At 62.1% G+C, this 111,524-nt stretch carries 111 protein-coding genes, 1 tRNA gene and 2 pseudogenes (1 of these 114 only partly in view); 59 read left to right on the top strand and 55 right to left on the bottom strand.

The genetic code is table 11. From position 1 onward, the window contains the following. Nucleotides 1-38: 38 nt before the first annotated feature. Nucleotides 39-1,496, bottom strand: a complete 1,458-nt coding sequence (cysS, locus tag GA0004734_RS08770) for a cysteine--tRNA ligase (protein WP_092932996.1) — start codon at nucleotides 1,494-1,496, stop codon at nucleotides 39-41. A gap of 580 nt (nucleotides 1,497-2,076) precedes the next feature. Between cysS and GA0004734_RS25920 the strand changes: the two genes are divergently transcribed. Further along, nucleotides 2,077-2,253, top strand: coding sequence for a hypothetical protein (locus tag GA0004734_RS25920; RefSeq protein ID WP_175386279.1), 177 nt, complete (start codon nucleotides 2,077-2,079; stop codon nucleotides 2,251-2,253). A gap of 46 nt (nucleotides 2,254-2,299) precedes the next feature. Here the strand turns inward: GA0004734_RS25920 and GA0004734_RS08765 are convergent, their stop codons facing one another. Then, entirely contained in the window at nucleotides 2,300-3,100 is an 801-nt protein-coding gene (locus GA0004734_RS08765) for an SOS response-associated peptidase (protein WP_092932994.1), read from the bottom strand. A 115-nt stretch (nucleotides 3,101-3,215) separates the two neighbouring features. Here GA0004734_RS08765 and GA0004734_RS08760 point away from each other — a divergent pair, with 115 nt between their 5' ends. The 9 genes from GA0004734_RS08760 to GA0004734_RS08720 all read left to right on the top strand — a co-directional run bounded on the left by GA0004734_RS08760 (nucleotide 3,216) and on the right by GA0004734_RS08720 (nucleotide 9,598). After that, on the top strand, nucleotides 3,216-3,641 hold the full coding sequence (locus GA0004734_RS08760) for an NUDIX hydrolase (RefSeq protein WP_092932992.1): 426 nt from the start codon (nucleotides 3,216-3,218) through the stop codon (nucleotides 3,639-3,641). Next, nucleotides 3,638-4,132, top strand: coding sequence for a TIGR02301 family protein (locus tag GA0004734_RS08755; protein ID WP_245292377.1), 495 nt, complete (start codon nucleotides 3,638-3,640; stop codon nucleotides 4,130-4,132). Before GA0004734_RS08760 ends, GA0004734_RS08755 begins: the two co-directional genes overlap by 4 nt. A 125-nt stretch (nucleotides 4,133-4,257) precedes the next feature. Then, nucleotides 4,258-4,527, top strand: a complete 270-nt coding sequence (locus GA0004734_RS08750) for a hypothetical protein (RefSeq protein ID WP_092932990.1) — start codon at nucleotides 4,258-4,260, stop codon at nucleotides 4,525-4,527. A 245-nt stretch (nucleotides 4,528-4,772) separates the two neighbouring features. Beyond that, nucleotides 4,773-5,489 carry a hypothetical protein gene (locus GA0004734_RS08745; protein ID WP_092936087.1) on the top strand — a complete coding sequence of 239 codons (717 nt, stop codon included), beginning with the start codon at nucleotides 4,773-4,775 and terminating at the stop codon, nucleotides 5,487-5,489. A 190-nt stretch (nucleotides 5,490-5,679) separates the two neighbouring features. Further along, nucleotides 5,680-6,534, top strand: coding sequence for a CAF17-like 4Fe-4S cluster assembly/insertion protein YgfZ (locus tag GA0004734_RS08740; protein WP_092932988.1), 855 nt, complete (start codon nucleotides 5,680-5,682; stop codon nucleotides 6,532-6,534). Further along, nucleotides 6,531-7,151 (top strand): HD family hydrolase, encoded by a 621-nt coding sequence (locus GA0004734_RS08735; protein WP_092932986.1) that lies wholly within the window; start codon nucleotides 6,531-6,533, stop codon nucleotides 7,149-7,151. Before GA0004734_RS08740 ends, GA0004734_RS08735 begins: the two co-directional genes overlap by 4 nt. Further along, nucleotides 7,148-7,696, top strand: coding sequence for a tyrosine phosphatase family protein (locus GA0004734_RS08730; protein WP_092932984.1), 549 nt, complete (start codon nucleotides 7,148-7,150; stop codon nucleotides 7,694-7,696). Before GA0004734_RS08735 ends, GA0004734_RS08730 begins: the two co-directional genes overlap by 4 nt. Beyond that, nucleotides 7,686-8,663: an NUDIX hydrolase gene (locus GA0004734_RS08725; RefSeq protein WP_092932982.1), complete on the top strand. Its 978-nt coding sequence runs from the start codon at nucleotides 7,686-7,688 to the stop codon at nucleotides 8,661-8,663. The genes GA0004734_RS08730 and GA0004734_RS08725 overlap by 11 nt, the downstream gene beginning before the upstream one ends. 80 nt (nucleotides 8,664-8,743) lie before the next feature. Continuing rightward, the gene (locus GA0004734_RS08720; protein WP_092932980.1) at nucleotides 8,744-9,598 is read left to right on the top strand and encodes a mechanosensitive ion channel family protein; all 855 of its coding nucleotides are present in this window, start codon (nucleotides 8,744-8,746) and stop codon (nucleotides 9,596-9,598) included. 18 nt (nucleotides 9,599-9,616) lie between these two features. On the opposite strand, the gene GA0004734_RS08715 is transcribed toward GA0004734_RS08720, so the two are convergent. The 6 genes from GA0004734_RS08715 to GA0004734_RS08690 form a co-directional block, all read right to left on the bottom strand. Next, nucleotides 9,617-10,144, bottom strand: a complete 528-nt coding sequence (locus GA0004734_RS08715) for a superoxide dismutase family protein (RefSeq protein ID WP_092932978.1) — start codon at nucleotides 10,142-10,144, stop codon at nucleotides 9,617-9,619. 148 nt (nucleotides 10,145-10,292) lie between these two features. Next, nucleotides 10,293-11,006: a sulfite exporter TauE/SafE family protein gene (locus GA0004734_RS08710; RefSeq protein ID WP_092936085.1), complete on the bottom strand. Its 714-nt coding sequence runs from the start codon at nucleotides 11,004-11,006 to the stop codon at nucleotides 10,293-10,295. A gap of 114 nt (nucleotides 11,007-11,120) precedes the next feature. Next, nucleotides 11,121-12,029 carry a carboxylating nicotinate-nucleotide diphosphorylase gene (gene nadC / locus GA0004734_RS08705; RefSeq protein WP_092932976.1) on the bottom strand — a complete coding sequence of 303 codons (909 nt, stop codon included), beginning with the start codon at nucleotides 12,027-12,029 and terminating at the stop codon, nucleotides 11,121-11,123. A 40-nt stretch (nucleotides 12,030-12,069) separates the two neighbouring features. Next, nucleotides 12,070-13,668, bottom strand: a complete 1,599-nt coding sequence (locus GA0004734_RS08700; RefSeq protein WP_092932974.1) for an L-aspartate oxidase — start codon at nucleotides 13,666-13,668, stop codon at nucleotides 12,070-12,072. Between the two features lie 30 nt (nucleotides 13,669-13,698). After that, nucleotides 13,699-14,772: a quinolinate synthase NadA gene (gene nadA, locus GA0004734_RS08695; protein WP_092936084.1), complete on the bottom strand. Its 1,074-nt coding sequence runs from the start codon at nucleotides 14,770-14,772 to the stop codon at nucleotides 13,699-13,701. Nucleotides 14,773-14,961: 189 nt separating this feature from the next. Next, nucleotides 14,962-16,200 (bottom strand): MFS transporter, encoded by a 1,239-nt coding sequence (locus GA0004734_RS08690; RefSeq protein ID WP_092932972.1) that lies wholly within the window; start codon nucleotides 16,198-16,200, stop codon nucleotides 14,962-14,964. Nucleotides 16,201-16,403: 203 nt separating this feature from the next. Between GA0004734_RS08690 and GA0004734_RS08685 the strand changes: the two genes are divergently transcribed. Beyond that, nucleotides 16,404-16,886, top strand: coding sequence for a VanZ family protein (locus GA0004734_RS08685; protein ID WP_092932970.1), 483 nt, complete (start codon nucleotides 16,404-16,406; stop codon nucleotides 16,884-16,886). Here GA0004734_RS08685 and GA0004734_RS08680 read toward each other — a convergent pair. The 5 genes from GA0004734_RS08680 to recO form a co-directional block, all read right to left on the bottom strand. Further along, nucleotides 16,776-17,633 (bottom strand): MOSC domain-containing protein, encoded by an 858-nt coding sequence (locus GA0004734_RS08680; RefSeq protein ID WP_092932968.1) that lies wholly within the window; start codon nucleotides 17,631-17,633, stop codon nucleotides 16,776-16,778. The genes GA0004734_RS08685 and GA0004734_RS08680 overlap by 111 nt on opposite strands. A 52-nt stretch (nucleotides 17,634-17,685) precedes the next feature. Then, the gene (locus tag GA0004734_RS08675; protein WP_175386277.1) at nucleotides 17,686-18,747 is read right to left on the bottom strand and encodes an acyltransferase family protein; all 1,062 of its coding nucleotides are present in this window, start codon (nucleotides 18,745-18,747) and stop codon (nucleotides 17,686-17,688) included. 161 nt (nucleotides 18,748-18,908) lie between these two features. Beyond that, nucleotides 18,909-19,571 (bottom strand): HD domain-containing protein, encoded by a 663-nt coding sequence (locus GA0004734_RS08670; RefSeq protein ID WP_092932964.1) that lies wholly within the window; start codon nucleotides 19,569-19,571, stop codon nucleotides 18,909-18,911. Further along, nucleotides 19,568-22,357 (bottom strand): DUF2339 domain-containing protein, encoded by a 2,790-nt coding sequence (locus GA0004734_RS08665; protein WP_092932962.1) that lies wholly within the window; start codon nucleotides 22,355-22,357, stop codon nucleotides 19,568-19,570. Before GA0004734_RS08665 ends, GA0004734_RS08670 begins: the two co-directional genes overlap by 4 nt. A gap of 110 nt (nucleotides 22,358-22,467) precedes the next feature. After that, complete coding sequence (gene recO, locus GA0004734_RS08660) at nucleotides 22,468-23,256, bottom strand: DNA repair protein RecO (protein ID WP_092932960.1); 789 nt, start codon at nucleotides 23,254-23,256, stop codon at nucleotides 22,468-22,470. 286 nt (nucleotides 23,257-23,542) lie between these two features. On the opposite strand from recO, the gene GA0004734_RS08655 reads away from it, so the two are divergent. Then, nucleotides 23,543-24,256 carry a class I SAM-dependent methyltransferase gene (locus GA0004734_RS08655; protein ID WP_175386274.1) on the top strand — a complete coding sequence of 238 codons (714 nt, stop codon included), beginning with the start codon at nucleotides 23,543-23,545 and terminating at the stop codon, nucleotides 24,254-24,256. Nucleotides 24,257-24,343: 87 nt separating this feature from the next. Next, nucleotides 24,344-25,318 carry an acyltransferase family protein gene (locus GA0004734_RS08650; protein ID WP_092932956.1) on the top strand — a complete coding sequence of 325 codons (975 nt, stop codon included), beginning with the start codon at nucleotides 24,344-24,346 and terminating at the stop codon, nucleotides 25,316-25,318. Between the two features lie 80 nt (nucleotides 25,319-25,398). Here GA0004734_RS08650 and GA0004734_RS26680 read toward each other — a convergent pair whose 3' ends face one another. Further along, a complete protein-coding gene (locus GA0004734_RS26680) occupies nucleotides 25,399-25,524 on the bottom strand; it encodes a hypothetical protein (RefSeq protein ID WP_280949480.1) in 126 nt (41 codons plus the stop codon). Between the two features lie 54 nt (nucleotides 25,525-25,578). Here GA0004734_RS26680 and GA0004734_RS08645 point away from each other — a divergent pair, with 54 nt between their 5' ends. Continuing rightward, complete coding sequence (locus tag GA0004734_RS08645; protein ID WP_092932954.1) at nucleotides 25,579-27,000, top strand: family 16 glycosylhydrolase; 1,422 nt, start codon at nucleotides 25,579-25,581, stop codon at nucleotides 26,998-27,000. A gap of 81 nt (nucleotides 27,001-27,081) precedes the next feature. On the opposite strand, the gene GA0004734_RS25915 is transcribed toward GA0004734_RS08645, so the two are convergent. From GA0004734_RS25915 to GA0004734_RS08625, 5 genes are all read right to left on the bottom strand, one after another. Continuing rightward, complete coding sequence (locus GA0004734_RS25915; RefSeq protein ID WP_175386272.1) at nucleotides 27,082-27,246, bottom strand: hypothetical protein; 165 nt, start codon at nucleotides 27,244-27,246, stop codon at nucleotides 27,082-27,084. Between the two features lie 11 nt (nucleotides 27,247-27,257). Next, nucleotides 27,258-28,484, bottom strand: coding sequence for a hypothetical protein (locus tag GA0004734_RS08640; RefSeq protein WP_092932952.1), 1,227 nt, complete (start codon nucleotides 28,482-28,484; stop codon nucleotides 27,258-27,260). Beyond that, nucleotides 28,484-28,687, bottom strand: a complete 204-nt coding sequence (locus GA0004734_RS08635) for a hypothetical protein (protein ID WP_092932951.1) — start codon at nucleotides 28,685-28,687, stop codon at nucleotides 28,484-28,486. The genes GA0004734_RS08640 and GA0004734_RS08635 overlap by 1 nt, the downstream gene beginning before the upstream one ends. 95 nt (nucleotides 28,688-28,782) lie before the next feature. Next, nucleotides 28,783-31,266 (bottom strand): SGNH/GDSL hydrolase family protein, encoded by a 2,484-nt coding sequence (locus tag GA0004734_RS08630; RefSeq protein WP_092932949.1) that lies wholly within the window; start codon nucleotides 31,264-31,266, stop codon nucleotides 28,783-28,785. A gap of 261 nt (nucleotides 31,267-31,527) precedes the next feature. Then, on the bottom strand, nucleotides 31,528-33,501 hold the full coding sequence (locus GA0004734_RS08625; RefSeq protein WP_092932947.1) for an acyltransferase family protein: 1,974 nt from the start codon (nucleotides 33,499-33,501) through the stop codon (nucleotides 31,528-31,530). Nucleotides 33,502-33,659: 158 nt separating this feature from the next. On the opposite strand from GA0004734_RS08625, the gene GA0004734_RS08620 reads away from it, so the two are divergent. The 4 genes from GA0004734_RS08620 to GA0004734_RS08605 are packed head-to-tail and all read left to right on the top strand — an operon-like array spanning nucleotide 33,660 to nucleotide 38,001. Beyond that, entirely contained in the window at nucleotides 33,660-34,577 is a 918-nt protein-coding gene (locus tag GA0004734_RS08620; RefSeq protein ID WP_092932945.1) for a glycosyltransferase family 2 protein, read from the top strand. Then, nucleotides 34,564-35,919: an O-antigen ligase family protein gene (locus GA0004734_RS08615; RefSeq protein ID WP_175386270.1), complete on the top strand. Its 1,356-nt coding sequence runs from the start codon at nucleotides 34,564-34,566 to the stop codon at nucleotides 35,917-35,919. Before GA0004734_RS08620 ends, GA0004734_RS08615 begins: the two co-directional genes overlap by 14 nt. 4 nt (nucleotides 35,920-35,923) lie before the next feature. After that, a complete protein-coding gene (locus GA0004734_RS26275; protein WP_092932941.1) occupies nucleotides 35,924-36,850 on the top strand; it encodes a glycosyltransferase family 2 protein in 927 nt (308 codons plus the stop codon). After that, nucleotides 36,847-38,001 (top strand): endo-1,4-beta-xylanase, encoded by a 1,155-nt coding sequence (locus GA0004734_RS08605; RefSeq protein ID WP_210173747.1) that lies wholly within the window; start codon nucleotides 36,847-36,849, stop codon nucleotides 37,999-38,001. Before GA0004734_RS26275 ends, GA0004734_RS08605 begins: the two co-directional genes overlap by 4 nt. 27 nt (nucleotides 38,002-38,028) lie before the next feature. Here GA0004734_RS08605 and GA0004734_RS08600 read toward each other — a convergent pair whose 3' ends face one another. From GA0004734_RS08600 to GA0004734_RS08565, 8 genes are all read right to left on the bottom strand, one after another. Further along, nucleotides 38,029-38,748, bottom strand: coding sequence for an acyltransferase (locus GA0004734_RS08600; RefSeq protein ID WP_092932937.1), 720 nt, complete (start codon nucleotides 38,746-38,748; stop codon nucleotides 38,029-38,031). Nucleotides 38,749-38,775: 27 nt separating this feature from the next. Further along, a complete protein-coding gene (locus GA0004734_RS08595) occupies nucleotides 38,776-39,708 on the bottom strand; it encodes a glycosyltransferase family 2 protein (protein WP_175386268.1) in 933 nt (310 codons plus the stop codon). Nucleotides 39,709-39,830: 122 nt separating this feature from the next. Further along, on the bottom strand, nucleotides 39,831-40,763 hold the full coding sequence (locus GA0004734_RS08590; protein ID WP_092932933.1) for a glycosyltransferase family 2 protein: 933 nt from the start codon (nucleotides 40,761-40,763) through the stop codon (nucleotides 39,831-39,833). Then, on the bottom strand, nucleotides 40,760-41,893 hold the full coding sequence (locus tag GA0004734_RS08585; RefSeq protein WP_092932931.1) for a glycosyltransferase family 4 protein: 1,134 nt from the start codon (nucleotides 41,891-41,893) through the stop codon (nucleotides 40,760-40,762). Before GA0004734_RS08585 ends, GA0004734_RS08590 begins: the two co-directional genes overlap by 4 nt. 46 nt (nucleotides 41,894-41,939) lie before the next feature. Then, entirely contained in the window at nucleotides 41,940-43,058 is a 1,119-nt protein-coding gene (locus GA0004734_RS08580; protein WP_092932929.1) for a DUF1972 domain-containing protein, read from the bottom strand. A gap of 256 nt (nucleotides 43,059-43,314) precedes the next feature. Next, nucleotides 43,315-44,151, bottom strand: a complete 837-nt coding sequence (locus GA0004734_RS08575) for a WecB/TagA/CpsF family glycosyltransferase (RefSeq protein WP_092932927.1) — start codon at nucleotides 44,149-44,151, stop codon at nucleotides 43,315-43,317. Nucleotides 44,152-44,464: 313 nt separating this feature from the next. Next, nucleotides 44,465-45,727: a hypothetical protein gene (locus GA0004734_RS08570; RefSeq protein WP_092932925.1), complete on the bottom strand. Its 1,263-nt coding sequence runs from the start codon at nucleotides 45,725-45,727 to the stop codon at nucleotides 44,465-44,467. 54 nt (nucleotides 45,728-45,781) lie between these two features. After that, complete coding sequence (locus GA0004734_RS08565; RefSeq protein WP_092932923.1) at nucleotides 45,782-47,071, bottom strand: glycoside hydrolase family 5 protein; 1,290 nt, start codon at nucleotides 47,069-47,071, stop codon at nucleotides 45,782-45,784. 329 nt (nucleotides 47,072-47,400) lie between these two features. Here GA0004734_RS08565 and GA0004734_RS08560 point away from each other — a divergent pair, with 329 nt between their 5' ends. Further along, nucleotides 47,401-48,414 carry an NAD-dependent epimerase/dehydratase family protein gene (locus tag GA0004734_RS08560; protein ID WP_092936082.1) on the top strand — a complete coding sequence of 338 codons (1,014 nt, stop codon included), beginning with the start codon at nucleotides 47,401-47,403 and terminating at the stop codon, nucleotides 48,412-48,414. 182 nt (nucleotides 48,415-48,596) lie between these two features. Here the strand turns inward: GA0004734_RS08560 and GA0004734_RS08555 are convergent, their stop codons facing one another. After that, nucleotides 48,597-50,867 carry a polysaccharide biosynthesis tyrosine autokinase gene (locus GA0004734_RS08555; RefSeq protein WP_092932921.1) on the bottom strand — a complete coding sequence of 757 codons (2,271 nt, stop codon included), beginning with the start codon at nucleotides 50,865-50,867 and terminating at the stop codon, nucleotides 48,597-48,599. 291 nt (nucleotides 50,868-51,158) lie between these two features. Beyond that, the gene (locus tag GA0004734_RS08550) at nucleotides 51,159-52,370 is read right to left on the bottom strand and encodes a polysaccharide biosynthesis/export family protein (protein ID WP_092932919.1); all 1,212 of its coding nucleotides are present in this window, start codon (nucleotides 52,368-52,370) and stop codon (nucleotides 51,159-51,161) included. Nucleotides 52,371-52,729: 359 nt separating this feature from the next. On the opposite strand from GA0004734_RS08550, the gene GA0004734_RS08545 reads away from it, so the two are divergent. Then, nucleotides 52,730-53,425 (top strand): metallophosphoesterase family protein, encoded by a 696-nt coding sequence (locus GA0004734_RS08545; RefSeq protein WP_175386266.1) that lies wholly within the window; start codon nucleotides 52,730-52,732, stop codon nucleotides 53,423-53,425. Nucleotides 53,426-53,631: 206 nt separating this feature from the next. On the opposite strand, the gene GA0004734_RS08540 is transcribed toward GA0004734_RS08545, so the two are convergent. The 10 genes from GA0004734_RS08540 to GA0004734_RS08495 form a co-directional block, all read right to left on the bottom strand. Continuing rightward, nucleotides 53,632-54,318: a sugar transferase gene (locus GA0004734_RS08540; RefSeq protein ID WP_348626083.1), complete on the bottom strand. Its 687-nt coding sequence runs from the start codon at nucleotides 54,316-54,318 to the stop codon at nucleotides 53,632-53,634. A gap of 519 nt (nucleotides 54,319-54,837) precedes the next feature. Continuing rightward, nucleotides 54,838-56,004 carry a nucleotide sugar dehydrogenase gene (locus GA0004734_RS08535; protein WP_280949478.1) on the bottom strand — a complete coding sequence of 389 codons (1,167 nt, stop codon included), beginning with the start codon at nucleotides 56,002-56,004 and terminating at the stop codon, nucleotides 54,838-54,840. Nucleotides 56,005-56,200: 196 nt separating this feature from the next. Beyond that, nucleotides 56,201-57,196: a UDP-glucose 4-epimerase GalE gene (gene galE, locus GA0004734_RS08530; protein ID WP_092932913.1), complete on the bottom strand. Its 996-nt coding sequence runs from the start codon at nucleotides 57,194-57,196 to the stop codon at nucleotides 56,201-56,203. Nucleotides 57,197-57,262: 66 nt separating this feature from the next. After that, the gene (locus GA0004734_RS08525; protein WP_092932911.1) at nucleotides 57,263-59,581 is read right to left on the bottom strand and encodes a Tex family protein; all 2,319 of its coding nucleotides are present in this window, start codon (nucleotides 59,579-59,581) and stop codon (nucleotides 57,263-57,265) included. Nucleotides 59,582-59,656: 75 nt separating this feature from the next. Next, nucleotides 59,657-60,658 carry a glutathione S-transferase family protein gene (locus GA0004734_RS08520; RefSeq protein ID WP_092932909.1) on the bottom strand — a complete coding sequence of 334 codons (1,002 nt, stop codon included), beginning with the start codon at nucleotides 60,656-60,658 and terminating at the stop codon, nucleotides 59,657-59,659. A 118-nt stretch (nucleotides 60,659-60,776) separates the two neighbouring features. Next, complete coding sequence (era, locus tag GA0004734_RS08515) at nucleotides 60,777-61,757, bottom strand: GTPase Era (RefSeq protein WP_092936078.1); 981 nt, start codon at nucleotides 61,755-61,757, stop codon at nucleotides 60,777-60,779. A gap of 117 nt (nucleotides 61,758-61,874) precedes the next feature. Beyond that, entirely contained in the window at nucleotides 61,875-62,585 is a 711-nt protein-coding gene (gene rnc / locus GA0004734_RS08510; protein ID WP_092932907.1) for a ribonuclease III, read from the bottom strand. Then, nucleotides 62,585-63,328, bottom strand: a complete 744-nt coding sequence (lepB, locus tag GA0004734_RS08505; RefSeq protein ID WP_092932905.1) for a signal peptidase I — start codon at nucleotides 63,326-63,328, stop codon at nucleotides 62,585-62,587. The genes rnc and lepB overlap by 1 nt, the downstream gene beginning before the upstream one ends. Before the next feature lie 162 nt (nucleotides 63,329-63,490). Continuing rightward, nucleotides 63,491-63,910, bottom strand: a complete 420-nt coding sequence (acpS, locus tag GA0004734_RS08500) for a holo-ACP synthase (protein ID WP_092932904.1) — start codon at nucleotides 63,908-63,910, stop codon at nucleotides 63,491-63,493. A 31-nt stretch (nucleotides 63,911-63,941) separates the two neighbouring features. After that, the gene (locus tag GA0004734_RS08495; RefSeq protein ID WP_092932902.1) at nucleotides 63,942-64,505 is read right to left on the bottom strand and encodes a DUF2062 domain-containing protein; all 564 of its coding nucleotides are present in this window, start codon (nucleotides 64,503-64,505) and stop codon (nucleotides 63,942-63,944) included. A gap of 209 nt (nucleotides 64,506-64,714) precedes the next feature. Between GA0004734_RS08495 and GA0004734_RS08490 the strand changes: the two genes are divergently transcribed. Beyond that, the gene (locus GA0004734_RS08490) at nucleotides 64,715-64,912 is read left to right on the top strand and encodes a hypothetical protein (protein WP_092932900.1); all 198 of its coding nucleotides are present in this window, start codon (nucleotides 64,715-64,717) and stop codon (nucleotides 64,910-64,912) included. 83 nt (nucleotides 64,913-64,995) lie between these two features. Here GA0004734_RS08490 and GA0004734_RS08485 read toward each other — a convergent pair whose 3' ends face one another. The 3 genes from GA0004734_RS08485 to rpoZ form a co-directional block, all read right to left on the bottom strand. Beyond that, nucleotides 64,996-65,148 carry a DUF3563 domain-containing protein gene (locus GA0004734_RS08485; RefSeq protein ID WP_092932898.1) on the bottom strand — a complete coding sequence of 51 codons (153 nt, stop codon included), beginning with the start codon at nucleotides 65,146-65,148 and terminating at the stop codon, nucleotides 64,996-64,998. A gap of 138 nt (nucleotides 65,149-65,286) precedes the next feature. After that, nucleotides 65,287-67,515 (bottom strand): RelA/SpoT family protein, encoded by a 2,229-nt coding sequence (locus tag GA0004734_RS08480; RefSeq protein WP_092932897.1) that lies wholly within the window; start codon nucleotides 67,513-67,515, stop codon nucleotides 65,287-65,289. A gap of 307 nt (nucleotides 67,516-67,822) precedes the next feature. Next, nucleotides 67,823-68,224 (bottom strand): DNA-directed RNA polymerase subunit omega, encoded by a 402-nt coding sequence (gene rpoZ / locus GA0004734_RS08475; protein WP_092932895.1) that lies wholly within the window; start codon nucleotides 68,222-68,224, stop codon nucleotides 67,823-67,825. Nucleotides 68,225-68,722: 498 nt separating this feature from the next. Between rpoZ and GA0004734_RS08470 the strand changes: the two genes are divergently transcribed. After that, complete coding sequence (locus GA0004734_RS08470; protein ID WP_092936076.1) at nucleotides 68,723-69,301, top strand: LabA-like NYN domain-containing protein; 579 nt, start codon at nucleotides 68,723-68,725, stop codon at nucleotides 69,299-69,301. 52 nt (nucleotides 69,302-69,353) lie between these two features. Here the strand turns inward: GA0004734_RS08470 and smpB are convergent, their stop codons facing one another. After that, nucleotides 69,354-69,830 (bottom strand): SsrA-binding protein SmpB, encoded by a 477-nt coding sequence (gene smpB, locus GA0004734_RS08465; protein WP_092932893.1) that lies wholly within the window; start codon nucleotides 69,828-69,830, stop codon nucleotides 69,354-69,356. Next, nucleotides 69,830-70,714, bottom strand: coding sequence for a 4-hydroxy-tetrahydrodipicolinate synthase (dapA, locus tag GA0004734_RS08460; protein ID WP_092932891.1), 885 nt, complete (start codon nucleotides 70,712-70,714; stop codon nucleotides 69,830-69,832). Before dapA ends, smpB begins: the two co-directional genes overlap by 1 nt. Before the next feature lie 350 nt (nucleotides 70,715-71,064). Here dapA and GA0004734_RS08455 point away from each other — a divergent pair, with 350 nt between their 5' ends. Beyond that, nucleotides 71,065-73,245 (top strand): lytic transglycosylase domain-containing protein, encoded by a 2,181-nt coding sequence (locus GA0004734_RS08455; RefSeq protein ID WP_092932889.1) that lies wholly within the window; start codon nucleotides 71,065-71,067, stop codon nucleotides 73,243-73,245. Nucleotides 73,246-73,345: 100 nt separating this feature from the next. Further along, the gene (locus tag GA0004734_RS08450; protein WP_092932887.1) at nucleotides 73,346-74,239 is read left to right on the top strand and encodes an alpha/beta fold hydrolase; all 894 of its coding nucleotides are present in this window, start codon (nucleotides 73,346-73,348) and stop codon (nucleotides 74,237-74,239) included. A gap of 116 nt (nucleotides 74,240-74,355) precedes the next feature. Here GA0004734_RS08450 and GA0004734_RS08445 read toward each other — a convergent pair whose 3' ends face one another. Then, nucleotides 74,356-75,384, bottom strand: coding sequence for a porin (locus tag GA0004734_RS08445; protein WP_092932885.1), 1,029 nt, complete (start codon nucleotides 75,382-75,384; stop codon nucleotides 74,356-74,358). Between the two features lie 606 nt (nucleotides 75,385-75,990). On the opposite strand from GA0004734_RS08445, the gene GA0004734_RS08440 reads away from it, so the two are divergent. Together GA0004734_RS08440 and GA0004734_RS08435 are read left to right on the top strand one after the other, a co-directional pair. Continuing rightward, nucleotides 75,991-76,977 carry a porin gene (locus tag GA0004734_RS08440; RefSeq protein ID WP_092932884.1) on the top strand — a complete coding sequence of 329 codons (987 nt, stop codon included), beginning with the start codon at nucleotides 75,991-75,993 and terminating at the stop codon, nucleotides 76,975-76,977. 340 nt (nucleotides 76,978-77,317) lie between these two features. Beyond that, nucleotides 77,318-78,307, top strand: a complete 990-nt coding sequence (locus tag GA0004734_RS08435; protein WP_092932882.1) for a tyrosine-type recombinase/integrase — start codon at nucleotides 77,318-77,320, stop codon at nucleotides 78,305-78,307. 149 nt (nucleotides 78,308-78,456) lie between these two features. On the opposite strand, the gene GA0004734_RS08430 is transcribed toward GA0004734_RS08435, so the two are convergent. The 3 genes and pseudogenes from GA0004734_RS08430 to GA0004734_RS08420 form a co-directional block, all read right to left on the bottom strand. Continuing rightward, nucleotides 78,457-79,278: a transglutaminase-like domain-containing protein gene (locus GA0004734_RS08430; RefSeq protein WP_092932881.1), complete on the bottom strand. Its 822-nt coding sequence runs from the start codon at nucleotides 79,276-79,278 to the stop codon at nucleotides 78,457-78,459. A gap of 175 nt (nucleotides 79,279-79,453) precedes the next feature. Beyond that, nucleotides 79,454-80,320: pseudogene (locus tag GA0004734_RS08425) on the bottom strand (transglutaminase family protein); the annotation flags it as partial. Nucleotides 80,321-80,456: 136 nt separating this feature from the next. Further along, nucleotides 80,457-80,699 carry a hypothetical protein gene (locus GA0004734_RS08420; RefSeq protein ID WP_139056254.1) on the bottom strand — a complete coding sequence of 81 codons (243 nt, stop codon included), beginning with the start codon at nucleotides 80,697-80,699 and terminating at the stop codon, nucleotides 80,457-80,459. A gap of 236 nt (nucleotides 80,700-80,935) precedes the next feature. Between GA0004734_RS08420 and GA0004734_RS25910 the strand changes: the two genes are divergently transcribed. Then, a complete protein-coding gene (locus GA0004734_RS25910; protein WP_175386264.1) occupies nucleotides 80,936-81,124 on the top strand; it encodes a hypothetical protein in 189 nt (62 codons plus the stop codon). Between the two features lie 655 nt (nucleotides 81,125-81,779). Here GA0004734_RS25910 and GA0004734_RS08410 read toward each other — a convergent pair. After that, a complete protein-coding gene (locus GA0004734_RS08410; protein WP_139056253.1) occupies nucleotides 81,780-82,118 on the bottom strand; it encodes a hypothetical protein in 339 nt (112 codons plus the stop codon). 422 nt (nucleotides 82,119-82,540) lie between these two features. Between GA0004734_RS08410 and GA0004734_RS08405 the strand changes: the two are divergent. From GA0004734_RS08405 to GA0004734_RS08270, 27 genes and pseudogenes are all read left to right on the top strand, one after another. Then, nucleotides 82,541-83,797 (top strand): annotated as a pseudogene (locus GA0004734_RS08405) (ABC transporter ATP-binding protein); the annotation flags it as partial. A 29-nt stretch (nucleotides 83,798-83,826) separates the two neighbouring features. Then, nucleotides 83,827-84,741 carry a homocysteine S-methyltransferase family protein gene (locus GA0004734_RS08400; protein ID WP_092932872.1) on the top strand — a complete coding sequence of 305 codons (915 nt, stop codon included), beginning with the start codon at nucleotides 83,827-83,829 and terminating at the stop codon, nucleotides 84,739-84,741. Between the two features lie 91 nt (nucleotides 84,742-84,832). After that, nucleotides 84,833-85,186, top strand: coding sequence for an HNH endonuclease (locus GA0004734_RS08395; RefSeq protein ID WP_092932870.1), 354 nt, complete (start codon nucleotides 84,833-84,835; stop codon nucleotides 85,184-85,186). Nucleotides 85,187-85,569: 383 nt separating this feature from the next. Further along, the gene (locus GA0004734_RS08390) at nucleotides 85,570-86,796 is read left to right on the top strand and encodes a tyrosine-type recombinase/integrase (protein WP_092932868.1); all 1,227 of its coding nucleotides are present in this window, start codon (nucleotides 85,570-85,572) and stop codon (nucleotides 86,794-86,796) included. Next, nucleotides 86,793-87,437 carry a hypothetical protein gene (locus tag GA0004734_RS08385; RefSeq protein ID WP_092932866.1) on the top strand — a complete coding sequence of 215 codons (645 nt, stop codon included), beginning with the start codon at nucleotides 86,793-86,795 and terminating at the stop codon, nucleotides 87,435-87,437. The genes GA0004734_RS08390 and GA0004734_RS08385 overlap by 4 nt, the downstream gene beginning before the upstream one ends. A gap of 84 nt (nucleotides 87,438-87,521) precedes the next feature. Continuing rightward, the gene (locus GA0004734_RS08380) at nucleotides 87,522-87,722 is read left to right on the top strand and encodes a helix-turn-helix transcriptional regulator (protein ID WP_092932864.1); all 201 of its coding nucleotides are present in this window, start codon (nucleotides 87,522-87,524) and stop codon (nucleotides 87,720-87,722) included. A gap of 33 nt (nucleotides 87,723-87,755) precedes the next feature. Next, a complete protein-coding gene (locus GA0004734_RS08375; protein ID WP_092932862.1) occupies nucleotides 87,756-88,475 on the top strand; it encodes a hypothetical protein in 720 nt (239 codons plus the stop codon). A gap of 95 nt (nucleotides 88,476-88,570) precedes the next feature. Next, nucleotides 88,571-89,299 (top strand): ArsR family transcriptional regulator, encoded by a 729-nt coding sequence (locus tag GA0004734_RS08370; RefSeq protein ID WP_139056252.1) that lies wholly within the window; start codon nucleotides 88,571-88,573, stop codon nucleotides 89,297-89,299. 109 nt (nucleotides 89,300-89,408) lie between these two features. After that, a complete protein-coding gene (locus GA0004734_RS08365) occupies nucleotides 89,409-89,636 on the top strand; it encodes a hypothetical protein (RefSeq protein ID WP_092932860.1) in 228 nt (75 codons plus the stop codon). Between the two features lie 61 nt (nucleotides 89,637-89,697). Continuing rightward, nucleotides 89,698-90,933 carry a phage portal protein gene (locus GA0004734_RS08360; protein ID WP_092932858.1) on the top strand — a complete coding sequence of 412 codons (1,236 nt, stop codon included), beginning with the start codon at nucleotides 89,698-89,700 and terminating at the stop codon, nucleotides 90,931-90,933. Then, nucleotides 90,920-91,315 carry a hypothetical protein gene (locus GA0004734_RS08355; RefSeq protein ID WP_092932856.1) on the top strand — a complete coding sequence of 132 codons (396 nt, stop codon included), beginning with the start codon at nucleotides 90,920-90,922 and terminating at the stop codon, nucleotides 91,313-91,315. Before GA0004734_RS08360 ends, GA0004734_RS08355 begins: the two co-directional genes overlap by 14 nt. Nucleotides 91,316-91,403: 88 nt before the next feature. Continuing rightward, the gene (locus GA0004734_RS08350; RefSeq protein ID WP_175386262.1) at nucleotides 91,404-91,949 is read left to right on the top strand and encodes an HK97 family phage prohead protease; all 546 of its coding nucleotides are present in this window, start codon (nucleotides 91,404-91,406) and stop codon (nucleotides 91,947-91,949) included. Further along, the gene (locus GA0004734_RS08345; protein WP_245292376.1) at nucleotides 91,946-93,088 is read left to right on the top strand and encodes a phage major capsid protein; all 1,143 of its coding nucleotides are present in this window, start codon (nucleotides 91,946-91,948) and stop codon (nucleotides 93,086-93,088) included. Before GA0004734_RS08350 ends, GA0004734_RS08345 begins: the two co-directional genes overlap by 4 nt. Before the next feature lie 25 nt (nucleotides 93,089-93,113). Next, nucleotides 93,114-93,494: a hypothetical protein gene (locus GA0004734_RS08340; RefSeq protein ID WP_092932850.1), complete on the top strand. Its 381-nt coding sequence runs from the start codon at nucleotides 93,114-93,116 to the stop codon at nucleotides 93,492-93,494. 17 nt (nucleotides 93,495-93,511) lie between these two features. Continuing rightward, nucleotides 93,512-93,754: a spike base protein, RCAP_Rcc01079 family gene (locus GA0004734_RS08335; RefSeq protein WP_092932848.1), complete on the top strand. Its 243-nt coding sequence runs from the start codon at nucleotides 93,512-93,514 to the stop codon at nucleotides 93,752-93,754. Between the two features lie 349 nt (nucleotides 93,755-94,103). Then, nucleotides 94,104-94,589, top strand: coding sequence for a hypothetical protein (locus GA0004734_RS08325; RefSeq protein WP_092932844.1), 486 nt, complete (start codon nucleotides 94,104-94,106; stop codon nucleotides 94,587-94,589). Nucleotides 94,590-94,756: 167 nt separating this feature from the next. Next, nucleotides 94,757-95,035, top strand: a complete 279-nt coding sequence (locus GA0004734_RS08320; RefSeq protein ID WP_139056251.1) for a hypothetical protein — start codon at nucleotides 94,757-94,759, stop codon at nucleotides 95,033-95,035. Nucleotides 95,036-95,156: 121 nt separating this feature from the next. Beyond that, on the top strand, nucleotides 95,157-95,471 hold the full coding sequence (locus GA0004734_RS08315; RefSeq protein ID WP_092932840.1) for a head-tail connector protein: 315 nt from the start codon (nucleotides 95,157-95,159) through the stop codon (nucleotides 95,469-95,471). A 1-nt stretch (nucleotide 95,472) separates the two neighbouring features. Beyond that, nucleotides 95,473-95,886: an HK97-gp10 family putative phage morphogenesis protein gene (locus GA0004734_RS08310; protein ID WP_092932838.1), complete on the top strand. Its 414-nt coding sequence runs from the start codon at nucleotides 95,473-95,475 to the stop codon at nucleotides 95,884-95,886. After that, a complete protein-coding gene (locus tag GA0004734_RS08305) occupies nucleotides 95,883-96,134 on the top strand; it encodes a hypothetical protein (protein WP_092932836.1) in 252 nt (83 codons plus the stop codon). Before GA0004734_RS08310 ends, GA0004734_RS08305 begins: the two co-directional genes overlap by 4 nt. Continuing rightward, nucleotides 96,131-96,541, top strand: coding sequence for a DUF3168 domain-containing protein (locus GA0004734_RS08300; RefSeq protein WP_092932834.1), 411 nt, complete (start codon nucleotides 96,131-96,133; stop codon nucleotides 96,539-96,541). Before GA0004734_RS08305 ends, GA0004734_RS08300 begins: the two co-directional genes overlap by 4 nt. Beyond that, the gene (locus GA0004734_RS08295) at nucleotides 96,542-96,859 is read left to right on the top strand and encodes a phage head closure protein (protein WP_092932832.1); all 318 of its coding nucleotides are present in this window, start codon (nucleotides 96,542-96,544) and stop codon (nucleotides 96,857-96,859) included. Beyond that, the gene (locus tag GA0004734_RS08290) at nucleotides 96,856-97,272 is read left to right on the top strand and encodes a phage terminase small subunit P27 family (protein WP_175386260.1); all 417 of its coding nucleotides are present in this window, start codon (nucleotides 96,856-96,858) and stop codon (nucleotides 97,270-97,272) included. The genes GA0004734_RS08295 and GA0004734_RS08290 overlap by 4 nt, the downstream gene beginning before the upstream one ends. Next, a complete protein-coding gene (locus tag GA0004734_RS08285; protein ID WP_092936074.1) occupies nucleotides 97,256-98,884 on the top strand; it encodes a terminase large subunit in 1,629 nt (542 codons plus the stop codon). Before GA0004734_RS08290 ends, GA0004734_RS08285 begins: the two co-directional genes overlap by 17 nt. A gap of 11 nt (nucleotides 98,885-98,895) precedes the next feature. Then, the gene (locus GA0004734_RS08280; protein ID WP_139056250.1) at nucleotides 98,896-101,583 is read left to right on the top strand and encodes a lysozyme; all 2,688 of its coding nucleotides are present in this window, start codon (nucleotides 98,896-98,898) and stop codon (nucleotides 101,581-101,583) included. Then, nucleotides 101,580-101,930, top strand: coding sequence for a phage tail assembly chaperone (locus GA0004734_RS08275; RefSeq protein ID WP_092932826.1), 351 nt, complete (start codon nucleotides 101,580-101,582; stop codon nucleotides 101,928-101,930). The genes GA0004734_RS08280 and GA0004734_RS08275 overlap by 4 nt, the downstream gene beginning before the upstream one ends. A 4-nt stretch (nucleotides 101,931-101,934) precedes the next feature. Then, nucleotides 101,935-103,110 carry a hypothetical protein gene (locus tag GA0004734_RS08270; protein WP_139056249.1) on the top strand — a complete coding sequence of 392 codons (1,176 nt, stop codon included), beginning with the start codon at nucleotides 101,935-101,937 and terminating at the stop codon, nucleotides 103,108-103,110. Nucleotides 103,111-103,201: 91 nt separating this feature from the next. Here GA0004734_RS08270 and GA0004734_RS08265 read toward each other — a convergent pair whose 3' ends face one another. From GA0004734_RS08265 to GA0004734_RS08255, 3 genes are all read right to left on the bottom strand, one after another. Beyond that, nucleotides 103,202-103,738 (bottom strand): hypothetical protein, encoded by a 537-nt coding sequence (locus GA0004734_RS08265; protein ID WP_139056248.1) that lies wholly within the window; start codon nucleotides 103,736-103,738, stop codon nucleotides 103,202-103,204. A gap of 156 nt (nucleotides 103,739-103,894) precedes the next feature. Continuing rightward, nucleotides 103,895-103,984, bottom strand: a tRNA-Ser gene (locus tag GA0004734_RS08260). 188 nt (nucleotides 103,985-104,172) lie between these two features. Beyond that, nucleotides 104,173-104,526 carry a hypothetical protein gene (locus tag GA0004734_RS08255; protein ID WP_092932820.1) on the bottom strand — a complete coding sequence of 118 codons (354 nt, stop codon included), beginning with the start codon at nucleotides 104,524-104,526 and terminating at the stop codon, nucleotides 104,173-104,175. Between the two features lie 281 nt (nucleotides 104,527-104,807). Here GA0004734_RS08255 and GA0004734_RS08250 point away from each other — a divergent pair, with 281 nt between their 5' ends. The 3 genes from GA0004734_RS08250 to GA0004734_RS08240 all read left to right on the top strand — a co-directional run bounded on the left by GA0004734_RS08250 (nucleotide 104,808) and on the right by GA0004734_RS08240 (nucleotide 106,945). Then, nucleotides 104,808-105,173, top strand: coding sequence for a PilZ domain-containing protein (locus GA0004734_RS08250; RefSeq protein ID WP_092932818.1), 366 nt, complete (start codon nucleotides 104,808-104,810; stop codon nucleotides 105,171-105,173). A gap of 109 nt (nucleotides 105,174-105,282) precedes the next feature. Next, the gene (locus GA0004734_RS08245; RefSeq protein ID WP_092932816.1) at nucleotides 105,283-105,696 is read left to right on the top strand and encodes a DUF2177 family protein; all 414 of its coding nucleotides are present in this window, start codon (nucleotides 105,283-105,285) and stop codon (nucleotides 105,694-105,696) included. 118 nt (nucleotides 105,697-105,814) lie between these two features. Beyond that, on the top strand, nucleotides 105,815-106,945 hold the full coding sequence (locus GA0004734_RS08240; protein WP_092936072.1) for a pyridoxal phosphate-dependent aminotransferase: 1,131 nt from the start codon (nucleotides 105,815-105,817) through the stop codon (nucleotides 106,943-106,945). 83 nt (nucleotides 106,946-107,028) lie between these two features. On the opposite strand, the gene GA0004734_RS08235 is transcribed toward GA0004734_RS08240, so the two are convergent. Beyond that, nucleotides 107,029-107,550 (bottom strand): DUF992 domain-containing protein, encoded by a 522-nt coding sequence (locus GA0004734_RS08235; protein ID WP_092932814.1) that lies wholly within the window; start codon nucleotides 107,548-107,550, stop codon nucleotides 107,029-107,031. Nucleotides 107,551-107,803: 253 nt separating this feature from the next. On the opposite strand from GA0004734_RS08235, the gene GA0004734_RS08230 reads away from it, so the two are divergent. Continuing rightward, nucleotides 107,804-108,427 carry a L,D-transpeptidase gene (locus GA0004734_RS08230; protein ID WP_092932812.1) on the top strand — a complete coding sequence of 208 codons (624 nt, stop codon included), beginning with the start codon at nucleotides 107,804-107,806 and terminating at the stop codon, nucleotides 108,425-108,427. A 161-nt stretch (nucleotides 108,428-108,588) separates the two neighbouring features. Next, nucleotides 108,589-109,539, top strand: coding sequence for a diacylglycerol/lipid kinase family protein (locus GA0004734_RS08225; RefSeq protein ID WP_092932810.1), 951 nt, complete (start codon nucleotides 108,589-108,591; stop codon nucleotides 109,537-109,539). Nucleotides 109,540-109,601: 62 nt separating this feature from the next. Here GA0004734_RS08225 and GA0004734_RS08220 read toward each other — a convergent pair whose 3' ends face one another. Beyond that, entirely contained in the window at nucleotides 109,602-111,101 is a 1,500-nt protein-coding gene (locus GA0004734_RS08220; RefSeq protein WP_092932808.1) for an AMP nucleosidase, read from the bottom strand. Between the two features lie 87 nt (nucleotides 111,102-111,188). Continuing rightward, nucleotides 111,189-111,524, bottom strand: the 3' portion of a protein-coding gene (locus GA0004734_RS08215) for a YnfA family protein (protein ID WP_092932806.1). Its footprint extends 3 nt past the window's final position; only the last 336 of its 339 coding nucleotides appear in the window; its start codon lies beyond the right edge, outside the window; it ends in the stop codon at nucleotides 111,189-111,191.

Genomic DNA, 111,524 nt, shown 5'->3' with positions numbered 1-111,524 from the left:
CGATCCGGCGCTCGACGCAAGCCGTTTGCCAGCCGCCTCTAGCGCTTGACCTCCCAGGTCGTTACCCGCTCACCGGTCGCCGCGTCCTTGCCGTCCTTCAGCTGGATGCCTTGCGCGAGAAGCTCGTCCCGGATGCGGTCGGCCTCCGCGAAGTTCCGGGCCTTCAGAAGCGCCAGCCGTTCCTCGATCCGCTGGGCCACGCCGGCCCATGTATCCTCGCCGGCAAGGCTGAGGTCCAGATCCGTCGCCTGCTGGCTCAGATGCTCGATCGCCTCGAAGCCCATCAGATCCAGAAGCCCGAAAAAGGTGGCGGCGGCATCGAGGTCGCCCTTCATTGCCTCGGCGGCAAGCTGGTTCATGCCGGTGATGACGGGATAGAGGTTGAGATCGTCGAGAACAGGGCTTTCCGGCGGCAGGACCCAGGCGGGCATCTCCGGGCTTTCCGCCACGAGCGCCGTGATGCGAACCTTGGCGTCGGCCCAGCGGCGCACGATGCCTTGCGCCTCTTCCAGCCGCTTGAGGCTGAAATCGATCGGCTGGCGATAGTGCGTCATCAGCATGGCAAGGCGCAGGACCTCCCCCGGCCATGTCCGGCCGCCGAAGTTTTCCGTGTGCAGCAAGTTGTGAATCGTGACGAAGTTGCCGTCCGACTTCGACATCTTGCGGCCCTCGATCTGCACGAAGCCGTTGTGCATCCAGACGTTCGCCATGTTCGCCGTGCCGTGGGCGCAACGCGATTGGGCGATCTCGTTCTCGTGGTGGGGAAAGATCAGATCGAGCCCGCCGCCGTGAATGTCGAAGGTTTCGCCGAGATAGCGGTGGCTCATGGCGGAGCATTCGATATGCCAGCCCGGGCGGCCACGGCCCCATGGGCTTTCCCAGCCGGGTTCGTTGTCGGAGGAGAGCTTCCACAACACGAAGTCGCCGGGACTTTTCTTATGCGCATCGACGGCAATGCGAGCGCCGGCCTGCTGTTCGTCGAGATTGCGGTGCGAGAGCGCGCCGTAATCCGCCATCGACGTCGTGTCGAACAGGACCTCACCAGCGGCAACGTAAGCATGTCCGCGCGTGATCAGCGCCTCGATGATCGCGATCATCTCGGCGATGTTCTCGGTGGCGCGCGGCTGGACGGTCGGCTCCAGCGAACCGAGTGCGCGTGCATCGTCCACGAACTGCGTCTCGGTCTTCTCCGTGACGGCGCGGATCGCCTCGTTCAGCGGCAGATCCGGGAAGTCGCGCAGCGCGCGCGCGTTGATCTTGTCATCGACGTCGGTGATGTTGCGGACATAGGTGACGTTCGTCTCGCCATAGAGATGGCGCAGCAGGCGGAAGAGGATGTCGAACACGATGACCGGGCGCGCATTGCCGATATGTGCGAAGTCGTAGACGGTCGGGCCGCAGACATAAAGACGGACATTGCCGGCATCGATCGGCGCAAACACGGTCTTTTCGCGCGTCAGCGTATTGTAGAGCCTCAGTGCCGGCACGTCCGTCATGCGTATCGTCTCCCTTGTCAGTGCTTTTCGCCGTCAGCGTCGCAAATCATGCATCCGGCGGCAGGCCGCCGCAGATCACGCGCGCCGGCCTGCCGGCCTTCGCGTTCTCATCCTGGTCTTGGTTAAGGAGACGAAACGGAAATGGCCAGCGGCAAGCGCTAGCGAATTATCGAGCCGCAGAAAATGCAGGTTTCCGTTTTCATGGTGGCTTTATCGCCGTTCCCACCCCCTTGGTCAAGGGGGTTCGCCCATTGGGTCAAGAGGGTCCTCCCTTCCGTCTGGAGACTTGGCCACTGGAGCAAGGGATCAGATCACGTCAGACGCTCGATTGCACCGCAGCATGAATCCGGTTGCATTGCAGCATACTTTAGCGCGCAAAATGCTCGCAGGATGGACATGAATTTGTCATGATTAAAACGTTTGAAAGCCGTAGAATTTCAGGAGATTCGAGCTTGCGGGGACAATGCGAGACGTTCGGATCTCCGGGAACGAACGAGGTGCTGCAGGTTGTAATCGTCGAAAGATGGCTTCTCCAAGCGGCGCCCGACCCGGGACGAAACCTTATTCAGGAGAGAGTGACATGACGGAACGCAAGACAGACACGGCAGAGGCCGAAGCCAAGAACGAAAAGCTGGTCGATCGCTATCGCCCGCTGGGCCTGAAGGCCGTCGCTGCCGCGGCGCTGCATCAGAAGCCCAAAGCATCGGCGCAGCCGGCAAAGGCTGCCGATCGCGTTCGCGACTGGCGCGAGCACTGATCGCTCGCCAAGACGCGCCTCACGAGGCCTGCCGTTACCAGCGTGATCAGAACAGCATGAGTTGAGGACTGTCCCCATCCTCCGGCGGTCCTGCCGGTGCGGGCTTCTTTCTGTCCGGCTTTGGCGGCGCATGCGCCAACGCCGTGAGGTCGACGGGGGTCTGGATATCGGGCGTCGTATTGGCGACCTTGTTGACGGCGTCGGAAACCGGCACGACGTCGAACAGGTTTTCATCGGCCGGCACCATCAGGTCGGCAACGTCGCGCGGCTCCTGCGTCTTGCAATCGAGCCACCGGGCGAAGTCTTCAGGCCGGATCACCACGGGCATTCGCTCATGAATGAAAGACATCGCCGTGTTGGAACGGGTCGTGAGAATCGCGCCCGTATCCATCTCCGAGCCGTCGGCAGAGGCCCATGTTTCCATCAGGCCGCCGAAAGCGACGAGGCCGCCGGATTTCGGCCGGATCCAGTAAGCTTGTGACGGCAGACCGCTTTCCTTGGGATGGCGTCTCCACTCGTAGAAGCCTGATGCCGGCACGAGCACGCGGCGGTGACGCATGGCCGCACGGAACGAGGCCTTCTCGATGGCCGTTTCGGCGCGCGCGTTCAGGAGCAGCGGAAAATCGTTCGGGTCTTTGACCCAGCCGGGCAGAAAGCCCCAGCGCACGAGCGCTGTCCGGCGTGGCGGCGTGTTGCTGCGCGGGTCGGTGCGGTCTGCTGCGGTGATGACGATGATCGGCTGGGTTGGCGCGATATTGTAGCGCGGCGGAAAGTCGCCAGCGTCGATGACGGCCAGCGCCTCCTCAAGCTCTTCGGGCGTGACCGTCAGGGCATAGCGTCCGCACATGATGTCGCCCCCTGTCCTTACCGAACTCTCGGGGCGTCGCGTCCCGCATTCGATCGCGCTCGCCCCTCCGGCTGATATAGGATCGATTCGTCCGCAACGCCATAACGGAACCGCCATGACTGCCTCTCCGCCGCCTGCCCTCGCTTCTTCCGCCATCGTCGTGCGCAACGGTCGCTACCTGCTCGTGCGCCGCTCCAAGCCGCCATCTGCCGACATGTTCGCCTTTCCGGGCGGGCGGGCAGAGCCCGGCGAAACGCCGGCGGAAACGGCGGTGCGGGAACTGTTCGAGGAGACCGGCATCACGGGCTCAGTGCCGGTGCTCTTTGCGACCTACGACCTGCCTGTGGACACAGCGGATGGCGCGGGCGGGCGGCATTTCTTCCTCTCGGTGTTTCGCGTCGAGGCGGATATCGACGCCGAAGCGGTCGCCGGGGACGATGCGGCGAGCCTTGGCTGGTACACCGCCGCCGAGATTGCCGACCTGCCGGCCCCGCCGAGCGTGCGCGATTGCATCGCCCGGCTGGAAGCCATGAGGGAATGACGGGGAAGCCGGGACTTGCGAAATCGACGGAACCGGGCATTTTTGCTGGCATGACCTTCGAGATTCCCCTCCGCCCTGCTCTTGCCGGCCTTTTCATGCTGTTCAGCTTGCCGCTGCCCTCAGCCCAGGCGCAGCCGGCCACGGATCGCCCGCCTGCGCCGGGCGTCGATGCGCATGCGATAAAGCCGACACCATACGACGCAAGGCTTCTGCGGATGGCGGAGATCGTGGGTTCCGTCACCTATCTGCGAACGCTCTGCGGGGATGCGAAGGCCGGGGAATGGCGCGCCGACATGCAGGCGCTGATCGACCGGGAGGCCGGCGCGGAGCCGGATCGCAAGGCGCGGCTGACCGCCGCCTTCAACAGGGGCTATCGCAGTTTCGCCTCGGTCTATACAAGCTGTACCCCGAGCGCCGTGCTGGCCGACCAGCGTTACCGTGACGAAGGGGCAACACTGGCCGCCGAAATCGTCTCGCGGTTCGGAAATTAGGGCTCCGTTAACCTTTTTTCGAACGGGCCGTGTCGTTTCGGTAAAAGACTGCTAGTCTTGTTAAGACCATGGTAACAAGTGCCGCCGCGATTCCGATGCGGCGTGATGTGAAAGCGTATAATTGCATGGAACGGTCGATGGAACAGAGCCTCAACGAGATCGACGACATGATCGTCCACGAGAAGATGCAGGCGGCGCTGGAACATCAGAACGAGGCTTGGGCAGATGGTATGGCCGATGGAATCGAGCCGGAAATCATCGCCGATGCCGCCATCGCGCTCGCCATGCGCGAGACGATCCGCCTGCATGGCGAGGACAGTGCCGAGGCCATGCTGAATTCCCTGCGTGAGCGCATGCTCGCCGGCGAGTTTTCCCCGCAGCGTTCGCTTCAATAACCGCTGCCTTCTATGGACCCGCCCCTTCTAGCGCATCGCGTGAAAAGGGACACATGCAACGCGCTTTACGTCACTGTTTTCATGCATGTCGCCGTTCTGAAACCGCCGTACATTTTCGGGCGATATGCATGAGCCGACGCCCCAGCCGGAACGAGAGTGCCATGACACGGTCGTCGAACAGCCGGACTCCATCCGCTCTTCTTGGTGCGCTTGCGTTCACCGCCCTTCTTGCCTCGACATGTCTCATGCCCGCGGCACCGGCTTTTGCGCTGAGCCAGCTGCGCACGATTCCGGGTGATGCGGCAGCGGAAGAGCCGAATGCACCAGCTGAGCCAAACAAGGACGACGCGGTTTCTCCGAGCGCGCCCGGCGCCATACCCATGCCCGACCCGCTGGTGAACAAGCCGACGGCGCAGCCGCGGCAGGGCAAGACCGATGATCAGACGCCGGGGCAGCATAGGGGCACGACGCCGGCCGCCGAGGCGGAGGACGGGCCTGTCGAGGTGCTGACCGATATTTCCAAGATTCCGAAGCCCGTCGCCCGGATGCGCGAGCTCATCGTCGAGGCCGCCGCTTCCGGCGATATCGAGCGCCTGCGCCCGCTGCTCGGCAAGGGTGAAACAGCAACCGCCATCGGCGACAGCGAGGAGGAAACCGATCCCGTCGCCGCCGTGAAAGGCTTGTCCGGCGATGCCGACGGGCTCGAAATTCTTGCCATCATGCTCGACGTGCTTTCTACCGGCTTCACCGTGATCGACAAGGGAACGCCGGACGAGATGTATGTCTGGCCTTATTTCGCCGCCAAGTCGCTCGACAGCCTCACGCCGCCTGAAAAGGTGGACCTGATGCGCCTCGTTACGGCGGGCGACGTCGCGTCCATGCAGGAATTCGGCAGTTACAACTTCTACCGCATCGGCATTACGCCCGACGGGCAATGGAAGTTCTTCATCGGCGGCGACTGACGCCGGATCACGTGTGAGGACCGGTAGACGCTTGCAGGGCGCCAGGCGAGAGCCTACCTTTTAACGATCCGCCGCGTATCCCCCGGCCATTCCGGTTGCTCGGGTATCAAGGGTACGCAGATCGGCGTTCGCAGCGGGGACGCGTCTCATTTTGCATTTGCCGGGCGTGTCAGCCCTGTCAGGATCGACCATGTCTCTCTTTGCAGTCCCAGATCGCGCCCTCGTCATCGTTTCCGGAGAGACGGCGGTCGAATTTCTGCAGGCGCTGATCACCACCGATGTCATGCAGTTGACAGCGGACGAAGTGCGCCCCGGCGCGCTCCTGACGCCGCAGGGCAAGATCCTGTTCGACTTTCTGGTGAGCCGGACGGAAACGGGCCTGCGGCTGGAGACCAGCACCGAGCAAGCGCCTCCCCTCCTGAAGCGGCTGACGCTCTACAAGCTCCGCGCACCCATCACGCTCGCTCTGGACACCGAGATCGATGTCGCCGTGTCGTTCGATGCGGTCGAGGGTGCGCTGCTCGACGTGCGCTTTGCAATGTCGGGTTCTCCGGCCTACCGGATCTATGGCACCACGGGCATTGCCGACACCGAAGGACGTGTCGATGACGCTCGGATCGCCGCCGGCATTGCGGTGTCCGGCGCGGACTATGCGCTGCAGGATGCCTTTCCGCACGACATCCTTCTCGACAAGAATGGCGGGCTGTCGTTCCGCAAGGGCTGCTATGTCGGGCAGGAAGTCGTCTCCCGCATGCAGCACCGTGGCACGGCGCGGCGGCGCGTGGTGACGGTCGAGGGCATCTCCGACCTGCCGACGTCCGGCACGGCGATCACGGCCGGCGGCAAGCCGATCGGCACGCTCGGCAGCGTAGCCGGTCGCTCGGGACTTGCGATCGTGCGGATCGACAAAGTTGGCGACGCGCTGGCAAGCCAGACCGACATCCTGGCGGGCGACGTCAAGGTGGCGCTGGCGCTGCCCGCCTGGACCGGGCTCGCCTTTCCCGTACCCTCCCCCAACACCGAAACGTCCGAGGCTGGCGCCTGATGTCGCCACGGGCCTGGCAGCGCATGCTTTCCGGCCGGCGGCTGGATCTGCTCGATCCCTCGCCGCTCGACGTCGAGCTTTCCGACATCGCGCACGGGCTTGCGCGCGTGGCGCGGTGGAACGGGCAAACCGATGGGCCGCACGCTTTCTCGGTCGCCCAACACTCTCTCGTGGTCGAGGAGATCTTTCGCCGCAACGGACGGCCAAGTGCATCGGAATGCCAGATGGCTCTGCTGCACGATGCGCCTGAATATGTGATCGGCGATATGATCTCCCCGTTCAAGGCCGTCGTCGGCGGTGGCTACAAGGCGGTCGAGAAGCGGCTGGAAGGCGCGATCCACCTGCGGTTCGGTCTGCCGCCGATCACACCGGAGGCCGTAAAGGAGCGGATCAAGAAGGCTGACCAGATCGCGGCCTTTTTCGAAGCGACCGTCCTGGCCGGCTTCACGCAGGAGGAAGCACGGCGTATTTTTGGGCAGCCGCGCGGCATCACCTGCGAGATGTTGACGATGCAGCCCCTGCCCGCGCTCGAGGCGCAACGGCTGTTCATCGCGCGGTTCGAGGCGATCGAAGCGGAGCGCGCGGGCGTTCGCGTGTCGGAAAGAGCGGAACCATGAGCCTCATCATCGTCTCGCCGCTGGCCCGGATCGGCGAAATGGCCGTGCGGCACGGCTGTCTCGACATGCTGAGCCTGATGGCGGTCGGACACACGTTCCACCGGCCGGGCGTGATTGCCGCCGGGCGCCACCTGACGCTGGGGCTGAACGACATCACCTTCGCCGGCAATGAAAAGCTGATCGCGCCCGCCGAAGAGCATGTCGATGGCATCGTTGCCTTTGCGCGTGGCTGGCAGCGGGAGACGCCGCTGCTCGTCCATTGCTGGATGGGCGTTTCCCGCTCCCCCGCCGCCGCTGCCATCGCCGCGCTCGCCATCGCGCCCGATCAGGACGACGACGCGCTGGCCGACCGGCTGCGCGCGGCATCGCCCTTTGCCACGCCCAATGCCCGGCTGATCGCCATCGGCGATGCCATGCTCGGCCGGAACGGCCGATTGATCGCCGCCATGAAACGCATCGGCCGCGGCAGGGACGCCGATGGCAACACGCCGTTCGTGTTCGATCCGCACCCGGCTGCTATGGTGGTGCCTGCCGATGCCGGGTGAGCCGGTGCCGGGCGGCATGACCGTCGAGATCGGCCTGAACGCGGCCATCGTCGCGATGGTCGAGCGGACACCGCGCATTCTCGTGGTCAGCGAGGGCGGTGATGGCGGGCGGGATGCCCTTCCCTTCGGCCCGTTCAACCCCGCCACGCATCGCACCTTCGAAACCAGCCTGCGCGCGCGCGTCGAGCAGCAGACGGCGCTCGATCTCGGCTATATCGAGCAGCTCTACACCTTCGGCGACCGTGGCCGGCAGCGGCTGGCGAACGAAGACCGCCTGCACATGGTCTCGGTCGGCTATCTCGCCCTGACCCGCAGCGATGCGGAGACGACCCTGCGCCTGTCGCAGGCCGGAGCCGACTGGCGGGAATGGTATGTCTACCTGCCCTGGGAGGATTGGCGGCACGGGCGCCCCCCGGTGCTCGATCGCGTCATCCTGCCGGCGCTCGCCACTTGGGAGCGTGCGGACCCCGCCAGCCGGCGCAGCCGTATCCGGCTTGCCTTCGGGCTCGACGATTTTCCTTTCGACGAGGAGCGCGTGCTGGAGCGCTACGAACTGCTTTATGAGGCAGGGCTCGTCGCGGAGGCGGCAAGCGACACACAGGGGCACGACGCCATCGATGCGAACCGGGCTCACGAACCCGTCGGTCAGGCCATGCGCCACGACCACCGTCGGATCGTCGCCACTGCCGTGGCGCGGCTGCGGGGGAAGATCAAATACCGGCCGGTCATCTTCGAACTCATGCCACCGGAGTTCACCTTGACGGATCTGCAGGGTGCGGTGGAGGCGATCTCTGGGCGACATCTGCACAAGCAGAACTTTCGGCGGCTGGTGGAGGGCGCGTCGCTCGTGGAGCCGACGGGCATGACGACCAGCGCAACGGGCGGACGCCCGGCCGCGCTCTTCCGGTTTCGCCGGCAGATCCTCGATGAGCGACCGGCACCGGGCCTGAAGCTCGGCAGTCGCTGAAGCGTACCAAGCCTGAGCCGACCGGTTGACCCACAAGGCTTCCGCCCCATGTCCCCTCCTTCAAACGAAGAGGGCCATTCATGGAACCACAACAGCCAGACGTCATCCTTGCCACCCGAACGGCGCTCAGCCAGGCGTCCGCCTTGGCTGTGCAATATTCCTTCTCGATCGTGGGCGCGCTGGTGCTGCTCTGCGCCGGTTGGCTCATCGCCCGACTGCTGCACAACTGGGCCTATGCCGGCCTGAAGCGCGTTCATGGCATCGACGAGACGCTGGCCCGGTTCTTCTCCAACATCATCCGCTATGCCCTGCTGGTGCTGGTCTTCGTGACGGTGCTGGGGCAGTTCGGCGTGCAGACGGCCTCGATCATCGCGGCACTCGGTGCCGCCGGCCTCGCCATCGGCCTTGCGTTGCAGGGCACGCTGCAGAACATCGCGGCCGGCATCATGCTGCTGGTTCTCCGGCCCTTCCGGGTGGGCGAATCCATCGAGACCTCCAGCGTGGCCGGCACGATCCGCGAGATCGGGCTTTTCGCGACGGAGCTCGTGGATTCCGACGGCGTCTACAGGCTTGCGCCCAATTCGACGCTGTGGAACACGCCGGTGCGCAATTTCAGCCGCCTGCCGACGCGCAAGCATGACCTGGCGATCTCCGTCGGTGCGGATCAGGATATCGACGATGCGATGCAGAGGCTGCTGGACATCGCTCGTGGTAACGACAACGTGCTCAAGAACCCCGCGCCGGCGGTGTTCATCTCCGAGCTTGCAGGCGACGGCGCGACGGTGACGTTGCGCTACTGGGTCTCGACGCCGAACTGGTGGGCAACGACACGCAGCATGCTGAAGCAGGTGAAGGACGAGTTCGCGGTGAAGCCGGAGCCCGAGTCCCATACAGACGAAGACCGGGGCGATGACCCCGGTCCTCTCGATCCCTGATCCGAAGTTCGGCCGGATTTACTGAATGACGGCGCAGGCGAGACGATCGCCCGCGTCGCCTGACGGCTGGCTTCGGTTGTCGTCGGGCTTGGCGTGGATCATCAGCGCACGTCCGCGAATGCCGTTGGTCTTGTCGTCCAGCGTCACCATGCTGTTGAAGACCTGGGCGCGGAGCGTACCATCGGCGCCGACATATTGATTGGGCATATCCCCGGCATGCGGGCCATTGGCGGCGAGGAAGCCGTGTTCCGTCTTGTCGGGATTGAAGTGCGCACCGGCCGAGGCGTGCGCATGCGCTGGATCGCACTTTCCGGTCTCATGGACGTGGAAGGCAACCCAGGTGCCCGCCGGCAGGCCGGTGACTTCGACTTCCATGAGCACACCGTGTTTGCCGGCGGTCAGGAGCGCGCGTCCGGTCTCCTTGTCGTCCTTTCCGACGAAACTGGCGCTGGCGGTCTGGGACTGCATTTGCGCAGCAGCGGGCACCGCTGCGGAGACGGTGGCCGCAAGGGCGGCTGCAGCCAGAGTGATGATCGTAGAGGTCATGGTGGTCCTTCCCTGGTGTTCCCGGTCCTAGGATTTGAGGACTCCGGGTTGCATTCATGACGTATTTGAAGAATGGCATGAACCCAACGTTCCGGACTGCGCGAGGTTCCCGCACAAGCGCGTGACGGCGGACGGAACGCGCTTAAGATCAGAAGAAGCGGACGACGGAGGTGGCGATGATGATAAGGGAGACGGCAATCATCAGCGGGCGAACCGGCAGGTGCTTGACGATATAGGCGCCGATCGGGGCTGCAAGGACGCCGCCGATGATGAGGCCGACGGCCGCATCGAGTTGCGACCAGCCGAGTGTGACGATGAAGGTGGCGGAGATCGTCAGCGTCACGGCGAACTCGGTGAGGCTGGTCGAGCCGATGACCTTTTTGGGGTCATGGCCGCGTCCGATGAGAGAGGTCGTGACGATCGGCCCCCAGCCGCCGCCGCCCGCCGCATCGAGACCGCCGCCCGCGAAGCCGACCAGCGGCACCGTCCAGTCATGCACGTCACGCTGGAACATCGGCCGGAAGGCCTTGATGAGAATGTAGATGCCGATGAGGATGAGGTAGACGGAAATAAAGGGCTCGATGACCTTGCCGTCGATATTGGAGAGAACGTAGGCGCCGAGGATGCCGCCGACCATGCCGGCTGGCGCGAGGCGCATCACGAGCTTCCAGTCGACATTGCGCTGCCAGACATGGGACGCGCCGGAGGCTGCCGTGGTGAAGACTTCGGTGATGTGCGTCATGGCGCTTGCCACCGCCGGCGGCATGCCGAAGGCGAGCAGAGCGGTGGTACAGAGGACCCCGAAGGCCATGCCGAGCGCGCCATCGACCAATTGCGCGAAAAAGCCGATGAGGATGAACATCCAGATATCGCTCAAATGCCGTCTCCGTTGTCGTCTATGCAGCGCAAGCCATCTCGCGCCCGGCAGGTTTCCCGTGGTCAGAAACCGGGCTGTGAAAATGTCTGCACTGCTCTGTTAAGGCCTCTCGATCCCGATATCCAGACCGATGTCCAGCGTCGGCGCCGCCATGGTGATCTTCGAGGTGGAGATATAGTCCACACCCGTCTCGGCAATGGCGGCGATGGTGTCGAGAGCAACGTTTCCGGACGCCTCGAGGCGCGTGCGCCTCCGGTCGCCTGCGTAGTCGCCCGCCGCGAGCGCCCAATGCGCGGCGTTCAGCGCCACGGCCTCGCGCAGAAGGTCCGGGCGCATATTGTCGAGAAGGATGGCGTCCGGCGTGGCCGTCAGCGCTTGCCCCATCTGCTCCAGCCCGTCTACCTCGACCTCCACCCGGACCAGATGACCGGCATAGGCCTGGGCCGCGCGGATGGCCGGGGCGACGCCGCCGGACACCGCGATGTGGTTGTCCTTGATCAGGATCGCATCGTCGAGACCATAGCGATGATTGGACCCGCCACCGAGCCGCACGGCATATTTCTCGACGGCACGAAGACCCGGCAGGGTCTTGCGGGTGCAGCAGACCTTTGCCGCCGTATGGGCGATGGCGTCGGCATAGCGGGCGGTGGTGGTCGCGACGCCGCTCAGATGCATCAGAAAATTCAGCGCCACTCGCTCCGCCGACAGGAGGCCGCGCGCCGGGCCGGAGATCCGGGCGATGGTGGAGCCCGCGGCGACACGGGCACCGTCGCCAGCCAGTGCTTCGAAGGTCAGCGTCGGATCCACGAGAAGGAAGGCGGCACGGGCGAGATCGAGGCCGACGACGACGCCGGCTTCCCGGACGTTCATCGTCGCGGTTGCCACGAGATGCGGGGCGATGGTGGCGGCCGTGGTGATATCTCCGGCGCGGCCGAGATCTTCGAGAAGAGCGGCGCGAACGATATCCTCGACCATAAGCGTGGGAAGGTAGGGTGGCAGAGCGGTCATCGGCGGTCTCTCGAAACGGTGCGTCGGCGGGAAGCGATCGTCAGACTATGGCGGTTTCCGTCGCATCGTCGACGACGCGGTTCGCCTCGGTAAGCGTCATGAAGGTGCGGTGCTGCCATTGCGCGCCAGGCTCAGGGAAGTCGGAGCGGAAGTGCCCGCCACGGCTCTCCTCGCGCAGGAGCGCGCCGGCGACGATCAGCTTGGCGGTCGTGACGATATTGGCAAACCGCAGGCGCGGCGTGTCGCGCTCCAGCGCGGCGATGGTGCGGGCGGCGGTCAAGAGGCCCGCCCGGTCGCGGATGACGCCGGCATGGGCGGACATGGTGCGGCGAAGTTCACGCAGTTGCGGACTGTCCTCGACCGTCACGAGGTCGTCGCTCTCGCCGGCATTTCCAGCCCAGTTGCCCTGGCGCGGCGCCGGCAGCATGCCCTGGATGTTCTCGGCGATCCGCGCGGCGAAGACGACCGCCTCGAGCAGCGAGTTCGACGCAAGGCGGTTTGCGCCATGCACGCCGGTGGACGTCACCTCGCCGGCCGCCCACAGACCGTCGATCGAGGTGCGGCCCTCCGCGTCGGTGAGGATACCGCCCATGTGGTAGTGGACGGCGGGCACGACAGGGATCGGCTGTGTCACCGGATCGATGCCTGCCGCCTTGCAGGAGGCATAGACCGTGGGGAAAGCCTGCGGGAAATGCGCGCCCACCGCCTTGCGGCAATCGAGGAAGGCGCCGCGACCGGCCGCAACCTCGGCGAAGACGCCGCGCGAGACGATATCGCGCGGGGCGAGCTCGCCGTCGGGGTGGATGTCGAGCATGAAGCGGCGACCGTTCCGGTCGATCAGATGCGCCCCGTCGCCGCGTAGCGCTTCGGTTGCGAGCGGCGCCGGGTCGCGGCCGATGTCGATGGCGGTCGGGTGGAACTGGACGAATTCGGGATCGGCGATGATGGCGCCGGCGCGCGCGGCCATGCCCACGCCCTGCCCGCTCGCCTCGCGCGGATTGGTGGTGACGGAAAACAGGTGGCCGACGCCGCCCGAGCAGAGCACGACGGCGCGCGCCGGAAAGGAGATGCGCTTGCGCGATTGCCCGGCATCCGGCCGGGCGACGACGCCGGCGATGAAGCGGCCTTCGCGGATCAGCTCCTCGACGACATAGCCTTCCATGACGCGGATGGACGGCGTCGCCCGGACGGTGGCGATCAGGGCCTCCATGATGGCGCGCCCGGCCATATCGCCCTTCACGCGCACGATGCGGCGCTCGGAATGGGCAGCCTCCCGCGACAGCAGCAGATGCCCTTCCAGATCGCGATCGAACGGCACGCCATAGGCCAGCAGATCGTGGATCCGGGCCGGACCTTCCGCCACCATTCGGCGGGCCATCTTCTCGTCCACGATACCGGCGCCGGCCGTCAGCGTGTCGGCCACGTGGCTATCGATCGAGTCGCCCGGGCTCATGGCGGCGGCGATACCGCCCTGCGCCCAGGCCGAAGACGCACCATGGCCGATGGGCGCGGCGGCCAGCACCGTGACCGGGCGCGGGCTGAGTTTCAGCGCGCAGAACAGGCCGGCGAGCCCGCCGCCGACGATGACGATGTCATCGATGCCGTTGAAGGATTGGGGACGAAAATGATCGGTCAGCATGGCAGTCTCCTCCGCCGGCTTCGGAACGTACTACTGCTTGAGGTTGATCATCCGCTCGACGGCCATCCGCGCGCGGTCGGCAATCTCAGGGTCGATCAGAACCTCGTCCGTCATGGTCAGCAGGCTGTCCAGAATTTTCGGCAGCGTGATGCGCTTCATGTGCGGACAGAGATTGCACGGCTTGACGAACTCGACGCCCTCGACCTCCGCCTGGATGTTGGAAGCCATGGAGCATTCGGTGACGAGCAGCACTTTTGGCGGGCGCTTGTCCTTGACGTAGCTGATCATGCCGGCGGTGGAGCCTGCGAAATCGCAGACCGCGATCACGTCGGGATGGCATTCGGGATGGCCGATGATCTCGATGCCGGGATGGGCGGCTTTGTAGGCCAGAAGCTCGCTCGCCGTGAAGCGCTCATGCACCTCGCAATGGCCCTTCCACGTCAGGATCTTCTTGTTGGTCTGCTTGGCGACGTTCATGGCCAGGTATTCGTCGGGAATGCAAAGCACCGTGTCGCTCTCCAGGCTTTCGACGATGGCGAGCACGTTGGACGAGGTGCAGCAGATATCGGTCTCGGCCTTCACGTCGGCCGAGGTGTTGACATAGGTCACGACCGGCACGCCGGGGTAGCGCTGCTTCAGCAGGCGGACATCCGCGCCCGTGATCGATTCCGACAGGGAGCAGCCGGCCCGGGAGTCGGGAATGAGCACCGTCTTCTGCGGGTTCAGAAGCTTCGACGTTTCGGCCATGAAGTGCACGCCGCACTGCACGATGATCTCGGCATCCACCCGCGTCGCATCGCGGGCCAGTTGCAGGGAATCGCCGACGATATCGGCGACGCAGTGGAAGATCTCCGGCGTCTGGTAATTATGCGCGAGAATGACCGCGTTGCGCTTCCGTTTCAGCCGGTTGATGGCTGCGACATAGGGTGCGTAGACCGGCCATTCGAAGGCCGGAATGAAGTCGCGGACCTTTTGGTAGAGGTGCTCGGTCTCCCGTGCGATCTCGGGCGTAAAGGTGAGGTCCGGCATCGGGAGGACGCCGTAGCGCTCGGCGGCTGTGGTCATGCGCGGTGGAGGTGCGCCATCCATCGACAGACCGCCCATCGCCGAAAACACCTTGGTCATGCCATCCTCGCTTTCCGCCGCTCCACCACGACAGCAAATATACTCACATTGAGCATAATGGGATCAAAACAAAACCGGCTTTGCCGGTCTTGCTGAATTAGAAAGTTTTGTGACGGATATCAAGCCGTCCGCGACACCTTTTTGTCACATCGAGCATAAGCCCCGTCATCATGCCGCAGCGGGGCGGACGACCGGCTTTTCCTCGATCGGCCAGTGTACGAGAGCCGCGAACAGGCCGAGCACGACGCCGATCCACCAGACCGGATCATAGGAGCCGAAATGATCGTAGAGATAGCCGCCCATCCAGACGCCGAGGAAAGAGCCGATCTGGTGCGACAGGAAGACGATGCCGCCGAGGAGGCCGAGATGGCGCGTGCCGAACATGATCGCCACCAGCGCATTGGTCGGCGGCACCGTCGAGAGCCAGAGCAGGCCCATGGCGATGGCGAAGACGAGGACGGTGAGCGGGGACTGCGGCATCAGCAGGAACGCGGAAACCACGATCGAGCGGCCGATATAGATCAGCGAGAGAAAATAGGGCTTGGAATAGCGCTGTCCGATGACGCCGGCAGAGAGTGAGCCGATGATGTTGAAGAAGCCGATGAGGGCAAGCGCGATGACGGCATAGCGCGCGTCGATGCCGATATCGCCGATATAGGCGGGGAAATGCGCGGTGATGAAGGCCACCTGATAGCCGCAGACGAAAAAGCCGGACACGAGCAGGAGGTAGCTCTTATGGCCGAGCGCCTCCTTCAGCGCCTCCCCGATCGACTGCTTGTAGACCGACTGGGCCTGCGACCCTGAAGTGGCGTTACCGCGCAGGGGGATGGCGACGAGCGGCACGACCAGCATCATCAGGCCGAGAGTGACGAGGCTGTCGGACCAACCGAAGGCCGAAACAAGGCCCTGGCTGAGCGGCGCGAACAGGAACATGCCGGCCGACCCTGCGGCCGTGCCGATGCCGAAGGCCATGGAGCGCTGTTCCGGCGTGACGTTGCGGGCGAAGGCGGAGAGAATGGTGCCGAAGGACCCGGCACCGACCGCAAGGCCGACCAGCACCCCGCCGCCCACATGCAGCCAGACAGGGGCCGTTGCGAAGGCCATGATGATCAGCCCGCTCGCATAGAGCAGGCCCGAGATGGCCAGCACCCGCCAGGTGCCGTACTTGTCGGCCATGGCGCCGAAGAAGGGCTGGCTCAGGCCCCAGCAGAGGTTCTGCAAGGCCATGGCGAGGCCGAACGTCGTGCGGTCCCAGCCGAGATCCGCCAGCATGGGAAGCTGAAAGAAGCCCATGGCCGAGCGCGGCCCGAAGGTCAGCATCGCCACCAGCGAGCCCGAGAGAATGATTAGCCACGGCAGGCCGCGGCGCGGGGTGCTGGCGGCAACGGAGGGGATTGCGGCGGACATGATCGGGCTCCGGAAGATGTGCCGATGGGGCAATGCGGGTTCTTCAGATTAGGGGAGCGGACGACGCACTGAAAGTGAATTCGCGTGACCCCTGGATCAATGCAATTGATGCGGCATCAACGGCGTTGACCCGGAGCTTCCGGCGCGGGGGCCTCACGGGTGTGTGCGTTGCAACAGGGACCTTCCGGTTCTATGACAATTTGATGACACTTCGTTCCCTGTTCCGCGCTGCCGCATGGGCCGCCCTTCTTGGCCTCGTGGCCGTGACGATCTCGCCCCTTGGCTGGCGGCCGCATACGGTGACGATGGTCGGCCTCGACCGGGCGGCCGCTTTTGCGCTGGCGGGCGCGATCTTCGCCATCGCCTATCCGCGGCGGTGGATCTCGCTTGCCCTGTTTCTCATCGCCGCTGCCTTCTTCATCGAGATGCTGCAATGGATCTCGCCGACGCGGCACGCGCGGTTTTCCGATGCACTGGTGAAGTCGCTCGGCAGCGTCATCGGCCTTGCCCTCGGCAAGCTGGCACTGGTCGCCCGCCGGCATTGGCTGGCCGGCAGGCAGCGCCCGAACATCCGATCAGGCGCGATGCTTCATGGGCCAGCGCTCGGTGCGGGTCGAGAGGATGCGGACGGAATCGCCGAGCGCGATGCGCCCGGTGCCGCGCGGTACCGCGTTCCAGCCGAATAGGACACCGGGAACCCTGCGGTCGGCCGACATGCGCTCCACCCGCAGCGCCTCGATCGGGTTACCGCCGATGCGTTCGCCGGTCATCTGGTCCTGCGTGGTCATGATGCAGCGGGCGCAGGGTTTGACGAGATCGAACCGGATGCCGCCGATCTCGACCGCTTCCCACAGATCCTCCTCCCAGGCCGTATCGTGATCGAGAAGGATGTTCGTGCGGAAGCGATCCATGCCGACGATGGGCTGGCCCTTCGACACGAGCGTCCGGTTGAGCGCTTCCAGCGAACCGATGGTCGTGATGAGGATAGGGAAACCGTCCGCAAACCCGACCGGCGCGGGTTCGCCGGCCCACTCGGCGCCCACGGTGCGTTCGGCCTTGTCATCCATATGCACGAGGCGCACCGGGCGACCGAGCCAGTCGGACAGCACTTCGTTGGCTGCATCGTCCGCGCAGGCCGCATCGACGCTGCTCGACCAGACGCGGACGCCCATGCGCCGGTCGCCCGCAAACCGAGCGGAGAGACGCGCATCGCCCATCTCGAGATCCACGCCACCTTCTTGGGGCGTGGCCTTGACCTGCGCGAGCGTCTGGCATTCGCGCTGGGTGATGAAGGTGCCTTCGGGATCGACGAGCATGAAGCGGCGGTCGCCGGCAAAGCCGTCCAGCCGAACCTCGGCGTGATCGACGGAGATCGCCCGGCCACTTTTCAGCGGGTGGATGTTGAGTGCGACGACCTTGGGGTTCACGGGCATTAGGGTAGTCCTTCAGCGGCAACGGGAAAGCTCCGTTGTAGCCGTCATCGGGTCACGCCGTCGATGCGATTCTTCTGCGCGGTTCGCTCTGCGTGGCGGCGGCACTCAGCGCCCGATGCCGCTTCCAACGCTCCACCAGCCTGCGGCGTACCGGATCCTCGATGAGGTGGTACGAGTAGGTCGCGAAGACGACGGCAAGACAGACCGACAGGACGACCGCGACGGGACCGGGGACAAAAGGGCCGAGCGTCTTCATCGACAGGAACATGACCGGCACATGAAACAGGTACAGCGAAAAGCTGATCTTGCCGAGGAACCGCAAGGGCGGACTGGCGAGAAGCGCCCGCGACAGGAACTGTTCCTGCGCCGTCAGGAAGACGATCACCCCCGCCGTCACCGCCATGACAAGCCCCCAGCCATCCTGCTGGTCGCGCCATAACAGGATCTTCGACAGGAAGACGAAACCCAGAAGCCCCAGCGTCGCGACGCCAACGAGCGGGCCTTTGGGGCGTAGACGTCCGGAGGCATAGAGAAGACCGGCGGCGACGCCTGCCATGAAGAAATGGATCTTCGACGGCAGCAGAATGCCCGGGCCGGGGAAGTCGAAAACGGCATCGACAGCCACGCAGGCCGCCAGGAACAGCGCGAGAAAACGGTACTTCCGGGGATTGGACAGGCACAGCCAGACCAGCAGGAAGAAGAAATAGAACTGGATTTCCGGCGGGACCGACCAGAAGACGCCCGACGAGCCCAAGAGAACGACATGCCTGAGGATCTCGACCGGACTGTGGATCGGATGGATGTAATCGAGGCCCGGCACCAGCGACAGGAGCACGACGAACAGCACGGCCACGAGATAGACCGGATAGATGCGGGCGAAGCGGTGCACCAGATAATCGGTTGCCGCCGCCCGGTCGAGCGGCCGCGCCGCATAGAGGCTCGCCATAAGGAAACCGCTGAGGGCGAAAAAGATTTCGACCGCCTCCGCACCGATGTTCAGCGAGAACCAGCCCGGCAGATGCGGATAAAGAAGGGCGACATGCGACATCACAACGAGGAAGGCGGCGACCCCTCTCAGGCCATCAAGGCTGGCGATATGTCTGTTGGCGCTCATGAACATCCCGCAGGCAGCCGTTTCCGGTCACGTTCCGGAAGGGTGAAAGATTCTGGCAGAACACCACCGGAACGCGATCAAGTCAAATATTCGCCTCTTCTTTCAGATGACGCGGTTAATGCTTGAACAGGAGATTGCCGCCGGCGCTCCGGCCAGGCGGATCAGCCGATTTCCTGCATCAGCATGTCCACGACGGTGCGCAACCGATCCTGCCGTTCCCCGGCCATGCGGCGTCCGCTCGCCGTCTGGAAGTTCGCAGCGAGTTTGAAGAGCTTCACCTCGAAATGGTCGAGCGCGAAGGCCTTGTCATCCAGCGGACGGCGCTGCGCCAGCGGGTCGAGCGGATCGTAGAGGCCGCTGCCGAGGCGACCAGCGATGTAGAAGCAGCGGGCCGCGCCGATCATGCCAATCGCGTCGAGCCTGTCGGCATCCTGAAGGATTTTCGCCTCGATCGTCTCCGGCGGAATGCCGGCCGAGAAGCTGTGGGTGAGGATGGCGTGGGCAACGGCGTCGATATCCCGCCCGTTCCAGCCAAGGCGCGCGAGGAGCCCACGGGCCTTCTCCGCTGCGAGCCGCGAGGCGCTTGCCCGGTTTGGAGCGTTCTTCTCGACCGCCACCCCGTCATGCAGCAGCGCGGCGGCGCAAAGGAGCCGCAGGTCACCGCCCTCCTCCACCTGAAGACGGCAGACATTGCGCCAGACACGGATCAGGTGTGCGGCATCGTGCGACCCGTCGTCCCCTGTGGCGCCTTCGGCAAGGAGATGTTCCGCAAGATCCGCAAACGGCGCGAAGGCGCCCGCGATAGTCGATGAGGCCTGCTTCATTCGACCGTTCCGGGCAGGACGTCGGCTGCGGGTTTCGGCCGCGAGGTCAGCACCTTCTGGTAGAACAAGCCGATGCCGATCAGCACGATGCCGAGGCCCATGAAGGACAGGGCGCGCAGCAGGCCTTCCAGATTGGCCATGTCGAACAGGAAGACCTTGAGCACCGTTACGAAGACGAGCACACCGGAGACGATGCGCATGCTGCGGCTATGGAAGCGGAGGCTGGCGACGAGCAGCAGCACGCCGAGAGCGAGCCAGACGACCGAATAAGTATAGGTCTCGCCGGCGAGAAAACCCTTCCAGTCGGCAATGCTCGCACCTTGCCAGGCGCGGCGCACCGACAAGGTGGCCCAGGCGAAGACCAGCACGGCCGCGGCCGTTGCAAGCGCCGCAACGAAAGCAGGCGGACGCCGGCCGACGGCCATGCGGGCCAGCGCGGCATAGGCGATGCCCGGCAGCAGATAGCCGATCAACAGCAGGTCGAACAAGGGATAGGGTCCGAGCAACTCGCCGGTGAGGTAGGGATTGAGGCCGACGAGATGAGCGGAGAGCGTCATCAGCAGCGAGACGGCGCCGAGACCGATGCTGCCATAGCGGAAGAACGAGCCGGGACGGCTGAGATCGAGCCGCATGAGGATGGCAGAGGCGCCGATGACCAGCAGCGTATAGATCGACTGTTCCGACAGGGACGGCGCGCCGCCCTGCAACTGGCCGCCATTCATCGCGTGGCGGACCAGAATGGCAAGCGTCAGCAAGCCGAACAGGCTGGCGATGGCCTGCAGCGTGTTCCGCAGGCGGTCGGACGGCCAGTCGCGCAGCGTATAGGCCGACCAGAGCGCGAAGAGCGCGGGGATGCCATAGCCCGGCAGCAGCGCGTTCAGCACCGGTGTCCGGCCGAGCGCGAGCGGCCCGACGATGGTCGGCTCCCAGCCGATGCGGGCAAGGACGAACACGAAGCCGAGCGCCCCGACCCAGGGCAGCGCCGCCCAGGTGCGCACCCGCGTGGCCGCAATGAAGGCGACGGCGAAAACGGCCATGGCGAGCACCGTCCACAGGCCATCCGACAGCGCATGTGCGGCAACGACCAGCTGGCCGAGCGCGCCGGCGAGCAACAGGCCCTGAGCGACACCCGGGAAGGACGCATCGCGGCGGGCGACGATGTCCGCAAGCGCGAGGAAGGCCATGGCGGCAGCCGTCGCGGCGAGGCCGTGCAGAGGATCGAACGAATAGGTGCCGAGGATGAGGAAGGAGAGCCCGATGCAGGCGACCGAGGTGACGGCGGCAAGGCCGGACCAGAGGATGGCGACCCGGTGCCTGTCGCCGTGACGATGCAGGGCAAAGGCGCAGAGGCCGATGAAGATCGCCGCAAGGCTGAGGGCCGCGACCGGCGATGTCGCGAACGACCTTTCGGCCACGACGCCGATGCTGGAAAGCTCCAGCAGCAGCGGAAGCGACGCCAGCGTCGAGACACCGAGGATCGCCATGAGACCGGCCGTCAGCGAAGCGGCGACAGCCCGGGCGCGCAGTGCGCCGAGAAGGCCGAGAGCGGCGGTGACCGCCAGGAATTCGAAGGTCGGATTGCCATCGGTCTCCGTCAGCGGGCCGATGAGCGAAAGCCCGGTCATCAGCACCGAGAAGGCGCCGGTGAGGATGATGGGCGCATGACGCGGCAGCAGCAGGCGGCGCCAGTACGGGGTGCGAGGCGGTGCCGGCACCGGTGTTGCCGAGGCGACCCCTGCCCCCGTCGTCGTGTCGTCGGCAGCCGGAAGCGTCTCCGCTGCGTCCTCGATTGCCTCCGGTTCCGCGTCGTCAGCACCAGCCGGCCAGACATAGGCGTGGCCAGCGATCAGGACGAGCAGCGACAGCGAGACCGGCAGGGTGACGGCCGGGTCTTCCGCTATGAGATAGACGGTGCCCCAGAGGGCAAGGCCAATATTGGCGAAGGCCGGGACGATCCGCCAGCGGCCGATCCTCGCCGTCGCCATCGCGGCAAGCCAGACGAGCGACAGAAAGGCAAACAGGCTCCATGGCGAAGGATTTTCGGCATCGATCAGAAGCGGCGTGACCAGTGACGCGGCAAGGCCGAGGCCGGCCAGCGCCTGTCCATGACGCAGAGACAGGCCGAGGACGAGGAACGACACCAGCCCCATGAGGGTAAAGGCCGAGGTCGGGTCGATGAAATCGTAGACGGCGTGTGCCGCAAAGATCGCGCCGAGCAGCGTCACCGCACCCGCCGCGGTGAGGATGCCGGGAATCATTGCATTGGCGAAGCGCTGTCCGCCCTCTGTGGGACCGCGCCGGCGGATCATCTCGCCGCCGACCATGAGTGCCGCGCCGAACAGTGCCGCCAGCACCAGCCGTACGGCGGGGCTGAGCAGCCCTGCGTCGATCGACACCTTGACCAGAAAGATACCGCCCAGCGCCAGTGCGATGCCGCCGACCCAGACAGCCCAACGGGCACCGAGCCAGCTTTCGAGGGACTCGCGCGGCTTTTGCGGCTCTATTTCCTCCGATGGTAAGGAGGCGGGCTCAGCCGCGATCGTCTCCGGGTCGATGGCCGCCGCTGATCGATCACCCTCCTCCACCTCGGGAGCATACGCTTCCACCACCGCGACATCCGTCGCCGGACCCGCCACAAGCATCCCGGGAAGTTGGGCCGCGGAAAGGCGGGCGATCTCCGACTGGAGGAAGGCGATGTCGCGCGTGAACCGCTCGTTTGCCTGCCGGGTGCGGGCAAAAGCCAGGAACGAGAGGATGAAGGCAGCGAGGACAAGAAGGTCGGTCATGGGCACCCGTCATGCAGACCCCGGTGGCTGCGGCCGACAGGGGCAATAAGGAAAGACGGCAACTTATCGTCATTGCAGCGGAAACCAAGACAGCAACCACGTGATTCTCCTCAAGGGAGGAGGATGTCGAGCGGCTTTTCCCCGGTCGAGGACGCATCGGCCACGGTCCGGGCGGCGCCGAGCGCCTTCATCGCCGCCTGAACGAAGCCGTTTCTCGCAGCCGAGATCTCGATGCCGCGTGGCTCATAGACATGGCGATGCAGGAAATAGCCCGTCATAAGCAGCGCGTCTTCCAAGCTTTGCCTGTCGGCCGCCCTGCCCTCGAGCGCGAGGAAAGGCGGCAGCGCGAACATGCGATCGGCATAGGGCAGACCTGCCGTCCGGCTTACGGCGCGGCCGGACTTCGGGGAAATGAAAGCCAGATCCTCCCGCGCGCCGGTGGCGGCGCAGCGGGCGAGATCGAGGCCGAAGCCGAGATCCTCGAGCACCGCGATCTCGAACCGCACGAAGAGTTCACCGGCGTCTTTCGGGTCGTGGAGATGGTCGAGGATCACGGACAGCGACGTATAGAGATGCGGATGCGGATCGCGCTCGGGCAGCAGCCGCAGAAGCGCCGCCATGGCCTGGACGCCATAGACTGCCGTCGCCGTCTCCATCAGGCGCGCGGCGCGCAGTTCCACCGGCTCCATGCGAAATTCGCCGAGATGCTCGTCCAGCCGCGCCCGCCATGTGACCTCGACCGCATTGCCCGGCTGCAGCACGGGCTGGAGCGCCCGTGACCGGCCACCGCGCACGAGGCCGAGATGGCGCCCGCGGGCGCGTGTCATCACTTCGGCAACGACAGAGGTTTCCCCATGTCGCCGAATACCGAGAATGATCGCCTCATCGGTCCATTGCATGAAAAACGGTCCAGAAAGCAGGAGGGGTGGCTCGTGTGAGCGGACGCGGCGGACGCAGGGCTGCACGTCGTTGGCACGAAGAGTGATGTAAGACGTGAGCGCCGCTTTGGGAAGAGGTCCGCCATATCGAGTCAACCGAGGGGGATTCGGAGAGTGACCGCTTCTTCGGGCGCGGTCCGGCAGGAGAGGTTAACGATGTCTGAAGATGCGACCGAAGGATCTAATGTAAACTCTTCGAAATAAGGATAGCCTGATGGAAATTCGATCCTGTTGTCCCGGAGTTTCCATGCATCCGACTATCAAACGCGTCGCCAAACCGATCTTTCGTGCCGTCCGGCCGATCATCCCCGCGCCTCTCCTTCTCTGGTTCAAGGGATATTCGGAAATGCGTTTCTGGAAGAAACTCTACGGTGAAGAGCGCAAGCTCGACAACGATCACTACGAATATTTCTATACCGAGTTCTTCTCGCTCGATAAGGACTGGTATAAGGGCAAGACGCTGCTGGATGTCGGCTGCGGCCCTGCGGGCAGCCTGGAATGGGCCGACATGGCGGGCACGCGCACGGGTCTCGATCCACTTGTCGATCAGTACCGCACGCTCGGTATCGACAAGCATAAGATGGACTATGTCTGCGCACCGGTCGAAAAAATCCCGTTCGCCAGCGGATCGCGGGATGTGGTCTGCTCCTTCAATTCGCTCGACCATGTCGATCACCTCGACACCGCGATCACCGAGATCTTCCGCGTGCTCACGGTCGGCGGTTCGTTCCTCATCATCGTCGAGGTGAACCACAAGGCGCGGCCGACGGAGCCGATCGAGATCTGGGAAGACGCTCTGCTCCAGACGCTGGCGCGGCACGGTACGATCGCCTCCTGGCGCGCCTTCCCCATCCGCTACGACCACGACATCTATCGCAGCCTGCGCGAGGGATCGCCGATCAAGCAGATGCCGGACGGCAAGGAGGGCCTGATCGCCGCCCGGGTGATCAAGGGCGTCTGATCGACTTTGGGGATCGGGCCGGGCCTGGCTGCCGTTCCATCGCCCGGCCTGCGCATCCCGAAGACCTCGCCAGTGTGAGATACTGCCATGTCCAAGATCGGTTCCTACCAGTCCATCCAGTGGCTGCGTGCCGTCGCGGTGCTGATGGTGGCGCTCGTCCACCTCTATCCGCAGCAGGTCGCGATCGGGGCTGCGGGGGTCGACATCTTCTTCGTCATCTCCGGTTTCATCATGGCGACCATCGGCGCGCGGGAAACGCCCTCGACCTTCGCCAAGCGCCGCGTGGCGCGGATCGTACCGCTCTATTGGGCGGTGACGCTCTTCATGTGCGCGTTGGCGCTCAAGCCCGGCTTCTTCTTCAACTTCACCTTCGACATCCCGCGCCTCGTCATGTCGCTGTTCTTCATTCCCTACCGCGATGTCGACGGCATCATCTGGCCGCTGGTGCAGGTCGGATGGACGCTCAACCTCGAAATCTTCTTCTATGCGGTATTCATGCTCTGCCTGCTGACGGCACGCCCGGTGCCGGCCGCCATCGGCGCCATTCTCCTCCTGATCGCCGGCGGCCTGCTGCTCGACCCGCAGCAGGCCGCACCGATCATCTGGACCTCCCCTCTGCTGGCAGAGTTTCTCTTCGGCATGCTGATCGCCGTTCTGCCGCGACCACGGAACCTGGCTCTAGCGCCTGCCATCATCGCTGGAGGCATCCTCTGGTTCGCCATTGCCGCCGCATCGCAGGTGACGCCGGATAACGAGGGCTGGCGGTTCGTCATCTGGGGCGGGGGCGCGGCCCTTCTCGTCCTCGGCTGCCTCGGCATGGAGGAAGCCGGCGCCTGGCCCCGGGCAACCGCTCCGCTCGCCCGCCTCGGCGATGCATCCTACTCGTTCTACCTGCTGCACGGGCTGGTCATCGCGCTTGTGGCCAAGCTGCTCGGCCACGGACTTGCAGCCGGCATCGTCGTCCTCACCGTCTCGACGGTCGCCTCTTTCCTGTCGCTGCATCTCTTCGAGCGTCCCGCTGCTCGCCTCGTCCGCAGCGCGCTGTCCCGCGGCCGCGGCTAACGCCGTCCATCCGGGTTCTCTCATGATCGATGACGCGACCTGATCGCGCGATACGGCACGCCCGCGTCCGACCGAGGGGTTCAGCTTTCCATAACCAAGATCGCCAGCGCCGTCACACCCGCGCCGCCAAATCCGCGGATGCGTAAAACTTGAATGATCGTAAACGGCTTATCTTCATTTGGCACAATTAGGTTTTGCTGCATCACCTGCTGGCAATCGACTGCCGCGCAGGCCTTGCTCCTCGGATTTTGGAGATGACAATGGCAAAATCGATCAAGAATGCTGCTGGCAAGACTCTGTATTACAGCAACGACTCCAATGCCTGGGCTGCCGCGACGGAGGCCAATACGTTCTTCAACAAGAGCGGGGGATGGTTCTCGGGTACGGCGAAAGACGACTCGATTTGGGGGAAGGCCGGGCTCAAGGCGACGCTGATGGGCGGCGCCGGCGATGACATCTACTATCTCGCATCCGCTGACAATCTGATCTACGAGGCCGCCGGACAGGGAACGGACACAGTCAGCACATACTTCAGCTACCAGCTGACCAACCCGAACCTCGAAAACCTGATCGTCAACGGCAACGACACCTTCGCGTTCGGCAACAGCCTCGACAACATCATCACCGGAGGCAGCGGCAGCCAGACGCTCTGGGGCGCCCTTGGCAACGACGTGCTGACGGGCGGCGCGGGCGACGACACGTTCATCATCACCGGCGGCGGCGGTTACGACACGATCACGGACCTGGGCGCCACCGATACCGTCCGCATCGCCTACTACACCTTTACCTCCTTCGCAGACGTCCTGAAGAACGCCAAGCAAGTCGGCAGCGACACCGTCATCAAGATCACCGACAGCGCGTCGGTGACGCTCTCCAATACCAAGGTCGGCAGCCTGAAGGCCGACCAGTTCGACCTGAACATCTCCAAGGCTGGCATGAAGCTGACCTTCAGCGATAACTTCAACACGCTCAGCCTGAACACCGGCAAGAACGGCGGCACCTGGGACACGAAGTTCTGGTATGCCAGCGAAAAGGGCTCATCTCTCGGTGCCGGCGAGCAGCAGTGGTATATCAACCCCTCCTACGCCCCAACCTCGAGCGTCAACCCGTTCTCGATCAAGGACGGCGTGCTGACGATCACGGCTGCGGAAACACCGCCGGATCTGCTCAAGACCATCGGCTACGACTATACCTCCGGCGTACTGACCACGCATTCGAGCTTCGCCCAGACCTACGGCTACTTCGAGATCCGCGCCGATCTGCCGGACGACGTGGGCGCATGGCCTGCCTTCTGGCTGCTGCCGAAGGATGGCACATGGCCGCCTGAACTCGACGTCTTCGAGGCGATCGGCGGTACCAAAAGCTATTTTGCCACCGCGCATACCCAGGAAACGGGCAGCCACACGCAGGTCTCCACCCAGGTTCATACTCAGAGCACCGAAGGCTTCCACACCTATGGCCTCCTTTGGACGAAGGACACGCTGACCTGGACCTTCGACGGCACCAAGGTTGCCTCGACGAAGACCCCGGACGACATGCATTCCGATATGTATCTTCTCGTCAACCAGTCCGTCGGTGGCTGGGCCGGCACGCCATCGGACAAGGATTTCGCGGACGGATCGCAGTTCAATATCGATTACATCAAGGTGTACGCGCTGCCAGCCGATGGCTCGATCATGTAACACCGAGTGTCGTGACGACATACAAAGGCCGCGCATGCGATATGCGCGGCCTTTGTCGTCTTGTTTCCTGACGTCCTGCCGTCAGCGACCGGTTATGGCCGTGTCATCATCCCCTTCGCGAGCGACCCCTTGATCGCCCCTCAGCCGCTCGACTTCGGCACGCAGCCGGAGAACCTCGCGCTTCAACGCTTCCAGTTCGACGCCCAGCGCATCGATCACGATCATCAAGCCCTGTCCCTGCATCATCGTCATCTCCCTTACGCCAGTGCCACTTCGCCGGACACCAGAGCCCCGGCTGCGTTTTTGGCGGTAATCTTGAACTTCGCGTTGGCCTCGTCGTACCAGAAGGTCAGCTCCGTATTGAGGAAGTCGGCCGTGGTGGGTGCCGATGTCTTCCGGGTCATCATGTAACCGCCGTAGTTCACACGGCTGACGACCTGATCGGAGAAATTCAGCAGCTGAAGGAAATCGCCGGTGCCCGACGCGGTCTCCTGGCTGAGTTGTGCCACCGGCAGGGTCGCGGCATAGCCGGACACCTGCATGGCCGGCTGGTCGGTCTTGCCGGCGTTAGACAGGAAGCTGGAATAGGCGGCCGTGATCCGCCCGCTCGCCTGCACGCGGAAGAGCTGCGCGTCCGCACTGTTGAGAATATTGAGTATATCGGCCGTCTGGCCGGAGGCAGCCTTTGCCGTCAACGCCACCGTGCTCGCCGCGTTGCTCGTGACCTTAACGGGCGTGCGCCAGTCGAAGAGGCCATACTGGATCGCGCCGCGCAGCGTCGTGCCGTCGGCGTCGAACAGGCTCAGTATCGGCTGGCTGGCCGGCACGGCGCGCCCGCCGACCCGGAAGCGGATGCCGGTGCCCGAGGCGGTCGCGGCTTGCGAGAGCGTTACCGTCTCGCTGTCCACGACGGCGCTGATCGTCGTGCCCGCCGGAATGCCGCCGAATGGGCTCGATGCCCCGACAGAGGTCAGCTGCACGATCGTTTGACCGACATCGGCCGCCGTGAACGCGGCCGTGGCGGAGGTAAAGGTGGTGGAGCCGGCGTTCGACACCCCGTCCTTGAAGCCTGCGCCTGTCTTGGCCTGCAGCTTGATGCCGCCGGCGCCGGAATAGACGTCCATCTGCAGGGTGGGATTGGCGGCATAGCCAATGAGGTAGGTGCCGAGGCCGGCGCCGGGATTGTTGATGATGTTCAGGCCCCAGTTCGCATTCTTGTGGCTGATCAGCAGACCGCCGCCGAGACCTTCATCCGTGCCGATGCCGATTGCGCCGGTCTGCGCACTGGAATTGGCGCCGGCCCTCAGGTGAAAGATATAACCGGTCGTGTCGTCATACTTGGCGTCCATCACGCCACCGCGGCCATTGCCGAGCGGCTTGATCGTGAACGGGGCGTCGCCGAAGACGCTGAGACGAAGCGCCGCCTCCACCTCCGTCTTTTCCGTCGATGCCACGCTGCCGAGGTAGGTTGCGAAATAGGTCATCAGGCGTCCTTGCTGGTGAGTTCGATCTGTGTGGCTGTGGTAAGGGCAATGCCCGTGGCGGAGGTCAGGGTGGTACGCCCCGTCAGCGCCGAGCCGGCCCGATCCGTGAGAACAGAGCCGTCCCACGCGGTCAGCGTCGTCATGCTGGCGAAGGCAGATGCGCTGCTCCGGTCGAGGGATAGGCCAAGAGAAATCTGGTGCATGCACTGTCTCCTTCTGTGTTCGGACAAGCCGACCTCAATGGACGGCGTATGGAGAGGCATCCGGCGGTGGGGCAACCCGCCTGCCGGAACAATGTCTAGCCCGGTCGCGCCGAGAGGCGGACGATCCGCCGGTTTCCGGCATCGGGCGGCAACGTGTAGGGTCCGCGAATGCCGAAGACCTCCTGCATGCTCGCATCCTCGTAGGTCAGGATCATGTTGTGGAGACTTGGGGGAAGCATGATGACAACCTCATCCGTCTCTCGCACGGCCGCCTGTCCGGTCGTGGGTATGATGGACGACGGCGCAAACGCTTTTTCGAGCTGCGGCAAGCCGATCCGGAAAGCGAAGCGGTTCGCTTGGCCGACCAGGCAGGGAATGAAGAGATATGGGCGCAGATGTGTCGTGCTTGGTGCGGACACGATGGCCGTGCAGGACTGTCGCAAGAGACTGCGTCCAGCCACAACTTCGGTCGAATGACGCGCAAGCGGTTCGCCGGACGAAGCCAGTTCGGTCAGCCCCAGCATAGGCCTCGGTGCATCTCCGCCACCGATTCGCGCAAGGAAACAGGAGAGTGTCCAGCCATCCGCCGCGGCATCCCGCGTCACCGCGATCGCGCCTTCCTCCTCGAAAAATAGCGTCACGGCATCCGTCACGGGCACGCCATCCCATGCAAGATCGAGGAAGGAAATGCCGGCTTCCGTGCCGGTGCGCAGGACGGACAGCCTCAGCCCGTCGCCGCCAAGGGTACTCCAATGCCCGGGCAGACCGCCGCCGGCCGCCGGGATATCGGTCATGCCACTCTTGCGGATCAGGTTCCGTGCGGCAGGCTCGACCAGCAGTCCGCCGCCGTCGACACGCCTCGGGTGATGGGCGGCAACGGTCCGCCAGCCGGCACTGCCCTCTGCAAAGCCAGGCGTTTTCCGTTTGCAGGAAAGAAGGCGCGCGAGCGCCACACGCGCGCCGTCGATGCGCGCAATATCGTTGACGAAATCGATTTCGATGCCGCGCCGGCCGGACGATACCACCGCATCCGCCGCGATGCGCTGGAAAGCCGACGATGCGGCCGCGGCCATCGCAACGTGCCCTGCCGCCTGCGGATGGATGCCATCTGCCGAAAGCGTTGCGCGAACCGGCGTGCCGGCGTCATGGGCAGCGCCTGGGCCGCCATTCAAAACCGCAGTGACGGGATGTGTTGCCGAGACCGTGGTCACATGCGGCCAGTTGAGCTCCGCGCCCTCGCTTGCTCCGTCCGGCGCGACCGGCAGGAAAACGAGATGATCGCCCGGCAGAGGCGCATCGCGCAGCACGAGCGCGCCGCCCCAGGCCGGAACCGGGGCCGCAAGCACGGTTTCGAAGAGGGGCACGTGCCATTTGTGGTTCGTCTGCACGGCTCCGACGATATCGAGAATATCATCCGGGCCTTCGTGCCCTGCATCTTCGCCGGGGGCTCGCGCCGCGGCAAAGGCCGCGATGGCATCGTTGACCGCCGAGACGACGCTGGCTGCACCGAAGCCGAGCTGGCTTTGCTGGCCCTCGATGGTCGTGTTGGCGTCCGGAGAAATCGTTTCGGAGAGGATGGTCGCCTGTGCGATGTGGCGGACGCCCGCCGCCCGCAGGGCGCTCCAGATCGTCTTCAGGTCACTCGACACCTGATCGGCCGTGCGTCCGTCGCGAATGTCGTTGGTACCGAGCGCCACGATGGCGGCCGTGGCGCCCGCCCGCCGGACGAGGGCCAGCGATTTTCGAGAGTTGCCGCTCACGAACTGCGCCTTGTCGCCGGTGCGCGTCACCGAGAGATAAGGCAGCCCGGCAGCGAAAGCGGCCCGCCGCCCCCAGCCGCCGCCCGCCTGGCCATCGCCGGCCATGTCTACCGCCCCATCGAGGAGGCTATCGCCGATGCCGGCGACGGAGGTGACGGGCTGCGCCGGCGTGCCGACCAGCATGACGGCGCACGGCGCGGGCACCCAGAGATCGGAGTCCTGCGGGATCTGCCAGCCAGCTTCGTTGATATCGTCACCGCCATGGCGCGGATTGAACAGAACCTGGCTTTCGCCGGGAAGATAGGTCGCATTTCCCTGCACCGCGATGAGACCCCTGGGCTCGAGATCGACCAGCATGCGAATGTACACGACCGTTCCCGGCGCGAACGACGTCAGCCCGAACGCCTCGGCCGACAACGCTTCCGGCAGCACCTCGACGGCTCCGGCCTCGACGCTTCGGGAGCGCTGGTCGTCGAAGAAGAACGGCACCGTGCGCCCGACCGAGGATGCCGACACCTTGACGAGCGTATATGCGACCTGGCCATCGATCTCGCGCTCCGCCGCGTTGACGATGCTGAAATTGGAAAAGACGGGTGCGATCGACAGGGCGCCGCCGGCCCCGACGACGAACCGGGTCGCAACCTTCATGCGGGTCTTGGCGCCATTGGCGGCGCCCGTCGCGTTGGGAACCTGCCCCCGGCTTGCGATGTTCGAAAGGAGGATGGCTGGCGAACCCCACGCCGCACGGGGTCCGACGGCACTGGCCGCTGCGGCAATGCCGGCCGCCGCGAGAAACTGTCGTCTGTCGATGGTCCACATGCCGCCGTTTCCCTTTTCCAGTATTCAGTCCCTTGCGTTCCGTCCGGCTCAGTCCCGTTGCGGTGAACCGATCGCTCGCATCTGTGTCCCGCTTCTACTCTCACTGGAGCCCTCAGCAGCCGACACTATCGGCCTCAGCCACATCGCGGGGAGATGTCGAAGGGTGGCCCGCGCGAGGGTCCCTTGATATGGCTTGAAAATTTCGAGTTCTTTCTCCAAAACAGACAGCTTTCCACCCGGATTTTCCCCGCGACCGGCACGTCACGGTGCCTTCACCTGCCACGTCCGCGCTCCGGGGATGGCGCCGGTGCCGATAATGGCTTCGGCGAGGACCTTCGAGCCTTCCGCCGTCAGATGCCCGTAGTCCCACTGCAGAGGGACATCGCCGACCGTCGTCCTGCAGGCCGTATCCGGGTTCGGGCAGAGGAGCCGGTACGGCGAAACGTAGATGGCGCCGGCGGTCTCGACCACCGCCTGAAGGTCACGGTCCCGCTGCACCTGCTCGGTCGTTCGGCTCTCAACCAGAAGCGCATCGCTACGCCCGCCCGCGAGCTGGGCGAGGAGACGCGCCAGGGGTCGCTGGTACTCCACGATCGGGCCGGAGACGACAACGGTGCCCGCCTTGTCCTTTAGCTGCCGGAGCGTTTCGGCCACCAGTGGCAGATCCTCGTCGGCCCAGCGTGCCGAGAGGATCAGCACGTCAGGCCTATTCTCCGGCAGAAAGCGCTGGAACATCATTCGCATGAGGCCGACGCATTCCGGGTCGCCGCCCACACCGATCAGCGGCTTGCATCCGCTGGATGCGGACAGCATCACATGCGCCTGCGGCAAGGCCGTCTCGAAGCCACTGCGAAGATGGGCGGCGTGACTGTCGCCCATGATCAGGACATTCGGCTTGACCCTGGAAGGAGACAGGCAGTCGGCGGCGGCAAAATCCGCCACGGTCTGCTGGTAGCCGATGAGGAAGCAGGTTCCACGCCGGTAGACATCCCGATCGTCGTAGGTGAGATAGGTGGCGAGGCGATCGCTTTCCGTCTGCGGCAACGCGGCCGCGAAATGCCAGATCCCGAGGCCAAGAAGGCAGCAGAGGCACCAGGCCGCACCCGCCAGCCGCCACAGCGAGCCTGCCGTTCGTCCGATCCGGCGTTGCCGGAAGGGCTGTTCCACGAAGCGCCAGGAGAGATAGGCGGCGGCCACGCTTGCAAGGAGAAGGCCGATGGCCTCCGGTATCGTCGGCGCCCGCGCGGTCGTCAGTGCGACACCGACGAAGATCGGCCAGTGCCACAGATAGAGCGAATACGAAATCTTTCCGATGCCGACGAAAGGCGGAAGCGCCAGAAACCGCGTGACATGGGAGCCGCCGGTGCTGCCAATCGCGATCAGGACAACCGCACCCGCGACGGGCGCGACCGCGAAGACGCCGGGGAAGAACATGCCGCCATGGAACCTATAGGCGCTGCCGAGAATCAAGGCGAGGGCGAGGAGTGCCAGGCCATCGCGGATGCGCGCCGGCAGGCGGGGCAGCGGCAAGAAGACGAGCAGCCCGCCCGCGATCAACTCCCAGGCGCGCGACACGGGTACGTAGTAGGCAAGATCGCGGTTGGCGCCCGTCAGCCAGAGACCAAAAAGAAAACTCGCGAAGGCCGTCGCTGCGACCGCGGCGCCAGCACACCAACGCCCCCAGCCCGACACGGCCAGAAGGATGAACGGAAAAACGAGGTAAAACTGCTCCTCGACACCGAGCGACCACGTGTGGACAAGTGGCTGGCTGTAGACATCGGCGGCAAAATAGCCGGATTTCCCGAGTGTCTCCACGGCGAGATAAAGGTTCGATACGGAGGTCAGGGCAGCCAGCCCCGTCCAGACCGTCGTCGCGCGCTCGCTCGCAAAAAGGACCAGCGGCGCGCAGACAAGGGTGACCGCGACGGCGAAGACCAAGGCAGGCAAGATCCGGCGCGTGCGGCGCTCATAGAAAGTCAGGAGCGAGAATGTTCCCTGCTGAAGCTCATGCCAGATAGCCTTCGTGATCAGGTAGCCTGAAATGACGAAGAAGACATCGACCCCGATGAAACCGCCGCGCAGCGGACTGATCCCCGTGTGGAACAGCAGAACGATGAGAACCGCGATGGCGCGCAGTCCGTCGATATCCGCGCGGTAGACGCCCGGTTCATGCCAGACGGCGCCCTGCTCCGGACGTCGCAACGTTCCCTTCGAAACGTCCTGATCCAAGAGCATACGTCGTCTCCAGTGCAGAGGAAGTCGCGACAGCGTTTGTTTGTCGCTTGCCTACCTCAGTGTATCGTGTCACTCAATTAGATACAGATGAAATTTAGTTTGTCGACGGAATTGCGCTCGGACATGGAAGACGTTTGCGTGACATTTGGTAGAGACGCATGAGGACCGCGGTTCTCGTTGCCATACCGACCTACAGGCGTCCCGCCGAACTCGAGCGTCTGCTGTCGCGGATCGCCCGGCTGGACATCGCCGTGCCCGTCACGGTGCTGGTGGCCGACAACGATCCCGAGGGGCGGCAGGGCGAAGAGGTCGTTGCGGCGCTTGCAGCCCGCTCCTATCGTTTCCCCATGGAAGCGATCACGGTTTCAGCAAAGGGATTGGCGAAAGTGCGCAACACGCTGTTTACGCATGCACTTTCCCATCATACCTTCACGCATATCGCAATGATCGATGACGACGAGTGGCCGGACGCACCCTGGCTCGGCGAACTCCTGCGCGTCCAGAAGGTCACCGGAGCGGATATCGTCGGTGCGCCCGTCGCCTCCATTTTCGAAGGCACCGGCGGGAGTTGGATGCGTCGAGCGCGCCTGTTCCAGCCGGAAGCCAGGCCCGAGGGACCCTGCCCGATCATCTGGGCGAGCAACAACGTGCTTCTCACGCGCGACTGCATCGAGACCGCCGGACCGCCCTGGTTCGATCTCGCCTTCAACCTCACCGGTGGTGAGGATGTCGAGTTCTTCACCCGGCTGAAGGCGCAGGGCAAGCGTTTCGCCTGGGCGCCCGGCGCCCTGATCTTCGAGAGCGTGCCCTGCGAGCGCATGCAAGCGCGGTGGCTTCTGCGGCGGGGCTTGCGCATCGGTTCGACGGACGCCCGCATCCAGTTGCGCCACGGCACCGGCCGCCTTCATCGTGCGCGCACGATAGGCAAGGCTGTTCTCGGTCTCGTTGCCAGTCTGTCGCTGCTGCCGTTGCGGGCGCTCAGCGGCAAGCGCCGCGCCGACGGATTGTTCTCGGCCGCACGTGCGGCCGGCAAGTTCTATGGTTTCTACGGAGGCAGGGTCCATGAGTATCAATAACGTCCCGGCCTATAATGCAACATTGGCATTTGCGGGCGCGGTGCGGTCCAAGGAGCCTCTCTGGCTTCGCCGCTTCCTTGAATTCATGCTGTGCACCTTTCTCGCCTACGTCTTCACCGATGGAACGTTGATTGCGGTCAATACCGGCGTCAGCGACATGACGAGCCTTGTGCTCGAAAGTGGCGAAGGCGACTCCAGTCGGCAGATCTTCTATATCGGCATCGCCCTCCTGCTCTTCCTGATTGCCGCGCGCCACGGGCTGCGCAATGTCGTCTTGCCTTTTCCCACTTCTGTCTTCATCGTCGTCTTCTGGTGCTTCTGCAGTGTTTCCTGGGCCATCGTTCCCGACATTTCACTGCGGCGCACCATTCTCGCGACCATCATCATCTTCGCAACCATCACCATCGTCTCGGCGCTCGGGCCGTTACGCGTCACGCAATTGCTCTACCGGATCCTCGCCTTCTTCGTCGTCGCCAACATGCTCTCGGTCGTTCTCCTGCCGGGCTACGCCATTCATTCCGAGCATGAAATGGACACGGCTCTGATTGGGGCATGGCACGGTCTCATGCCGCACAAAAACGTCGCATCCGCGGTTACCGCCCTTTCGGCCATCGTGTTCGGCTACCACGCCTTTCTCACGCGCAGCTGGAAATCGGCCGTGCTTCTGGTCCTCTCCATCATCTTTCTCCTGGGAACGCGCGGCAAGACCTCGCTCGGCATTGTCGTACCCTGCCTGATTGCGGGCATCATGTACAACCACGCCTTCCGCACTCAGCGGCAGAGGTTTCTATTGTTCGCGACCACCTTCCTGTTGCTTGCGGGACTTGCCATGTTCGCCATGGTCTTTACGCCGCTGCTCGCACAGATTTTCGACGATCCGGCCTCGTTTACCGGCCGCGTGGCCATCTGGGACATCGTGCTGCGCTATGCCGAGGCGTATCCGATAACCGGTGCCGGCTTCGGCTCGTTCTGGCTGATCGGGCAGGATTCGCCCATCCTGCGTATCGGCGGCGACATGCCGTGGCTCTTCGGCATTGCACATTCGCATAACGGCTACCTCGAAATGCTTGTCACCACCGGTGTCCCCGGACTCGTGCTGACGGTCATCATGTTCGTCATCGTACCGTTCTATTCCTTCGTCATGGCCGACTCCGCCTGGCGGAAGATCAATGGGCTCTACTTCGGCATCTGGCTCTTCGCTGTCATCTACAACCTCCTGGAAACGCACATCATGAACCGCGACCGACAGGTATGGGTCATCATGCTCATCGCCATCCAGGTCGCGTTCCTCCACCGCAAGCGAGAGGCCGGCACCGGCCCGCGCATCGTTCTGGGCACCTAGGCCAATGTCCGCGCGCACGGACCCGCAGGTCAGCGTCGTCATCCCGCTCTTCAACAGGGCGCACCTTATCGGCGCGACCCTGCAATCGGTGTTGGCGCAGTCGTTTCAGGACTTCGAGGTGATCGTGGTCGATGACGGGTCCGGGGACGATCCCCGCGCCGCCATCGCCACCATAGGCGATCTCCGCATCCGGCTCGTCCGGCAGGAAAATCAGGGTGCATCGGTCGCGCGCAATCGAGGCGTACAAGAGGCCCGTGGCGCACTCGTCGCCTTCCTCGATTCAGACGATCGCTTCCTTCCCCACCACCTCACCACCATGGTCGAGCTGCTCACCGGACGGACGGATACGGCAGCTTATGCACAGGTTATCGCCGATCGAGGGGAGAACCGGACATTCGTGAAGCCGTCTCGTGGCATCCGGGATGACGAGACGATGGCCGACTATCTCGTCTGCCGCGGCGGCTTCGTGCAGACCAGCACGCTGGTCGTTCCCCGATCCTGGGCCATGACAGTGCCCTATCGCCCGGATATCAGCTTCGGCGACGACACCGACATCGCCATCCGGCTTTCGCTGGAAGGATGCAGGTTCATCATGGCTCCGACGCCGGGCGCCATCTGGTCGGACGAGCGGGGCGCCGATCGCCTGTCCTCATCATCCGCGGCGAGCCAAGCGCGCTTTACGTGGCTCGACGATCTGCGCGGACAGATCCCGCACAGGGCCTATGCCGGCTATCGCGGCTGGCATGTCGCCAAGACGCTGATCCGGGCGGAACCGCGCAAGGCCTGGGGGCTCTACGGAAAAGCGCTTCTCAGTGGCGCCTATCCGCCAAAGCTTGCCCTGCGTATCGCCCTGCAGCTGCTCTTGAATGGCGATGGCTACCGGCGGCTGGCCGACCGGCTGGTGGCGCGCAGACGAAGGATACCCTCGTGACCGGATTTCTCAGACGGCAGTTTCTCGCAGGCGCGAGCCTCAGCATCGGGGCGGGCGCTGCAGGGAGGTTCGCGGGCGTTTCGCCTGTGAGCGCCGCACTGGCGAACAGTATCGCGCCCTCCTCTGCGACCGAAAGCCATGACAGCCTGCGCAACCTTGCCGCTCGCCGCGGGCTCTTCTACGGCTCCGCCATGAAGAGCGGGCAGATCACCGAGGATCCTGCCTTCACAGCGGCGGTCATCGCGGATTGCAGCGCCATCGTTCCGGAATACGAGCTGAAACGCGTTATCACCGAACCCTCGCCCGGTCGCTTCGACTTCAGCGGTGCCGATCGACTGTCGCGCTTTACGCAGGACCACGACATGCTGATGCGCGGGCATACGCTGGTCTGGCATCTCGCCAACCCCGCATGGCTCGAGGCGGCTCTCACGGAAGCGCCCTCCCTGAAGACGCATATGTTCGACTATATCGAGACGGCAATGCGACGGTATGGAAACCGCGTTCCCGTCTGGGACGTGGTGAATGAGGCCGTCGCGCCCGAGGAGGGCGATTTTCTCGGCCGCAGAATCGGCTCGCCCTGGTTCAAGGCCTTCGGCGACAGCTATATCGACGACGCCTTCCACCATGCCCGCGCCGTCGCGCCCGATGCCGTTCTTGCCTACAACGACTATGGTGTCGAGATGTCGGGAAGCTGGTACGGCGCTCGCCGCAGGGCCATGCTGCTTCTGCTCGAAGGTCTCCTGGCCCGCAACGTTCCCATCGACATGGTCGGCATCCAGGGACATCTCATCGCCTTCGACAAGGCGTTCGATGAAGATGTATTTGCCGGCTTTCTCGCCGAGATCGCCGGGATGGGTCTGAAGATCACGATCACCGAATTCGACATTACCGACCGGAAGGGGCCAGCCGATCCCGCCATACGTGATGCCGAAGTGGCGGCGCTCGGGCGTCGGTTTCTCGATGTCGCGCTCGACTCCAAGGCACTGGCCGGCTTTCTCAGCTGGGGTCTCAGCGACCGGTATTTCTGGATTCCGGAAGATCCCGAGCAACAGCCGCCCAAGGGGCAGAAACTCCGCCCGCTGCCGCTCGATGAGAACCTTGCGAAGAAACCGCTCTGGGACGCGATCGCCGGTGCGCTTCGAGAGTCCTGATGGAGACGAGACGCGGCGCGATCGACGTCAGGTCGAGGGCGTCTCGTTCAGCGACGCTTCGTTCAGGCGGCTCTTCAGCAGCTTTGCCGGCACGCCGCCGATGACCGAATAGGGTGGAAAGGTGCCGCGCACCACGGCGCCAGCAGCGACCACGCTGTGCGCGCCAACATGGGCGCCATCGAGAAACGTTACCTTTGACCCGACCCAGACATCGTCATCGATGCGGATGCCGAGATCGGTCGAGGCCTGCATGCGGATCGGGATATCCGTGCGGTCGAAAACATGGCTTGCGGCATGGAACGAGACATACTGGCCCATGATTACATTGCTGCCGATCTCGATGCCGCCGAGCGCGCCGAAATAGGAATACTGCCCGACGCCGCTGTCGGAGCCAATTTTCAAGCCCTTACCCAACTGGCTCGGGTGGTTGGTGATGCCGATAATCGTATAGTCGCCGATATTGACCCGCTCCCCAAGGAGGAGCCCCTCGCGCCCGTAGCCATCGAGTTGGCAATGGGCACCAATGGTGGAGAACCGGCCGATCCTGATGCGGCTGCCGCCGCGCATCTTCACGCCCGGACCGATGAAGACCTTGTACCGCCCCCGAAGCAGCGCCCGCAAGAGCCAGACCAACCGTCGCACGAGTGTGTTCACCAAATAGCCGGCGGGAAGCTCGGGCGACATCGCATAGGTCTTGCCGACCAACCGCAGGAGGGCTGCGAAGATGCGGTGCAGAAAAGCATCCACTGTTTGTTTCCTTTGTTGGCGCGGCCCTTACGAACCGTGAATCGTCTTGTATTCGTTATACCGGCGGCCGGCGAAAGCGTTCAGCATGCCCAGACCGCGGGCCGCGCGCGAGATGGCCTTGACCCTCGTTGCCGTGCCAAAGGGCAGCGCTGCGACGGACAGGGCAGCGCCTCCGCCAACACGTGCAAGACCCGACAGGAACAGGGAGACCTGCCGCTTGGTCGAGCATCCCGACAGCTTTTCGGAGAGCACATAGGTGTTGCCTTCGCGGAACTTGCGCGAGATCAACCACTTCGATGACACGCGGGAAGCCGGGACAATCTCGCGAACCCGGGCGTTGCTTGCCCAGAGCATCCGCCCGCCCTTCTTGTAAATCATCATGCCAAGCAGCGTATCCGTTCCGCCCGTATACCGCATGCGCGGATCGAACTGCAGGCCGAGAGCGTTGAAAACCTTGAGGTCGATGAGGATATTGGCCGTGTTTCCGAAAGGAACGACACCGCCGTCCGCGAATCTCCGCGGAACGAAGAAGCCGCCTTCGGAGACCCATTGCGGTGGGGTCGTTTCAAACTCCGAGATGACAGGCCCAAGGATCGCCTCGGCACCGGTAGCGCGGTATTTCGCCAGCAACTGGTCTGCCCATTCAGGCTCCGGGTATTCGTCATCATCGATGAAGAGAATGACTCCATCCGCGCCCTTCGTCTCCGCAACCACACGATTGCGCGCGAAGGGAATGCCCGATTCCGGGTGGACGGCGTAAGCGATGGGAAAGGGAAACGATGGCCGCATCTCCTCGATCAGCCCGGCCATCGGACCATCCCGATCGTTATCGACGACGATCACCGTTATCGGTGGCGGAGTGGTTTCGAAGGTCAGCGCGGCGATGCCTTCCAGCGCCCGACGAAGGCCTTTCGGGCGCCGAAATGTAATCAATCCGATGAAGAGATTGTCGATGCTCATGTCTGCGATCCGCTTCTTGATGTGTCCGAACCGGAGAGTGGCCACCGCGTTGTGGCCATACGCTGGCAAGATGCGTTGTCGAACGGCATTCTCTCGGCACCTCCTTCCTTCCAGCGAAAGATTCACGATCCGTGGATCGTCTTGTATTCGTCGTACCGGCGACCGGCGAAAGCGTTCAGCATGCCGAGGCCGCGGGCCGTACGCGAGACCGCCTTGACCCGCCTCGCCGTGCCGAACGGCAGTGCCGCAAGACAGAGGACAACGCCGCCGCCGACACGTGCCACGGCCGACAGAAACAACGACACCTGCCGAATCATTGAACATCCCGAGAGTTTTTCGGAGAGCACATAGGTGTTGCCCTCGCGGAACTTGCGCGAGATCAGCCACTTCGATGACACGCGGGAAGCCGGAACAAGCTCGTGCACCCTGGCTTCGCTTGCCCAGAGCATCCGCCCGCCTTTCTTGTGGATCATCATGCCCAGCAGCGTATCTTCCCCGCCGGTAAATCGGAGCCGCGGATCGAACTGCAGGCCGAGAGCCTTGAAAACCTTGAGGTCGATCAGGATATTGGCCGTGTTTCCGAAAGGAACGACACCGCCGTCCGCGAATCTCCGCGGAACGAAGAAGCCGCCTTCGGAGACCCATTGCGGTGGGGTCGTTTCAAACTCCGAGATGACAGGCCCGAGGATCGCCTCGGCACCGGTAGCGCGGTATTTCGCCAGCAACTGGTCTGCCCATTCAGGCTCAGGGTATTCGTCATCATCGATGAAGAGAATGACTCCATCCGCGCCCTTCGTCTCCGCAACCACACGATTGCGCGCGAAGGGAATGCCCGATTCCGGGTGGACGGCGTAAGTGATGGGAAAGGGAAACGATGGCCGCATCTCTTCGATCAGCCCGGCCATCGGACCATCCCGATCGTTATCGACGACGATCACCGTTATCGGTGGCGGAGTGGTTTCGAAGGTCAGCGCGGCGATGCCTTCCAGCGCCCGACGAAGGCCTTTCGGGCGCCGAAAGGTAATCACTCCGATGAAGAGATTGTCGATGCTCATGTCTGCGATCCGCTTCTTGGTTTGTCCAAACCGAAGGCCGCCACCATGTTCCGGCCATAGGCTTCCTCGGAGAAAAGCGCCTCGAACCGCGAGAAACCGCGATCCCCCATCTCCTTGCAGCGCAACCTGTCGGCGACAAGCGCGGCCAGTGCCTCGGCCAGCGCCGTCTCGCTTCCCGGTGCCACCAGGAACCCGGTTTCGCCATGCTCAACGATTTCCGAAAGGCCGCCGTGATCGGCGGCGATGATGGGGCGATGGTAGCTCATCCCCTCGATTGCAACACGGCCAAAGGGCTCGGGAAGCGTCGAGGGAACGGCTACGACATCGCTCCAGAGGAAATGCTCGGACGGGTCATCGACGAACGGGTGGATGGTGACCGAGCGCTCCAGGCCGGACGCCGTAATCAACGCCCTGACGTCGTCAACGAAGTGATCCTGGCCACCGTAAACGCCACCGACCAGACGAACCTCGACGCGATCGCGGATCTCCGGTGCCAGGGCCGCTATCGCCCTGACCAGAACCTGCTGGCCTTTCCACGCGTTGAAGCGGCCGATCAGAAGAAGCTTGAGCGGCCCCGAGGCTGGGATATCCGACTGAACTGCCGGTGCGGCGACCCCGTTATAGATGACCGACTGCCCCGTCCCGACCGGGACGACGAAGGCATCGCTTGTCGCCTTGGAATTGAAGATGACCCGGCTGCGGCTGAAGGCGAGAACACGCGAGAAGATGGTCATCGCCTTGCCTGTCGGTATCTCGTGGACATGGCAGATCGTTGGCCCTTTGAAGAACCTGGCAGCGACAAGATAGTCGAACGGTACGAGCGTGCTGATATAGAGCAGATCGCAGCCCGACTCGCGGATCACCCTGCGGGCACGCAGCACGGCAAGAGGGAAACTGATGGGGGCCGTCAGCACGATCCGCTTCAGGTCTGCTTTTCGCAGGACCCACATGGGTCCGTAGAGAATGCGGGTCGAGGCGCGCTCGACATGCGGTGTGATCGGCCCCTCGCCGACGAGACGGACATCAAGCGAGCCATCGGGATCGGCGGCCCTCACAGCCTCGAGGACTTGAAGAAAGCTTCTGTCCGAACCGTAAAGTTCGATGTTCGGATGTACGCAGAGAATTTTCAAGCGTGGCTCCCCGGCCTGTCTTCGGTCATGATCGACGCCGCCACGGTCACAGGCACGTCCGAAGCAGCGCCTCGTAGGCTGCGTTCACCTTCAGCCAGGTGAATTCCGCCTGATGACGTGCAGCGGCCGCAGCCCCTGCCTGTTTGAGGTCTAGGCCGGAGCCGATCTGGTCGATGAGCGCTTCAAGCGCGCTCTGGCTGTCGAAATAGAATTGCTGATCGCCGGCAACCCACCGATTGAAGCGGTTGTCATGGGCGATAATCGGGTTGCCGGCACCAAGCGCTTCGACAAGCGAGGGGTTCGTGCCGCCGACCTGATGGCCATGGAGGTAGGCCAGAGCATGGTAACGCAGGGCGGAGACGACCTCGGGTTCGTAGATGCCGCCAGGGAAAACGACGTCGTCCGACGCTGCAGCCCGAACTTTGCAATGGTATGCATTGTCCGGGGAGAAGTTTCCAAGCACCATGAGCTTGATGTCTCGCTTCTTGCTGGAAAAGGCGCTGACGATCTCCAGGATCGAGTTTTCCGGCTCGGCACGGGCAATGGAGATGAGATACTGGCCGCTCTTCAGGCCGTAGCGTTCGATCAGGCTTTCCGGTGCGGACTCGATCCGGTCGGCGCCATACGGGATCATTACCGCGTTGCTGCAACCGTGGCGGCGCAGATGGCGCGCGATCTCGGGGTGATCGGCGATCGCGACATTGCTGATATTGGCTCCGATGAACTCGTTGGCATAGAGCCAGATCTTCACGGGAAACGACCACTTGTCCCGGCGCCATTCGACGCCATCCATGTTCATGAGAACCTTGCGGCCTCTGAGCCTCTGGAGCGTGTTGAAGACGGCGGTGTTATAGCCGAGAACGAGATCGATCCCCGGCCGCTCGCAAACGTCGGCGACGCACTTCCTGTCGAAAACCACACTTCCCTTCGAGCCTATGGCATCGCTGGAAATGTGGATGCGGTGAATGCCGTTCCAATCGTCCTCGTAATCGGCCTTGCCGCTTTCCTGACAGTAGACGTTCACCGTCCACCCATGCTCGACCAGATAGGGAGCGAGGCGACCTGCAAAGGTCTCGAATCCACCATGGGCCGCAGGAATACCGCGAATGCCAAGAATGTTCACCACCTTGCGGCTCGTATCGACAGTCTTCGACTGTTCGACCATGCGATTGCCCCCTGTCACACTTCGGACCCAGACAGATATGCTCGTCATGACGTCGGGAGCGGCGCGATAAGCACCTGCCATGACCTCAGGACGGGCCAGAGGAGACCATCCTCAACCGGACAGGCTCAACTCCTATGCCTGTATCCGAATATTCTAATCTCATTTAGTAGAAAGCTATCGCATAGTTTTGCTGCAATGCAAAAAAAAATTTCCTGTGAGGTTCATTTTTCAACGATTTCAATAAGTAACAGCAGGCTTACGCTCTGCGCTTCGGCACGTTCACAGCCCGTGTCTGCCGCAATGCAATATAAAGAGCGACCGGGTTTGTCGTGAGGTAACGCCAGAATAGCTGCCTGGGGCGCAGCACCATGCGGTGCAGCCATTCGAGGCCGATCTCCTGCAGGAACAGCGGTGCACGCTGGTAATGGCCCGCAGCAAAATCGAAACAACCACCGCATGTAATGATCCAGCGACCTTCGAAGTGGTCACGGATCATCAGCGAGACGAGTTGCTCTTTCGGCTTGCCGAGGCCGACCCACAGGACGTCCGCCTTCGTGGCATTGATGTCCGCGACGACATCCGGCAAGGCGGCCTCATCGAAATAGCCGTTGCGATAACCGGCGATGATCAACTGGGGATAAAGGAAACTCATGCGGGCGACGCATTCCTCGATGACAGCGTCGGTCGCGCCGAGAAAATAGCAGGAAATGCCGTTTGCCTGGAAACCTTCGGCAAAATCGTAGAAGAGGTCGGTCGTCGCGCTGCGCCCTCGCACCGGCGTCGTCGTGAGCAGGCGCGATACCATGACCAGCGGTTCACTGTCGACGTGCACGACGTCGGCCTTCACCAGGCTCTCCGCATAGCGTGGATCGGATCGGCAGAGGCCGACCGCATGTCCATTGAAATCGAACAAAAGGCGCGGTGCATGGGCTGTTGCATCGAGCGTGGCCTGCACGACATGGTCGGTCAGTTCGGCACGGCTTTTCCGCGTGACCCTGACCCCGGCAACGATCACCGAGTCTTCGTTTTCTGCTTGTTTCGGCACGATGCTTTCTTTGGTCGGAGCTAGAAGGGTATTCACGCTTTCCGGCATCCCGCAACATTCGTTCCGTCGGCACACGAATGGAGAGAGAGAACTGTGGGCGCGGCAAATTGGGCGACATTAACCCTTTGACGGATAGACCCTGAAAAGCATGCGTTCAGCCAGTGCATTCCAAGGCCCCTTCCTCTCATGCGCCACGATACCTAGTCTAAGTTAAGCATCACTAAAAGATATTTTATGAATGGAATCTCAATATCCCTCGCGATGAACGCAACCGAGGCGTACTCCAATGTTTATGGTGGGAAGCACATTCCATGAGCACATTTTGTGATTTCATACAACCCTAGATGAACGACAGCGACGATCAGACGGGGTGATCGAACAATTGCTTCCGACGCGTCAGGCGAAAGACGAGCGCCGTCATCACAACCTCACCCGCGATGATGCCGACGATCGAGGCAATCGGGCTCACCGTGTAGATGATGACCGCCGCGATCGTCATGGTGACGGGTGCGGCAACAAGGCTGGTCTGTGCGAGAGGTTTGAACTGCCGCGCCGCCTGGATGAGGCTGCTTGCGGGAATGCGCATCGACTGAATGAGAACCACGATGAACCAGAGACCGCAGGCGACATAGAGCGTACTCGCCTCATAGGGCAGGCTCGCGACCTTGTCGTGAAAGATGAGGGTGACGGCGACGGCCAGGACGACATTGCCGGCAAGAATTGTCAGGACGATGCGGAGGAACGATCTGGCCGTGCTGCGAGCGCCCTCGACATCACCCTTGGCAAGCTGCCGCGCCATGACCGGCCGTTCGATGAGCATCAGCGAGGGCAGAACGACCGTCAGCGGGCGCCAGAATAATGCGGCAACGGCGATCGGCGCAAAGGCCTGCGGCCCTGCCATGAGCGTGACGAGGTAGGCATGGCCGTTGGAGGTCATTTCCGTGGTGACAACGCCGAGAAGCGCCCAGCGAGACTGGCCTTTCCAGACACCGGCATAGTGCGAGAGCCGGCTCCTGCCATCGACGTTCTCCAGCGACAGCCAGAGATAGATCGCCGAGAGGCTGGCGGCCGTCGCCACCGTGATGCTGGCCACCAGAAGCGTCTCGCCCCAATGTCCGAAAAACATGACGACGCAACCGATGACGACGACGGAGGCGTAGATCAAGTCGGAAATACCGGTCGATTTCACCCTGTGACGCGCGAACTCCGCACAGCGAAAACCCCAGCGAAGCGCTGCCGCGAAGGTGAACAAACCCATGAAGAGCGTCACCGGCAGCGGCATGTCGAACACGAAGCCGGACCCGATGGCGACCAGGCCGGCGAGCACGGAGAGAATCGCATCCACCTTCATGATGGCCAGATACTCCGGTTGCCAGTCCGGGGTGCCCCTGTTCAGCGTGATCGAGAGCGGCGTTCCGCCCATGGCATTCACGATGCTGTAGCTGAAGGCCGTGAGCACCTGCCCGAAGATGAAGAAGCCGTAGTCGGCCGGCACGAGCAGCGGGATCAGCACGAGCGACAGAAGAAAGTTCGACCCGGCGATCGCCAGCGTTCCCGCCATCGACAGGCTGACACGGCTGGCTTTGGCCGCGACCGACCGCAGCAGTAACACGGGCTTCGTCATGAAATCCTCAAGATCCGGAGATGGTTTGGACCGGCAAGGTCGCCGGCTTCAGCTTTAGGGGATGTTCAAACCAAGCGAGACGAACATGTCCGCGTCCCGTTCGCCGCTGGCCTCGTCGAACAGGCCGAAATAGCTGCCGTAACACCAATAGGACCAGGGAATACCGCTCGCCTCGGCCTGCTGGCGCACCGCAGACAGCCAGGCAAGCCGATCGGCATTGTAATCCGGCAGAAGACCCAATTTGGGTCTCGGCGCGCCGAATTCGCCGAGATACAGGCGTTCGGGAGGGATGTCGTAGCGTTCGGCCCAGGCAAGCGCGCCCTCGAAGTCCTGCCGGATATCACCGGCATCATAGCCACGGCCGTAGTAGACGACGAGCTGCCAGAACCGAGAGCTGATATACCCCCAAGACGACGGCTTGCTCCAGAGATCGGCGACGCTATGACCGAATGCGAGGACCGATTCGCTTGCCCCTTGCGCGGTGGCGGGCCATCGAAACAAAGGCGGATACCGGGCGGCACGATCCTGCGTCACCGGTGCATAGCCTTGGAAGATGAACTCGGGCGGCGAGTAGTAATGCACAGAGTAGAGAATGTTCGGATCGTCGAAGCTTGAGGGGTCGAGCCGAAGCAGACCGAAGAGGCTTCCGCCACAGGCGCCGGTGACCACGAGCGTATGATCCGGCGCAATGCGACGCGCGACGGAGACCAGCGTTTTCAGGTAGCCTTCCCAGAGCCCGACTGTTTGGCATTCGATCTGCGGTTCGTTGAAGAGTTCCAACGCCACCCGATCTGACGGACGGCTGGCCGTCCTCTCGGCAAACGCGGCAACGACGCGTGTCAGAGCGTCGAACATCCCCGGCCCCTCGACCAGGGATTGGGCGTCGTAAGGGGAGTTTCGGTCCTTGTCCGGCGTGTGAATATCAACGAGAACCTTCAGGCCGAGTGCGGAAATGGCATCCACCTGGGCAAAGACGTAGTCGGCGCGCGCCTGCAGTTCGTCCGCACTGGCGAGCACTAGGGGGCCGACATTGACCGGGAGACGGACATGGTCGAAGCCCATGGCCTTGATGCCCGAAAAGTTCGAGAGCGGGAAATAAGACCTGACGGGAACATAGCCTGCGCCAAGGAACCGGCCATTCTTCAGTGGCGTCGGCGTCCAGAGAAAGGGAAAGACATTCACGCCTTTCTTCACGCGGAAGGTGGGCTGCGTGTCATCGGCTGTGGCAATGGGCGCCGTGAGCGGGGCCGCGGCAAAGACAAGGGCGAGAACGGGTGCAAGGAGACTGCGCCAGAAACCGTGACGTGCGGTGATGCGCTGGGGAACGTGCGGTCTGCCGATCACGGAGACTGCACCGCAAGGCGGCAATCATCCGCGTGGCGGGAATGCCCAAAGACGATTCGGATAGCTGTATCGTCCAAACTGCACTCCTTCGAAACCTTTTCGGTGAGGTCATCGCCGTTGCAACCGTGCCAGATTGGCAGGCTGGTTGCGTGAACCGGCCGGACATCAACTTTGCGAAGCCTACATTAGATATTTTTCATCTTCAAGCTGCGTCAGGCCTTCTCCTATGTCGACAGGTCGCCTTGTGCGGGTTAAAGGCCCATGGCGTGGCATATGATCCGATCTCCCGATCGGGCGACGGCCTCTTCGTAAGCCTTGATGGGATGAGCATGCGCTATTTTATTACCGGAACCGCTGGCTTCATTGGCTTTCACCTCGCTTACCGCCTCGTCAGTGAGGGCCATACGGTCGTCGGATTCGATGCTATGACGCCCTATTACGATGTGGAACTGAAGCGGAAGCGGCACGCCCTACTCGAACGGTTCGAAGGCTTTACCGGTGTGATCGGCCGGCTGGAGGATCGCGCTGCGCTGGCGGCGGCCATCGAGACGGCAAAGCCCGATGTCATCCTTCATCTCGCAGCGCAGGCCGGCGTTCGCTACAGCCTGAAGGAGCCCCGCTCCTACATCGATTCCAACCTTGTCGGCTCGTTCAACGTCATCGACATCGCGCGGGACATCCAGCCGCAGCACCTGCTCATCGCCTCGACCTCTTCGGTCTATGGTTCCAATGAAAAGGTGCCGTTCGAGGAAGACGATCGCGCGGACGAGCCGATGTCGCTCTACGCGGCCACCAAGAAGTCCATGGAGCTGATGGCGCACAGCTATGCCCACCTTTTTGCCGTACCGACGACGGCTTTCCGCTTCTTCACGGTATATGGCCCGTGGGGACGGCCCGACATGGCCTTGTTCAAGTTCGTGGAAGCCATTCGTCAGGGACGCCCCATCGACGTCTATGGCGAAGGGCGCATGAGCCGCGACTTCACCTATATCGATGATCTCGTGGACGGTATTCTTCGGCTGTCGCAGGCCGTTCCCGCGGAAGCATCTCGCCTTCGCGATGGCGCGGTGGCCGACAGCCTGTCGCACCATGCACCCTTCCGCACCGTCAACATCGCCGGTGGTCAACCGATCGAACTCCTGACCTTCATTGAAACGATCGAGCAGCGGCTCGGCCTCACGGCCATCAAGAACATGCTGCCGATGCAGCCGGGCGATATGCAGCGCACCTACGCGTCGCCGGATCTGCTCAAGGCGCTCACCAGCTTCCAGCCGAAGGTAACGCTCGCCGAAGGCGTCGGCCGGTTCGTCGACTGGTATGACGAACATTATCCCCAGGCTTGAGGCAGCATCCTTCCTCAAACCGGAAGAGATGTGCAGCGCCGACGATAAAGGTCGGGACGGCCAGCCAACGAGGCGTGAGACTACGCCGACTGTCGTGCCGGTGGCTTCACAGATGAAACACGGCGTTTGAGAACCTCGAGCACCTGAACCGGCGCTCCTTGATAAGCGCCGGCCCGACATGCCTATTTGGTTTCCAGATAATAATCGCCATAGCGACTGTTGTGGTAGAAGTTCTCGTCCTGGTGAAGGTAGAGCTTGACCTTGCTCAGATCGACCTTGTTCAGGATGACGCCTGCGCATTTGCGCATGATGCCGGGGTGTGTCTGGACGGCCGTCCGAACGATCCGGCGTGCCGTTGAACCCCATTCGATGATCATCAGGAAGCTGTCGATCTTGCTGGAGATGGCGCGCGCGTCGACCACTGGGCCGAGCGGCGGGAGATCGAGTACAACGTAATCGAAGGTCTTGCAGAACGAGGCCAGCAGGTCGTTCATCGCGTCCGACGAAAGCAGTTCGGCGGAGAACAGGATCCGCTGCTTGATGATGGTCGGCAGGAAAACGAGGCCCGTTTCGACGTCGGTCAACAGAACGTCTTCCACTGCCTGGCTTTCACTGAGCACCTCGTAGAGGCCGCTGCGGGCATTGGCACCGATGGCGCGCGTGGCGCCGGGATTGCGCAAGTCGGCGTCGATCAGCAGTGTCCGGGAACCTTGCTTGGCCAGATGCTGGGCGAAGTTCAAGGCCACCGTGGACTTGCCCTCCCGTGGCAGGACCGAAACCATCCCGATGACCCGGCCGGGCTTATGCCCCGCCTTGAAGTCCGCCGCGATCTTGGCGCTGCGGATGGTTTCCGCAAAGGACGAGAGCGGATGATCGATGATGTAGCGATCGAGGTTCGATTTGCTCAGCACGCCGCGGGGTCCGACCCGAGACGCATCCAGCTTTGCGCCGCCTGCTTCGTGCTTTTCCAGCGGGATCTGGCCGATGAACTCCATGGAGAGTTCCTTCTGGACCTGCTCGCCCGTGCGGAAAAACCGTTCCCCGAACTCGCGATAGGCACCGATGGCCGCGCCGACGCCACAGCCCATGACGAGAGCGAGCGCGAGGATCAGCGGCCTCTTCGGGTAGCTGGCATCCTGGGGAGGCTCTGCCCGCGTGACCACGCGGGCAGCGGTCACAGGGAAGCTTTCCCGCTGGCTCGCTTCCTGGAAGCGCTGGAGATAGGTCTCGTAGAGCGTCTTGTAGGTTTCCGCCGCGCGCTCGTATTCGCGCAGCTGGACGAGATCGTCGTTTGCGACGGCAGAGGTGCTCGTTGCCGCAGCAACCTGTCCTTCAAGGGCCTTCTGGCTCGCCGACGCAACCTCGTATTCCTGCCGGTAGGTATCGGCAATGCGGCGAAGCTCCTTGAACATGACCTCGTCATATTCCTGAAGCTTGGAGCGCAGAAGAACGGCCTGATAGTGCTCCCGGCCGAAGCGCTTGGAGATCTCGGCCTCGCGCCGGGACACGTCGAGTGCCTCCTGCTGAAGCTTGTTGATCACGGGGCTTTCGAGCGAGCCGACGACGGCCGAACGGATATCGCCGCTCGCCACGACAGCCTGAACGCTGTCGTACTTGGACTTGGCATCGGCTGCCGCGCTCTGTGCCTTGACGAGATTGGTGTTGATCTGCGTCAGCTGCTGCTCGCTGACGAGTTCGCCGCCGGTCGCAATCAGGCCCTTTTCCGCCCGGAACTTCTGCACGAGCAGGTCACTGTCGAGTGACTTCTGACGAAGCGCCTCGATCCGCGTCTGCAGCCAGTCGCTGGCGCGCCGCGTTGCATCGAACTTCGAGTTGTACTGGTCCTCCAGATAGGCATCGACAATGGCATTGGCGATCTTCGCCGCGGTTTCGGGCGATCGGGAAACGTACTCGACCTCCAGGATATAGGTCCGGCCGACGCGGGATGCGGAGGTGTTCCGCATCAGGGCTTCCTTGACGCTCTGCTTGAGAGCCTCGACATCCTCCGCCTTCGGCGCCGTGTCCGAAGCGACCAGCGACTTCAGTGTCGTGACCACCGTGGACACGAGCGATGGCGTTCGCTTCTGGAATTCGGGGGCGTTCGTGAGGTCGAGCCGTTCGACCACAAGGGTGGCAACGCGCTCGGACCGCAGAATCTCGACCTCGCTGAGCACCGTCGCGTCATCGTCCCGCGTCGGGTAGCCGGAGTTCCGGTTGCCGTCGGAGAGCAGCTGATCGGCGATCTGCTTGTTGTCGCCATCAATGAAGAGCGTCGAGGATGCCGTGTATTTCGGCGTCGCCGTGAAGGCAAACGCGGCACCGAGAAACAGCATCAGGATGCCGCACAGCGCCACGATCCTCCACTGCCGCTTGATGGTGGAGATGATCTCGTTGAGATCGATCCCGCTCTCGTTCTGAGAAGGAAGAAACTCGCTTGTCTGGGCCTTATCCAATGTCTGTACGCCTTAATGATGCAACGCCGGAACGACTGTTTCGCACCATCATGGCAGAGATGGACACTGTAAAACCAGATGTTTTTTTGCAACGCAGCAATTTAATACTTAGTAGGCATAGACTTACACTTAATCAATCGACAGGATACCCTAGCCGCACGCGTTGACGTCTCGCGACTTGACCTTGCCTTCTGCTGTTACCCTCGCCCCGCCATAGATCAGAGCTTGAAATCGTCTCTCCGCCGTGGACAGGCGCCCGGTCTCTTCCGGACGCCCTTCGACATACTGTTCCTACAGATCCTTCACGGCATCGCGTGTTCTCACGATGTCGGTCGAAACGCCGGATGCCGTCGAGGACACCGAGTTCACCACGTCGAGGAACTTGATCAGCTCCGTTGCCTTCGAATTGGTGATGTAGACGATGTCCTTGTCCTGCATCGGGAACTTCTGGATCATGAACATCGCGGAGGGATCGCGCAGATTGGCGCGGAACACCACGGGGATCTGATCGCTCGGGTAGCGGCTGACATCGACGTGCAGCTGCTTCAGGAAGTTGCGATCGACGACGCGGTAGAGAAGCACCTGCTCGGGATCGGCGCGATTGTCGAGAAGACCGCCGGCCTTGCCGAGCGCCTCTCCGAGCGTCAGGTCCGCATCCTCGAAATCGATGCGCCCGTTCTGGCCGGATGCGCCGAAGGCGAGGAAGGTGCGACGCTCGCGGTTGACGATCACGGTATCGCCGGGGACCATGAAGATGTTCTCGGCCGGCGTGTTGATCAGATAGTCGTAGAGGACCGTGGCCGTCCGCGGGCCGCGCTGCAGCGTGACATAGGTCTCGAGACGGGGGGTGCTGAGACCGCCCGCCTGGGAGATGACGTCGAGAATACGGTCGCCGGCTTCCGTCAGCTCGACCTTGGCCGGACTATTGACGTCACCGAGAACCGCAACCTGGGCCGAGCGGCTGGCAACCTTGGAGATGACCACCTGCGGCTCGATGGCGCGGTTGGCCAGAAGCTGCTGGAGCTCGTCCTGCACGGAACTCGTCGTCCGCCCGGCAACGCGGATGCGACCGGCATAGGGAATGGAGATGCGCCCGCTCTGGTCGATCGTCTGGTTGGGCATGGTAACGAAATTGCCGGAGCGCGAGCCGGCATCGGCTGGAATGAACAGACCGCCCGACTGGGACTCGAACACCGTGACGCTGATGATGTCACCGATCCCCAAGGGGAGGTTCGGCACGCCGCCGCGACGGTTGCCGAAGCTGCCCTGCAACGTCGGCGTCGTCGCCTGCGCGACATTGGCGAGAACCGCGGCACTGATATCGACGAGCGCATAATCGACGCCAGGCCGCTTCCGCGACACGGACCGTGTGTTCACCACCTTGAGGGCGGCCTGTTGCTCGACCTGCTCCGAAGCTGGACCCGAACTCGGCAGGGAGGTGCAGCCGGCGACGAAGGTCGTCGCGGATAGAGCGATAACGCTGATGCACAGACGGTATGACAAGAAACTCTCCTGCAATAGGTCGTGCAGACCAGCGACCTTCAATAGACTACGATGAGCGATTGCCGGATGCGGCGATTTGAGACCAGCCAGCCATGCCCAGAGCGTTTCGAGAATCACGCACTCCACAAGCGCCTTCTAACGCAAGAATGAAGAAGCGTGGTTAAGCATTCATTAAATTATCGTTGCTGACTTTAGATTTTGAGATTTTAGTCATTTAAGGCCTTGGCTATACGACTATCTTGACAGGCGCACGATGTACAGTGATGCCTTAAATAATGTGGACGCCTTTGAAACAAAATTCACAGCGTAGAGAGAGGCAAGCCGCCCCTCGACAACGACTGGACCTTCGACAGTGGGATATGGGTGGGAGCATCTATGTCGTCCCGGACATTCACGGCTGCCTGCATGCCCTCCATGAAGCCGAACGGCGAATAGCGGCGGATCGCGAGGTTACGGAGAGAACGGCGATCATCGTCTACCTCGGAGACTATGTAGACCGCGGGCCGAATTCGGCCGGCGTGATCGAGCACCTGATCGAGGGCTCCATCGAGAAAGCGCACCGGATCATGCTGTGCGGCAATCACGACCAGATCTTTCATGCCGTTCTCTGCACGCAGGCGGACCCGCGCCGCTGGCTGTCGTTGGGCGGACACGAGACGTTGCGCTCCTACGGCATGTATGATGCGGACATCCTTCGGCTCTCGGCCTCGCCCCGCAAGCTGGCCGAGGCCGTGCGGTCGCACGTGCCCGACTCGCACAAGCTGTTCCTGAAACTGCTTCCGGTCGCAGCCAGCATAGGCCCCCGGCATATCTTCGTTCATGCCGGCCTCTACCCCGGCCGGCCGCTCGATCTCCAGACGGACGAACACCTGATGTGGATTCGCGAGCCCTTCCTCACCGACGGCCCGCAGATGCCGGTGGTCGTCGTCCACGGGCACACGATCGTGCGGGAGCCCGAGTTTCGCGAGGATCGTATCGCTCTCGACACAGGGGCCTTCCGGAGCGGTCGTCTGACCGTCCTCAAGATCGCCAACGGGGTTGCCAGCCTCATCTGATCGGCTTTGCGGCTGCGCTCCGGACGCTGCCAAGCGAACACACGTGCACCAGAGCCCTTGTAACGGGCCTTCACGCGCTACGGCAGAACGAAAAAGGGCGCCCGACCGGCGCCCGTAACAGACATCATCTCATGAAAAACGGGAGCGTGACACCAGGCGGCGCATCGTTGCGACCGCGTAAGGAGCCCGCCAGCGCGCTTGCATCTTCAGAACCCGCTACCGCCGCGCAGTTCGGACATGATCGTCCGGCCAATGATGCTCATATCCATCCAGAACGAGTAGTTGTGCATGTAGTAGATGTCGCAGGCAATGCGGGCGCGGGCCTTGGCAGCGTCCGTCGTCGGGCCGCGCAAGCCCCGGACTTGGGCGAGGCCCGTGAGGCCCGGCTTGATCCTATGACGATCGTGATAATGCGGCACGAGGTCTTCGTAGAGACGGTCAGCCGCCAGCATGCCGACGGCGTGGCAGCGCGGGCCGACCAGCGACATATGCCCGAGAAGCACGTTCACAAGCTGCGGAAGCTCGTCGATACTGGTCTTGCGGAGGATGGCCCCGAGACGGGTGATCCGCGGATCGTTCTTCGTCGTCTGCGCGACGCCGCTGGCGTCGCAGAGATCCGTCCGCATGCTGCGGAATTTGTAGATGCGGATACGCGTGCAGTTCACGCCCCAGCGGACCTGGCTGAAGATCGGCGAGCCCTTGCTTTCCAGCCGGATCGCGATGCAGACGAGAACGAAGAACGGCAGCAGGCTCGCCAGAGCCGTGAAAGAAACGGCGATATCGAGCGCGCGCTTCGCCGCCAGATGCGCCGTTCGGCTTCCGGAATGCCCGACGGTCGTCAGCGGACCGCGATAGGCGGCTGGCGAGGTCGGAACCGCGGTCACGTATGTCATCGCACCAAACTCCTTCATACCAACCTCCGAGCGAACGCATCTTCATGCTGCATCGCAATATGCCTCACTCTAAATCAGGAGTCACTAAGCAATATACACTTGATTAACTATGGACGGCTGCTATGCGCGAAATGCATGGCTGGCGGATCGCATGTCACGACGCGGCCAGGGAAAGCATGCGGATGCCGCACGCCTCTAGTCGGAAAGCACGAAAAATGAACCGTTTTTTAGCTGTGTCTTCTGGAATTCTCGGGTTTGGAGGCCGTTCAGGCTGGATTTAACGGCGTCATAAGATGCGTGCGCCTAGGGTTCCGGAAACGACCTGGAGAGCCCGATGACCCTTCGCCTCAAGAGCCTATCCGCCGCCTTCGGCTTATCGATCGCAACCTGGAGCCTCATTCTGCATAGCGTCAGTTCGCTGTGATGGATGATCCTCATGCGGCAAATGCAAAGAGCGCACGCCGTTCCCGACATGCGCCCTTTTATCTCACATGTACACCGCAGCGGACCTGACCCGGCTCAGTCCGAGCCGAACAGATCCCGCGTGTAGACCTTTGCCGCCACGTCCTTCAGTTCCGGCGTGTAGCGATTGGCGACGATGACGTCACAGGTCTGCTTGAAGACCTCGAGATCACGGATCAGGGGCGACTTGAAGAAATCCTCGCCCGGCAGCGCCGGCTCGAAGACCACGACCTCGATGCCCTTCGCCTTCAGCCGCTTCATGATGCCCTGAATGGACGAATCGCGGAAGTTGTCCGAGCCCGCCTTCATGACCAGGCGATAAATGCCCACCCGCTTCGGGTTGCGGCGCAGAATGCTCTCCGCGACGAAGTCCTTGCGCGTCGTGTTGGCGGTGACGATGGCGCTGATCAGGGCCTGGGGCACCTTGCTGTAGTTCGCCAGCAACTGCTTGGTATCCTTGGGCAGGCAATAGCCGCCATAGCCGAAGGACGGGTTGTTGTAGTGCGTGCCGATCCGCGGGTCGAGGCCGACGCCGTTGATGATCTGGCGCGCGTTCAGGCCATGAAGCTCCGCATAAGTGTCGAGTTCGTTGAAATAGGCGACGCGCATGGCAAGATAGGTATTGGAGAAGAGCTTGATGGCCTCGGCCTCGCTCGAATCCGTCAGGAGGATCTGCACATCCTTCTTGATGGCGCCGCCCAGCAGCATGTCGGCGAAGGTCTGCGCCCGCTCCGACTGCTCACCGACCACGATGCGCGACGGGTGAAGGTTGTCGTAGAGCGCCTTGCCCTCGCGCAGAAACTCCGGGGAAAAGATGATGTTGTCACGTCCGAGGCTCGCGCGCAGGCGCTGCGTGTAGCCGACCGGGATCGTGGACTTGATGACGATGACAGCCGTCGGATTGACCGCGAACACGTCTGCGATCGCCGCTTCGACGGATCGCGTATCGAAGTGGTTGGTCACGGTGTCGTAGTTCGTCGGCGTGGCTATGATGACATAGTCGGCTCCGGCATAGGCAACGGCCGCGTCGCCGGTTGCGCGGAAATTCAGGGAGCGGCCGAGATATTCCGAGACCTCGGGATCGACGATCGGCGACTTTCCTGCATTTAGCAAGTTCACCTTGTCGATATTGGTATCGTAGGCAACCACCTCGTTATGCTGTGCCAGCAGCATCGCGTTCGAGATGCCGACATAGCCGAGACCGGCAACTGCAACTTTCATCATCACTCACTTTCCAAAAAAGACGACCCTTCAACGCCATATCCTAATATGCCGGGTGATGAACACTTCAAACATGTTCCGTGACAACCAACCTCGTAACGACCTGTATGTTGCAAACACGACTGGACATCTTTCCGCACGGAAACGTGCTGCAGATACCCATGCGGAGGCAGGCAATCTCACGATCCGGCCGGTGGCATCAGTCGGTGGCGTTCCGCCGCGAGAGGCGGTCTTCCCATTCCAGGGCGTGGCGGACGATCGTGTCGAGATCGTCATATTCCGGCACCCAACCGAGTTCCTTCATGGCGAGAGCCGGGTTCGCAACGATCATGGCCGGGTCGCCGGCGCGGCGGGGGGCAAACGCGACGGCAAGATCCGAGCCGTTGACGCGCTTGACCGTATCGAGAACCTCGAGCACCGAGAAACCGTGGCCGTAGCCGCAATTGGCAACCAGGGAGCCTCCCCCGGCGCGCATGCGCTGCAAAGCCTTCAGATGCGCCTGCACCAGGTCCCACACATGGATGTAGTCGCGCACGCAGGTGCCATCCGGCGTCGGGTAATCCGTACCGAAAACGCTCATCGAGGGGCGCTTGCCGAGCGCCACGGCGCAGGCGATCTTGATGAGGTGTGTCGATGTCTTCGACGACTGGCCGGAGCGTCCCTTCGGGTCCGCACCCGCCACGTTGAAGTAGCGCAGCACCGTATAGGTCAGGTCGTGCGCGGCGGCAGCGTCGCGCAACATGATTTCGGTCATCAGCTTCGAGGAGCCGTAGGGCGATTCCGGGCGCAGTTGCACGGTTTCCGACACGGGTTCCAGCACCTCCGGCGTACCGTAGACGGCAGCGGTGGAGGAGAACACGAAATGCGGGATGCCAGCCTCGACGACGCTGGCGATAAGCGCGCGCGATTTAACCGTGTTGTTCTCGTAATAGCCGAGCGGATCGCTGACGCTGTCGGGTACGACGATCGATCCGGCGAAGTGAATGACGGCATCGATGGCATTTTCCGAGAAGATCCGCGACAGCAGCGCCGCATCCGCGATGTCGCCCTCGTACATCCGCGCTTCCGGCGCGATCGCCCAGCGGAAGCCGGTGGAAAGCCGGTCGATGACGACGACCTCTTCCCCCGCTTCCAGAAGCGCCCATACCATATGGCTGCCGATATAGCCGCCACCGCCCGTCACCAATACTGCCATGTGTTCCTCACATCGGTTCCTGCATCAGGTATGAAACGCCTGCCGGAAAATGACAAGTGTCGCGCCTTACGTTCGCTTTGCCGCCCGCAACAGCGCTTCGCCCAGCGCACCGGTGGCCGCCGGCGCCGGTTTCTCCTGCTTGATCGGCCGATGATCGCGCCGGGGCTCGGCCGGAGATGCAGGCCTCCCGCCCGCCTCGCCGCCATCCTTGCGCATGGTGAGACCGATGCGCTTGCGCGGAACATCCACTTCCGTCACGCGCACCTTCACCACATCGCCAGCCTTCACCACCTCATGCGGATCCTTTACGAACCGGTCGGCCAGCTGCGACACGTGCACGAGCCCGTCCTGATGGACGCCGATATCCACGAAGGCGCCGAAGGCCGCGACATTGGTCACTGTTCCCTCCAGCAGCATGCCGGGCTTCAGGTCCTTGATGTCGTCGATCCCGTCGGCAAAGGTCGCGGTCTTGAAACTCGGGCGCGGGTCGCGGCCGGGCTTTTCGAGTTCCGACAGGATGTCGCGAATGGTCGGGAGGCCGAAGCGGTCATCCACGAAGACCTTCGGGTCGAGCGACTTCAGGAGCTGAGAATCGCCCATCACGGTGCGGACATCGCGGCCGCAGGCGGAAATGATCTTCTTGGCGACGCCATAGGCTTCCGGGTGGACCGAGGAGGCATCGAGCGGCTCCTTGCCGCCGGGAATGCGCAGGAAGCCGGCGCATTGTTCGAAGGTGCGCGCGCCGAGGCGCGGCACCGTCTTCAGTTCCGTGCGCGTCTTGAACGGACCGATCGCATCGCGATGTGCGACGATCGCTTCCGCCGTCGCGCGGCTGAGGCCGGACACGCGCGACAGAAGCGGCGCGGATGCCGTGTTCAGATCGACGCCGACGGCATTCACCGCATCTTCCACCACGGCATCCAGCGATCGGCTCAGGCGTCCCTGATCGACATCATGCTGGTATTGCCCGACACCGATGGATTTCGGCTCGATCTTCACGAGTTCGGCCAGCGGGTCCTGCAGCCTGCGGGCAATGGAGACCGCGCCGCGCAGCGAGACGTCGAGCGTCGGAAATTCGTCGGCTGCGGCCTGCGAGGCCGAATAGATCGAGGCTCCGGCTTCGGACACGATGACCTTTGTGGGCTTCTGGCCCGGCAAGGTCGCGAGCATATCCGCAACCAGCCGCTCGGTCTCGCGGCTGCCGGTGCCGTTGCCGATGGAGATCAGCTCCACCTTATGGCGGGCGACGAGCCTTGCGATTTCGGCCTGCGCGCCGCGCACGTCGTTCTTCGGCGGAAAGGGATAGACCGTTGTGGTTTCCAGCAACTTGCCGGTTCCATCCACGATGGCCACCTTCACGCCGGTGCGAATGCCCGGATCGAGACCCATCGTGGCGCGGGAGCCCGCGGGCGCCGCCAGCAGCAGGTCCTTGAGGTTCCGCGCAAAAACGTGGATCGCCTCCTCCTCGGCCCGTTCGCGCAGTTCGCGCATCAGGTCGAGCGACAGCGACGTGGAGAGCTTGACGCGCCATGTCCAGCGAATGACATCCATCAGCCACTGGTCGCCGGGCAGGCTGCCGATCTGGCAGGCGGCGGCGATGATGCTTTCGACCGGTTTGACGGGCGACGGATCGGCCTCGTCCACGACGATATCGACGGAGAGGATTTCCTCGTTCCAGCCGCGCAGCATGGCCAGCGCCCGGTGGCCGGGCGCGGTCGCCCAGCGTTCGGAATGGTCGAAATAATCGGAGAACTTGGCACCGGCCGCTTCCTTGCCGGCGACGACCTTCGCGCGAAGAAACGCGCCGGCGCGCATATGGCCGCGCAGCCGGCCGAGCAGGTCGGCATTCTCCACAATGCCTTCGGCGACGATGTCGCGCGCACCTTCGAGCGCCGCCTTCACGTCCGGCACATCGGCGGAAAGAAACGAGGCGGCGCGGTCGGCAGGCGCGATGCGGCGATCGAGGAGGATGGCTTCGGCAAGCGGCCCGAGGCCTTTTTCACGGGCGATCTCGGCTTTCGTGCGCCGCTTCGGCTTATAGGGAAGATAGATGTCCTCAAGCTCCGCCTTTGTCGTCACGCCGGCGATCTTGCGTTCGAGGTCGTCGGTGAGCTTACCCTGACCGCGGATCGACTCGACAATGGAATTTCGCCGGGCTTCCAGCTCTCGCAGATAGACCAGTCGTTCGGCGAGCGTGCGCAGCTGGGTGTCATCGAGCCCGCCCGTGACTTCCTTGCGGTAGCGGGCGATGAACGGCACGGTCGCCCCGCCATCCAGAAGCTCGACGGCCGAGACGACCTGCGCCTGCGTCGCCTTGATCTCCTGCGCGATCAGGAGGGCAATCGGCGGAACCGTCCGCTGGGACGTCTGTGCTGGCTGCGACATGAGGCGCGATCTCCTGTTTCCGAATCGCGCGGACCATAGAGAGATCAAGCGGGAACGCCAAGCGCGAGAGCGCGGTCAGGTGCGCTGGACGATCCCCTCGCCCACGAGCCCTTCCCGGCTTGGCGGGCCGGTGAAATCAAGATCGGGGCCGAGCGGCACGATGCCCGTCGGGTTGATGTGGGCGATGGAGTAATAGCCGCGCTTGATATGGTCGATCCGAACCGTCTCCGCGATGCCGGGCCATTGATAGATGTCGCGGAGATAGGCCTGAAGATGCGGGTAGTCGGCGATGCGGCGCAGGTTGCACTTGAAGGCGCCGTGATAGGCGGCATCGAAGCGCACCAGCGTCACGAACAGGCGGATATCGGCTTCCGTCAGGTGGCGGCCGGCGACATAGCGGTTTTGCGACAGATGCTCCTCAAGCGTATCGAGGGTCGCGAAGACGCCTGTGACAGCCTCCTCATAGGCGGCCTGCGTGCGGGCGAAGCCGGCGCGATAGACGCCGTTGTTCAGCGTGTCATAGATCAACGCGTTCCATCGATCGATGTCGGGGCGAAGGGGTTCGGGATAGAGATCGCCACGGTTCCCGGTCAACTCATCGAAGCCGCCGTTGAGGATGCGCAGGATGTCTGCCGACTCGTTGTTGACGATCCGGCCTTCGCGGATGTCCCAGAGCACGGGCACGGAGACCTTGCCGGTATAATGCGGATCGGACGCCGTGTAGAGTTCGTGCTGGTAGCGGATCAGACCGACGCGCGGCCCGGCATCGGCAGGCGGATCGTAGGTCCAGCCGTTTTCGCCGAGTTCGGGCTCCGAAATGGCGACGGGTATGATGTCGGTCAGGCCCTTGATGCTGCGCATCATCAGCGTGCGGGAGGCCCACGGGCAGATATAGGCGACGAACAGCTGGAAACGCCCGGCCTCGGCCTTCAAGGCCGGCTGACCCTCCGGTCCCGGGCTGCCGTCCGGCGTGATCCAGTTGCGAAAACTGGTCGGTTCGCGGTGGAAGGCGCCGGCCTTCATTTCGCCGGCGGCGACATCGCCTTTTTCCCAAACCCCATTCACGAGCTGCGGCATCGGCCGTCTCCTTGCACCTGATCTGCATCATGAGGTGCCACGGCGCACGCGGCCGGACAAGCCGGGCAGGACTGGACGGAGCGTTCACCGAATCGCCTGATCGCTCCGCCATTTTACATCAGCGGGGGAATTCCAGCCCCATCTCGCGGAAGCGCTCGGGGTCGTCGCCCCAGTTTTCGCGTACCTTGACGAAGAGGAAAAGGTGGACCGGCTGCTCCAGGATTTCGGAGATTTCCTTGCGCGCCGCCATGGAGATCGCCTTGATCGCGTCGCCATTCTTGCCGAGCGCGATCTTCTTCTGGCTGTCGCGCTCGACATAGATGACCTGCTCGATCCGCACCGAGCCGTCCTTCTTTTCCTCCCAGCCCTCGGTTTCCACATGCGAGGAATAGGGAAGTTCCTGATGGAGACGCAGGAACAGCTTTTCGCGGGTGATCTCGGCCGCCAGCTGGCGCATGGGCAGATCGGAGATCTGGTCTTCCGGGTAGTACCAGGGACCCTCCGGCAGCGCTGCCGCCAGATAGTCCATGACATCCTCGCAGCCGGAGCCGGTCAGCGCAGAAATCATGAAGGTGCGCTCGAAAGGAACCACCTCGTTGGCGGCGGACGCCAGCTGAAGCAGCACGTCGCGGGAGACCTGATCGATCTTGTTGAGCACGAGGATCTTCGGCTGGTGAACTTCCTTCAGACCCTCCAGAATCATCTGCGCATCGCCCTTGAGCCCGCGCTCGCTGTCGACCAGCAGCATGATGAAATCGGCGTCCTTCGCCCCGCCCCAGGCGGTGGTCACCATGGCCCGGTCGAGCCGGCGGCGCGGCTTGAAGATGCCGGGCGTATCCATGAACACGATCTGCGCGCGCTCGTGAATGGCGATGCCGCGCACGATCGCGCGCGTCGTCTGCACCTTGTGGCTGACGATCGACACCTTGGCGCCCACCAGCCGGTTGACGAGCGTCGACTTGCCCGCATTCGTCGCACCGATCATGGCGACGAAGCCGGAATGTGTCGGCCCGACATTCTCGGCGACATCCGTTGCGCCTTCGGTTTCGACTGCTGCGTCCTGTCCGGTCTCGGCAGGATCCGTGTGATCTTCGGTCATCATATCCGTCAATTCGTTGAGGGCCGGCGTGTCTGCCGGCGTGAGTATGAACCGCAATCGCTTCCGCGACCAGAGGTTTGAAACAGGTTCGTTGCGCGCCGGATCAGGCGCCCATGATCAGGGTCCGGAAGCGGCCCAGACCCCTTCCCGCTCCAGAATGCGGGTCGCGGCAGTCTGCTCAGCGGCCCGCTTGGAACGGTCCACGCCCGTCTCGGGCGCAACGCCGGGAATGATGACCGTCACCGTGAAGCGCGGATCGTGGTCGGGACCGGAGCGGTCGTCCACGCGATATTGCGGGGCGACGCCGAACTTCGCATGCGACCATTCCTGCAATTCGGTCTTGGCATCCCTGCGGGCACCGTCGGCGCGTGTCGCGCGGGCCTTCCAGTGCTTGAGCACGAAGCCGCGCGCGGCCTCCAGCCCGCCATCGAGATAGATGGCGGCGATCAGCGCTTCCACCACGTCGGCGCGGATGTTCAACACATGCTTGCCGGAAAGCTTCTTGACGTCGGCGCCGGCGCGGATGAAGCGATGAAGCTCGATGTCGTCGGAGATGGCGGCGCAGCTTTCCGCGCTGACCAGCTGGTTCAGCCGCACCGACAATTCGCCTTCGTTTGCTGTCTTAAACGTCTGGAACAGCAACTCCGCAACGCAGAGACCGAGCACGCGATCGCCAAGAAACTCCAGCCGCTCATAATCGGACCCGCCGGAATTGCGGGCGCTCGAATGGGTCAAAGCACGGTCGAGCCTGACCTTGTCGGTGAAGACATAGCCGAGCGTTTCTTCCAGGCGCTCGCGCTCCTGCGGCCCCAGATCGCGCGGCTTCATTACTTCAGAACCTTGAACAGTCGGTCGTAGCGCAGGTTTGCCGGCCACTTCCAGATCTCCAGGAAGGAGGTGTCGTGTCCGAGCGAGAAGAAGATGAGGCTGGCGCGACCGACGAGGTTTTCCGCCGGCACGTAACCGACGTCGAAACGGCTGTCGGCCGAGTTGTCGCGGTTGTCGCCCATCATGAAGTAATGACCTTCCGGCACCACGAACTCGCGGGTGTTGTCGCCGCGCGAATCCGGAAACTGGTCCAGCGTGTCGAAGCTGACGCCGTTGTCGAGCGTCTCGCGGAAGACCGGAACGTCGGCGCCGGTGTCGTACTGGTCGTCGGCCCGGAAGACCCCGTCCGGCGCGCGGGCGACTTCCTTGTCGTTGACATAGAGAATGGAGTTGCGCACCTGCACGCGGTCGCCCGGCAGGCCGATGACGCGCTTGATATAGTCGATCTCGGGATTGGGCGGGAAGCGGAAGACGGCGATATCGCCACGCTTCGGGTCACTGCCGAAAATACGGCCGCTGAAGAGGTCGGGCGAGCGCGGCAGCGAGTATTTCGAATAGCCATAGGCGAACTTGTTGACGAAGATATAATCGCCCACGAGCAGCGTCGGCATCATCGAGCCGGAGGGAATCGTGAAAGGCTGGAAGAGCACGGTGCGGATCACCAGGGCCAGAAGCAAGGCCTGGATAATGACCTTCACATTCTCCCAGAGGCCGCTGTCCTTCTTTGCGATTTGTTCTGCCACGCCCGTCTATCCTTGTTTGCCGCTGACCGGCGCTTGTTGTCGTTTGAATGCCGTTGGTCTGCAGGGGTCCATGGCGCTCGCATCGAGCTTGGCCCATCGGGCTCAAGCGACCTTGCGAACGCGCGCACCGTCAGGCGCCGCCAACCTCGACGTGGCCTTCCTCTAGCCGCTAACGTCTTCCGGAGCAACGGGCAGCGCCTCTATTATGACGAAGGCCTGCGCCAAAGGATCGTCGTCGGTGATCGTCAGGTGCACGACGGCGCGGTGGCCGTGCGGAAGCATGCTCGCCAAGCGATGGGCGGCGCCGCCGGTCAGCACCATCGTCGGCTTGCCGCCGGGCAGATTGACGACGCCCATGTCCTTCCACAAAACACCCTGCCCGATCCCGGTTCCCAAAGCCTTGGAACAGGCCTCTTTGGCCGCGAAACGCTTGGCATAGGACGCCGACCGGTTTTTTCGGCCTTCGGATTTCGCGATTTCCACCTCGGTAAAGCAGCGCTGGATGAAGCGCTCGCCGAAACGGTTGAGCGAATTGTCGATGCGGCGGATGTCGATGAGGTCGCTTCCAAGGCCGATGATCATGAAAACCTGATGAATCCAAAGAGTTGATGGACTACGCCGCTTGCGACGCCTTGAGCTTTTCGGCGAGACGCGACACGCGTCGGGACTGGAACAGCCGGGCCGCATAGAAGGAGCCGATATAGAAGACAACAGCGCTGCCGGCCGCCAGCGGCAGGCTGCCGAGCAAGAGGGGCTTCAGCACAGGACCCCAAAGCTCGGCGAGTTGCAGATGCGTCAGCATGTGCAGCATATCCTCGCCATCCAGCGGCGCGTGGGCGCCCGAGCCGAGGATCGCCGTGCCGATCTCGTAGCTGCTCGCGAGAATGACCGGAATCGTCAATGGGTTGGCGAGCGTCGTCGCAATGCCGGCGGCGATCAGGTTGCCGGAGAAAAGATAAGCGGCCGCAAGTGCTAGGAGAATATGGAAACCCACGAAGGGCGTTGCGGAGGATGCGGCCCCGGCTGCAACGCCCATGGCGATGGAATGGGGCGACGACGACAGGCGCAGGATGCGCAGGGCCAGATAACGAAGGCCGCGGGTAAACCCCTTGCGCGGCCAGACCAGCTCGCGGAGCCGGGCCGAAAACGATGCGGGCTGACGACGTTTGAATACCATAGTGCTGTGATAGACGATGCCTGTGTGGCCGTACAATGGCAAACCCGGGCAAAACAATGGTAAACCGGGGCAAACCCGGGCAATGCGAGGCAATCTCGACGCAGGTGCAGCATTTCAGCAGCACGGCAGCGGCACATCTTTCTCGACCGTAGCGTGGGGAGGCAGGCTGCAACGGACGGGTTGTTTTCGATGTGGACAGCTATCGACCCATGACGGGTATCGCGCTCAGGCAATGCGTGGATGATCCGAAGATCGCGGCGGACGCAGGCCCCGGAAAGGACACACCGCATGACAATCCGACCGCTCGTCGATATTTGTCCATCATGAACCGCCATCTCTTGAGCATTCCCCGGTCGAGCCGCCATCATGGCCGCATCCTGCCGGGAAAATTTCAGGACTTCTGGTAGGAACGAGCTCCAATGAGCTTGCGCAAGTCAGCCTTGCACGAAGCGCAAGGCTCGGATGTTTATTCGGCTTGAATGAACCTGGCTCAGAGGCCGTTGCGGAAGAGGCCGCGGTCGATCTGGCGCTGGCGGTATTCGAGGTCGATGCGATCGGACGAGCCGTTGAGGTAGCTCAGTTCGCGTTCGGCTGCCGACAGGGGGCGCAGGGCGCCGGTGAGCTTCTTGATCTGCTTGAACATTGGTAAACCTTTCTTCGTTTACCTCCCGAGCCAGAACATAAGCGTATCGTTGCCTTTGCACCAGCGCCGGGTTCGGCGGGCAGCCATGCTGTCGGCGCATACCGCGTTCAGCAGCAGCCTATCTTGCAGGCAGACCGCTCAGAGAAAGACCCGCTTCACGGTAGAGACGACCGGCAGTTCCTTCAGCTGCGTCAGCATATGGTTCAGCTGGCGCAGGTCCCAGACCTCGAGATCGAGCATCAACTCGCTGAAATCGGCGGCGATCGGCCCCATGGTGATGGCGCGGATGTTGATGTCGCCGGTGGCCAGCGACTGGGCGATATCAGCCAGCGTGCCCGGCTCGTTCAGCGCGTTGACCTGCACGCGGACCATGAAGCGGGTGTTGTTGGCCTGGTCGAGATCCCAGCGCACATCGATCCACCGCTCCGATTCGTCGTCGAACTGCTGCAGGCTCGGCGACTGGATCGGATAGATGGTGATCCCCTTGTCCTTCTCCATGATGCCGACGATGCGGTCGCCAGGCACGGCGCCGGACGCGCTGAAGTGAACGAAGGCATTGCCCGAGAGGCCACGGATCGGCAGGTCTTCCGGCCCGCCGGCATCGATCGCCGTCGCGCTGTCCTTGGAATGACCGGGGATCTTGAACGCCATGCCGGCGGCGGAGCGCATCGCGAACCAGCCGTCGTCCGTCGAGGGTTTTGGCGTGACGCGTTCGTCCTGGTGGTCGGGGTGCATGGCACGCAGCACGTCGAGGGAGGAAAGCTCGCCGCGGCCGACGGCGGCGATGGCGTCCTCGACCTCTTTCTGGCCGAGCCGGTGCAGGATCGGCTTCATTGCCTCGCGCGTAAACGGCTTGCCGGCGCGCTCGAACGTGCGCTCGAGGATGCGGAAGCCGAGACCCGAATATTGCTTGCGGATGGCCGCCTTGGTCGCACGGCGGATGGCGGCGCGGGCCTTGCCGGTGACGACGATCTCCTCCCAGGCCGCCGGAGGCACCTGTATGCCCGAACGGACGATCTCGACCTCGTCGCCATTGGCGAGCCGCGTGACCAGCGGCATGATCCGCCCGTTGATCTTTGCGCCGACGCAGGTATCGCCGATATTGGTGTGCACCGCATAGGCGAAATCGATCGGCGTCGCGCCACGCGGCAAGGCGATCAGCTGGCCCTTTGGCGTGAAACAGAAGACCTGATCCTGGAAAAGCTCGAGCTTGGTATGCTCCAGAAACTCTTCCGGATTGTCGCCTTCCGCCAGCGCCTCGATGGTGCGGCGCAGCCAGGAATAGGCGTTGGAAGTCGGCGACAGCTTGACGTCACCCTGCTGTGTCTCCGCGCCATCCTTGTAGAGCGTATGGGCCGCGATGCCGTATTCGGCGATCTCGTGCATGCGCCGCGTGCGGATCTGCAGCTCGATGCGCTGGCGCGACGGGCCGACGATGGTGGTGTGGATCGACTGGTAGTCGTTCTGCTTCGGCGTCGAGATATAATCCTTGAACCTGCCGGGAACGACGCGCCAGCGGGTGTGGACGATGCCGAGTGCGCGGTAACAGGCGGGAATGTCCTCGACGATTACCCGGAAGCCCCAGACATCGGACAGCTGCTCGAAGGACAGGGACTTGGACTGCATCTTGCGGAAGACGGAATAGGGCTTCTTCTGCCGCCCCTTGACGGCGATGCCGGTCAGGCCCTTGGCGGCGAGCAGATCGCCCAGCTCGTCCTCGATCTTCTTGATCAGCCCCTCGTTGCGCGCCGAAAGCTCGTCCAGCCGCTGCGTCACGGTTTCGAAGGCATCGGGATTGATGTGACGGAAGGAGAGGTTTTCCAGCTCCTCGCGCATATCGTGCATGCCCATGCGGCCGGCCAGCGGCGCATAGATCTCCATCGTCTCCTCGGAGATCCGGGCGCGCTTTTCCGCCGACATATGGTCGAGCGTGCGCATGTTGTGCAGCCGGTCGGCAAGCTTGACGAGGAGGACGCGCACGTCGTCGGAGATGGCCAGCAGCAGCTTTCGCAGGTTTTCCGCCTGCTTGGCCTTGCGGCTGACGAGATCGAGCTTCTTGATCTTGGTCAGGCCCTCGACCAGCGCCCCGATGTCCTCTCCGAAGAGATCATCGATCTCCGCCCGCGTCGCCGTCGTATCCTCGATGGTGTCGTGCAGCAGCGCGACCGCGATCGTCGCCTCGTCGAGGTGCATTTCGGTCAGGATAGCTGCGACTTCCAGCGGATGCGAAATATAGGGGTCGCCACTGGCGCGCTTCTGCTGACCATGCTTCTGCATGGCATAGACGTAGGCCTTGTTGAGCAATGCCTCGTTGACGTCGGGCTTGTATTTCTGAACCCGTTCGACGAGTTCATATTGGCGCATCATGCGTGTGCGGCTCCGCGGGGGCTGTGTATCTGCAGCATCACTCCTTTAATGGAAATCCATTTAAATCATGACGCAGCAGCAACTGAAAGCGCGTCCGGTGCAATCGGGCGCGATTCTTCCGGTATATCATGGCGCTACCGTCGATTTCCCACCATCGGAATCATAGATGCGCAAATTTTCCGCGCTTTATCGCCGCAGCGAAGCTCCGGCGTTGCGATGCAAAGGGACGCGGGAGCTGAAGGGCGGCCAAAACGACAAAGCGCCGGACGATGCCGGCGCTTCGAAGATCAAATGCTGATAGGGACGATCAGTAGTCGTCGCTCTTTTCCGGCGGAACGAGGCCCTCGATGCCGGCCAGCAGTTCTTCTTCCGTCATGCGGTCGAAGGTCACGGCTTCGGGTTGATCGTCGTCCTCGGAAGCGTCCGCGAAGTTTGCCGAGCTGCCCGTGATGGAGGCCGGATCCGCTTCGGGCTCATCGACCTCGACGTGCTTCTGCAGCGAGTGGATCAGATCTTCTTTAAGATCGCCGGGGGACAGGGTCTCGTCGGCGATCTCGCGCAGCGCCACGACCGGGTTCTTGTCGTTGTCGCGATCGATGGTGATCGCCGCGCCCTGGGAGATCAGGCGCGCACGGTGGCTGGCGAGGAGCACGAGCTCAAAGCGGTTATCGACCTTGTCGATGCAATCTTCGACCGTAACGCGGGCCATTGCGTATCCTTCGATGGTTCAAGCGCCGGGCGCGGCCAAAAGCTGCCTGCCTGCGCAGATATTGATGACGAGAGCGGCCGAGGCTGGCGCGGCTTTCCGGCTCTCAGGAACGGATTGGTTGCCGGATACAGCCATTGGCCTGAAAATTCAAGTTTTTCATGCGAGGGCGAGCGATAAAGGGTAAGCGTTGCCGATAGTATTGTTTCGAGACCTTATCGTGAAAATTGCAAAAGCCCGGTTGCAACATTAGATCTGTGTGAAAAGTGGACAGCTTACCACATATTTAGGAGTTCGTTTGTCATGTTGATGTGTGCATTGCCGATCGAGACTAGTGAGCCGGGAAAAATTGTGCTCGAACGACGTTTGTCTTCTATCGAACTTTTCTCTCGATCACTGGTGCGATAAGGACAGTCATCATGATCCCCCCGGTCTGCACTTGTTTCGCGTCTGATAACGGACAGAAAAAATTGCGCTCCTCGCCGGACTGAAGGAATGCCGATGTTCGATCCCCGCGAAAAAATAGCTCTCTTTATCGATGGCGCGAACCTGTACGCCGCGTCGAAAAGCCTCGGCTTCGACATTGATTATCGTAAGCTTTTGAAAGCTTTTCAGAAGCGGGGCTATCTGCTGCGCGCCTATTATTACACGGCGCTGATCGAGGATCAGGAGTACTCTTCGATCCGCCCTTTGATCGACTGGCTGGACTACAATGGCTACAAGGTCGTGACGAAGCCTGCCAAGGAATTTACTGATTCGCTCGGCCGTCGGAAAATTAAAGGCAATATGGACATCGAGCTTGCTATCGATGCCATGGAGCAGTCGGAAACCGTCGATCACCTCGTGATCTTTTCGGGCGACGGCGATTTCACCACGCTTGTGGAGGCGTTGCAGCGCAAGGGACGGAAAGTATCGGTGGTGTCCACCATGTCGACGCAGCCGCCGATGATCGCCGACGACCTGCGGCGCCAGGCAGATCATTTCATCGACCTTGTCAGTCTGAAGACTGAAATCGGACGCGATCCGTCCGAGCGGCAATCACGCGTTGTCGAGCCGGCGCATCAGGACGATCTGAACTGACGTCGTAACCCCGGATTGGCGCCCCGGCGCCGACCAACATCGCCTGCGCGCCTCAGCCGTCCTTCAGGAGACGACTCTTCTGGCGGTTCCAGTCGCGCTCTTTCTCGCTTTCCCGCTTGTCATGCAGCTTCTTGCCCTTGCCGAGTGCCAGCTCGAGCTTGGCGCGTCCCTGATCGTTGAAATAGATCTTCAGCGGGATCAGCGACATGCCCTCGCGGTTTACGGCCCCCTGCAGCCGGTTCACTTCGCGCTTGGACAGCAGAAGCTTGCGGCGGCGGCGCGGCTCGTGGTTGAAGCGGTTGGCCTGCAGATATTCCGGCAGATAGGAATTGATCAACCATATCTCACCGGCCTCGTCCGTCGCGTAGGATTCGGCGATATTGGCCTTGCCTTCGCGCAGCGACTTCACTTCGGTGCCGGTCAGCACAAGACCTGCCTCGTAAGTGTCGAGGATCTCGTAATTGTAGCGCGCCTTGCGGTTTTCGGCGACGATCTTGCGAACGGTGCGCTCGCTGCCCTTCGGGGCCATCAGTTCAGCAGCCCTGCATGGACGAGCGCTGCCTTGATCGCGCTTTCGGTTGCGGGCTCAAGCGACGACATCAGCGGCGAGCGGACGTGCCGGCTCATGCCACGCAGCCGGTTCAGCGCGAACTTCGATCCGCAGACGCCCGGCTCCATGAAGATGGCCTTGTGCAGTGGCATCAACTGGTCCTGATAGGCGAGTGCCTTGGCGAAATCGCCGGCAAGCGTCGCTTCCTGGAACGCGGCGCACAAACGCGGCGCGACATTGGCCGTGACGGAAATACAGCCGACGCCGCCATGAGCGTTGAAGCCGAGCGCCGTCGCGTCTTCGCCCGAAAGCTGGACGAAATCCGGACCACAGGTGATACGCTGTTCGGATACGCGCTCGATCTTGCCGGTCGCGTCCTTCACACCCAGGATCGACGGGTAGGCCTTGCGCAGTGCACCCATGGTTTCCGGCGACATATCGATGACCGACCGGCCGGGAATATTGTAGATGACGATCGGAAGCTTGACGGCCTCGGCGATCGCCGAAAAGTGGGCATAAAGCCCCTTCTGCGTCGGCTTGTTATAATAAGGTGTCACGACGAGGATACCGTCGGCGCCAGCCTTCTCCGCGTGCTGGGCAAGCTCGATCGCCTCGCGCGTATTGTTGGACCCGGCACCGGCGATGACGGGAACGCGACCACCGGCGGCCTCGATGCAGAGTTCGACGACGCGCTTGTGCTCGGCATGCGACAGAGTGGGGGATTCGCCCGTCGTTCCCACCGGAACGACACCGTGACTACCCTCGGAGATCACCCACTGGACGTGATCGACGAATGCGTCCTCATCCACGGCGCCGGCCGGTGTGAACGGGGTGACGAGAGCGGGAATGGATCCCTTGAACATGCACGACTCCTGACGGCGCGCGGGCACTGGAGACCCATGCTTCGGCCGTATTTCACGGTTAGAAAATTGCCGGCACCTTAATCGTCCCGATCTCCGGCGGCAAGCATTGACTGGCAGCGACGACGCAGAGCGGAACGGACGAGGCGGCCTGAGGGTTCAGGCGGTTCACGCTTATTTTTGAACACGAGACGATCACGGTTCAGGGCAATGTCAGGATCCAGGAACGGTTTAATCTTTCATTAGCGTCTCGCTTGCCAAATGCGATAGGCGAAATACGGTAGGCCGAATGCGGTAGGCCAAATGCGGTAGGATTGCCAAACGGCGGGTTGATCATAGGCGGGAAAGTCTTCATGCGTGGTGCCATCCATCGAACACTGATCGCCGCTTTGGGTGTTTCCACGCTCGGACTCGGCGTGCTCTTCGTCCCGAGTATCGCCGCACAGGCGGAGCCGGTCGGCGTCCCCCTCCCTCTTTCGCGCCCGCCCCTTTCGCAACCGCCCCTTTCGCAACCGCCCCGTTCGCACTCGACAGACGTGGCATCCGCGGCGGAAGCCTTCGTGCCCGTTCCCAAGGCGCCGGCCGCCTTCAGCGGCATGGCGGATGGCGGCATGACCGGCGCCATTCCGCGCAGCACCATCCCGGCCTCCGTTGCCGCCCTCAAGGACGGTTTGGACGCACTGTCGAATCGCGATCCCGTGCGCGCCATCGCGGTGCGCAACGCCATGGACGACGATACGCTCGACCGGCACATCCTCACCTGGGCCATCGCGCAATCGACGCAGAAGGGCATTCCGTCCTACGAAATCGCCCGCGCGCAGCAGGAACTGAAAGGCTGGCCGGGCCTCAGCGGGCTGCGCGCCAGCTCGGAACGCGCGCTCTACCGGGAGAACCCGGCGCCGAAGGATGTGCTCGCGGCCTTCGGCAGCACCACGCCCGAGACGTCGGAGGGCACGCTGATTCTCGCGCGGGCGCTGGTTGCGAAAGGCGACGCGCGGCAGGCGGCAACCCGGCTCCGTACGCTCTGGGCGACGAAAGCGCTGGACGCCGCGACGGAAACAGAGGTGCTTGCGGAATTTACAAGCCTGCTGACGACGGCAGACCATAAGCGCCGCATGGAAATGCTGCTATATCGCGGCCGTTTCGAGCAGGCGACGCGCTTCAGCGATCTCGGCAAGGCGCAGTCGCTCTATCGCGCCTGGATCGCCATGTCGAAGAAGGCTGCGAATGCGGATGCGCTGATCGCCGCCGTCGATCCGTCCTGGCGCAGCGATCCGGCCTTTCTGTTCGTGCGGATCGAGCAGTTGCGCAAGCAGGAGAAGTACGTCGCGGCCGCAAAGCTCCTGTCGCAACTGCCGAAAGACCCCGAACGCCTGATCGACACGGGAGAGTGGTGGGTCGAGCAGCGGATCATCAGCCGGGGGTTGGCGGATGCCGGAGATTTCCGCGGTGCCTACCGGGTTGCCGCTGCGCATGTGGCCACGGATGCCGCCGATGTGGTGGATGCGGAATTTCATGCCGGCTGGTATGCGCTGCGTGGTCTTCAGGACGGGCAAACGGCCGCCGCGCATTTCGAGCGCATTCTCAAGGCGTCCAATCGGCCGATCTCGGTGTCGCGCGCCTATTATTGGCTCGGCCGCGCTGCCGAGAAGGGTGGACCCGGACAGGCTAAGACCTATTATGCCAAGGCAGCCGCGCTTTCGGGTACATTCTATGGACAGCTGGCCAGCGCAAAGCTCGGTCGCAAGACGCTGAACGTCACCTATCCCAGCCCTACGGCGGACGACCGCACGCGGTTCGAAAGCCGCGAAGCCGTTCGCGCGATTGGCCGACTTGAAGCGGCCGGTCACGGATGGCGGGCGGACGGGCTCTATCTGGCGCTGGCCGACAACCTGACCAGTCCGGGTGAGCTCGCGATTCTTTCTGCGCGGTCGGAGAAGACACGGACGCATAGCCTCGCACTTCAGGTCGGCAAGCTGGCCTTCGGTCGCGGAATCGATGTGGCGGCCCTCGCCTTTCCCTTGGGCGTCATTCCGGGCACGGCGAATATTTCGGGTTCCGGCAAGGCGCTCGCCTATGCCATCGCGCGGCAGGAAAGTGCCTTCAATCCGGCTGCTGTGTCGCCGGCCAATGCGCGCGGCCTGCTGCAGATCCTGCCGACGACGGCAAAGCTTGTCGCGAGCCGCCATGGCATCCCCTATTCCAAGGAGCGTCTGACGACGGATGCCGGGTATAATGCAACGCTCGGCGCGCATTATCTCGGCGAGCAGATCAATGATTTCGGCGGCTCCTACATCCTGACGTTCATTGCCTATAATGCAGGCCCTCGCCGCGTGCCGGAATGGATCGGCCGCTATGGCGATCCGCGCGGAAAATCGATCGATGAGGTGGTGGACTGGATCGAGCGCATTCCTTTCGCCGAGACGCGCAACTACGTGCAGCGAGTGATGGAGAACTACCAGGTCTATAAATCGCGACTCGGACAAAGTGCCGATATCGTCGAGGATCTGCGGATGGGGCGGCAGTCGTCCTAATCAGGCCGATTCCGCTTTCTTCCTTTCGTCTTCGTCCCCTCTATAAAGAAGAGAGAATCGAGACGGCGGAGCAACACGAACTTCCGCGAATGGAGGGGATATGGACAGGCACGGCATCGTCGAGCATTTCATCCGGGTTCGTGATGGCCTGACGCTGTTTGCGGGGGAGTATCCTGCCGCTCATCGTGCAGGGGATGGCGACGATCCCCTGCCCGTCGTCTGCCTCCCCGGACTCAGCCGCAACTCCCGCGACTTCCATGGCTTTGCGCAGGCCATCTCGAACGATCGGGAAAAGCCGCGGCGGGTGATCGCGGTCGATTATCGCGGGCGTGGACGATCCGACTGGGACCCGGACCCGAGCCGCTACCAGCTCTCGGTCGAGGCGGGCGATGTTCTGGAGATCTGCAGCGCGCTCGACATCGATGCCGCCATCTTCGTTGGGACATCCCGTGGCGGCTTGATCCTCCACCTTCTGCCCGGAATGGCGCCCGGACTTTCACGCGCCAACATTCTCAACGATATCGGTCCCGTCATCGAGATCGGCGGGCTGCTGGCCATCGCCCGCTATCTGAATGACGAAGGCCGCTACGCATCATGGCGTGCCGCGGCCATGGAGTTGAAGATGCTGCACGGACCAGCCTTTCCCGCCCTTCAAACGTCGGATTGGGACGAGATGGCGCAAAGCCTCTATCGCGAGACGAACGGCGTCATCATACCCGACTTCGACCCTGCGCTCGTCGCACCGCTCCTCGAACTCTCGGCGGAAACGCCCCTCACCGACCTTTGGCCCCTTTTCGATCACCTTCGGGAGCAGCCGCTCATGGTGATCCGCGGTGAGACGTCGTCGCTGTTGTCGCAGAAGACGGTTTCGGACATGGCCCGGCGCCATCCCGGACTGCATTCGTTGACCGTGCCCGGCCAGGGTCACGCTCCCCTCCTCCACCTCACCGGCGTTATCGAGCCGATCAGGGACTTTCTCGCGACACAGGCTTGAGTGACGCGGCATAATCTGCGCCCGCGTCGGTTTCCGTCGTGCATCGTCTCGTCCGAAAACGAAAAACCCGGCATTGCTGCCGGGTTTTCCATCAATGACCGTGAGGTCAAGTGATATTAGAAGTCGCGCTGAAGGCGAACGAAGCCAGTCCACTGGTCGTCGGATACGAGCGCGTCAGCTGCGTCGCCGTCGAACTTCGTGTAGTTGACGGTTGCCAGCGTGCGCAGGCCTTCCGTAACCTGGTAGCCAGCCGTCAGGCCAACCTTCCAAGCGTCGAGATCGTTGTTGAAGTCGCTGCCGGTACGAACGTTGCCGAAGTACTGAGCGGCCGGGGTGATCGTCAGCTTGTCGGTTGCCTTTACAGCGTATTCAGCTGCAACGGTCCATTCAGCGCGGTCGTAGTAGTAGTTCGGGTTCGTGGCGTACTGGCCAGCGATGCCGAACGTGCCCGGGCCGATTTCAGCCGTAGCAAGCAGGCGGAACGCAGCTTCTTCGACGTCGACGTCGTAGGAAGCGAGACCGTAAACGTTGAAGCCGCCGATCGTTGCGCCGAGCTTACCGGTTACGCCAACGTCGTTGTTGCTGTCGCGGTCGGTGAAGTAGGTGTTCTCAACTTCTTCAACCGATACGCTGGCCATGAAAGAGCCGGCGTCATATGTGTAACGAGCCGAGTTCTGCAGAGCGCCGAACGAAGAGTCGAGCGAGTCGGTTTCGCCAGAGAGACCATCGTCCCAGTAGCTGTAGAAGTAACCGACGTCGAAACCAGCGATGTTGATCCATGCGCCGTCAAGGAATACGTCGCTTTCGGTATCAGCCTGAAGGTTGATGTAGGACGACAGCGTGCCGTATTCCGTGTCGTTCTTGGCAGCGAACGTCAGGTAGCCACGCGAGTAGCCATCATAGTCGCCACGGCCGTTTGCGCCGTAGGAATTTTCGTTGAAGCGAACTTCGGTACGAACGTAGCCGCCGATCTTGAGGCAGGTTTCCGTGCCCGGGATGTAGAAGTAGCCGGTGCCGAAAGCGTCGCAAACGCGAACGTATTCCATTGCTTCCGGTTCAGCAGCGACGATAGCGTCGGCAGCGTGTGCGCCGGATACTGCTGCGAGAGCGGCAGCGGAGCCGAGAAGAAGGCTCTTAATGTTCATTTCTGACCTCCAGTCAAAAGTTTAAAACGGGTCTGGGTATTTTGCTGAAGGACAGCGTTCCCTGCCCCATCCCCAACACTTCAGAAGTTGGCGATCAACCGCCCGTGCTTCTGGATTTGAAAATACCTGACCCGGCCGATGGCGCAATCACCAACTTGCTATCCCGCCTCCTTTCGTCCGCCCTTCCGCATGTCCTGTTGCTGAAACGACACAAAATGGCCATCCAGGCTCCAAAGTCTTAACGAGAGCTTAAGAAAATCGTTTGTTGCGAAGTGCTTAGCGGAGCGGAGGCTTGCGCGAAACTGGTGTTTAAGGTGTCAAAACAGGGGCCAGGTGGGTCGCAAGGCCTTCCCGCCGTCACCATCCGCCGCCTGCTTGCCCTGGCACCGTGCCATTCGACCGGGGCCGACAACCGGTTGCCGCGCATGATTCCCTAGAGAGAATCGATGTCGGGAGGTCCGGACCCCCGACAGTGCGAGAGCAAGGCGTTCCAACTTTCGGCCGGCGCGGACGGTGCCGCAGGGCCGCACACGGCGCCGACGGCCTCAAAGCCCTGCTGGCCGGACGTTTGGTAAGTTTGGACTCATTTTTGACTGGAGGTCAGAAATGAACATTAAGAGCCTTCTTCTCGGCTCCGCTGCCGCTCTCGCAGCAGTATCCGGCGCACACGCTGCCGACGCTATCGTCGCTGCTGAACCGGAAGCAATGGAATACGTTCGCGTTTGCGACGCTTTCGGCAAGGGTTACTTCTACATCCCGGGCACGGAAACCTGCCTCAAGATCGGCGGCTACGTTCGTACGCAGATCGCTTACGATGAAGACTACACGCAAGCCGGGGCCGACTGGAACCCGCTGACGCGCGGCTACCTGACGTTCGAAGCCAAGAGCGACACGGAATTCGGTGCGCTGACCGGCTACATCAACCTCGAGACCAATGACGACGGCGACACGCACCTCGATGGCGCATGGATCAGCATCGCTGGCTTCGACGTCGGTTATCTGTACAACTGGTGGGACGATGGCCTCTCCGGGGAAACGGACGACATCGGTTCCGACAACACGCTCTCGAACGAAGCGCGCTACACCTATGACACCGGTGCATTCCAGGTCGGTGCTGCGGTTACCGAGCTTCGTGGCGGTGGCCTTGTCGATCCGGGTACGAACGACGACGTCGGCGCTTCTGGCCTCGTTGGCTTTACCGTGGGCGGCGTGACCGGCCAGTTCATCGGCTCCTACGATTTTGATGCCGAAGAGTCGGCCTTCCGCGGCATCCTTACCGCTGATGTTGGTCCGGGCAAGCTCGGCTTTGCTGCCGTCTATTCGACGGATCCGAACTACTTCTACAGCACGTCCGAATGGGCTGTTGCAGCAGAGTACAAGATCAAGGCAACCGAGAAGCTCTTCATCACCCCGGCTGCTCAGTACTATGGCGACTACGGCTTCGTAAACGGCAAGGACGCCTGGAAGGTCGGCGTTACCGCTGGATACCAGATCACGGATGGCCTGCGCACGCTCGCTACCGTCAACTACAAGGACGTCGACCGCGAAGACGAAAAGTGGACCGGCTTCCTCCGTCTGCAGCGCGACTTCTAAGTCACGCACCCGCGACGTCGTCAGACCTTCCTACTCGAAGGTCTGACATCAAAATCATAAAGCCTGCAGTTCTCGCGAACTGCGGGCCTTGTGGTTTTGGAATTTTGAAAATAAGTATGCCCTGTATTAGGCATATTTTATAAATTTATGCAGATGCTGTGGCGCTGCATAAGCTCCCGAACACGTGAAGTGGCAACGCTTCTCCGCCCGCAAGGTCTGCATCGCGTCGCGATGCCGTCATCGCCGGGCTGCGTCCATCGTCCTGCCCGGCCCTCACACGGTCGAGCAGAAGGAACCTGCATAGGCGCCCTCGCCGGGTGCATCATTGGAGACGGCATTCATGGATATGAACGGCAAACCCTTCGTAGCGGAGTCTTATGGCGCCGGCTCGTTTTCCGGGCTCTCCTACACGCTGCGCGCGGGGGGCGACTTCGAACCGCCGGCCACGCATACGCTCGTCACGCTTCTCGATCGCTATGGCGACACGCTCTGGGAGGGCGGGAAGCACAAGGCCAATGTCGTCGCCTTCATCCACGATCTCTACGACATGATGCCCGAAAAGGAATTCAGCGGCTTCTCCCAGGACATGCTCGACCGTCTGGTGAACGCGCTGCGCAAGCGCGGCAACAGCAACGCCACGATCAACCGCAAAATGTCGGCGCTGAGCAAGCTTCTGCGCAAGGCGCACAAGATCGGCGACATCCATGTGCTGCCGGATTTCACCCGTCAGAAGGAGCGCGCGGGGCGCGTCCGGTTTCTGGAGCATGACGAAGAGGTCAGGCTTTTCGCAGCGATCGCTGCGCGCAACGAGCTGTATCAGCGGCTCTGCATCTTCCTGGTCGACAGCGGAGCGCGTCTTGGCGAGGCACTCGGTCTTCGCTGGAACGACCTGCAGGGCTCCATGGCCACCTTCTGGATCACCAAATCCGGGCGCAGCCGCTCCGTTCCCCTGACGACGCGGGCGCGCAAAGCCATCGGCCATGCCACGGCCCGCGGTCTCGGGCCGTTCTCGGGCATCGACCAGCAGCAGTTCCGCACGGTGTGGAAGGCAGCGAAACAGGATGCCGGTTTTCTCGACGATCCAGATCTCGTGCCGCATGTGCTTCGCCACACCTGCGCCTCACGGCTGGTGCGCGGCGGCATCGATATCCGTCGCGTCCAGATGTGGCTCGGCCACCAGACGCTGCAGATGACGATGCGTTACGCCCACCTCGCCTCTCACGACCTCGATCTTTGCGTCCCCGTGCTGGAGCGCGCCAGTCAGAAAGCCTCCATGTCCACAAGGACAAACCGGATGCCGCAACAGGCGCAATCGGAACAGGCTTGCTAAATCCATGCAGCCTTGTCCGACGGCCATCGAGCATTGTGCCTGGAGGAGAACTTCCCCTCCACGCCAATCTTTTTCCCTTCGGAAAGGAACGCACGTCCTTCGCTTTGCCCTACGCCACCATAGGCGACAGTCGGTTTTCGCGTGACGCCCTATGAGGCCGAATCATGCGGGATCTCGTCCGTCACCACGTCGAAGCGCACCAGCGTGGCGGGTCCGAAGGCGGTTGAGAGCGCGACGTCCGTCGCATCGCGTCCGGTCGCCATCAGGATACGGCCGATGCGGGGCTTGTTGTGGCGGGCGTCGGCCGTATGCCAGTGACCGCCGAGATAGACCTCGAACCAGGCGCTGAAATCCATGGGATTGACGTCCACCGGCACGCCAATATCGCCGAGATAGCCCGTGCAGTAGCGAGCCGGGATATTCATGGCGCGGCAGAGGGTGATGGCGAGATGGGCGAAATCGCGGCAAACGCCGGTCTGATCGGTGAAGCCGCCAAAGGCCGACCGCGTTGAATCGGCCCGCTGATAATCGAACCGGATGCGGTTGTGCGTAAAATCCATGATCGCCGCCACACGCGGCCAGCCCAGGGGCACATGAGAGAACGTCTGCCAGGCGAAGTTCGAGAGGCGGTCGGTGTCGCAATAGCGGCTGCCGAGCAGGTACACGAGCACGTCATCGGGCAAATCCTTGATCGAATGCTGCACGGCATCATACGGAATGATATCGGGTTGACCGGTGTCGTAGATCTCGAACTCGGTCGAGAGCGTGGTTATTCCAGCCGGTGCGACGATCCGGCTGCAAGCGTTACCAAAGCCATCGACATATTCCCAGGCCTCGATCGGCCGGTCGAACTGCAAAACCTGATCCGTCAGCAGATCCACGCGCCTGGAAGGATGAATGTTGAGCACCAGCAACATGGCGGTGTCCTGCTGGCATTCATAGCTGATGTGGAAACCGGCTTTGATCTTCAAATGCTCTATCCTTCGTTGGGAGGTGACGGGAGGGTCATTCTGGACAGGAAATGGTTTAGGATGCCGATTGTTTCGAGCGCTCGCGTTCCGGCGTCTCGCTCTCTGCGGCTTGCGGAACGCCGGCTTGCGCGTGGAGCGCGCTGGCGGATGTGTCGCCGGCCGCCATCGGCGCCTCGCTGACCACATTGACCTGCACGGTCATGCTGTCGAAGTCGCCTTTCTTGCCGTCATAGCTCCCCGAAAGCGGCACCGCCTGCCGGGGCGTGCGGGCCACGCCGACGCGGATCAAATCACGGTTGCCGACGATGCCGTTGGTCGGATCGAATTCCACCCACCCTGCCCCCGGCAGATAGACCTGGCACCACGCGTGGGTCGATCCACCGCCCAGCGTGCGCTGCCCATCCCGGCTCGGCACGTAGATATAGCCGGTGACGAACCGTGCCGCGAGGCCGAGCGAGCGGGCGGCTTCCATCATCAACAGCGCGAAATCGCGGCAGGTGCCCTTGCGAAGACGCAGTGTTTCCAAAGGCTGCTGGGTGCCGTGCTCCTGCCGTCGAGCGTAAACGAAGCCCTCGCGGATCGCATAGCAAAGGGTCATCAACAGATGCCCGGTCTCCGTCGGCCGACCGACCCGCACGAACTGGCGCGCCCATTTGCCGACCTGATCGTCCGGATCGGGACAATGTCGCTTCATCGTCCGCTCGAGGTCGAAGGCCTCCTCCGGATCGTAGGAGAATGGATAGGTTCGCGCCTCCTCGTCGATCACGAAATCGATCGGCACATGCGGCGTGTGTTCGAGCCTGATCAGTGTCTCGAAGGTGAGTTCGCGCGCCGGCTTTTCAAAGCCGACCAGAGCCACGCAGTTGCCGAAGACATCATGAACCCAGCGAACGTAGCTCGGCTCCGGAGACACATGCAAAGATGCTTCCAGAAGCGTCTGATCGAAACTGTCGCGCGGTCGAAACATCAGCCGGTGCTCACCGAAGGCAACCGGCCGCTTGTATCGATAGGACGTCTTGTGGTGAACCGAGAAGAGAACCATTAGCCGACGTTAGCACCTCGCCCGCCGTTCGTCGCCGGGAAAGCTTGCGACAATCGTGATTTTGCAGGGCTGCCCGAGCCATTCGATCGGCCTTGCAGCATCCATGTGAACCGCGCGAAAAACGCTCAGATCGCGGTTACTGATCGAAGAACCGCATCCATGGGTTGTCCAGCGTCTTCAGCCTGTCGCCGAGCGCAGACACCTTGCGACGAATCACGACCTCGTATTCGCCCGCCGGCATACCCTCATAAACGACATCGGGAACGATGATCGTGACGCTGCCGTATTTTCGGGCCTTGCGATGCCGCGTCGCGACGCGATCGACAAGCTCTATCGCCCCGGCCTCAATGGCATCCGGGAGAAGGCGGGGCTGTTTCATCACGATCATCCTTTCGCCCCATATGTGGCGCCAGCCGCACAAACGATCAAGGGGTGGCAGGTTCAACCATGACCCTGAGGCCGTCGAGCCAAGGCCGAAGAGCAAGCGCCCTGCTGGACGTACCAGCACTGGACGCATAACGTGAACCCATCTGCTTCAAACAGAGACCTTGATATCGATATGCTTCTGAATGATCTCAACAGCTTCAGCTTGTCGCCATCCGCCGCGATCTGCACATGCATCCCGAGGTCGGCTTCAATGTCGAGAGAACGGCAGCCGTGGTGGCGCAGGAATTGTCGAGGCTCGGGATCGAGCATGTGACGGGTGTAGGGCGAACCGGCGTGGTCGGTTCCATCAAGGGGGGAGCACCCGGCCCGACCTTCCTGATTCGCGCCGACATGGCAAGGGCCAGCTTCTCGCCGTAACCGACCTCAAGGCGACCGACACGCATGAGGTGACGGTGAAGCTGAGCGCGGGCAATGCGGCTTTCCCCGCGAGGTTGGTGGAATATCACATGGGCAGATTTCGACAAGCGGGTCAGCACCGGCGCTTTCGTTCTCGAAGACTTCCAGCCCGGCGTTCGCGCGCTGATCACATAACTGGTGGCTAGTGCTCAGTTCGACTGGGTGACAGAAGTCTTGAAGGGCCTATCATGATTACTCACTGCCCCAGCTTCTTACTATATTTCCCACAAGAACGTTCCTGATGTAAGTGAGGAACATATAAGGGCATATCTATCGAAAGCTGGGAAGTTCTCAACGTATCCGTGTTTTGGAAGACATTTTTTCTTATCTATTTCGGGAATGGCTGTTTGGCCTGCCAGTTATGCCGGTGATGTAATTTGTGCCGCCTTACACCGACTATAATGCCGTTTGACGTAAATATTTACTTATAATTCGCTTCCGGAACTTTTCTCGCTTAATTTTAGAAGATTTACGGAAAACTTTTTGCTTGACTGCGCCGCCGCCTTGGCCTTCCCAACGGCCCGCTAGATGGAACATGTAGTACCTCTTTTATCGCTTCAATGTCCGCAGCGGTAAAGAGGATATCACATCTCTCACTATGCAGAGCCCGCGCTGCTTACTTTCTGACGATAACCCAATCTTTCTGCGAGCGTTCTATATTTAATTTCTTGTTTACTTTCATATTGAAACTTACAGTCCCACCGTATAGCACGTCATCATACCGAGTCTTTTCTACCTTCGTGCCGATGTAATTACAGACGATAATGTCTCGACTAGCGGCTTCATCATTACAAGCGATATCGTCAATTTTAACACCCCGTTGCGCCAACTCCAACATTATCCAAGATTTCGTGGGACGCACCAGTTTCAGCTCTAGGTTAGCTGTCTTTGTATCAAGAGCTAACTTAATAGGTAAGTAGGTCGACTCTCCACCTTCAACAATTTTCTCAAGCACTCCAGCCTTTCTGTTCTCAAAATTCCTCAGCTTCAAATCGTCGCTGTAATAATCTGTTCTTTTGAAATATGCGTCCCACTGGAATTTTTATAGACATTCAGGTTAAGGAGACATATTTTTACTTCTAGACGCGTAAATTCCATCCGAACTTTCCACAGAGGAATTTCTGAAATCAAATAACACCGTGTACCTGCATAAGAGCTTTTCATCTTCGTCTGTACACTTGGCATCCTTCACGGATACATCATTAAAATCTTTAATAGTGGTAGTAGGCATGGCAGTCAGGCCTGTTTTAATGCTATCCTCTATAATATTTATTGCTGACGCCATCTGAGCACGACTGTAACGCGACGGCCGCAATGAGCATAGCAAAACGATACTTCATCTAGAATCTCCTATAAAATAGGTATTTCTAAAAAAATATCATGCCGCGCGCGGAGCCAACGGAACGCGCCAGAGCGCTCTTTGCGCTGCTGGGATTGCCGGACCCGGCGCACTTCGGCGACCGCTATCCGTATCAGGCCTCCGGCGGGCAGCTGCAGCGCGCCATGACCGCGATGGCGCTCTGCCCGAACCCGGAACTGATCGTCTTCGACGAGCCGACGACGGCGCTCGACGTGACGACGCAGATCGACGTCCTCGCGGCCATCAAGCACGCGATCTCGAAGACCGGCACCGCCGCCCTCTACATCTCGCACGATCTGGCCGTCGTCGCGCAGGTCGCCGACGAGATCCTCGTGCTGCGGAACGGCCGGATGGTCGAGCACGGTCCCGTCGAGCAGATCTTTCGTGCACCTGAGGAAGACTACACCAAGCGCCTCGTTTCGCTGCGCCGGAGCGACAAGCCGTCGCAGGCTCGCGGCGACGATGTGCTCCTCCGGGTCTCCGGCATAGAGGCGGGATATACGAAGGGCGTCTCCATCCTCGACGATGTCAACCTCGACCTCGTGCGTAGCGAAACGCTGGCCGTGGTCGGCGAGTCCGGATCGGGGAAATCGACGCTCGCGTGCGTGATCACCGGACTTCTTCCCGCAGGGTCGGGGCAATTGCAGTTCGACGGCGCGGTGCTGGCGCCGGTGCTTGCCGCACGGAATGCCGAGACCCACCGCAACATCCAGATCGTCAACCAGATCCCCGACCTCGCGCTTAATCCGCGCCAGACGGTCGAGGCGATCCTGTCGCGGCCCCTCGCCTTCTATTTCGGGCTCAAGGGGCCGGCTTTAAGACAGCGCGTCGCAACGCTACTCGACCAGATCGAGCTGCCGTCCACCCTCCGCGACCGGTATCCCGCCGAGCTTTCCGGCGGCCAGAAGCAGCGCGTCTGTATCGCCCGCGCGCTGACGGCCGACCCAAAACTCATCATCTGCGACGAGCCGACATCGGCGCTCGATCCGCTGGTGGCAGACGGCATTCTCGACCTACTGATGCGCTTGCAAAGGGAGGCCGGAACCTCCTATCTGTTCATAACGCATGATCTTTCGATCGTGCGGTCCATCGCCGACAGCGTCGTTGTGATGCTCGGCGGCAAGGTGGTGCGCAGCGGTGGGAAAGCCGATGTGCTCGCACCGCCATTCGATCCCTATACGGAAAGGCTGATCGCATCGGTCCCCGAAATGCGCCCCGGCTGGCTCGACGATGCCATCGCAGGACGCAACCGATCCGAAGTAGGCAAACCGTGACGCGGGACGTGAAGCAGAGGAATGATCGCATGACGAAGCAAGGGCTGATTCTCGATGGTGGTACGGGCCGCGAACTCGAGCGCATCGGCGCGCCGTTCCGGCAGCCGGAATGGTCCGCGCTCGCGCTGATGGAAGCGCCAGACACTGTGCGGACGGTGCACGACAACTACATTGCGGCCGGTGCCGACGTCATCACCACCAACAGCTATGCCGTGGTCCCCTTTCATATCGGCGACGCGCGTTTCGAAGCGGATGGCGCCATGCTGGCTGCCCGTGCCGGCCGTCTGGCGCGTGACGCGGCGGACGCCAGCCGTGATCGCAAGATCCTCGTTGCCGGCTCCCTTCCGCCCGTCTTCGGCTCCTACCAGCCGGACCGCTTCAACCCCGCCCTTGCCGGCCGCTACCTCGACGTGCTCGTGCAGGGCATGGCGCCGTCGGTCGATCTGTGGCTTGCCGAAACGCAAAGCAGTCTGGCCGAAGCCCGCGCCGCGCATCAGGCGACGAAGGAGACAGGCAAGCCGCTCTGGCTGTCGTTCACGCTCCGTGACGATATCCCGGTCTCGCAGATGCCCGAGCCGCTTCTCCGCTCCAACGAGACGGTCAAGGCCGCAGCCGAACTGGCGGCGTCCGTCGGTGCGGAGGCCATGCTGTTCAATTGCAGCATGCCCGAGGTCATGGAAGCGGCCATTGCGGCGGCCCGCTCGACGTTCGAAGGCCTGGGCGTCGATATCCCGGTCGGTGTCTATGCCAATGCGTTCCCCTCCCAGCAGGACGACGAGGAGGCCAACGCCACGCTGACCGAAGTTCGCGAGGATCTCGGTCCCGCCGCTTACGGCGAATGGGCAAAGCGGTGGGCGGCATCGGGTGCCAGCATTATCGGTGGCTGCTGCGGAATCGGAGCGGACCATATCCACAGACTGTCGACGGATTACCGCTGCTTTTGACGCCAAACAGGCTTTGCAACAGGAGCGAATATGCTCGTTCCTGTTGATACCTATCCGACACAGCCAACGCCCGGAAAGCGATCCAACACCAATGGCCCGTAAGAACAGAGATGAGGTGTCTGCATGGGACATCGAAGCCTTGCCGCCCGTACTGTGTCCGATCTGCGAGCGAATCATCCCGGATGATCAAACGGACGCGCATCATCTCGTCCCGAAGAGCAAAGGCGGCAAGAAAACCGTCGTCCTGCACCGGATCTGCCACGATCAGATCCATGCGACCTTCACGACTTCCCAACTCGCAAAGACGTTCTCAACGATCGACGCCATCCTCGGGGACCCTGCCATGCAGAAATTCGTCGCATGGATCAAAGGCAAGCACCCGGGTTTTTCCGACACGGCCAAGCCATCCCGGCAAGCAGCGGGTTCCGGTCGAGGGCGCAGATAGTCAGAACGTGGGCCTCAGACGCCTGTGAATGACCGAATCGGTCGGCTGGTTCTGAGACGGTCAGGCTATGGCGGCAGGGAGCACGTGCGCCGAGCTCTGGACGCCGAGGAACCGATACGCGTTGATCGGCGTGTCACGTAAAAGATTGACCGAGAACCGGCTTAAGGTTTTTCGGGATTCGGCGCTGACGCCAACACTTCCAAAAAATACAATGAGATGAATGAAAACAGTGGCGGAGAAGATGGCCGCCGCGTCATTATCCCGCGTGACTTACACGAAAACTATCCGCTGCTTTCATTGCGTTTTTTCAGATCTCATGCGCCTAATGCGTCTCAAATGACCCTTGTGACAAGGGGTGATATTGGTACGGAGATTAGGACGGGATGGCGCGCAACAAGCTGACAGCCACGCAAGTGAAGGCCGCCACGAAGCCCGGAAGGCTTGGCGATGGCGATGGCCTGTATCTCGTTGTCAGGAAGGATGGCGCGAAGGCGTGGTCATTCATTTTCATCAGAGCCGGCGTCAGGCGAGAGATGGGGCTCGGCCCGGTCGGTAGTGGGACAGGACAGGTTTCCCTCGCGGATGCCCGCGTGAAGGCAGAAGAAATCCGGACCATCCTCGGGCGCGGAGGCGATCCGTTCTCCGAGACAGAGGAGCGCAAGGCAAAGAAAAAGCCGCACACCTTCGAAGAGGCGGTGAAGGCCTTCCTCCAGACCCTCGACGGAAAATGGAAGAACGCCAAGCACCGCGCGCAATGGGAGATGACGCTCGGCGACGCCTACTGCAAGACGATCCTAAAGAAGAAAGTGTCCGCGATCGAGACTGACGACATCAAGGCTGTCTTGGAGCCGCATTGGAAGGACAAGAACGAGACGGCTTCACGCCTGCGCGGGCGCATCGAGCGCGTGCTCGACTACGCCAGGGTGTCAGGATGGCGCGACGGTGAGAACCCAGCGCGATGGAAAGGTCATCTCGAGCACCTTCTCGCAAAACCGGATACCAAGCTGAAGCGCGGACACCACGCGGCGCTGCCTTTCATCGAACTCCCTGAATTCTTCGGGAAGCTGACGGGCGTCACCGGCTATGGCGCTCGCGCACTAGAATTCCTCATCCTGACTGCAGCACGAACAGGCGAAGTGCTCAAGGCGGAGTGGACGGAAATCGACATCGAGTCCGCGGTCTGGACCGTCCCCAAAGAGCGCATGAAATCCGGACGCGAGCATCGTGTTCCCCTAAGTAAAGCTGCCATCGTAATCCTGGAGAAGATGCAGGCCGCAAGCCTGAACAAGTACGTATTTCCCGGAATGAAGGCCGATATGCCGTTGTCCGATATGACGATGCAGAAGGTACTGCGCACGCTAGAATATGATGATCGAGCAACCGTCCATGGTTTCCGGTCGGCATTTAGAGACTGGGCGGGGGATCGAACGAATTTTCAACGCGAGGTTATTGAAGCCGCTCTCGCTCATATTGTTGGCGACAAGGCGGAGCAGGCGTACCGCCGGTCCGACGCCTTGGAAAAGCGCCGGCTGCTCATGGACGCATGGTCGTCTTTTGCAACCGTAAAGCACGATGGAAAAGTCATAGCCATTGGAGCGGCGAGCCGATGAACCGGAATTGGATCCTGCCCGATGATGTCTGGCTGCGTCTCTGCGAAGATCTTCGCCCGCACCCCGCTCAAGCTCCGTTCATTCGCGATTATCTTCAGCGTAACATTCAGATGGCTGTAACAACGGCGTCTTATGTCGCGCAGTGCGAGACTTCGGAGGCCCGACGCAAAGCTGAAGCTTCGCTTTCCGGGATCGAGGTCTGCTCGCTGAAGGTTTTCGGCGTCCGAGATCCTGGCAAGGTTCGAGACCTAGACACACCAGTTGCGGTACTCGAAGCGAGGGCGTCGCTTCCAGAGCACGAGAATGAAGATGGCAGTCCCGTGTGGGGACGTCTGCTCGTTGACTTGAAAGCTGCTCATCGGGAAGCGAAGAAGGTGCTTGAAGACCTTGAGAGAGACGTTGGACTGAAAAAGACGGCTGGACGAGATATTGTCATCAACGTTGCTATGGAAGCCTATCGCCAGTGCCAGGGCAAAGTGCCGCACGCGCAAAAATTTCCCGACAAAGCGACGAAGTATGACCGCTTCCTGCATACTCTCGTAGACCTGTTCGATGATGTGCGAGGGGCAGAGCGAACCAACTCGGCCACGATCAAAAGCGCTGCGGACGCCTTGCGGAAACAGAGATACCCCAAGTCGTGATGCATTTTCTTTTCAGTTAGGATGGAGCGGATCGGGGGAACGTGTGTGTATTTAAGTCATCCAAGTCGAAGAAAGGATGACGCAATGACACAAACGCCTGAACTGATCTCGCTGAACGACGCATGCAAGGTCACATCCCTGAGCCGCACCGGCATCAATAAGGCCCGCCGCGCCGGACGGTTTCCACAAGCTGTAAGCCTTGATGGCCGACGGATCGCATTCGTCCGAGCCGAAGTTCTTTCTTGGATCAATTCCAAGATCGATGCGCGCGACGCTCGCGCTTAACCTCCCCACTCCCACAATCTAAAGGATTCAAACATGTCAAACATGAGCAGCGAAGCTATGCCCGAAACCCAAGCCGGATCTGGCGATACTGCCGCTTTCTTTTCCGACAAGGGCATTCCATCACTACCGATCGAATACTTGAAGACTCTATCCCGCCGCGACCTCCTGGACGTTGCGGAATACGTCACGGCGGCTATGGAACGGGTTTTGGACGTCGATAATGAGCGCGCCGAGCTTGCCTATAAGCGCGGCGAGAACACCCTGTACACCGTGTCCGAATGCAACCACCTGATCCCGGTGGAATCCCCTCACGATGCCATGATTGCCGATCGCTTGTATGACGTGTGCGACGTACACGACGAAGAGCCGCAGGAGTGGGCGGCTGAAATACATTCGGTCGACTTCCTGCTCGGCGCGCATGATGCTTCAGGACGCGCACTCGACTTGGTGAACCTCGATCCCCTGCAAATCGGAGATCCCGTTGAAATCGCGTTGCGGGCGCTGATGGTGGCCAAGCTGCGCGAAGGGCCGATGACGTGGACCGATTTGCACGTCTACCTCCTCCAGGCATCGGAGGCCGACGAGGAAAAAGTGACACTCCACATGATTTTGTACGACGCGCACCACGCCGGTCTTGTCGAGGCTTCGACGGTGGCACCTGAAGGCCTCTTCATCGACTGGACGACCGTTGTCCGCCTGGGCGTCTGGTACAACGCAGAGCAAAGTGTGGAGCAATCGAGCGCTGCTGAATAACGAGAAGGCCTGCTAGCGCTTCCCACGCTGGCAGGCCTCTTATTCCTGCGATCGACTGTGGTGGTCGATCCCATTAAACATAAGGCTTCCGACCCATGTTTTATTCGAAGAGTATAACGTCAAAAGCTCATCCCTTCAATCCTAATTGTATTGCGAAGGAGTGGCGGAAACGTCTTTATCGCCTCGATCTGCCGGCCACCGTCCTCCGCGTGGCCGGCGTTCTCGTCGATGTGTTTTGCAAGGCCTCAGGGCGATGCCGACCGAAGATCTTGGCTATCTGCGAAGCGACCGGGATCTCGCGCTCGAGCGTGAAGCGCGCCCTCGAAATCCTTCGGGATGCCGGTCTGATCAGCACTGACAAGCCGCGCGCCCGTGGTGCACTCACAATTGTATTGACGCAACCGGAGGACGACCATGCGGGTCCAATTTCAGACCCACAGGAATTGCTCCATGAGGGTTCAAGCGTGAACCCGCTATACGCGCGCGCACGCGTTTCTGATACGGGAACCTTTCCGCAAGAAGACGTTGAAGCAGATGACACGGCCGATGGCGCCTTCGGCGGTCCTGCGGACGATGACGACATAGCTGTCGCCATCCCGGCCTCTCCTCCGCACTCCCCCTCGACGTCGGGCATTTCTATTTCAGAAAGAGACAATGTCAGGGTCGCACCGCGGACAAAACAGACCGGTCGAACTCGCTTCGACCCTGCCGAAGGCGATCCGGAGGATTGGTCCCGAGTTCCTTTCGCTCACCTCGAACCTTACGGCCGGCTGGATGCTCGACCTGAGTACGACGCTGCGCGCGCGGGGCGGATCGCAGCATGAGCGATCTCGCATCCCGTCTCGCCACTGAACGTGCAGCCTTGGCCATCCTGGTCGCCCGTGTACTTGCAGCCGCCGCCCGCGTCGAGGCGGCAGGAAGGGACGGACGACAATGACGCGCCCCCTCAGCCCGAAGGAATTCGACAAGATCGTGAAAACACCACAGAAGGCACGAATATTGTGGACCGCGCAGGCGATCGCGAGCAAGATCGGCTGCACTGCTGAGTTTGTAACCGGCCCTCTTGCGAGGGAACCTGGCTCACCGATTCGCAAGATCGGCGGGCGTTGGTGTGCCGATGAAGACCACTTGCTCGAATTCTTCAAGTTTCGGCAGGATTAAACCGGCTCCGGCGGATTTAAGCCGATATTAATACTTCGTCTCATGCGTCAGAATCTGGTGCATGAGCTTTTTCAAACGCAAATCATCTCAGACAGTCGAGACCCGGGACGCTCCCGTAAGCGATCCCGACGACGTGCTCGCGGCACTTTGGTCCGGCGCCTCGTCTGGCTCCGTCGCGATTTCCGGCGCCAGCGCTCTGCGCGTGCCGGCCGTTGCCGCCGCCGTGCGGGTGATCTCCGAAGCCGCCGCCACGCTTCAGGTTCGGATCATGGAGCGAGCCGCCGATGGCAGCGAGACGGAAGACGTAAGTCATCCGGTCGGGGCGCTTCTCCGCGGTGACGTAAACGGGTGGTCCAGCGGCTTCGATCTGATCCGCGACATGGTAGCCGGCGCCCTGATTCACGACTGGGGCAGTCTCGCCTACGTGAACCGTATCGGCGCCGAGATCCGCGAAATCATCCGTTATCAGCCTGCCGCGATCAGCGTTCAAAATGATCCCTTTACGGCAGAGCCCACTTTTCGACTGAACGGCCTGATCGTTCCGTCTTCGTCCATCCTCCATGTTCGAGGCCCGTTCGACAAGGCGCCAATCACCCTGGCGGCGGAAGCCATCGGGGTTTGCCAAGTGATGGAGGAGCACGTCTCGTCGTTCTTCAAAAACGGCGCGGTGCCCTCGACCGTGATCTTGAACAAATTAAAGGTTGGCGAGGCCGGTGCGAAGAACATGCTACGTGGCTGGCGCGCTGCGTTCGGCGGCCCGCGAGCTTCCGGCAAGACCGCAGTTCTTTGGGACGATGCGACAATCCAGCAGTTGTCCATGACATCCGTCGACAGCCAATTTCTGGAATTGCGAAAATTCCAGGTTCTTGAAGTCGCCCGAGCCTTCCGGGTGCCTCCGTCGATGCTTTTCGATCTCGACCGGGCGACCTGGTCGAATTCCGAACAAATGGGCAGAGAATTTCTCATCTACTGCTTGGAGCCGTGGCTTCGGGCCGTCGAGACCGCCTTCACGCGCTCGCTGTTTTCCGCCGAAGAGCGCGGCCGCTACAGGATCTTGCTTGACCGCGACGACCTGACCCGTGCCGACCTCAACAATCGCGCCACGGCGGTGAGCAGCCTCGTCTCGGCAAAGCTTCTCAACCGCAATGAGGGTCGCAGCTGGTTCGATCTGGCGCCTGTCCCTGGCGGGAATGAGTTCGAGAATCCGCACATCAATCCCGACGCTCCCGGTGTTGGTCACAACGGTGGACCCCCGATCGAGGACGACAGTAAGGAGCCCGACGATGGATCTAAGTGACATCCGCGCGAACATCAGCGATCAGGACAAAGGCCGGTGGCTGACGATCGCAGATCCTTGGACGGGCCAGCCGACGGGCATCAAATTCCGCGTCGCGGGTCCGGACTCGGACACGCAGCACCGTGCTCGCATTGCCATGATGGATCGCCTCACCGAACTGGCCGAGCCGGACGGCACGCTGTCGGCGGCAAACCGGGAGAGCGCGCGCCTGGAGTGCCTCGCCGCTTGCGTGCTGGAGGTCACGGCCGAAGAGGACGGACAGGCGTTGCCCTCGACGACCCAGACGATCTTGCGCCTCCTCCGGGCGGGCACGTGGATCCAGCAGCAGGTCGATGCCTTCGCCGGAAATCGCGCGTTTTTTCGTTCGGGAGGTGCTGAATGACCCCCGAGATCTTTCGCGTCATCGGCGTCTTCGTCGTTTTGATCATTCTCGTCGCCATCGTCGCGGCGGATATCGGAGGTCGAAGCTAATGGACCATCTGGACCTCTCCCTCCGCTTCGATACCCCGACCGACGCCGGCGAATTCTCCGGATATGCGGTCGTGTGGGACGAGCGAAATGGGCACAACGAAATTGTGACCCGTGGCGCATTCGCCAAATCGCTGCTCGAACATCGCGCCGCCGGCACGCGCCCCGTCATGCTCTGGAGCCACGATCCGAGCGCCATCATCGGCGTTTGGAGCGAAACACGAGAGGACGAAAAAGGCCTCTTCGTCCGTGGTCAGCTGGTCATGTCCACGCCGCGTGGCCGGGAAGCCTTCGACCTTCTGAAGGCTGGCGCCCTCAATGGTCTTTCGATCGGCTTTCGGGCTCGTGGCGACAGGCGCCGGGCCGATGGGGTCCGCATCCTGACGGACATCGACGTTCGGGAGATCTCGCTCGTAGGCATGCCGTCCGCCGGTAACGCCCGGATCACCTCCATCCGCAACCACCCCGGCCGAACCAGCGAAAGCGCGGCCGCCTTCGTCGCCGCATGCCGCGCGGCTCGTCTATCTTTGAAAGGAACCTCGAAATGAAGCATCTCCTGAATATCGAAACTCGTGCAGAGCCGGACGACGTCGATCCGCTTGCAGCTGCAACTGCCGCCGTCGATGAACTGCGCACCGGGTTCACCGAATATCGCGCTGGCTCCGAAACCACGATCACCGAGCTCCGTTCGCAGATCGCTGCGATGGAAACCCGCATGAACCGACCGGGCTTCGGCACGGCGGCTCCGGCGGAGGTCTCGCTCGAACGCCGTGCGTTTTCCTCGTTCCTCCGTCTTGGCGACAACCGCATGAGCGCGGAAGAAGTTCGCGCGCTGATCGTTGGCGACGATACCAAGGGCGGATATCTCGCACCGGCCGAGTTCCAGACGGAAGTCATCAAGGGCATCGTGGACCTCTCCCCGATCCGACAGGCCGTCCGCGTCGGCTCGACAAGCGCCGGCTCCGTCATTCTCCCGAAGCTTACCGGGCGCCCGACGGCATCGTGGGTAGGCGAGGACGAGGAGCGGCCCGAAACGACCATGACCTATGGCCAGATCGAGATCCCGGTCCATGAACTGGCTTGCTACATCGACGTCTCGCTGCGCCTCCTTGAGGACTCCGCCATCAACGTCGAATCCGAGATCGCGACGGAGCTTTCGCAGGAATTCGCGATCAAGGAAGGCGCCGCCCTTTCGAACGGCGACGGCGCCAAAAAGCCACAGGGCGTGCAGCGTATGCCGGGTGTGGCGGAGGTCGTAAACGGCAGCGCCACCGCGCTCAACCCGGACCGCCTTGTGGCCCTGATGTACGCGCTGCCGGCGCAGTACCGTTCGAACGCCAGCTGGCTGATGAACGGCACGACGCTTGGCCTGATCATGACCATGAAGGATGGACAGGGGAATTTCCTCTGGCAGCCGTCGTACCAGGCTGGCCAGCCTTCGACGCTTCTCGGCCGTCCGATCATCGAAGATCCCAGCATGCCGGACATTGCGAATGGCGCTTACCCGATCCAGTTCGGCGATTTCAGCAAAAGCTACCGCGTGTTCGATCGCGTTGGAATGTCGGTCCTGCGCGACCCGTACACGCAGGCCACGCGCGGCCTTGTCCGCTTCCACGCACGTCGCCGTGTTGGTGGTGGGCCGGTTCTCGCTGAAGCGCTTCGGAAGCTGAAGATGTCCGCTTCTTGAGCCGGACCAACGAAAGGAAATTCACATGCGTGACATTGTTCACAATCTCGGCGCCGTGCTGGCCATCGCGCCGGCCGACATCGCCGCCAACATCAACGGTGCCTCGATCGACCTGCTTGGCTTCGATTCTGTCGCATTCGTTGCCACAACGGGTGCCATCACCGGCGCTGGTGCATTCGCCCTGAAGCTCCAGGAAAGCGATGACAACACAGCCTGGAACGACGTGGCGGCCAATCAGTACCAAGCGCCCCTTGCCGGCAATCTCGCCGCCAACGGCACCGCCAAGGTCGGGTATAGAGGGTTCAAGCGGTACGTCCGCCCGGTCTTGACCAAGGCCAGCGGCACCTCGATCTTCGCAAGCGTGATCGCCATCAAGGCCCACGCCGTCGATCGTCCGGTGGCGTGATGGGAGTGGACCGCTTCATGAACATGGCCGACACGATCTCTTCTCCGGCGCGCACGCATTTTGCGATCGTACCAAACGATCAAGCCGATCTTGCGGTCACGCCGAAGGCGATCTGGTGCCAGGCTGACGGAACGATCGTCGTCCGCGACCACCTTGGTGTCGATCTGCCCTACGCCATGAAGGTCGGCCAGATACTTCCGCTACGCGCCGCCCGTATTCTGGCCACCGGCACCTCCGGCACCTTCTACGGGTTGGCCTGATGCCTTCGCGCGCTCCCAGCATTTGTGCATGTGGCAAGGCCGTTCCCCCCGGTGTCACTTGCGCATGCCGAGCGCGCGCAGCGGCCGAGAGGAAGGCACGGCACGATCTTCGCCGGCCTTCTTCTCGGGATCGCGGATACGACGCGACCTGGACGCGGGAGGCGAAAGCTTTCCTCGCCCGCCCCGAGAATGAGTTTTGCTCATGTGGATCGCCTGCGACGCTCGTGCGTCACGTGCTGTCGATCCGCCGGGCACCGCATCTGAGAATGAACAAAAGCAACTGGCTCGCGGGCTGCGCCCGGTGCAACGCCCGCGATGCTGCGCGTGAGCAGCAGAAGGAGAAAACCTAATGGCAATTTTCACAGTCGCAGGCAGCAAGATTTCGATCGGCGCTGCCCTGCCTTCCAAGGCCACAGATTTCGTTGTGGCGGATTTCGCAAGCCAGACCTGGCAGGAGGTCGGCAACGTCGAGACACTCGGCACGTTTGGCGACACTTCGGAAGAAACGACTTTCGACGATATCGGCAAGGCCCGCCGGCAGAAGCTGAAGGGCGTCCGCGACGCCGGCACGCTGGAGATCGTGTGTGGTCTCGACTATTCCGACGCAGGTCAGGCCGCTCTCGTCGCGGCGGAAAAGGTCCCTCACGAGTTTGCCATTCGTGTTGAGTTCTCCGACAAGCCGAGCGGCGCCAGCCCGAAGAACTCGATCCGATATTTCGTCGCACGGATCATGTCCGCCGCGGAGGCGCTGGAGGCAGCAGGTGACGTTGCCAAGCTGAATGTCTCCATGAGCATCAACAGCAACATCGTACGCGTCGCGGCATCGGCCACGTAATGCTGTTCGCAGTCGCTGGTTCCCGCTTCTTCGTAGGTTCCTCATTCAGTGCCGGCATCGACCAGGTGTCGGCAACTGACTTCGCCTCGCAGGCGTGGGTGGAGGTCGGTGGGTGCGAAGCCCTTGGATCATCGGCTGAGACCGTCACGACGTGGGACGCCACTCACATGGGTAGCACGCGTGGGATCATCGGCAAGGGTGTCGCTACTGCCTCACCTATGACGCTCACGGTAGGGATGGACGCGGCGGATGCCGGGCAGCTGGCACTCATTGCCGCCCTGCGCAGCCCCGACGCCTTCGCCTTCCGTATCGCGTTGAGCGATGGCACGACGCGCATGTTCCTCGGTCTCGTCATCGGTGCCGAAGAGGTTCTCGAAGCCGCCTCTGATGTCGCACGTATGATGGTCACGATCGCTCGGCAGACGAACCTCGTGCGGTTGCCCTGACCCTCCCTCACCCCGGGGGGTGGTCTCCGACTTTCGGACTGTCGGGGGGACCGGCGCGGGGTCCTTCTTACGAAATGCCGTCAAAATAGATCTAGTTTTTTTCAACCAAAAAGGTGCCCAGATGGTCGTGACCGTCGCCGAACTGAAGCAGCATCTGAATCTGTCCGAGGATCTCGGAACAGACGACGACGCCTTGTTGGCTCGCATCTTGGCAGCATCGCAGCGGCATATTGAATCGCAGTTGGGCTTCAAGCTTGCAGACCGTTACGGCGCTACCGGACTGGAAGACCTGCCGGCGGATCTGCCGCATGCGGTCACGATGCTGGCGGCTCACTGGTACGAAAATCGCGAAGCGAGTCTTGTCGGCATTTCGGCACAAGCTTTGCCCTTCGGCGTGTCCGATATCTTGTCCTCGTACAGGGAATGGAGCTTCTGAAATGGCGAATGACGGCGGCCTCTCCCGGTTCAAACAGCGGATGCAGGCGATCCCGAAGGCGGCGCGGGAAGCGGTCGTGCCTGCATTGGTCAAGGGCGCGGACGAAATCGCGGACACGCAGCGCCGTCTGGCGCCAGTCGATGACGGCGATCTCCGCGAAAGCATCGAGGTCACGCGGCCGGGACAGAGTACGCCGCCGTATTCCCAGCCCGGCGGCGCACGCGTCGCGGGAGAACTCGAGGCGATCGTGACCGCTGGAAACAGCGACGTTCGTTACGCCCATCTAGCCGAACACGGAACCACGAAGGCACCGGCTCAGGCGTTTTTCTGGCCGGGGTTTCGCCTGGAGCGCAAGCGCGCACTCACCCGCATCAAGCGGTCAATCAGCAAGGCCATAAAGGAGACGAAAAAATGAGGATTTCCAGCTTTGAATATGACCGCGGATATGCCGCTGTCGAGGCAGCACGGCAGACGGGTTTCACTTTCGACGTCACTTTGAATGGCGCACCGGTCGCGGCGGCCGTTATGGCCGACGAGGAAGAGGGCATCGTTCAATTCTGCAGGCTCAACGAGGCGGGCGATATCTACCTCACGGCCGACGAGCATGCCTACGTCAACACGGCCTACGGCGCCGTCGTCGTCACGAAGCGCGCCGCGGCATGACACCGGAAATCGCCCTTCAGACCGCCGTTCGAGCCCGCCTCGTTGCCACTCCAGGCATCGTGGCGCTGGTGCCGGCCGTCAGTATTCTCGATCGCAACGAGCGCCCGAATCCGCGCCCCTCGATCATCATGGGCGAGGCTCAGGCTGTAGACGAAGGCGACACCGTCGCCCGCACCCGCGTCCGTATCTTCATGGATTTGCATTGCTGGGTAGAAGAACCGAGCACGGCAGGCGTGAAGGCGGTGGCCGGCGCGATCCGGACCGCACTCCGCACGAAGTTGATTGCCGGAATTCCCGGCATTGAGATTGTCGATGCTCGCGTCGAGCGAAGCCGGTTCCTCCGCGACCCCGATGGCAAGACGAGCCATGGCGTCGTCACGATCAACGCAATCGCAGAGGAGAAATGAATGCGCGCCGGCAAGCTCGATCGAGCCATCACAATCTCGCGGTTCGCTTCCGTACCGAATGACTTCGGAACGCCCGTTGAGACGTGGACGCCTGTCGCGACGCTGCGCGCGCAGGTGATTCAATCATCGACGGAGGAGTTCCTGACGGCCCAAGGCGCGACCGACGAGACCGTTGTCATCTTTCGCACGCGTTGGATCGACGGCATCACCACGGCCGATCGCGTTGAATATGGGTCAGGCCCATATTTCAACATCCGCGAAGTCAAAGAACTCGGCCGCCGGCGCGGACTCGAGCTTCGATGCGAGGCGACGAAATGAGCACCCGTGGGCGGAAGGCAGACCTCAAGGCGATCGACGGCGGACTGACGGGCGTTCCCAAATGCCCGACGTCGGTGCCGGCCGAGTTCGCCGCCGAATGGGATGCCATCGCCCTCGACATGGTCGCTCGCCAGATCCTCACCACGCCGGCGCTTGGCCTGCTCGAATCGTATCTTGTGGCCCGGTGGACGGTGCGCCAGTGCCAGGCAGCAATACAGGAGCATGGCCTCCTCGTCAGCACCGCGCACAAGATGATGAAGCCGAACCCGGCAAGCGGATTGTTGTCGAAAGCCTTGGAGGCCACGGCTCGGCTTGCGGCTGAACTCGGCATTTCGCCTGCCGCCCGGTCGAAACAAGGCTTCACCCCGAAGGACAAGAAGAATGGAGGCGCACCCGATGGCCTCGACGTCTAGAACCACCCGTCCAGAATGGATTTTCGATGGCAGCGAGATCGAAGACCCTTTCGGCAAGGGCGAGCGCGCCGTCAAGTTCCTGCGTGCGTTGAAGCATCCCAAGAGCGAGACAGGCGATTTCGAATTGCCGATGTTCTGGGAGCGCATCGTTCGCCGGATCTACGGCCCGTGCTTCCCGAACGAGCGCCGGCAGGTCCGGACCGTGTTCATCCTCCTCCCGCGTGGCGCACGCAAGACCACGCTTGGGGCGGGCCTCGCATTGCTGCATACCGTCGGTTACGAGCGCGTGCCCGGCGGGCAGGCCATGGTCGCAGCATCGGCCGAGGAAGACGCACGCATTGCCTATGACGAAGCCGTCGGCATCGTTGGCGAGACCGAATGGCTTCAGGGCGCCATGAAGCCCACCGAGTCAGTGTTCTACCTGGAGCACAAAAAGTCCAAGGCGACCTTCCGCGCGCTCGCATCGGGCGGCAAGGGCAAGCTCGGGAAAACCCCGAATTTCGTTCTGGCAGACGAGTTGATCAACTGGGAGGGAGAAAACGCCCGTCGCAACTGGTCTGCCATCCGAACCGGCTTGAACAAGGTTGCCAACACGCTTTTGTGCGTCATCACTCAGGCCGGCCGTGGGCAGGAGAACCTTGCATTCGAGCTTCTGCAATATGCCCGAAAGGTGCAGTCGGGAGAGGTGACGGACCCGGGCTTTCTTCCGGTTCTGTTCGAGACCGACCCGGAGGATGACTGGCAGGACGAATCCCTCTGGCATTTCGTAAACCCCGGCCTTGCCGAGGGTTATCCCGATATCGACGGCTTGCGCCAGATGGCGAGCGAGGCCAAAGAGCGGCCGGCGGAGCGGGACAATTTCCGTCAGTTCCACCTCAATTGCTGGCTCGACCATAGCGCCTCGCCCTTCGTGTCCATGCCAATCTTTGATGAGGGCAAGGGTGTCGTGGATCTCGACGCGCTGGAGGCCGACCAAACGCCGTGCTGGCTCGGTGTGGACTTGTCGTCATCGCTGGACCTCACCGCCGTGGTGGCCTGCTGGGGCGACCGTGAGAGCGGTTATGTCGTGCACCCATGGTTCTTCCTTCCCGAAGATAACATCATCCGCAAAGGCCTGAAGGACGATGTGAATTACGCTCTCTGGCACGAGCAGGGCCTGATCACCCTTACGCCTGGAAACGTCATCGACTTCCGGGCCGTCGAGGACCAGATCCGCGAAATCTGCGCGCGGTTCAACGTCAGGGAAATCGCCTTCGATCCGCACCTCGCCCGGAACTCGCTCAACATTATGCAGGAGGAGGGCTTGCCTGCGATCGAGTTCAGACAGGGCTGGATTTCCATGGCGCCGGCAATTGCCGAACTGGAGCGCGCGATCGTTGGAAGGCAGTTCACCCATAGCGGTCATCCTATTTTGCGCTGGCATTTCGACAACATCGCCACTCAGACGGACAAGGCCGGAAACAAGAGTTTCCACAAGGGCAAGTCGAAGGACCGCATCGACGGCGCAGTGGCTTGCGCGATGGCGGTTGCCCGTGCCGCGGCCGGCGATAACGGCAAATCCTCCTATGAGGATGCCGACATGGACGATGTCGAAAACTGGGCTTGGGCCTGAAGGAGAACCGCATGTCCGGTGATGAAGAGCGTTTGGTCGTCTCCCTTGAGGCGAGAATCAACGAATTCGAAAAGCGCATGAAGGCGGCGGAGAAGACAGGTTCCCGCTCATTTCAGCAGCTGCGCAACAGTTCCAGTAGTGCCACGCGCGCTATGGAGACCGACATGGTCCGCACCACGACGCGCGTCAATCAGGCGCTTGCTCAGACGTCGAGCCGCATCGGCACGTTCGGCAAGGCCTTCGTCACTGGTCTGGCGGCCGGCGCTGCGATCGGCGCCCTGGAGGGCATTCGGCAGGCGGTGATCGACAGCACGAAGTCTGTTTTGGAAATGTCCGACCAGGCGAAGCGCGCCGGCGTATCCTTCAAGGCGTTCCAAGAGCTCAAGTTCGTCGCGGAACAGAACCGCATCGGTATCGACAGCCTCACCGATGGCCTGAAGGAAATGTCCCTCCGGGCTGACGAGTTCATCAAAACCGGCGCCGGCTCGGCTGCCGAGTCGTTCAGGCGGCTCGGGTATAACGCGTCCGAACTGGCGCGCAAGCTGCAGGATCCGGATCAGCTGTTCCTCGAAATCATCGGGAAGCTGCAGCGCCTCGACAAGGCCGCTCAGATCCGCATTTCGGACGAGCTCTTCGGCGGCACCGGTGGTGAGCAGTTCGTGCAGTTGCTCACCAAGGGCGAGGCCGGCATTCGCGCGCAGATCAAGGCGGCGAACGATCTCGGCATTGTCATGGATGACCAACTGATCGCGAAGGCCGAAGAGGTCGACCAGCAGTTCAACGTGATCGCGAACACCATCGGCACGCATTTGAAGTCTGCGATCGTCGAGGCGTGTTCTGCGTGGTTCGAATTCCTCGACTCATACCGCGAGTTCGAGAACCAGAAGTCGAAGACGCTGGAGAACCGGCAGGCCGATCTGGGCATGAAGCGTCTCGACCTGGAGACGCAGATCCTCACGATTGGTGATGCCGAGCCGATGACGCGTCGAAAGCTGGAGGTCCAGCTGGCAGAAATTGCCGCCGAAGAGAGGATGATCGTTGAGGAGCTAAACAAGCGCGTCAAATCCGTGCCGGCTGTCGTGCGCCCCAAGGGGCTTGCCACGACGTCACGCTCAATCACGCCGGCGGCGGACCAGGTCGACCGCATCGCGCAGCGCGACGCAGCGATGACGCAGAATTTCTTGACGCAGCGTACAGCCGAGGCGGCCCGGAGCGAACTGCAGAAGGACATCGAGGCGCGTGCCGAGGTGATCCTCGCGGCGGCGGAGAAGGTGGGTGTCTCGCTGACGAAGGCGGCAGCCACCATCCAGGCATCGAGCGAGATCGCGGCAGAGAACGCGACAGCGGCCACGACAGCATCCGTTGATTCCGCGACGGCGCTGATCAAGCAGTTCGAGGGCTTCAGCGCAAAGCCCTATTGGGACGTCAACGCGCTACGTGCCGGTTACGGCTCGGATACCGTCACGCTGTCGGACAACTCCGTCCAGCGCGTTACCGCTGGCATCTCGGTTTCGGTTGCCGATGCGAACCGCGACCTCACGCGCCGCATTGGTGAATTTCAGAAAGGTATCGAGGGGCAGATCGGCGCCGATACCTTCCGGGCTATGACCGAAAACCAGCAGGCCGCCCTGACCTCGATCGCCTACAACTACGGCAGCCTGCCCGACCGGATCGTTGCGGCCATCAAGTCCGGTGACGCCGGCACCGTCAGCCAAGCCATCGGCGGACTTGGTTCCGACAATGGCGGCGTGAACCGTGGCCGTCGCAAGCAGGAGTCTGAGCTTTACCTCTCGGATGCGCCTCAGGGCGTGCAGGACCGTGTGGCGGATCTTGAGGACCGGGCAAAGGAATATGCCGACCTCGTGACGCAGGCGCAGGCCTTCATCGCCACGCAAAGCACAGAAGCCACGGCCGTCGGCATGACGAAGGAGGCCGCCGCCGCCCTGCGTTACGAGCAGGAACTCCTCAACCAGGCCAAGCAGGCGGGGATCGATCTTAATCCGGACGAGCTCACTCACCTGCAAGCTCTCGCCGAACAGATGGCGGCTGCCGAGGAAAAGACCCGAGGCCTCGTTCAGAGCCAAGAGGATCTCCAGCGCACCATGTCCGAGTTTGGACAGCTAGGATCGACGGTCGCAAAGGGCTTTGTCACCGACCTGATCAACGGCAAATCCGCGGCCGACGCTTTCAAAAATGCGCTGGGCCAGATAGCGGACAAGCTCTTGTCCATGGCGCTCGACGGCTTGTTCGGAGGCGGCGCGGGCGGCGGCGGGGGGATCTTCGGGCAGCTGATCGGCGCATTCTTCGGCGGCTTCCGTGCCGAAGGCGGCCCGGTCTCCAGCGGCAAGGCTTACGTCGTGGGCGAGAAAGGTCCGGAGATCTTCAACCCGGGGAAATCTGGCACGATCACGCCGAATGATCAGATCGGTGCTGCACCTCGATCCGCTGCAATGCCGGCGCCGGCCGCCCCGATGCCACAAGCCCGCGATGTCTCGTCCGTCCAGTCCACAAAAGTCGATGTCGAGACGAGTCTCAAGGTTGGCGTCGATGTCGACTCCAGCGGAAATCTGACCCCTTTCGTCACGGAAATCTCCGAGAAGTCGGCTCAGAAGTCCTCTGCGCAGATGGCCAAGAAGATCCACAAGCAGCTGCCTGAATCCGTCGCGCACATCAACCGCAACCCGAGGAACCGGCCATGAAGCTCGACCAACTCGAAAAGCTCTTGGTCGCCGCCCTGCGCTCCAGCATGGCCGGCCGCCCCACGGTGGTGCCGGAGCCCGGCCGACTGGTGTGGTCGTGGTTCATCGAATTGTCCTCGACCAGAACGTACCATCCTTCCGGCCCGAACGCCGTCAGCTTTGCCGAAATCGAAGCCTGGGCGCGGTTGTCCAAGTGGACGCTCCAGGCACACCACATCCACCTCCTGCGCGCCATGGACGCGGCGTGGCTTGATGTGGCGTACGCGAGCCGCGGGGACGGCAAGACAAAACCAAAGAAGCCGTCCGGCGCCCTGTCGGCCGACGCCTTCGATGCAGTGTTCGGGTGATGAAATGGTCTACCTCAAGAAGCGCTCGCACGCCAAGCCCCAGCCGAAGCAGATCATAGGGGGCGAAAAGCGCAAGTTTGTCATTTCCAAGATCATCGACATCCTGGACGATTTCCGCTTGTCGAGGTTCGAGAACGAAGGTGCCATTCGCGCCGGCGTGAGGTCGGCTCTCTGCCTCGCCGGCAACGGCTGGCATCCATCCGATAGCGAGGCGGCGGCGCTGCTGGCCACGGCCTTCACGAAAATGGGCGCGCACCGTCCTTCGTGGTTGGAGGGTCAGAAGGAGTACGTTCTCGCGCAGGAGGAATGCTTCCAGTGCGGTCGTGACCTTGATGAGGAGTCAATCGCTCGGAATGATCGGTTCTGCTCTGAAAATTGCCGCACCACTGCCCGCGTGTACCGGGAAGGACTAGAACGTTTTAACCGCCATCGCGTTCACGCCAGAGTTGGTGCCATCAATGCCCTCTCACGCGCACCGGAGAGAAAATGCGCGCAGTGCTCAAAAGGCTTCTTCAGCGCGAAGGCCGATCAGATATTCTGCAGCCACGCGTGCTACCAGATCAACGAGCGCAATCCACTTCGCCACCGTCAATGCGCACACTGCTCGACGAACTTCGTCTGCCACCAAGGCGGAGATCGGGAGCAGAGGTTTTGCTCTTCGGAGTGCTTTGCCGCCGGCCGCGAGGTGCGCCAAGTCAGCTGCCTTGTTTGTGAGACGACGTTCTCCGCCAAGAGCGCGCGAGCGAAGTTCTGTGGCCCGAAGTGCACCAACATCTTCCACCGCCGTAAACGCCTGGAGGAGGCGAAGCTGACTGCGTCCGAATTCCAGACGCATTCGGAGGCGGAACCAAGCGTCCTAATTTCGGACGCGTCCAATATCCTCAGACATCCTGCTCTGACGATCGAGGCCTTTGACGCTCTGTTCCATCCGCCGCGCCGGCCGACCCTTGCCGAGACGCTTGCCGCATCATTTGGCGGCCAGCGCCCATTCGTGTCTCAGGGCGAGCTCGTCCGCGATCTGCGCGTCAGGCTTATCCAAGAAGGGTTGTCTTGGTCAGAGGCCCAAGCCGAAGCGGAACAGACCGTCGATGAGGCAATCCAGATCGCCGGCCTTGAACGGCCGCGGAGCACGATCGCCGGTGGCTACCGATTGTCACAAGAGCGCAAGGCAGTACGGTGACGCCGCCTTAAACCACGAAATTCGCGGTTTGGGAAAATTCGATGTTCCTCCATCGGAGGAAGTTGATGTTCCCCCATTGGGGGGACATCCATCAGACTGGGAAATTTTGTCCGCCCTGAAGATAATACTCATCCTCTAGAGCTTGGAGCTCTGTCACGCAGTTCATAATCTCGACCTCAAAATCACCCTGCGCCAACATCCTCCAGTGGCTCCTTTGATGATCTGCATTGCGAAGCCTTAGAGGGATTTGCTTCGCAATTTGCACGGCTCGTTCTTCAATGGTCTGGAGGTTGGCAGGGATTTTCCCCGATCCATAGCAACGCTTGCAGCTGTCGTCGGGGACCCTCATAGCAGGTACGATGTTGAAGGCGTGTTTCTCTCCGACGCAGTCCGGACAAACGACATTATGAAGCCGGGGCGGTGCGATCAGGATTTCAAACCTCTCTTCGTCGTAGCCGCTCTGCCGCGACAGTTGTGCCTTCAACGAGCGGATGTCATCAGGAACGCTCACTAACGCGAAAACCCGATATCGGCCATTCGGCTGCACGACTTGAAAGCTCTCGATTTGTTTGTGATTCGCTAAGAATCGGTGGAATGAAGCGCGCTGGTCATGCTGTGAAGTGCTCATTATTCCCTCCTGCACCATATCTCACGGTGAGCTTACATCAACGTCAACGACTTGAGTGGGACTTTTCCACAGCGTTGACTGATTGGGATGACCATTAGGACGGGATATACAGCAACCAAATTGAGTAAGCGAAATCATCAATTTAGTGAGATTTAATGGCGGAGAAGATGGGATTCGAACCCACGATACCCTTCCGGGTATACTCCCTTAGCAGGGGAGCGCCTTCGACCACTCGGCCACCTCTCCGTCGAGGCCCCTGATAGGATCAATCCTCGTGGGGATCAAGGGCTATTTGGTCTTTCCTGCAATGATATCGCTGATCGGCGGTAAAGATGAGCGGGTTAGAGCGTGGGTGAGAGATGCGCGGGCGCGCAGCTCTCGTCGTTGCGGCCTGCGCCGGTTGCGCATTTCCTCGGAGATGCGCGAATGGCCTGTCAGGGCTCGAGCCGGCGGCCTTCGGCATATCCGCTTTCCTTGAAGTGCGCCTTGGCGCGTGCTTCCGGAGAGGGATCTTCGCGAAAATGCGCGAGGTCGGCATTAGCCTTGATGTAATCGTCCCACTTGAAGCCGTTGAAGCCGGGAAAGCGCCGTTCCATGTTGCCGCGTTCCTGGAAATGCGCAAATCCTGAGGGGAAGTCGCCTCTCTGGACGGCTTGACGGACGTCGGGATTGGCACGGATATAGTCGGCCTCGTTGAAAAGGAGAAAGCCGTTCAGCAAATTCTGCAGGTCGGCCGTCGAAAGCTTGTCGCCCGTAGTAACTTCGTTTTTAAAGAGAAACTTTTTCATAGGTCCTACCTGAAGGACAGCGCTGGAAAGCACCGTGCCCCTGTTGAAAACATCTCCTCCTGCGTATTTCTCTAACGGAGAAACCCGATTAATGGAACCTAAAACTTACATATCAGCATCTCGTTGAAGACGGAACGAAGCGGCACCCCCGACATCGCCGCGGGCAAATAATTGCTTATAAAGCGCGCGTTCACGCAACCAAAAGGCAAGCTCGAAACAAGCTTGATGACTTAAGGCTTGGCGGAACCATCGACCGAGCGACCCCTTTCCGGAGCGATCCCATGTCCATGATCATGCACAGGGCGGAGGCCCGTCCGGGGCAAACGAGTGCAACCTACAAGCACTTTTTCGTCGAGCGGCCGTGCCGCATCCTCGTCGTCGGCCAGCATCTGAAGCCGAAAACGAAATATAACGGTTTGCTGCGCCATATCTCGATCGGCGGCGCGATGATCGACTTCAATCCCGCGGTTTCCCTGCCCCAGCATTTCTTCGTGGAGATCGTCGGCTTCCCCGAAGAGATCGGCAGCACCGTCGTTCACCGGGTCGGTTCGGAACTCGGCGTTCGCTTCAACATGCAGCTGTCGCAGGACGTCATTCGGCAGCTGATCCGCATGGATTTCGCGCAAAACAGCATCGCCAACCGCTAAAAAGCGGTTTCCCTGCCCTCTTCCCCACCTTGGTGCCCCATCAATGACGCAGCATCCGGTAATCCGGTGCTGCCCGGCCTTCGTAGACGTGCGAAACAGGAGCGCGACGATGAAGACCTATCTGATTGCCTATGCCGGTACCCTTCTCTCCTTCCTCGTCGTCGATGCCGTGTGGCTGGGCCTGGTGGCGCGAACGTTCTATCGCGACCAGCTCGGCGACTTGATGTCCCCGCAGCCGAACCTTACCGTCGCTGCCGTTTTCTACCTGTTCTTCGCCGCCGCCATCGTCATCCTTGCCGTGCTCCCCGGCCTGCGCGCGGGATCTATGATGACCACCATCGGTTATGGCGCCGTACTGGGTCTGGCAGCCTATGGCACCTACGATATCACAAACCTCTCGACTTTAAGAAACTGGCCGGCGATGCTGAGCGTGGTGGACATGATCTGGGGCACCTTCCTGACCGCTCTCGGCGCTGCATGTGGCCTGATGGCCGTACGCTGGCTGGGTGATGCGGCCGCTTGATCCGTGTCTGATCTGCACATCAGGAGGTACGGGAATAGCGGTTGATCGCGACGGCGGGCCGTTTCCGGCGTCGCGGTTTCTGCTAGGGTAACGGACCTTCGTGATCATCGGACCCATCATGTCAGCATCAGCCTTCGCCCGTTTTACGCCGCTTGCCCGTTCCCTGCCCGCGACCGTCCCTTTCGTGGGGCCGGAAGCCATCGAGCGGCAGCGGCATGCACGATTGACGGCACGGATCGGGGCGAATGAAAGCGGTTTCGGGCCAGCACCCAGCGTGATCGAGGCCATGACATCGGCGCTCACCAGTGTCTGGAAGTACAACGATCCGGAGAATTTCGATCTGAAGAAGGCGCTTGCCGGTCATCTCGGCGTGCGGCCGGACAATCTGGCGATCGGCGAAGGGATCGACGGGCTGCTCGGCCAGATCGTGCGGCTGGTCATCGAGCCAGGCATGCCGGTGGTGACGTCGCTCGGCGGTTATCCCACATTCAATTTCCACGTTGCGGGCCATGGCGGCCGGCTGGTGACCGTGCCCTACGATGGCAACGACCGGGAAAATCTCGAAGGCCTGCTGGAGGCCGCCCGGCGCGAGGATGCGCCGCTCGTCTACCTCGCCAATCCCGACAATCCCATGGGCAGCTGGTGGGATGCCGGGCGCATCGTTCAGTTCGCGGAGGCTTTGCCGGAAACGACGTTGCTCGTGCTGGACGAGGCCTATGGCGAAACGGCCCCGGCGGGCACGCTGCCCGACCTCGCCGCTTTCATCGACCGGCCGAACATCATCCGGACGCGGACATTCTCGAAGGCATATGGCCTTGCCGGAGCACGGGTCGGCTATGCGATTTCCACGCCGGGAACAGCGGCCGCCTTCGACAAGATCCGCAACCATTTCGGGATGAACCGGATCGGCACGGCGGCGGCCGAAGCGGCGTTGAACGATCAGGCCTATCTGCAGACCGTCATCGCGCGCATCGCGGCCTCCCGCGCGACAATCGCGGAGATTGCCGACCGAGGAGGCCTGAAGGCTCTGCCATCGGCTACGAATTTCGTGACCATCGACTGTGGTCGGGATGCGGCGTTCGCGCGTGCCATTGTGGACGGACTGATGGACGAGGCCGGTGTGTTCATCCGCATGCCGGGTGCGGCACCCCTCAACCGGTGCATCCGGGTAAGTGCCGGACCGGAGGCGGAAATGGACGCCTTTGCGGACGCTCTGCCGCGTGTCCTCCACCGGCTTTCCAAGGCCTGAGACGACACATCATTGGTCACCGGAAACGAAAAGAGCGCGCGGCCTGAGGCCACGCGCTCTTTTCTATGCGACGTGTTCGATGATCAGTTGACCGAGGTCAGCGTCATCGACGTGCCGGCAGCGGCGATGTTCAGGCCAACCTGCCCTTGCAGGCTCAGGAGCTGCAGGTGGATCGAGCCCGACGTACCGCCGGCGAGAACGTTGGCGCCAACGCCAAGGCCGACCGTGGCTTCAGCCGATGCGCCCTGGTAAAGGCCGGCCAGCGACCCATGGTGGTAACCGGCTGTCGGGGCGAGAACGGCCCAGATCAGGCGACCTTCCGTGGTGAAGCCAAGATCGACGCCCAGCTTTCGCATGGCACCCGAATAGTCGTCGACAGGCTCGCCATCGATGGTGGATTTGAAGGCGCAATCGACTGCCTTGGACGAACCGAGAACGTAACCGGCGCCGCCGGCAATCGTGCAATCGAGATAGCCGATCTTAACGCCATTGCGGGCACCGGAATCGGAATAGGACTGTGCAGGGGCGAGGTCGGCGGCCACGACCGGCAGGGTACCGGATGCGATGGCTGCAGCGCAGACGATGCTGGCGAGGGATTTGTTCATGATTTTCTCCTGTCAGAACGAGATACGGACATCGACCCGAGTTAGGGCGGAAATGCGTTTGGCCGTTCACAACGCGCGAGAGGCCGAAACGATCCGCTGGCGCCTGTGACCGGGATGTCACAAAGAGTGACAGGCCGTCACGTTTCGCAAAGGCATGCAGCGATGACAACGCCCGGTGGCGCATCTTTACCCGCTGTTAACCATAAACTCCGCATTTTGGTCTCCACAGAATCACCACATTTGAGGCCAGTCCATGTCCATCTCCCGCCGCGGCCTGCTGCTCGGCTTTTCCGCTCTTCTCGCCGGCTGTGCCGATACCGGGTCCCTCGCCCGGCTGAACTATGCGGCGCTTCCTGAAGAACGGTTTCCCCTGCTCGCGGTGCCGCTGGACCAGATCGAGCCGGAACTGCGCCGGCAGGAGGTGGCCTATCCCGCGACGTACGCGCCGGGCACCATCGTGGTCGATACGCCGGCGCGGCGGCTGTACTACGTTCTCGAGAACGGCCGTGCCATGCGCTACGGCATCGGCGTCGGCCGCGAAGGCTATGCGCTGGCCGGTAATGCCTATGTCGGCCGTAAGGCGGAATGGCCGAGCTGGACGCCGACGCCCAACATGATCCGGCGCGACCCCGCCCGGAACCTGAAATATGCCGGTGGCCTGCCGGGCGGCCCCAACAATCCGCTGGGTGCCCGCGCGATCTATCTCTATCGCAACGGCAACGATACGATGTTCCGCATTCATGGCACGAACCAGCCGCGGTCGATCGGCCATGCGATGTCGAGCGGCTGCGTGCGCATGCTCAATCATGACGTGGTCGATCTTTACGGGCGCGTGAAAGCCGGCGACCAGGTCGTGGTGCTTCAGGCCTCGGCCTAAGCATTCGGCCTTTATTCGCGGATGCGAAATAAGCAGGGCTCGTCCGCCTGCCCTCATCTTGAACCCGGTGACGGACGCCGCATATACGATCCGGCAAGAGGGACAGGCCGGGGTTTGCCCGGCTTCGCCCAGCCTTGTGCTCAGACAAAGCCGGGATCCGCATGAAGCTCAAAGCCATACTGAATAGCGACGGCGGCACCTTTCGCACGACCGACATGGACCTTTACACGAAGGCGATGGACGAGGCCTTCCGGTCGGCCGGCCACGAGATCGAGATCGCCGTCGTGTCGGGCAGCGACATGGAAGCCGAACTGAAGAAGGCGGCGAACCGGGATGATCTGGATGCGATGATCGCAGGCGGCGGCGACGGGACGATTTCGGCTGCGGCCGGCGTTGCGTGGAAAAGCGGGCTGCCGCTTGGGGTCGTTCCCGCGGGAACCATGAACCTTTTCGCGCGCTCGCTGAAGCTGCCGCTCGATATCTGGAAGGTTCTCGACGTGCTCGCCGATGGCGAGGTCATCGACGGCGACATCGGCAGCGCCAATGGTCGCGCCTTCGTGCACCAATTCTCCATGGGGCTGCATGCGCGCATGGTGCGCTATCGCGAATCCTACAGCTTCGCCTCACGCCTCGGCAAGATTTCCGCCAGCACCCGCGCGGCCATCGGCGTCGTGTTCAACCCGCCGCAGTTCAGAATAGAATTTCGCGCGGATGGCGTGACGGAGCGGCGGAAGGTTTCGGCCCTTTCCGTCTCCAACAACCATTTCGGCGCCAATTCGCTGATGTATGCAGACGATCTGACCGGTGGTCATCTCGGCTTCTACACCGCCCCGCCCCTCACCCCGCCGGGCGTCGGGCGCCTCGTCTTCGACATCCTGCGCGGCAAGTTTCGCGAGAGCACGCTGATCACCGAAATGAGCGTCAAGCAGGTCGAGCTCTATTTTCCGGATGCGCGAAAGCACAAGATCAATTGCGTCATCGACGGCGAACTCCTGCGGCTTCGTGGCGATGTGGAGATCAAGATCCACGCCGGCGAGCTGAAGCTGCTGGTCGGCAGTCCGGTAGCACCCCAAGCCGCGGCCGTGGAGCCGGCGCCCGGCATGACGGTCTAAACGCCGGGGTACACCCAACGCGGCAGGTCCTGTCGGCGTCGCCTTTTGGGCTATTGTTTGGGCTACTGGAAGGCCGTTTCGAAGAAGCTGCGCAGCTTGCGGGAATGTAGCTTTTCCGGGGGCATGGCCGCCAGCTTCTCCAGCGCGCGAATGCCGATCTGCAAATGCTGGCTGACCTGATTCTTGTAGAACGCCGTCGCCATGCCGGGAAGTTTCAACTCGCCATGCAGCGGCTTGTCAGAGACGCAGAGGAGCGTTCCATAGGGGACGCGAAAGCGGAAGCCGTTGGCGGCGATGGTGGCCGATTCCATATCGAGCGCGATGGCGCGCGACTGGGAGAGCCGTTTGACCGGGCCGCGCTGGTCGCGAAGCTCCCAGTTGCGATTGTCGATGGTCGCGACCGTGCCGGTGCGCATGATGCGCTTGAGGTCGTAGCCCTCGTAGCCCGTGGTTTCCGCGACGGCTTCCTGTAGGGCCATCTGCACTTCGGCGAGCGCCGGGATCGGCACCCAGACCGGCAGATCGTCATCCAGCACGTGGTCCTCGCGGACATAGGCATGCGCCAGAACGTAGTCGCCCAGCGCCTGACTGTTGCGCAGGCCGGCGCAGTGTCCGAGCATCAGCCAGGCATGCGGGCGCAGCACGGCGATATGGTCGGTGATCGTCTTGGCATTGGAGGGGCCGACGCCGATATTGACGACGGTGATGCCGCCATGGCCCTTCTTCTTCAGGTGATAGGCCGGCATCTGCGGCAGACGGGCGAGCGTCAGATCACTGTCCGGCTCGTCCGATCCGGCCTGTGTGACAATGTTTCCCGGCTCCACGAAGGCCGTATAGCCATTGCCACCCTCGGCCATCTGCCTGCGCGCCCAGACGCAGAACTCGTCGATATAGAACTGGTAATTGGTGAAGAGCACGAAATTCTGGAAATGCGCCGCGCTGGTCGCGGTGTAGTGGCTGAGACGCGCGAGCGAGTAATCGATGCGCTGGGCCGTGAACGGGGCCAGCGGAAACGGCTCGCCGGGGCCGGGCTCGTAGGCGCCGTTGGCGATCTCGTCGTCGGTGGTCGAGAGATCGGGCGTATCGAACAGGTCGCGCAGGGGAACGTCGATGTTTTCGGCGAGCGACGCCTCGACATGCGCGCCTTCACCGAAGGCGAAGTGCAGCGGGATGGGCGTGGAGGATTCCGACACGGTGATGCCGGTGCCGTGGTTGCGGATCAGCAGGCCCAGCTGCTCCTTCAGATAATGCCGGAAAAGCTTCGGACGCGTGACCGTGGTCGTGTAGACGCCGGGCGCCGTGACATGGCCGTAGGACAGGCGCGAATCGACATGGCCGAAGCTCGAGGTTTCCATGCTGACCTGCGGATAGCAGGCGCGGAACCGGCTTGCGGCGACACCCTTGCCGAGCGCCGTGAAGCCATCCACGAGGAAATTGGTGTTGCGCTCGTAGAGCGCCGTCAGCGCATCGACAGCCTTGACCGGATCATCGAAGGTCTGCGGCTCGAAGGCCTCCGGCATTGCGGTGGGAAGGGCTTGGATGGAGGAGATTCGTGCGCTCATGCGGCATTATAGGACGCCGCAATTGACAAGCAAACGACAAGTGAAGACGAACCGGCGCAATTCCTATGAGAGCCGGCCTCTCTTCCTCTATCCGCGCGCAGGAGCGATGATGACGAGTGTCCCGGCAAGCGCAAGCAGCACGCCCGCGAAATCGAATCGATCCGGCCGAACGCCTTCCGCCAGCCACATCCACAGGACCGACGCCGCAATATAGATACCGCCATAGGCCGCAAAACTACGCCCCGCCGCCGGCTGCGGGCTGAACGTCAGAAGCCAGGCAAAGGCAACCAGACTGGCAATACCGGGAATAAGCCAGAGCGCGGACCGCCCGAGACGCAGCCACGCCCAAAGACTGAAACAGCCTGCGATCTCGAACAGAGCCGCAAGCGCATAGATAAGGATGGTGGAGAGAGGGAGCGCGAA

The organism is Rhizobium sp. 9140 (genome assembly GCF_900067135.1).
Classification (GTDB): Bacteria; Pseudomonadota; Alphaproteobacteria; order Rhizobiales; family Rhizobiaceae; genus Ferranicluibacter.
The sequence above is the reverse complement of the archived record's forward strand: the minus strand, read 5'-3'. Positions and strand labels throughout refer to the sequence as shown.

Excerpts from the sequence above, each read along its gene's own strand:
- cysS (WP_092932996.1), bottom strand. The coding sequence starts at position 1,496 with ATGACGGACGTGCCGGCACTGAGGCTCTACAATACGCTGACGCGCGAA.
- GA0004734_RS25920 (WP_175386279.1), top strand. The coding sequence starts at position 2,077 with ATGACGGAACGCAAGACAGACACGGCAGAGGCCGAAGCCAAGAACGAA.
- GA0004734_RS08765 (WP_092932994.1), bottom strand. The coding sequence starts at position 3,100 with ATGTGCGGACGCTATGCCCTGACGGTCACGCCCGAAGAGCTTGAGGAG.
- GA0004734_RS08760 (WP_092932992.1), top strand. The coding sequence starts at position 3,216 with ATGACTGCCTCTCCGCCGCCTGCCCTCGCTTCTTCCGCCATCGTCGTG.
- GA0004734_RS08755 (WP_245292377.1), top strand. The coding sequence starts at position 3,638 with ATGACGGGGAAGCCGGGACTTGCGAAATCGACGGAACCGGGCATTTTT.
- GA0004734_RS08750 (WP_092932990.1), top strand. The coding sequence starts at position 4,258 with ATGGAACGGTCGATGGAACAGAGCCTCAACGAGATCGACGACATGATC.
- GA0004734_RS08745 (WP_092936087.1), top strand. The coding sequence starts at position 4,773 with ATGCCCGCGGCACCGGCTTTTGCGCTGAGCCAGCTGCGCACGATTCCG.
- GA0004734_RS08740 (WP_092932988.1), top strand. The coding sequence starts at position 5,680 with ATGTCTCTCTTTGCAGTCCCAGATCGCGCCCTCGTCATCGTTTCCGGA.
- GA0004734_RS08730 (WP_092932984.1), top strand. The coding sequence starts at position 7,148 with ATGAGCCTCATCATCGTCTCGCCGCTGGCCCGGATCGGCGAAATGGCC.
- GA0004734_RS08725 (WP_092932982.1), top strand. The coding sequence starts at position 7,686 with ATGCCGGGTGAGCCGGTGCCGGGCGGCATGACCGTCGAGATCGGCCTG.
- GA0004734_RS08720 (WP_092932980.1), top strand. The coding sequence starts at position 8,744 with ATGGAACCACAACAGCCAGACGTCATCCTTGCCACCCGAACGGCGCTC.
- GA0004734_RS08715 (WP_092932978.1), bottom strand. The coding sequence starts at position 10,144 with ATGACCTCTACGATCATCACTCTGGCTGCAGCCGCCCTTGCGGCCACC.
- GA0004734_RS08710 (WP_092936085.1), bottom strand. The coding sequence starts at position 11,006 with ATGTTCATCCTCATCGGCTTTTTCGCGCAATTGGTCGATGGCGCGCTC.
- nadC (WP_092932976.1), bottom strand. The coding sequence starts at position 12,029 with ATGACCGCTCTGCCACCCTACCTTCCCACGCTTATGGTCGAGGATATC.
- GA0004734_RS08700 (WP_092932974.1), bottom strand. The coding sequence starts at position 13,668 with ATGCTGACCGATCATTTTCGTCCCCAATCCTTCAACGGCATCGATGAC.
- nadA (WP_092936084.1), bottom strand. The coding sequence starts at position 14,772 with ATGGGCGGTCTGTCGATGGATGGCGCACCTCCACCGCGCATGACCACA.
- GA0004734_RS08690 (WP_092932972.1), bottom strand. The coding sequence starts at position 16,200 with ATGTCCGCCGCAATCCCCTCCGTTGCCGCCAGCACCCCGCGCCGCGGC.
- GA0004734_RS08685 (WP_092932970.1), top strand. The coding sequence starts at position 16,404 with ATGACACTTCGTTCCCTGTTCCGCGCTGCCGCATGGGCCGCCCTTCTT.
- GA0004734_RS08680 (WP_092932968.1), bottom strand. The coding sequence starts at position 17,633 with ATGCCCGTGAACCCCAAGGTCGTCGCACTCAACATCCACCCGCTGAAA.
- GA0004734_RS08675 (WP_175386277.1), bottom strand. The coding sequence starts at position 18,747 with ATGAGCGCCAACAGACATATCGCCAGCCTTGATGGCCTGAGAGGGGTC.
- GA0004734_RS08670 (WP_092932964.1), bottom strand. The coding sequence starts at position 19,571 with ATGAAGCAGGCCTCATCGACTATCGCGGGCGCCTTCGCGCCGTTTGCG.
- GA0004734_RS08665 (WP_092932962.1), bottom strand. The coding sequence starts at position 22,357 with ATGACCGACCTTCTTGTCCTCGCTGCCTTCATCCTCTCGTTCCTGGCT.
- recO (WP_092932960.1), bottom strand. The coding sequence starts at position 23,256 with ATGCAATGGACCGATGAGGCGATCATTCTCGGTATTCGGCGACATGGG.
- GA0004734_RS08655 (WP_175386274.1), top strand. The coding sequence starts at position 23,543 with ATGCATCCGACTATCAAACGCGTCGCCAAACCGATCTTTCGTGCCGTC.
- GA0004734_RS08650 (WP_092932956.1), top strand. The coding sequence starts at position 24,344 with ATGTCCAAGATCGGTTCCTACCAGTCCATCCAGTGGCTGCGTGCCGTC.
- GA0004734_RS08645 (WP_092932954.1), top strand. The coding sequence starts at position 25,579 with ATGGCAAAATCGATCAAGAATGCTGCTGGCAAGACTCTGTATTACAGC.
- GA0004734_RS25915 (WP_175386272.1), bottom strand. The coding sequence starts at position 27,246 with ATGATGCAGGGACAGGGCTTGATGATCGTGATCGATGCGCTGGGCGTC.
- GA0004734_RS08640 (WP_092932952.1), bottom strand. The coding sequence starts at position 28,484 with ATGACCTATTTCGCAACCTACCTCGGCAGCGTGGCATCGACGGAAAAG.
- GA0004734_RS08635 (WP_092932951.1), bottom strand. The coding sequence starts at position 28,687 with ATGCACCAGATTTCTCTTGGCCTATCCCTCGACCGGAGCAGCGCATCT.
- GA0004734_RS08630 (WP_092932949.1), bottom strand. The coding sequence starts at position 31,266 with ATGTGGACCATCGACAGACGACAGTTTCTCGCGGCGGCCGGCATTGCC.
- GA0004734_RS08625 (WP_092932947.1), bottom strand. The coding sequence starts at position 33,501 with ATGCTCTTGGATCAGGACGTTTCGAAGGGAACGTTGCGACGTCCGGAG.
- GA0004734_RS08620 (WP_092932945.1), top strand. The coding sequence starts at position 33,660 with ATGAGGACCGCGGTTCTCGTTGCCATACCGACCTACAGGCGTCCCGCC.
- GA0004734_RS08615 (WP_175386270.1), top strand. The coding sequence starts at position 34,564 with ATGAGTATCAATAACGTCCCGGCCTATAATGCAACATTGGCATTTGCG.
- GA0004734_RS26275 (WP_092932941.1), top strand. The coding sequence starts at position 35,924 with ATGTCCGCGCGCACGGACCCGCAGGTCAGCGTCGTCATCCCGCTCTTC.
- GA0004734_RS08595 (WP_175386268.1), bottom strand. The coding sequence starts at position 39,708 with ATGAGCATCGACAATCTCTTCATCGGATTGATTACATTTCGGCGCCCG.
- GA0004734_RS08590 (WP_092932933.1), bottom strand. The coding sequence starts at position 40,763 with ATGAGCATCGACAATCTCTTCATCGGAGTGATTACCTTTCGGCGCCCG.
- GA0004734_RS08580 (WP_092932929.1), bottom strand. The coding sequence starts at position 43,058 with ATGGTCGAACAGTCGAAGACTGTCGATACGAGCCGCAAGGTGGTGAAC.
- GA0004734_RS08575 (WP_092932927.1), bottom strand. The coding sequence starts at position 44,151 with ATGCCGGAAAGCGTGAATACCCTTCTAGCTCCGACCAAAGAAAGCATC.
- GA0004734_RS08570 (WP_092932925.1), bottom strand. The coding sequence starts at position 45,727 with ATGACGAAGCCCGTGTTACTGCTGCGGTCGGTCGCGGCCAAAGCCAGC.
- GA0004734_RS08560 (WP_092936082.1), top strand. The coding sequence starts at position 47,401 with ATGCGCTATTTTATTACCGGAACCGCTGGCTTCATTGGCTTTCACCTC.
- GA0004734_RS08545 (WP_175386266.1), top strand. The coding sequence starts at position 52,730 with ATGGGTGGGAGCATCTATGTCGTCCCGGACATTCACGGCTGCCTGCAT.
- GA0004734_RS08540 (WP_348626083.1), bottom strand. The coding sequence starts at position 54,318 with ATGACATACGTGACCGCGGTTCCGACCTCGCCAGCCGCCTATCGCGGT.
- GA0004734_RS08535 (WP_280949478.1), bottom strand. The coding sequence starts at position 56,004 with ATGATGAAAGTTGCAGTTGCCGGTCTCGGCTATGTCGGCATCTCGAAC.
- galE (WP_092932913.1), bottom strand. The coding sequence starts at position 57,196 with ATGGCAGTATTGGTGACGGGCGGTGGCGGCTATATCGGCAGCCATATG.
- GA0004734_RS08525 (WP_092932911.1), bottom strand. The coding sequence starts at position 59,581 with ATGTCGCAGCCAGCACAGACGTCCCAGCGGACGGTTCCGCCGATTGCC.
- GA0004734_RS08520 (WP_092932909.1), bottom strand. The coding sequence starts at position 60,658 with ATGCCGCAGCTCGTGAATGGGGTTTGGGAAAAAGGCGATGTCGCCGCC.
- era (WP_092936078.1), bottom strand. The coding sequence starts at position 61,757 with ATGACCGAAGATCACACGGATCCTGCCGAGACCGGACAGGACGCAGCA.
- rnc (WP_092932907.1), bottom strand. The coding sequence starts at position 62,585 with ATGAAGCCGCGCGATCTGGGGCCGCAGGAGCGCGAGCGCCTGGAAGAA.
- acpS (WP_092932904.1), bottom strand. The coding sequence starts at position 63,910 with ATGATCATCGGCCTTGGAAGCGACCTCATCGACATCCGCCGCATCGAC.
- GA0004734_RS08495 (WP_092932902.1), bottom strand. The coding sequence starts at position 64,505 with ATGGTATTCAAACGTCGTCAGCCCGCATCGTTTTCGGCCCGGCTCCGC.
- GA0004734_RS08490 (WP_092932900.1), top strand. The coding sequence starts at position 64,715 with ATGACGGGTATCGCGCTCAGGCAATGCGTGGATGATCCGAAGATCGCG.
- GA0004734_RS08485 (WP_092932898.1), bottom strand. The coding sequence starts at position 65,148 with ATGTTCAAGCAGATCAAGAAGCTCACCGGCGCCCTGCGCCCCCTGTCG.
- GA0004734_RS08480 (WP_092932897.1), bottom strand. The coding sequence starts at position 67,515 with ATGATGCGCCAATATGAACTCGTCGAACGGGTTCAGAAATACAAGCCC.
- rpoZ (WP_092932895.1), bottom strand. The coding sequence starts at position 68,224 with ATGGCCCGCGTTACGGTCGAAGATTGCATCGACAAGGTCGATAACCGC.
- GA0004734_RS08470 (WP_092936076.1), top strand. The coding sequence starts at position 68,723 with ATGTTCGATCCCCGCGAAAAAATAGCTCTCTTTATCGATGGCGCGAAC.
- smpB (WP_092932893.1), bottom strand. The coding sequence starts at position 69,830 with ATGGCCCCGAAGGGCAGCGAGCGCACCGTTCGCAAGATCGTCGCCGAA.
- dapA (WP_092932891.1), bottom strand. The coding sequence starts at position 70,714 with ATGTTCAAGGGATCCATTCCCGCTCTCGTCACCCCGTTCACACCGGCC.
- GA0004734_RS08455 (WP_092932889.1), top strand. The coding sequence starts at position 71,065 with ATGCGTGGTGCCATCCATCGAACACTGATCGCCGCTTTGGGTGTTTCC.
- GA0004734_RS08450 (WP_092932887.1), top strand. The coding sequence starts at position 73,346 with ATGGACAGGCACGGCATCGTCGAGCATTTCATCCGGGTTCGTGATGGC.
- GA0004734_RS08445 (WP_092932885.1), bottom strand. The coding sequence starts at position 75,384 with ATGAACATTAAGAGCCTTCTTCTCGGCTCCGCTGCCGCTCTCGCAGCA.
- GA0004734_RS08440 (WP_092932884.1), top strand. The coding sequence starts at position 75,991 with ATGAACATTAAGAGCCTTCTTCTCGGCTCCGCTGCCGCTCTCGCAGCA.
- GA0004734_RS08435 (WP_092932882.1), top strand. The coding sequence starts at position 77,318 with ATGGATATGAACGGCAAACCCTTCGTAGCGGAGTCTTATGGCGCCGGC.
- GA0004734_RS08420 (WP_139056254.1), bottom strand. The coding sequence starts at position 80,699 with ATGAAACAGCCCCGCCTTCTCCCGGATGCCATTGAGGCCGGGGCGATA.
- GA0004734_RS25910 (WP_175386264.1), top strand. The coding sequence starts at position 80,936 with ATGCATCCCGAGGTCGGCTTCAATGTCGAGAGAACGGCAGCCGTGGTG.
- GA0004734_RS08400 (WP_092932872.1), top strand. The coding sequence starts at position 83,827 with ATGACGAAGCAAGGGCTGATTCTCGATGGTGGTACGGGCCGCGAACTC.
- GA0004734_RS08395 (WP_092932870.1), top strand. The coding sequence starts at position 84,833 with ATGGCCCGTAAGAACAGAGATGAGGTGTCTGCATGGGACATCGAAGCC.
- GA0004734_RS08390 (WP_092932868.1), top strand. The coding sequence starts at position 85,570 with ATGGCGCGCAACAAGCTGACAGCCACGCAAGTGAAGGCCGCCACGAAG.
- GA0004734_RS08385 (WP_092932866.1), top strand. The coding sequence starts at position 86,793 with ATGAACCGGAATTGGATCCTGCCCGATGATGTCTGGCTGCGTCTCTGC.
- GA0004734_RS08380 (WP_092932864.1), top strand. The coding sequence starts at position 87,522 with ATGACACAAACGCCTGAACTGATCTCGCTGAACGACGCATGCAAGGTC.
- GA0004734_RS08375 (WP_092932862.1), top strand. The coding sequence starts at position 87,756 with ATGTCAAACATGAGCAGCGAAGCTATGCCCGAAACCCAAGCCGGATCT.
- GA0004734_RS08370 (WP_139056252.1), top strand. The coding sequence starts at position 88,571 with ATGTTTTATTCGAAGAGTATAACGTCAAAAGCTCATCCCTTCAATCCT.
- GA0004734_RS08365 (WP_092932860.1), top strand. The coding sequence starts at position 89,409 with ATGACGCGCCCCCTCAGCCCGAAGGAATTCGACAAGATCGTGAAAACA.
- GA0004734_RS08360 (WP_092932858.1), top strand. The coding sequence starts at position 89,698 with ATGAGCTTTTTCAAACGCAAATCATCTCAGACAGTCGAGACCCGGGAC.
- GA0004734_RS08355 (WP_092932856.1), top strand. The coding sequence starts at position 90,920 with ATGGATCTAAGTGACATCCGCGCGAACATCAGCGATCAGGACAAAGGC.
- GA0004734_RS08350 (WP_175386262.1), top strand. The coding sequence starts at position 91,404 with ATGGACCATCTGGACCTCTCCCTCCGCTTCGATACCCCGACCGACGCC.
- GA0004734_RS08345 (WP_245292376.1), top strand. The coding sequence starts at position 91,946 with ATGAAGCATCTCCTGAATATCGAAACTCGTGCAGAGCCGGACGACGTC.
- GA0004734_RS08340 (WP_092932850.1), top strand. The coding sequence starts at position 93,114 with ATGCGTGACATTGTTCACAATCTCGGCGCCGTGCTGGCCATCGCGCCG.
- GA0004734_RS08335 (WP_092932848.1), top strand. The coding sequence starts at position 93,512 with ATGAACATGGCCGACACGATCTCTTCTCCGGCGCGCACGCATTTTGCG.
- GA0004734_RS08325 (WP_092932844.1), top strand. The coding sequence starts at position 94,104 with ATGGCAATTTTCACAGTCGCAGGCAGCAAGATTTCGATCGGCGCTGCC.
- GA0004734_RS08320 (WP_139056251.1), top strand. The coding sequence starts at position 94,757 with ATGGGTAGCACGCGTGGGATCATCGGCAAGGGTGTCGCTACTGCCTCA.
- GA0004734_RS08315 (WP_092932840.1), top strand. The coding sequence starts at position 95,157 with ATGGTCGTGACCGTCGCCGAACTGAAGCAGCATCTGAATCTGTCCGAG.
- GA0004734_RS08310 (WP_092932838.1), top strand. The coding sequence starts at position 95,473 with ATGGCGAATGACGGCGGCCTCTCCCGGTTCAAACAGCGGATGCAGGCG.
- GA0004734_RS08305 (WP_092932836.1), top strand. The coding sequence starts at position 95,883 with ATGAGGATTTCCAGCTTTGAATATGACCGCGGATATGCCGCTGTCGAG.
- GA0004734_RS08300 (WP_092932834.1), top strand. The coding sequence starts at position 96,131 with ATGACACCGGAAATCGCCCTTCAGACCGCCGTTCGAGCCCGCCTCGTT.
- GA0004734_RS08295 (WP_092932832.1), top strand. The coding sequence starts at position 96,542 with ATGCGCGCCGGCAAGCTCGATCGAGCCATCACAATCTCGCGGTTCGCT.
- GA0004734_RS08290 (WP_175386260.1), top strand. The coding sequence starts at position 96,856 with ATGAGCACCCGTGGGCGGAAGGCAGACCTCAAGGCGATCGACGGCGGA.
- GA0004734_RS08285 (WP_092936074.1), top strand. The coding sequence starts at position 97,256 with ATGGCCTCGACGTCTAGAACCACCCGTCCAGAATGGATTTTCGATGGC.
- GA0004734_RS08280 (WP_139056250.1), top strand. The coding sequence starts at position 98,896 with ATGTCCGGTGATGAAGAGCGTTTGGTCGTCTCCCTTGAGGCGAGAATC.
- GA0004734_RS08275 (WP_092932826.1), top strand. The coding sequence starts at position 101,580 with ATGAAGCTCGACCAACTCGAAAAGCTCTTGGTCGCCGCCCTGCGCTCC.
- GA0004734_RS08270 (WP_139056249.1), top strand. The coding sequence starts at position 101,935 with ATGGTCTACCTCAAGAAGCGCTCGCACGCCAAGCCCCAGCCGAAGCAG.
- GA0004734_RS08265 (WP_139056248.1), bottom strand. The coding sequence starts at position 103,738 with ATGAGCACTTCACAGCATGACCAGCGCGCTTCATTCCACCGATTCTTA.
- GA0004734_RS08255 (WP_092932820.1), bottom strand. The coding sequence starts at position 104,526 with ATGAAAAAGTTTCTCTTTAAAAACGAAGTTACTACGGGCGACAAGCTT.
- GA0004734_RS08250 (WP_092932818.1), top strand. The coding sequence starts at position 104,808 with ATGTCCATGATCATGCACAGGGCGGAGGCCCGTCCGGGGCAAACGAGT.
- GA0004734_RS08245 (WP_092932816.1), top strand. The coding sequence starts at position 105,283 with ATGAAGACCTATCTGATTGCCTATGCCGGTACCCTTCTCTCCTTCCTC.
- GA0004734_RS08240 (WP_092936072.1), top strand. The coding sequence starts at position 105,815 with ATGTCAGCATCAGCCTTCGCCCGTTTTACGCCGCTTGCCCGTTCCCTG.
- GA0004734_RS08235 (WP_092932814.1), bottom strand. The coding sequence starts at position 107,550 with ATGAACAAATCCCTCGCCAGCATCGTCTGCGCTGCAGCCATCGCATCC.
- GA0004734_RS08230 (WP_092932812.1), top strand. The coding sequence starts at position 107,804 with ATGTCCATCTCCCGCCGCGGCCTGCTGCTCGGCTTTTCCGCTCTTCTC.
- GA0004734_RS08225 (WP_092932810.1), top strand. The coding sequence starts at position 108,589 with ATGAAGCTCAAAGCCATACTGAATAGCGACGGCGGCACCTTTCGCACG.
- GA0004734_RS08220 (WP_092932808.1), bottom strand. The coding sequence starts at position 111,101 with ATGAGCGCACGAATCTCCTCCATCCAAGCCCTTCCCACCGCAATGCCG.